Annotated in this window: 92 protein-coding genes, 3 tRNA genes and 1 other annotated feature (2 of these 96 running past the window's edge); of the genes, 83 read left to right on the top strand and 12 right to left on the bottom strand. The window is 33.9% G+C overall.

Going from position 1 to position 115,343, the window contains the following annotated elements; all coding sequences use genetic code 11:
• The 5 genes from BMY18_RS05670 to BMY18_RS05650 form a co-directional block, all read left to right on the top strand.
• Window positions 1–1,001, top strand: the 3' portion of a protein-coding gene (locus tag BMY18_RS05670) for an aldo/keto reductase (RefSeq protein WP_092451453.1). 1 nt of this gene lie to the left of the window's left edge; only the last 1,001 of its 1,002 coding nucleotides appear in the window; only part of the start codon is in view: it crosses the left edge, with 2 bases visible at window positions 1–2; it ends in the stop codon at window positions 999–1,001.
• Between the two features lie 26 nt (window positions 1,002–1,027).
• Window positions 1,028–2,365: an MATE family efflux transporter gene (locus BMY18_RS05665; protein ID WP_092451451.1), complete on the top strand. Its 1,338-nt coding sequence runs from the start codon at window positions 1,028–1,030 to the stop codon at window positions 2,363–2,365.
• A gap of 113 nt (window positions 2,366–2,478) precedes the next feature.
• On the top strand, window positions 2,479–4,170 hold the full coding sequence (locus BMY18_RS05660; protein ID WP_092451449.1) for a methyl-accepting chemotaxis protein: 1,692 nt from the start codon (window positions 2,479–2,481) through the stop codon (window positions 4,168–4,170).
• A gap of 306 nt (window positions 4,171–4,476) precedes the next feature.
• Window positions 4,477–7,254, top strand: coding sequence for a glycoside hydrolase family 2 TIM barrel-domain containing protein (locus tag BMY18_RS05655; RefSeq protein ID WP_092451447.1), 2,778 nt, complete (start codon window positions 4,477–4,479; stop codon window positions 7,252–7,254).
• Between the two features lie 13 nt (window positions 7,255–7,267).
• On the top strand, window positions 7,268–9,562 hold the full coding sequence (locus tag BMY18_RS05650) for a beta-galactosidase (RefSeq protein WP_170841309.1): 2,295 nt from the start codon (window positions 7,268–7,270) through the stop codon (window positions 9,560–9,562).
• A gap of 50 nt (window positions 9,563–9,612) precedes the next feature.
• Here BMY18_RS05650 and BMY18_RS05645 read toward each other — a convergent pair whose 3' ends face one another.
• Window positions 9,613–10,461 carry a helix-turn-helix transcriptional regulator gene (locus BMY18_RS05645; protein ID WP_092451443.1) on the bottom strand — a complete coding sequence of 283 codons (849 nt, stop codon included), beginning with the start codon at window positions 10,459–10,461 and terminating at the stop codon, window positions 9,613–9,615.
• Window positions 10,462–10,777: 316 nt separating this feature from the next.
• Between BMY18_RS05645 and BMY18_RS05640 the strand changes: the two genes are divergently transcribed.
• The 6 genes from BMY18_RS05640 (at window position 10,778) to fucO (ending at window position 20,042) form a co-directional block, all read left to right on the top strand.
• The gene (locus tag BMY18_RS05640; protein WP_092451441.1) at window positions 10,778–14,095 is read left to right on the top strand and encodes a DUF5107 domain-containing protein; all 3,318 of its coding nucleotides are present in this window, start codon (window positions 10,778–10,780) and stop codon (window positions 14,093–14,095) included.
• A 158-nt stretch (window positions 14,096–14,253) separates the two neighbouring features.
• Window positions 14,254–15,219, top strand: coding sequence for an AraC family transcriptional regulator (locus tag BMY18_RS05635; RefSeq protein ID WP_092451439.1), 966 nt, complete (start codon window positions 14,254–14,256; stop codon window positions 15,217–15,219).
• Between the two features lie 115 nt (window positions 15,220–15,334).
• Window positions 15,335–16,747 (top strand): rhamnulokinase, encoded by a 1,413-nt coding sequence (gene rhaB / locus BMY18_RS05630; RefSeq protein WP_330385948.1) that lies wholly within the window; start codon window positions 15,335–15,337, stop codon window positions 16,745–16,747.
• A 4-nt stretch (window positions 16,748–16,751) separates the two neighbouring features.
• Window positions 16,752–18,005 carry an L-rhamnose isomerase gene (locus BMY18_RS05625; RefSeq protein WP_092451437.1) on the top strand — a complete coding sequence of 418 codons (1,254 nt, stop codon included), beginning with the start codon at window positions 16,752–16,754 and terminating at the stop codon, window positions 18,003–18,005.
• A 13-nt stretch (window positions 18,006–18,018) separates the two neighbouring features.
• Window positions 18,019–18,843: a rhamnulose-1-phosphate aldolase gene (rhaD, locus tag BMY18_RS05620; protein ID WP_092451435.1), complete on the top strand. Its 825-nt coding sequence runs from the start codon at window positions 18,019–18,021 to the stop codon at window positions 18,841–18,843.
• Window positions 18,844–18,893: 50 nt separating this feature from the next.
• Window positions 18,894–20,042, top strand: coding sequence for a lactaldehyde reductase (gene fucO, locus BMY18_RS05615; RefSeq protein ID WP_092451433.1), 1,149 nt, complete (start codon window positions 18,894–18,896; stop codon window positions 20,040–20,042).
• Window positions 20,043–20,192: 150 nt separating this feature from the next.
• Here fucO and BMY18_RS05610 read toward each other — a convergent pair whose 3' ends face one another.
• Window positions 20,193–21,800, bottom strand: a complete 1,608-nt coding sequence (locus BMY18_RS05610) for a response regulator transcription factor (RefSeq protein ID WP_092451431.1) — start codon at window positions 21,798–21,800, stop codon at window positions 20,193–20,195.
• Window positions 21,797–23,617: a sensor histidine kinase gene (locus BMY18_RS05605; protein ID WP_092451429.1), complete on the bottom strand. Its 1,821-nt coding sequence runs from the start codon at window positions 23,615–23,617 to the stop codon at window positions 21,797–21,799. Before BMY18_RS05605 ends, BMY18_RS05610 begins: the two co-directional genes overlap by 4 nt.
• A 308-nt stretch (window positions 23,618–23,925) precedes the next feature.
• Between BMY18_RS05605 and BMY18_RS05600 the strand changes: the two genes are divergently transcribed.
• From BMY18_RS05600 to BMY18_RS05500, 21 genes are all read left to right on the top strand, one after another.
• A complete protein-coding gene (locus BMY18_RS05600; protein ID WP_092451427.1) occupies window positions 23,926–25,239 on the top strand; it encodes an ABC transporter substrate-binding protein in 1,314 nt (437 codons plus the stop codon).
• Between the two features lie 82 nt (window positions 25,240–25,321).
• Complete coding sequence (locus BMY18_RS05595; protein WP_092451425.1) at window positions 25,322–26,254, top strand: carbohydrate ABC transporter permease; 933 nt, start codon at window positions 25,322–25,324, stop codon at window positions 26,252–26,254.
• 18 nt (window positions 26,255–26,272) lie between these two features.
• The gene (locus BMY18_RS05590) at window positions 26,273–27,106 is read left to right on the top strand and encodes a carbohydrate ABC transporter permease (RefSeq protein ID WP_092451423.1); all 834 of its coding nucleotides are present in this window, start codon (window positions 26,273–26,275) and stop codon (window positions 27,104–27,106) included.
• A gap of 53 nt (window positions 27,107–27,159) precedes the next feature.
• On the top strand, window positions 27,160–27,774 hold the full coding sequence (locus tag BMY18_RS05585) for a YesL family protein (protein ID WP_170841308.1): 615 nt from the start codon (window positions 27,160–27,162) through the stop codon (window positions 27,772–27,774).
• 44 nt (window positions 27,775–27,818) lie between these two features.
• Window positions 27,819–29,480, top strand: coding sequence for a DUF2264 domain-containing protein (locus BMY18_RS05580; RefSeq protein WP_092451419.1), 1,662 nt, complete (start codon window positions 27,819–27,821; stop codon window positions 29,478–29,480).
• 91 nt (window positions 29,481–29,571) lie between these two features.
• Window positions 29,572–30,723 (top strand): glycoside hydrolase family 88 protein, encoded by a 1,152-nt coding sequence (locus BMY18_RS05575; RefSeq protein ID WP_092451676.1) that lies wholly within the window; start codon window positions 29,572–29,574, stop codon window positions 30,721–30,723.
• A 61-nt stretch (window positions 30,724–30,784) separates the two neighbouring features.
• A complete protein-coding gene (locus BMY18_RS05570; protein ID WP_092451417.1) occupies window positions 30,785–32,536 on the top strand; it encodes a heparinase II/III family protein in 1,752 nt (583 codons plus the stop codon).
• Window positions 32,537–32,596: 60 nt separating this feature from the next.
• The gene (locus tag BMY18_RS05565) at window positions 32,597–35,623 is read left to right on the top strand and encodes a glycoside hydrolase family 2 TIM barrel-domain containing protein (protein WP_092451415.1); all 3,027 of its coding nucleotides are present in this window, start codon (window positions 32,597–32,599) and stop codon (window positions 35,621–35,623) included.
• Window positions 35,624–36,235: 612 nt separating this feature from the next.
• Window positions 36,236–38,122 (top strand): transcription termination factor Rho, encoded by a 1,887-nt coding sequence (gene rho, locus BMY18_RS05560; protein WP_092451413.1) that lies wholly within the window; start codon window positions 36,236–36,238, stop codon window positions 38,120–38,122.
• Window positions 38,123–38,242: 120 nt separating this feature from the next.
• Window positions 38,243–38,449 (top strand): 50S ribosomal protein L31, encoded by a 207-nt coding sequence (gene rpmE / locus BMY18_RS05555; RefSeq protein ID WP_092451411.1) that lies wholly within the window; start codon window positions 38,243–38,245, stop codon window positions 38,447–38,449.
• A 111-nt stretch (window positions 38,450–38,560) separates the two neighbouring features.
• Window positions 38,561–39,856 (top strand): DUF1385 domain-containing protein, encoded by a 1,296-nt coding sequence (locus tag BMY18_RS05550; RefSeq protein ID WP_092451409.1) that lies wholly within the window; start codon window positions 38,561–38,563, stop codon window positions 39,854–39,856.
• Window positions 39,857–39,858: 2 nt separating this feature from the next.
• Window positions 39,859–40,719: a peptide chain release factor N(5)-glutamine methyltransferase gene (prmC, locus tag BMY18_RS05545; protein WP_092451407.1), complete on the top strand. Its 861-nt coding sequence runs from the start codon at window positions 39,859–39,861 to the stop codon at window positions 40,717–40,719.
• A gap of 48 nt (window positions 40,720–40,767) precedes the next feature.
• Window positions 40,768–41,838, top strand: a complete 1,071-nt coding sequence (gene prfA / locus BMY18_RS05540) for a peptide chain release factor 1 (protein WP_092451674.1) — start codon at window positions 40,768–40,770, stop codon at window positions 41,836–41,838.
• Between the two features lie 97 nt (window positions 41,839–41,935).
• The gene (locus BMY18_RS05535) at window positions 41,936–42,493 is read left to right on the top strand and encodes a phosphatase PAP2 family protein (protein WP_092451405.1); all 558 of its coding nucleotides are present in this window, start codon (window positions 41,936–41,938) and stop codon (window positions 42,491–42,493) included.
• 81 nt (window positions 42,494–42,574) lie between these two features.
• On the top strand, window positions 42,575–43,429 hold the full coding sequence (locus tag BMY18_RS05530; protein WP_330385947.1) for a putative manganese transporter: 855 nt from the start codon (window positions 42,575–42,577) through the stop codon (window positions 43,427–43,429).
• 157 nt (window positions 43,430–43,586) lie between these two features.
• Window positions 43,587–45,533: an ABC transporter ATP-binding protein gene (locus BMY18_RS05525; RefSeq protein ID WP_092451403.1), complete on the top strand. Its 1,947-nt coding sequence runs from the start codon at window positions 43,587–43,589 to the stop codon at window positions 45,531–45,533.
• A complete protein-coding gene (locus tag BMY18_RS05520) occupies window positions 45,530–47,161 on the top strand; it encodes an ABC transporter ATP-binding protein (RefSeq protein WP_092451401.1) in 1,632 nt (543 codons plus the stop codon). The genes BMY18_RS05525 and BMY18_RS05520 overlap by 4 nt, the downstream gene beginning before the upstream one ends.
• A gap of 218 nt (window positions 47,162–47,379) precedes the next feature.
• Entirely contained in the window at window positions 47,380–48,786 is a 1,407-nt protein-coding gene (locus tag BMY18_RS05515; protein WP_242940969.1) for a methyl-accepting chemotaxis protein, read from the top strand.
• A 26-nt stretch (window positions 48,787–48,812) separates the two neighbouring features.
• Window positions 48,813–50,459 (top strand): putative manganese-dependent inorganic diphosphatase, encoded by a 1,647-nt coding sequence (locus tag BMY18_RS05510; RefSeq protein ID WP_092451399.1) that lies wholly within the window; start codon window positions 48,813–48,815, stop codon window positions 50,457–50,459.
• 214 nt (window positions 50,460–50,673) lie between these two features.
• Window positions 50,674–51,195 (top strand): CarD family transcriptional regulator, encoded by a 522-nt coding sequence (locus tag BMY18_RS05505; protein WP_092451397.1) that lies wholly within the window; start codon window positions 50,674–50,676, stop codon window positions 51,193–51,195.
• Window positions 51,188–52,072 (top strand): methionyl aminopeptidase, encoded by an 885-nt coding sequence (locus tag BMY18_RS05500; protein WP_092451395.1) that lies wholly within the window; start codon window positions 51,188–51,190, stop codon window positions 52,070–52,072. Before BMY18_RS05505 ends, BMY18_RS05500 begins: the two co-directional genes overlap by 8 nt.
• 439 nt (window positions 52,073–52,511) lie before the next feature.
• Here the strand turns inward: BMY18_RS05500 and pdxR are convergent, their stop codons facing one another.
• Complete coding sequence (gene pdxR, locus BMY18_RS05495; protein ID WP_092451394.1) at window positions 52,512–53,918, bottom strand: MocR-like pyridoxine biosynthesis transcription factor PdxR; 1,407 nt, start codon at window positions 53,916–53,918, stop codon at window positions 52,512–52,514.
• Between the two features lie 265 nt (window positions 53,919–54,183).
• Here pdxR and BMY18_RS05490 point away from each other — a divergent pair, with 265 nt between their 5' ends.
• From BMY18_RS05490 to BMY18_RS05480, 3 genes are all read left to right on the top strand, one after another.
• A complete protein-coding gene (locus BMY18_RS05490; RefSeq protein WP_092451392.1) occupies window positions 54,184–55,086 on the top strand; it encodes an ABC transporter ATP-binding protein in 903 nt (300 codons plus the stop codon).
• 1 nt (window position 55,087) lies between these two features.
• Window positions 55,088–55,723: an ABC-2 transporter permease gene (locus tag BMY18_RS05485; RefSeq protein WP_092451390.1), complete on the top strand. Its 636-nt coding sequence runs from the start codon at window positions 55,088–55,090 to the stop codon at window positions 55,721–55,723.
• Window positions 55,724–55,858: 135 nt separating this feature from the next.
• Entirely contained in the window at window positions 55,859–56,569 is a 711-nt protein-coding gene (locus tag BMY18_RS05480) for a DUF6062 family protein (RefSeq protein ID WP_092451388.1), read from the top strand.
• Window positions 56,570–56,625: 56 nt separating this feature from the next.
• On the opposite strand, the gene BMY18_RS05475 is transcribed toward BMY18_RS05480, so the two are convergent.
• The 5 genes from BMY18_RS05475 to BMY18_RS05455 form a co-directional block, all read right to left on the bottom strand.
• On the bottom strand, window positions 56,626–57,246 hold the full coding sequence (locus tag BMY18_RS05475; protein ID WP_092451386.1) for a manganese catalase family protein: 621 nt from the start codon (window positions 57,244–57,246) through the stop codon (window positions 56,626–56,628).
• A gap of 3 nt (window positions 57,247–57,249) precedes the next feature.
• Window positions 57,250–57,534, bottom strand: a complete 285-nt coding sequence (locus BMY18_RS05470) for a spore coat protein CotJB (RefSeq protein WP_170841307.1) — start codon at window positions 57,532–57,534, stop codon at window positions 57,250–57,252.
• A gap of 2 nt (window positions 57,535–57,536) precedes the next feature.
• Window positions 57,537–57,695 (bottom strand): spore coat associated protein CotJA, encoded by a 159-nt coding sequence (locus tag BMY18_RS05465; protein ID WP_242940968.1) that lies wholly within the window; start codon window positions 57,693–57,695, stop codon window positions 57,537–57,539.
• A 77-nt stretch (window positions 57,696–57,772) separates the two neighbouring features.
• A complete protein-coding gene (locus BMY18_RS05460) occupies window positions 57,773–58,852 on the bottom strand; it encodes a transglutaminase domain-containing protein (protein WP_092451382.1) in 1,080 nt (359 codons plus the stop codon).
• 16 nt (window positions 58,853–58,868) lie between these two features.
• Window positions 58,869–59,123 (bottom strand): hypothetical protein, encoded by a 255-nt coding sequence (locus tag BMY18_RS05455; protein WP_092451380.1) that lies wholly within the window; start codon window positions 59,121–59,123, stop codon window positions 58,869–58,871.
• Window positions 59,124–59,302: 179 nt separating this feature from the next.
• Between BMY18_RS05455 and BMY18_RS05450 the strand changes: the two genes are divergently transcribed.
• The 19 genes from BMY18_RS05450 (at window position 59,303) to kduD (ending at window position 82,837) form a co-directional block, all read left to right on the top strand.
• Window positions 59,303–60,166, top strand: a complete 864-nt coding sequence (locus BMY18_RS05450) for a DNA-3-methyladenine glycosylase family protein (protein WP_092451378.1) — start codon at window positions 59,303–59,305, stop codon at window positions 60,164–60,166.
• A gap of 745 nt (window positions 60,167–60,911) precedes the next feature.
• Window positions 60,912–61,196, top strand: coding sequence for a co-chaperone GroES (locus BMY18_RS05445; protein ID WP_092451376.1), 285 nt, complete (start codon window positions 60,912–60,914; stop codon window positions 61,194–61,196).
• 59 nt (window positions 61,197–61,255) lie between these two features.
• Entirely contained in the window at window positions 61,256–62,875 is a 1,620-nt protein-coding gene (gene groL, locus BMY18_RS05440; protein WP_092451374.1) for a chaperonin GroEL, read from the top strand.
• A gap of 581 nt (window positions 62,876–63,456) precedes the next feature.
• The gene (locus tag BMY18_RS05435) at window positions 63,457–64,812 is read left to right on the top strand and encodes an MATE family efflux transporter (RefSeq protein ID WP_330385946.1); all 1,356 of its coding nucleotides are present in this window, start codon (window positions 63,457–63,459) and stop codon (window positions 64,810–64,812) included.
• A 93-nt stretch (window positions 64,813–64,905) separates the two neighbouring features.
• Window positions 64,906–65,853, top strand: a complete 948-nt coding sequence (locus BMY18_RS05430) for an AAA family ATPase (protein WP_330385945.1) — start codon at window positions 64,906–64,908, stop codon at window positions 65,851–65,853.
• A 17-nt stretch (window positions 65,854–65,870) separates the two neighbouring features.
• On the top strand, window positions 65,871–67,052 hold the full coding sequence (locus tag BMY18_RS05425; protein WP_092451370.1) for a DUF58 domain-containing protein: 1,182 nt from the start codon (window positions 65,871–65,873) through the stop codon (window positions 67,050–67,052).
• Window positions 67,053–67,061: 9 nt separating this feature from the next.
• Window positions 67,062–69,512 carry a transglutaminase domain-containing protein gene (locus BMY18_RS05420; RefSeq protein WP_092451368.1) on the top strand — a complete coding sequence of 817 codons (2,451 nt, stop codon included), beginning with the start codon at window positions 67,062–67,064 and terminating at the stop codon, window positions 69,510–69,512.
• A 120-nt stretch (window positions 69,513–69,632) separates the two neighbouring features.
• Window positions 69,633–70,124, top strand: coding sequence for a hypothetical protein (locus BMY18_RS05415; protein WP_139197218.1), 492 nt, complete (start codon window positions 69,633–69,635; stop codon window positions 70,122–70,124).
• A gap of 119 nt (window positions 70,125–70,243) precedes the next feature.
• Entirely contained in the window at window positions 70,244–71,704 is a 1,461-nt protein-coding gene (guaB, locus tag BMY18_RS05410) for an IMP dehydrogenase (protein ID WP_092451364.1), read from the top strand.
• A gap of 462 nt (window positions 71,705–72,166) precedes the next feature.
• Complete coding sequence (gene truA / locus BMY18_RS05405) at window positions 72,167–72,907, top strand: tRNA pseudouridine(38-40) synthase TruA (RefSeq protein WP_092451362.1); 741 nt, start codon at window positions 72,167–72,169, stop codon at window positions 72,905–72,907.
• A 61-nt stretch (window positions 72,908–72,968) separates the two neighbouring features.
• Window positions 72,969–74,735: an arginine--tRNA ligase gene (gene argS, locus BMY18_RS05400; RefSeq protein ID WP_092451360.1), complete on the top strand. Its 1,767-nt coding sequence runs from the start codon at window positions 72,969–72,971 to the stop codon at window positions 74,733–74,735.
• 318 nt (window positions 74,736–75,053) lie between these two features.
• Window positions 75,054–75,257, top strand: coding sequence for a hypothetical protein (locus BMY18_RS05395; protein ID WP_092451358.1), 204 nt, complete (start codon window positions 75,054–75,056; stop codon window positions 75,255–75,257).
• Window positions 75,258–75,612: 355 nt separating this feature from the next.
• Window positions 75,613–76,146: a DUF4342 domain-containing protein gene (locus tag BMY18_RS05390; protein WP_092451356.1), complete on the top strand. Its 534-nt coding sequence runs from the start codon at window positions 75,613–75,615 to the stop codon at window positions 76,144–76,146.
• 385 nt (window positions 76,147–76,531) lie between these two features.
• Window positions 76,532–77,248, top strand: a complete 717-nt coding sequence (locus tag BMY18_RS05385; RefSeq protein WP_092451664.1) for a response regulator transcription factor — start codon at window positions 76,532–76,534, stop codon at window positions 77,246–77,248.
• Window positions 77,249–77,267: 19 nt separating this feature from the next.
• Entirely contained in the window at window positions 77,268–78,590 is a 1,323-nt protein-coding gene (locus BMY18_RS05380; protein ID WP_092451354.1) for a sensor histidine kinase, read from the top strand.
• Between the two features lie 132 nt (window positions 78,591–78,722).
• A complete protein-coding gene (locus BMY18_RS05375) occupies window positions 78,723–79,589 on the top strand; it encodes a CPBP family intramembrane glutamic endopeptidase (RefSeq protein WP_092451352.1) in 867 nt (288 codons plus the stop codon).
• A 23-nt stretch (window positions 79,590–79,612) separates the two neighbouring features.
• The gene (glf, locus tag BMY18_RS05370) at window positions 79,613–80,791 is read left to right on the top strand and encodes a UDP-galactopyranose mutase (protein WP_092451350.1); all 1,179 of its coding nucleotides are present in this window, start codon (window positions 79,613–79,615) and stop codon (window positions 80,789–80,791) included.
• Window positions 80,788–81,807 carry a glycosyltransferase family 2 protein gene (locus BMY18_RS05365; protein WP_092451348.1) on the top strand — a complete coding sequence of 340 codons (1,020 nt, stop codon included), beginning with the start codon at window positions 80,788–80,790 and terminating at the stop codon, window positions 81,805–81,807. Before glf ends, BMY18_RS05365 begins: the two co-directional genes overlap by 4 nt.
• A gap of 268 nt (window positions 81,808–82,075) precedes the next feature.
• Window positions 82,076–82,837: a 2-dehydro-3-deoxy-D-gluconate 5-dehydrogenase KduD gene (gene kduD, locus BMY18_RS05360; protein WP_092451346.1), complete on the top strand. Its 762-nt coding sequence runs from the start codon at window positions 82,076–82,078 to the stop codon at window positions 82,835–82,837.
• A 632-nt stretch (window positions 82,838–83,469) separates the two neighbouring features.
• On the opposite strand, the gene BMY18_RS05355 is transcribed toward kduD, so the two are convergent.
• Window positions 83,470–83,955 carry a phosphatase PAP2 family protein gene (locus tag BMY18_RS05355; protein ID WP_242940967.1) on the bottom strand — a complete coding sequence of 162 codons (486 nt, stop codon included), beginning with the start codon at window positions 83,953–83,955 and terminating at the stop codon, window positions 83,470–83,472.
• 353 nt (window positions 83,956–84,308) lie between these two features.
• Between BMY18_RS05355 and BMY18_RS05350 the strand changes: the two genes are divergently transcribed.
• The 13 genes from BMY18_RS05350 (at window position 84,309) to BMY18_RS05290 (ending at window position 94,987) form a co-directional block, all read left to right on the top strand.
• Entirely contained in the window at window positions 84,309–84,998 is a 690-nt protein-coding gene (locus BMY18_RS05350; protein WP_170841306.1) for an ATP-binding cassette domain-containing protein, read from the top strand.
• Window positions 84,999–85,005: 7 nt separating this feature from the next.
• The gene (locus BMY18_RS05345; RefSeq protein WP_139197216.1) at window positions 85,006–85,989 is read left to right on the top strand and encodes a hypothetical protein; all 984 of its coding nucleotides are present in this window, start codon (window positions 85,006–85,008) and stop codon (window positions 85,987–85,989) included.
• A 32-nt stretch (window positions 85,990–86,021) separates the two neighbouring features.
• A complete protein-coding gene (locus BMY18_RS05340) occupies window positions 86,022–87,434 on the top strand; it encodes a WD40/YVTN/BNR-like repeat-containing protein (protein ID WP_092451337.1) in 1,413 nt (470 codons plus the stop codon).
• Window positions 87,435–88,038: 604 nt separating this feature from the next.
• Window positions 88,039–88,111: transfer RNA gene (locus BMY18_RS05335), tRNA-Val, on the top strand.
• Between the two features lie 16 nt (window positions 88,112–88,127).
• A tRNA-Met gene (locus BMY18_RS05330) sits at window positions 88,128–88,201 on the top strand.
• A gap of 110 nt (window positions 88,202–88,311) precedes the next feature.
• The gene (gene ispF, locus BMY18_RS05325; protein WP_092451335.1) at window positions 88,312–88,899 is read left to right on the top strand and encodes a 2-C-methyl-D-erythritol 2,4-cyclodiphosphate synthase; all 588 of its coding nucleotides are present in this window, start codon (window positions 88,312–88,314) and stop codon (window positions 88,897–88,899) included.
• Window positions 88,900–88,945: 46 nt separating this feature from the next.
• Window positions 88,946–89,182: a binding site (T-box leader), on the top strand.
• A 134-nt stretch (window positions 89,183–89,316) separates the two neighbouring features.
• Window positions 89,317–90,003 (top strand): serine O-acetyltransferase EpsC, encoded by a 687-nt coding sequence (gene epsC / locus BMY18_RS05320; RefSeq protein WP_092451333.1) that lies wholly within the window; start codon window positions 89,317–89,319, stop codon window positions 90,001–90,003.
• Between the two features lies 1 nt (window position 90,004).
• Window positions 90,005–91,411, top strand: a complete 1,407-nt coding sequence (gene cysS, locus BMY18_RS05315) for a cysteine--tRNA ligase (protein ID WP_092451331.1) — start codon at window positions 90,005–90,007, stop codon at window positions 91,409–91,411.
• A 152-nt stretch (window positions 91,412–91,563) separates the two neighbouring features.
• Complete coding sequence (locus BMY18_RS05310) at window positions 91,564–91,971, top strand: Mini-ribonuclease 3 (RefSeq protein ID WP_092451662.1); 408 nt, start codon at window positions 91,564–91,566, stop codon at window positions 91,969–91,971.
• A gap of 51 nt (window positions 91,972–92,022) precedes the next feature.
• Window positions 92,023–92,772 (top strand): 23S rRNA (guanosine(2251)-2'-O)-methyltransferase RlmB, encoded by a 750-nt coding sequence (rlmB, locus tag BMY18_RS05305; protein ID WP_092451660.1) that lies wholly within the window; start codon window positions 92,023–92,025, stop codon window positions 92,770–92,772.
• A 67-nt stretch (window positions 92,773–92,839) separates the two neighbouring features.
• Window positions 92,840–93,448 (top strand): RNA polymerase sporulation sigma factor SigH, encoded by a 609-nt coding sequence (gene sigH, locus BMY18_RS05300; protein WP_092451329.1) that lies wholly within the window; start codon window positions 92,840–92,842, stop codon window positions 93,446–93,448.
• A 61-nt stretch (window positions 93,449–93,509) separates the two neighbouring features.
• Window positions 93,510–93,582 (top strand) — tRNA-Thr (locus BMY18_RS05295).
• 94 nt (window positions 93,583–93,676) lie between these two features.
• Window positions 93,677–94,987, top strand: coding sequence for a hypothetical protein (locus BMY18_RS05290; RefSeq protein ID WP_092451327.1), 1,311 nt, complete (start codon window positions 93,677–93,679; stop codon window positions 94,985–94,987).
• Between the two features lie 8 nt (window positions 94,988–94,995).
• Here BMY18_RS05290 and BMY18_RS05285 read toward each other — a convergent pair whose 3' ends face one another.
• Window positions 94,996–95,742: a M15 family metallopeptidase gene (locus BMY18_RS05285; protein WP_092451325.1), complete on the bottom strand. Its 747-nt coding sequence runs from the start codon at window positions 95,740–95,742 to the stop codon at window positions 94,996–94,998.
• Between the two features lie 198 nt (window positions 95,743–95,940).
• Here BMY18_RS05285 and BMY18_RS05280 point away from each other — a divergent pair, with 198 nt between their 5' ends.
• The 10 genes from BMY18_RS05280 to BMY18_RS05235 all read left to right on the top strand — a co-directional run bounded on the left by BMY18_RS05280 (window position 95,941) and on the right by BMY18_RS05235 (window position 106,552).
• The gene (locus BMY18_RS05280; protein WP_139197215.1) at window positions 95,941–98,265 is read left to right on the top strand and encodes a cyclic nucleotide-binding domain-containing protein; all 2,325 of its coding nucleotides are present in this window, start codon (window positions 95,941–95,943) and stop codon (window positions 98,263–98,265) included.
• A 50-nt stretch (window positions 98,266–98,315) separates the two neighbouring features.
• A complete protein-coding gene (locus BMY18_RS05275) occupies window positions 98,316–99,089 on the top strand; it encodes a LytR/AlgR family response regulator transcription factor (RefSeq protein WP_092451322.1) in 774 nt (257 codons plus the stop codon).
• Complete coding sequence (locus BMY18_RS05270) at window positions 99,049–100,308, top strand: sensor histidine kinase (protein WP_092451320.1); 1,260 nt, start codon at window positions 99,049–99,051, stop codon at window positions 100,306–100,308. Before BMY18_RS05275 ends, BMY18_RS05270 begins: the two co-directional genes overlap by 41 nt.
• Before the next feature lie 462 nt (window positions 100,309–100,770).
• Window positions 100,771–101,577: a hypothetical protein gene (locus BMY18_RS05265; protein WP_092451318.1), complete on the top strand. Its 807-nt coding sequence runs from the start codon at window positions 100,771–100,773 to the stop codon at window positions 101,575–101,577.
• 454 nt (window positions 101,578–102,031) lie between these two features.
• Window positions 102,032–102,841 carry a nitroreductase family protein gene (locus tag BMY18_RS05260; RefSeq protein WP_092451316.1) on the top strand — a complete coding sequence of 270 codons (810 nt, stop codon included), beginning with the start codon at window positions 102,032–102,034 and terminating at the stop codon, window positions 102,839–102,841.
• 6 nt (window positions 102,842–102,847) lie between these two features.
• Entirely contained in the window at window positions 102,848–103,690 is an 843-nt protein-coding gene (locus tag BMY18_RS05255) for a hypothetical protein (protein WP_092451315.1), read from the top strand.
• 21 nt (window positions 103,691–103,711) lie between these two features.
• Window positions 103,712–104,278, top strand: a complete 567-nt coding sequence (locus BMY18_RS05250; protein WP_092451313.1) for a hypothetical protein — start codon at window positions 103,712–103,714, stop codon at window positions 104,276–104,278.
• A complete protein-coding gene (locus BMY18_RS05245; RefSeq protein ID WP_092451311.1) occupies window positions 104,279–105,040 on the top strand; it encodes a hypothetical protein in 762 nt (253 codons plus the stop codon). It begins immediately after the preceding gene.
• Complete coding sequence (locus BMY18_RS05240; RefSeq protein WP_092451309.1) at window positions 105,024–105,872, top strand: hypothetical protein; 849 nt, start codon at window positions 105,024–105,026, stop codon at window positions 105,870–105,872. Before BMY18_RS05245 ends, BMY18_RS05240 begins: the two co-directional genes overlap by 17 nt.
• A 20-nt stretch (window positions 105,873–105,892) precedes the next feature.
• On the top strand, window positions 105,893–106,552 hold the full coding sequence (locus tag BMY18_RS05235; RefSeq protein ID WP_092451307.1) for an ATP-binding cassette domain-containing protein: 660 nt from the start codon (window positions 105,893–105,895) through the stop codon (window positions 106,550–106,552).
• 134 nt (window positions 106,553–106,686) lie between these two features.
• On the opposite strand, the gene BMY18_RS20985 is transcribed toward BMY18_RS05235, so the two are convergent.
• Complete coding sequence (locus BMY18_RS20985; protein ID WP_170841305.1) at window positions 106,687–106,863, bottom strand: hypothetical protein; 177 nt, start codon at window positions 106,861–106,863, stop codon at window positions 106,687–106,689.
• A gap of 176 nt (window positions 106,864–107,039) precedes the next feature.
• Here BMY18_RS20985 and BMY18_RS05230 point away from each other — a divergent pair, with 176 nt between their 5' ends.
• From BMY18_RS05230 to carB, 6 genes are all read left to right on the top strand, one after another.
• The gene (locus tag BMY18_RS05230) at window positions 107,040–107,549 is read left to right on the top strand and encodes a shikimate kinase (RefSeq protein WP_092451305.1); all 510 of its coding nucleotides are present in this window, start codon (window positions 107,040–107,042) and stop codon (window positions 107,547–107,549) included.
• Window positions 107,550–107,641: 92 nt separating this feature from the next.
• Window positions 107,642–109,303, top strand: a complete 1,662-nt coding sequence (locus BMY18_RS05225) for a glutamine--tRNA ligase/YqeY domain fusion protein (protein ID WP_092451303.1) — start codon at window positions 107,642–107,644, stop codon at window positions 109,301–109,303.
• A gap of 24 nt (window positions 109,304–109,327) precedes the next feature.
• On the top strand, window positions 109,328–110,188 hold the full coding sequence (locus BMY18_RS05220) for a DUF2225 domain-containing protein (RefSeq protein WP_092451301.1): 861 nt from the start codon (window positions 109,328–109,330) through the stop codon (window positions 110,186–110,188).
• 37 nt (window positions 110,189–110,225) lie between these two features.
• A complete protein-coding gene (locus BMY18_RS05215; protein ID WP_092451299.1) occupies window positions 110,226–112,205 on the top strand; it encodes an LTA synthase family protein in 1,980 nt (659 codons plus the stop codon).
• A gap of 172 nt (window positions 112,206–112,377) precedes the next feature.
• A complete protein-coding gene (locus tag BMY18_RS05210) occupies window positions 112,378–113,448 on the top strand; it encodes a carbamoyl phosphate synthase small subunit (protein WP_092451297.1) in 1,071 nt (356 codons plus the stop codon).
• A 3-nt stretch (window positions 113,449–113,451) separates the two neighbouring features.
• A protein-coding gene (gene carB / locus BMY18_RS05205; protein WP_092451295.1) for a carbamoyl-phosphate synthase large subunit crosses the window boundary here: on the top strand, window positions 113,452–115,343 show its 5' portion. It continues 1,309 nt past the right edge of the window; 1,892 of the gene's 3,201 nt are visible here — the first part of the coding sequence; it begins with the start codon at window positions 113,452–113,454; the stop codon falls past the right edge of the window.

Genomic DNA, 115,343 nt, shown 5'->3' with positions numbered 1-115,343 from the left:
TGATGTATCAAGCAAATGAAAATAGATATGATAATATGAATTATAATCGCTGTGGTAACAGTGGATTAAAACTTCCTATGGTTTCACTTGGGTTATGGCATAACTTTGGTAGCAATGCTAGTTATGAAAATATGAAAGAGATGTGCTTTACAGCATTCGATAACGGTATTACCCATTTTGATTTAGCAAATAATTATGGACCAGTAAATGGTGCGGCAGAAGAAAATTTTGGGCGTATTCTCAATAATGAAATGCTTACCTACCGGGATGAAATGCTCATATCGACAAAGGCCGGTTATGATATGTGGCCTGGACCTTATGGTGACTTTGGATCAAAGAAATATCTGGTAGCAAGTCTGGATCAGAGTTTAAAGAGAATGAACCTGGATTATGTGGATATTTATTATCACCATAGACCAGATACTGAAACACCATTAGAAGAAACAATGCTTGCACTAGATGGAATTGTAAAAAGTGGTAAGGCATTGTATGTTGGCATTTCTAATTATAATAAAGAGCAGACAGAAGCAGCAATGAAGATCTTAAGAGATTTAAAGACTCCATTTATTATTAATCAAAGAAAATATTCCTTATTTGAACGTAATATCGAGGAGGATGGACTAAAACAGTTCGCTGCCGAAAATGGATGTGGAATTATTGCATTCTGCCCATTGGCTCAAGGGATTTTGACAGATAAGTATCTACACGGAATTCCCGAGGATAGCAGGATAGCAAAAGATGGAAGATTCTTAAAGGAAAACGATATTTCTAAAGAGCGTTTGGAGCAGATTGGTGCATTAAATAGCATTGCAGCAGAACGTGGACAGTCTCTGGCACAGATGTCATTATCCTGGATTTTAAAGGATGATGAAGTGACTAGTGTACTCATTGGTGCGTCAAAGGCAAGTCAGATTCGTGAAAATGTGAAGATTATCGGACATACAGCTTTTACAGAAGAAGAATTAAAAAGAATTGAAATTGCATGTGGTAGGATTTTATAAATTAGTGAATCAAAGGAGTATGAATTGTGGCAACAGATATGACAAAAGGAAAACCAATGAAATTACTCATTGGTTTTGCACTACCATTAATGATTGGCAATATTTTTCAGCAATTTTATAATTTAGTTGATACAGTCATTGTGGGAAGATTTATAGGGCCAGATGCCTTGGCGGCAGTTGGGACTACTGGAAATATCATTGCTGTCACGAATTCTTTGATGATGGGCCTTAGTGTTGGTGCTGGAATTGTTGTTGCACAATATTTTGGGATGCATAATCAGGAAAAGTTAAAACAATCTATTGTAGCATTAATTGAACTGGTGTCGGTACTGACAGCAATCATCCCGCTCCTTGGATTTTTATTGGCACCCACCATATTACATCTGATGCAGGTTCCGGATAATATTATCGGAACCTCTACCCTGTTCCTACGAATCTGCATGGCCGGGATGTTTGGCATGATTGTATATAATGGAGCGGCATCCATTCTTAGAAGCGTTGGGGATTCGAAGACTCCATTACTCGCGATGGTTGTTTCGTCGCTTGCAAATATTGCTTTGAACCTGCTGTTTGTTCTGCACTTTCATATGGGGGTCGCAGGTGCTGCATATGGAACTGTTATTGCACAGGTGGTTGCAGCGGCTATCTGCATCAGGCAGTTATATATCGGTCGTATAAAAATAGGACTCACCCAGCTAGATTTCACGCCCCAGTGGCATATGATTATGATCGTGGTAAAAGCAGGCGTTCCGTTTGCTGTTCAGAGTTCCCTTATTTCCCTTGGTGGGATGAGCGTCCAAGGACTGGTTAATACATTTGGAATGGAAACGATGTCCGCATATGCAGCAGTACAAAGAATCGATTCTGTAACGATACAGATTATTGTGGCGATTGGCAGTGCGTTATCTGTATTTACCGGACAGAATATTGGAAGTCAGAATTTTGAGCGCATCAGGGAAGCACTGCATAAGACATTGATGATTATGATGACCTGTTGTGTGAGCCTTGTTGTCGTCGTACTATGTTTCAAAAAGCAGATATTATCAATATTTCTGAATCCAGCCATTGCAGCAGATGCAATCAGGATTGGCAGTAACTATATGACGATTATTGTAATTGCTTATATAATTGCAGGTGTTATGAACAGCTACCTAAATCTGATTCGTGGTGCAGGTGATGTCAATGCTTCTTTATTAGCAGGTGTCGCTGAAATAACTGGTAGGATCGTATTTGCGTATCTTTTGGTAATACCTTTTGGTGTGACCGGAATCTGGATAGCTACGCCTTTGTCATGGGGATGTGGTTGTTTATATTCTATTTATCGGTACTATTCCGGGAAATGGAAAAAACAGTGGATCATATAGTCCGCTTGTCAGCTCTGATAAGCATAAGGATTTCTTTAGTAATATAAGTGAAGAATTGCAGTTATCAAATTAAAAAATAAAATCGAAATGCAAATACGAAGGAGAATGAAATTATGACTATTAGGAAAAAGTTGATATTATCATTTACATTTTTAATGTTACTTCTAGGAGTATTAGGGATTATATCTATTATTTCATTAAAAAATGTCAATAACACTTCTACGGTTATAGATAGTGAAATATTACCACAGATTAATTGTGCACAAACTTTGAGGTTTGATATGACGACTTTTCGGTCATATGAATTTAACCATATCATAATTACTGATAATACAGGTATGGATACAATCGAAATTAAAATGAATAAATTACAGTCTGAAATAGAAAGTCTTATTAAAGAATACAAAGGATATAATGATAATGAAAATATTAATATAGTAGAGACGAGCTGGAATGAATATGTGAGCGAACACAAGAAAATAATCACTGCAAGCAGAGCATTGGATACGCAAGCGGCTATGACCGTTGTTAAGGTAGATGGCAAAGTAGCATATGACAAAATCACAAATGCATTAACAGCACTTGTTGAAGACAACCAGAATAATTCTGCGGCAGTTAGTGCTCAAGGTTATACAACGTATTCGTTAGCGAGAAATATAATCGCGATATGTATATTAGTAGGAATGATATTGGGAATTACAATGGAAGTATTCATTATTCACAGCATAACTACCCCAATAAAAAAGATGAAATTACGTTTGACTGATCTCGTTCAAAATGGTGGAGATTTAACACAAAGCATTGATATTACATCTAAGGATGAAATCGGACAATTAGCAACTTCAGTGAATCAATTTATAGCAAATATAAGAAGTATTATTATTGATGTTAACCAGTGCTCGGATGGTGTAGAGAATGCAGTCTTAAGTGTTGTGGAATACATGAAAGAGCTTACTTCAAATGTGGAACAATCAGCAGCAACAATACAAGAACTCTCTGCTGGTATGGAAGAGACTGCAGCATCAGCGCAGGAGGTGAATTCATCTTCACTTGAAATTGAGAATGCTACAGAATCTATGTCAGATAGAGCACAAAAAGGTGCTATTTCTGCAAATGAGATTAGTACTAGGGCTGATGAATTAAAACAAAATGCAATTAATTCACAAAAAGTATCTAAAATGATTTACGAAAATACAAAGAGTAATCTCGAAATAGCTTTAAAAAAATCAAATGCGATTGAAAAGATAAGCGTACTTGCAGATACAATATTGTCGATTTCTTCACAAACAAATCTACTGGCATTAAACGCTGCAATAGAAGCAGCAAGAGCAGGAGAAGCAGGAAAAGGATTTGCAGTTGTTGCAGATGAAATTAGAAATCTTGCAGAGAGTTCAAAAAATACAGTAAGTGAAATTCAGAAGGTTACAGCAGAAGTATTTACTGCAGTAAATGACTTGGCTAGTAGTTCTAGAACAATTATGGAATTCTTTGACACTACAGTATTAAAAGATTACGATGAAATGGTAAACACAGGCGAAGCCTATGGAAATGATGGGAAATATGTTGATGATTTAGTAAATGATTTCAGTGCAACTGCAGAAGAATTAACAGCAACGATTGAAGGTATTATGAAGGCAATGAGTGAAGTCGCAATCACTGTAAATGAAGGCGCAACAGGAACACAGGAAATTGCAGAAAAAATATCTGAAATTGTAACTATGGTAGATCAAGTAAAAAATGAAATAAATATTAGTTTAGAACATTCAACACTATTAAAAAAGGCAGTGAATAAGTTTACTGTATAATAAATCAACAGATTCTGAACCTAATCGGATTTCTCGTTATTTTGTTCATGGTTTATTACCTTCGTTATCATATTGAGACAGTTAAGATCGATGTAAACCGCAAGGATGGAAGGGTTTAAAAGAGGCTGTATCAGAATACTTAATAAGATTCAAGAACAGAGTATATAGAAGTATATACCCTGTTTTTTTTAGCTAAATACATTTCGAAAAGCATTTTTAATTAATATAATAGCAATTTTTCAAAATGGTATAAAGTTGGATTTGTGATATATTATAAGTAATTATAAAGGAAGAAGGTTACACATAGTGAATTATTCGTTAAGTGGAAATTGGCAAGTGCAATTAAAAGATGGGACAAATCACCTTATGATGTTGCCAGGAACACTGGATGAAAATCATATTGGTTATGAAGATAAAGTTACAAAAAGCTGGCATCCAGATGAGACTTTAGGAAATGGTAATGAGTCCCTTGATAGTCAGACAATTATATCAAGTAGATTTACAAGAAAGTATACATATGAGGGGGAAGCACAGATAACACGTTGGATATCATATAATCCACCAGTAGAAAAACGTATATTTCTTGAAGTAGAACGTGCAAGGTGCCTTATGCTTTTCATTGATGATAAAAAAGTACTGGATTTTACTGAGCAAACAATAAGTACGCCTCATATTTTTGAAGTAACAAAATTATTAAATGGAAATAATAAGGTTACATTTATTTCAGACAATAGTTATCCTCAATTGCCACAAGATGAAATCGTAAATTCATCTGCAGCAACAGACGAAACGCAGACGAATTGGAATGGACTTTTGGGATATATAAGATTGCGTGAAGAAAATAGCACTTTTATTTCTGGTATTCGTGTCTATCCAATACATGGAATGTTAAAAGTCGAAATTGAAATATCAGCAGCGGCACCATATATTGGAGAGATAACAATCCAATCAGACGGGTTGCTTGAATCGAAGACGAAGAAGGTATCACTTTTGGCTGGTTTAAATAGCGTTGTATTTGACAATATGAGCTTGGTCGATGGTATTCGATTTTGGGATGAATATGAAGGAAATCTTTACGAATTAACCGCAATTATGAGTGAGGAAGAGTCAAAAAAAGTGATTTTTGGAGTACGTGATTTTGGCGATAATGGAAAAGGAAAATTAGCAATCAACAATCGAACGATTTTTTTAAGAAGTGAAACAAATTGCGCTGAATTTCCTGAAACGGGATATTCACCGATGAAAGTGGAAGATTGGATTACTATTTTGAAGGTCTATCAATCATATGGAGTAAATTGCGTTCGGTTTCATTCACATTGCCCACCGGATGCGGCGTTTATTGCAGCAGATCAGGTTGGAATGTTAATGCAACCAGAATTATCTCATTGGAATCCCAAAACTGCATTTGTTCTAGATGAAAGTTTTGAGTATTACAAGGCAGAATTAAAAGAAGTGATTCGTATGTTAGCGAATCATCCATCCTTTGTCATGTTAACGTTAGGAAATGAGTTAGCAACGAATGACTTAGGGCATAAACGTATGGATGAATTACTTCATCAAGCACATTTGCTTGATGATACAAGAATGTATGCAAATGGTTCAAATGTTCATTATGGCGAAATAGGGTGTGACAGAGAAAGTGACTTTTATAGTTCTGTAAAATATTTTGAAGATGATTTACGTGGGACATCTGCAGCAATGGATAAAGAAAATCCGGGTTTAGTAGGGTTTATAAATAATCAATATCCAAGTGGTAAGATGAATTACGATCATTCAATGAAAAATCTTAGAAAAGAGTTTGCGAAACCTGTTTTTAGTTTTGAAGTTGGTCAGTTTGAGATTCTTCCAGATTTTAGTGAGCTAAAAGAATTCAAGGGTATTTCGGATCCTGCAAATATTAGGTTGATAAAAGATAAGGTGAAAAGGCTCGGTTTGCCAAGCGATATTTGGGAAAAACAGGTAGAGGCAACTGGAGAATTAGCTTGCATCGCATATAGAGAAGAAGTTGAAGCGGTAATGAGAACCAAAGAGATGTCAGGGATATCATTACTCGGTTTACAAGACTTTCCAGGTCAGGGGACAGCATTGGTGGGAATGTTGAATTCTCATTTGCAACCCAAACCTTATCCATTTGCAAAGCCAGAAAGATTTCATCAATTTTATCGGGACCAACACATCATGGCATTATTGCCTAAATATACATTTGAAAATGGAGAATTATTGGCAGTTGATGTCATTGTTGCAAATTATGGAAAAAAAGATTTGCATGGACCAACAGAGTATGAATTACGTGGAAATAGTTATAGTGTATTAGGTAGCTTAGATGAAAAATGTTGTCCAATGGGAGAGTTGACTATAGTTGGGAAAATTAAGATAGCTATAGATACATTTAAAAAAGCATCAAGACTGGATTTGATCGTTTCAGTTGATGGAATTTCAAATAGTTATCCGATTTGGGTTTATCCTAAAATAAACCTCAAGTGCCCAAAGTCGGTTTATGAAACACAAATATTTGATGAAAAAACAAAAAAAGTTTTGGAAATGGGCGGAAGCGTATATTTATCGCCAGCTTCAACGAAAGAGAATTTACCAAATTCTATTCAAGCACAATTTACGACAGATTTCTGGTCTGTTGGGACATTTACAGCACAAGAAGGGGGAATGGGACAATTTATCGATGCATCTCATCCTATTTTTTCAAATTTTCCAACCGAAACGCACAGTAATTGGCAATGGTGGCCAATGGCGGTACAAAGAACAATTATTTTGCCTCAGAGATTTGAGTCAATTATCACTGAAATGGATAGTTACGCCTACATGAGACCGATGACAAAATTATTAGAATGCCGATGTGGTAATGGAAAACTGGTTTTATCATCAATGGGATTACAAGATCTGCAAAAATATCCAGAGGCGAGGGCATTGCTTTCATCAATCTATGTATATATGGATTCTGAAGAATTTAATCCTATGCAAAATATAGAATATGAGGTTATCGAATCACTGGTTCGGGGTAGTGAAAATATAGCAGATAATCGAATCACTGATGTGGTTAGTGAAAATATAGCAGATAATGAGGATTGAAAAGAGGATTGAGATGAATAGAATAAATTTAAAAACTCCAAAACACGAAAATATTTATCCATTAGGAAAAAATTTCACAGGAAAGAATCCAACGGGAGAAACGATAGATTTTACCAACTATTATTTTCGTAAAAATGAAAAACCAATGTTTGGAATAAGTGGAGAGTTTCATTTTTCTCGATGTGAGGATAGTGAGTGGAATGATGAATTAAGTAAAATGAAACAATGTGGCATTAATATTGTATCCACATATATTTTTTGGAATCACCATGAAGAAACAGAAGGTGTTTTTTGTTTTGAAGGTAGGAGAAATGTTAGAAGATTTATTCAATTATGTCAAGAAAATGAAATGTTAGTAATAATTCGGGTTGGACCATTTAATCATGGAGAAGCACGTAATGGAGGCCTACCTGACTGGTTATATGGAAAGCCATTTGAAGTCCGTGAGATGAATGATGGATTCTTGAATTGTACAAGAATGCTATATGCAAAAATAGCGCAACAGTTAAAAGGACTTTACTACAAAGACGGGGGACCAATCATTGGCGCTCAAATTGAAAACGAATATCAGCATTCATCAGCACCCTGGGAAATGACTACAGGAGTTGCAAACGAATGGATCAAAGCAGGCAATGACGGTGATGCATACATGTATAAGCTTCGTGACATAGCAAAGGAAGTTGGCATTGATGTACCATTTTATACGTGTACAGCATGGGGAGGCGCTGTAGCTCCATCGGAAATGATGCCTCTATGGGGAGGTTATTCCTATCGTCCATGGATTTATAATTCATACACAGGACCACATCCGGCTACGGATGAATATGTATACTCTGATTTTCATAATAACGAAATGAAAGAATGCAGAGAATTCAAACCCGATTATAATCCAGAAGACAAACCCTATGCATGTTGTGAAATGGGTGGTGGAATGCAATGTAGTTATAATTATAGATTTCAATTTGCATACAAAAGTGTAGATGCTATGGCGAATATTAAGATGGCATCAGGGTGTAATTTCTTAGGCTATTATGTATTTAAAGGTGGAACGAATCCAAAGGGAAATTCACCGGAATTTTTAAATGAGGGTCAAGTACCCAAACTTTCCTATGATTACCAGGCTGCAATTGGTGAGTTTGGACAGTTAAGAGAGTCTTATAAAAGATTAAAGCCGTTACATTTCTTTTCAACAGAATTTTCAGACCAATTGTGCGATACAATAACATATTTACCACAAGAAGCAACACAGATTGATCCGACAGATTTAGATACACTAAGATTTGCAGTTAGAATGAAAGAGAATAAGGGTTTTTTGTTTATCAATAATTTTCAAGACCATGTGATTACAAAAGATAAAAATAATGAAATGGTTACATTGGAATTAGAGAAAGAAACCATAGAAGTGGGACCGATATCTCTTGCAGCAGATGAAAATTGTATTCTTCCATTTAATATGGATCTTGGGGGAATCAATCTAAAATATGCGTTGGCACAACCGGTAACCAGATGGAAAGAGGATGGAATAGAACACTTTCTGTTTATGGTACCTGAAGGAATGAACGAAAAATTCGTTTTCGAAAAAGAAGTCCATGCGGAAGAAATGAACCATCAATTTGGAAAAGTCTATAAAGTATCGGAGGGAACACATAAGTGCGTGATAGTTACATTACCAAGAATACAGATGAACAATTGCTATCAGTTAGATCATGACGGTAAGAAAATATTTATGATTACAGAAGCATCTGTATTAGAAGGAAATGGAGAACTTCGTCTGGAAACGACGGGGGAAAAGACGACAATTTTTGTTTATCCAACGAATGTCATAAAAGAAAGTGATTGTGTCATTAAGAAAAATCAAGTAAATGATAAATGGGAAGAATTCGAAGTTATATCTGAAAAGAAGAGCGTTCCAGTATCTATTAATCAAATAGGCTCAACAAGATATACAATTCAAATCCCGCAAAATTTTATGGATGGGGTGAAAGAAGCGATTCTTCAGATTCATTATGATGGAGATATTGGACAGGCATTTATAGATGGAGACATGATTCATGATAACTTCTGTAATGGAGCCATATGGGAAATTGGACTAAAAAAGTATGTGGACAGATTGAAAGATACGCCATTAACAATATACATTGTTCCTTTGAAAAAAGGTGCTAAGGTAAATGTTGAGTCAGCAATGGCTGCACGTAAGGAAGAAGTGGATGAGATAACGGGACAGTTATATTTAGCAGAAATAATGCTAGTATATGAAGTGAAAATCCCATTTATAAGCGCCAAGTTGTTTCCAGAGGAAGGGATTTGAGGAAAAAAAATCTAAGGTCAGATACCATTAGAACCTTACAGGATAATGAATTATATAACAGGGGTAGTGCGGTATGAATTTGGCGTGCTACCCGTTTTTCCTTTAAATACGGTACAAAACGCACTACTACAGGAGAATCCAAGCTTATCGCTTATTTCTGAAATAGAAAGTTGAGTGGTGGTAAGTAAATATTTAGCAGAGCTGATACGAGCATTTGTAATATATTCGTGTGGGGTTAATCCAGTTTCTTTTTTGAAAATACGAATAAAGTAATAGGTACTTAAATGTGCATAGGAAGACAATGTTTCAATGGATAAATCATCGCTGAGGTGATCTGTGATATAGCTAATTACATCTTCAATCAAAGAGGTGTAATTCGGAAGTCTGGAATTGCTTGAATTTACTAATAATAATTCTGTTAAGATATCATTGATATATTTAGAAATAAGTGGCTCTTTTATAGAAATGTTATCTCGAAAGGAATGATAAATGGTGTTTAGTTTACGAGTGAATGAATAGGAATCAGGTAATGAAATAACAGGGCCATTATTACCTATAATCATTTCATAATAATTACGGGATGATATTCCATCAAAATGAAGCCACAGAGATTCCCAACCTGTAAAACTTTTGTATGAATGAGGTGCATAGCAATCAATGAGTACAATTTGACCTTCATGAACAGGGTAGGATATTCCATTCGTTTCTATAATTAGTTGACCCTTTTGTATAGCCATCAACAAAAAACTGTCATAAGAAGAGCGCTGCTGACAATAGCCTGCTTCATATATAAAATGTCCAGTAACAACTGGATAGAAAAAGCAGGTCCTTGCTTGTAAACTGGGTTCATAAGTAAAAAAGTCGGATGTATTCAAAACATTTTTCTCAGTAGATTTCATAAGGATACCCCTTTCATAATATAACCTCTTTCATAATGTGCTATTTCATAATATAACGCAGTTATTTGAAATTATTATACTAAACTATATAGGTAACGTCAATAAAAGATGTAATATAATAAAGCAATAATTTGAAATTATCAGACAATTATAATGAATGATTTTGTTAAGAACAGATGATAGACTATTCATGATAGACACAAGTATGAATAATGCGAATTTTCGATTCACATGCAAGAGTGCAAGCATTCTTGTTTACGATATGATTTGCGACTGAGGTACAAACTTGAAAAGTATGATTCGGGAGGAAAGCAAAATGCATGATACAAGAGTATGGGAAGAGGAAGTAGTAATTCCAACGTATGAAATAGGAAAGCCAGATAAGAACCCGATGTTCTTGGAAAAAAGAGTATACCAAGGTAGTAGCGGAAAAATATATCCTTATCCAACAATTGACACGATTTCTGATACGAAAGTTGATAAAACATATAAGGCTGTATACTTGGAAAATGAGTATTTGAAAGTGATGATTTTGCCAGAACTGGGCGGAAGAATTCAAAGGGCTTATGATAAAACGAATGGTTATGATTTTGTATATTATAATCATGTAATTAAACCCGCATTAGTCGGCTTAACGGGTCCTTGGATATCAGGAGGCATTGAATTTAATTGGCCACAACATCATAGACCTACGACATTTATGCCAGTAGATTATATGACAGTAGAAAATAAAGACGGTAGTAAATCCGTATTGATTAATGACGTGGATCAAATGAATGGAACAAAAGGGATGGCTAAAATTACGCTCTATTCAGATAAAGCGTACATAGAAATAACAGGGCAACTTTATAATAGAACTGCGTTACCACAAACTTTTTTGTGGTGGGCAAATCCAGCAGTATCAGTAAATGATTATACGCAGTCAATTTTCCCACCAGATGTTCATGCGGTGATGGATCATGGAAAACGAGATGTATCAAGATTCCCAATAGCGACCGGTATCTATTATAAAAAGGATTATAGTAGGGGAGTAGATATTTCTCGTTATAAAAATATTCCAGTTCCAACTTCCTATATGGCAGAAAAGTCGGATTATAATTTTGTCGGCGGTTATGATTATCAAAAAGCGGCAGGTATTTTACATGTCGCTGATCATCATATCTGCCCAGGGAAAAAACAATGGACATGGGGCTGTGGAGATTTTGGCAAGGCATGGGATCGCAATTTAACGGACGAGGATGGTCCCTACATTGAGCTGATGACAGGGGTATTTACCGACAATCAACCAGATTTTTCATGGCTAAAACCATTTGAGGAGAAAACATTTACACAGTATTTTATGCCATATAAAGCGGTTGGTCAGGTGAAAAATGCAACAATAGATGCGGCTGTAAATTTAACGGTTGATAATGAAAAAATATATGTATGTGTGTATGCAACTGCAGTTTATGAGCGTGCACAGATTATTGTAAAAAATCATGGAATAGTTATTTTTGATGAAATACAAAAATTATCTCCTTATGATATTTTCGAGAAAGAAATATTCGAGCCATCTTGTGATGAGTCAGAAATCCAGGTAGAAATCAAGGATGGAGAAAAAGTTCTGGTATCTTATAAACCGAAGAAAAAAACAAATATTGATAAAATGCCAAAACCAGCTGAAGCTGTAAAAGAACCAGAGGAAATTATGACAAATGAAGAGCTTTATTTAGCGGGCCTTCATATTGAACAATATCGTCATGCAACGTACTTACCAGATCCCTATTATCTTGAAGGATTAAAAAGAGATGCCAAAGATATTAGAATCAATAATGCATATGGTGTATTGCTTATGCGTAGGGGAAACTTAACAGATTCAGAAAAATATTTTAAAAAAGCATTAGAAAGGTTGATAAAACGAAATCCCAATCCATATGACGGTGAGACTTATTATAATTTGGGACTTTGCTTGTTTTATCAGAAGAAAAACGAAGAAGCATATGATGCTTTTTATAAAGCAACTTGGTCAAATGAGGAACAAGAAATGTCGTTTTATTATCTTGCTGCGATCGATGCGCAACGGTGTGAGTACGAGTTGGCATTGGAACACATTGAAAAAGGTCTGGTAAAGAATGCACATAATGTAAAAGCCAGGGGATTAAAAGCATATGTTTTAAGAAAATTAGGATATGAAAAGACGGCTAAAGCATATATTTTGGAAAGTCTAGATTTGGATCCTTTTGATTATGTTTCTCATTTCGAATTAAGTACTATATTAGTAAATGAATACAGAAATGCACAAAACAATACAATTATGATGATGGAAAAGCTTATGAGAAGATTCTATGAAAATTATTTGATGTGTGCGAGAGATTACGCTGAAATGGGTGGTTATGAAGAAGCGATTGAATTATTGAAAATATGTAATCAGGACAAACCAATGATAGCTTACTATAGAGCCTATTATTTAGGTTGTTTAGGAAAAAAAGAAGAAGCAACTTCTGCTTTAGAAAAAGCAGAAACAATGTGTTCTTTCTATTGTTTCCCAAATAAAATGGAAGATATAGCAGTATTAGAGTATGCGATTATGCAAAATCCGAAGGGTGCATATGCATATTATTATTTAGGTGACCTATTCTATGACAAACTTCAATTTGATAGAGCAATAAAGTTATGGGAACAATCTAGAGACTTAAATGATCTATTCCCGACAGTACATCGTAATTTGTCACTCGCCTATTTTAATAAACAACAGGATGGCAAGCTGGCAAAACTAGAAATGGAGAAAGCATTTTCCATTGATTCAACAGATGCCAGAGTGTTTTTGGAGCTTGATCAATTATATAAAAAACTTGAGATGAGTTATGAAGATAGATTAGATAAATTTGAAGCGCATATGGATCTGGTCCAAAGTAGAGATGACTTGTTTATAGAATATGTTACTTTGAAAAATATGGTGTTTGCACATGAAAATGCACTTGCGTTGATTGAATCACGTAAATTTCATCCGTGGGAGGGTGGCGAAGGGAAAATAACGACACAATATACGATCGCACTAACAGAAATTGCTAAGAAGAAAATGAAAAATAGAGATTGGAATAACGCAAAGACATTGTTGGAAAGCGCATTGATATATCCCCCAAATCTTGGGGAGGGGAAGTTGGAAGGAACAAAGGATAATCAAATATATTATTTATTGGGAATAGTCAATGAAAAACTTGAGAACACTACCACTGCAACTGAGTGCTATTCGCTTGCCACGCTAGGTGATGATAAACCAGCAGGAATGATGTATTATAACGATCAACCAGCAGATTCTATTTTATTTCAAGGATTAGCAAAACTCAAATTGAATGATGTGGAGGCCGCGAATGCTAGATTTTACAAGCTAATTGATTATGGAGAGAAACATTTTTGTGATCAAATGAAGGCTGAGTATTTTGCGGTATCACTTCCAGATTTCCTAATATTTGATCTTGATTATACGAGAAAAAATGAAGCACATTGCAATTATTTAATGGCACTTGGAAATTTAGGCCTTGGAAATACTGAAATCGCTCAAAAGTATTTTTGTGAAGCTTTATTATTAGAGTCAAGTCATATGCAAAGCAATTTATATGTTCATGCTATTGAGGAAGATACACGTCAAAATTAAATCACAACCGACATAAAAAACTTTTCATTTGCCCAAATGACTAACGATAATAACAGGTTTCTCTTTATAATATTTGCTATATGAGGTTTCCTTATAGTCAGAAAACTGTTATAATTTCCATAGTAGAGTTACTACATTTTGGGTAAGGTAGGTGTAATATGGTTGAAGCAATTTACAACGAATTAAAAAAAATTACTGAAGAAGAAACACACATCCTAAACGGTGGTACGGAAATAGAAAAGAATCTTTATATGACATATAAACAATCCGAAGTTGATGCAACGAAACTATTGGATGCAGGAAAACTGATTCAGGTACGTCCCCACACGCGCTTTATTCATTTTCCAGCCCATACCCATAATTATATAGAAGTGATTTATATGTATTGCGGAAGTACCCATCACAAAATAGATGGTGTATCGATAGAATTACTTCAGGGAGAATTAATGTTTTTGAACCAGAAAGCTGTGCAGGAGATTTCGCCTGCCGGAATAGATGATATCGCCGTGAATTTTATTGTTTTGCCAGAGTTTTTTGACTATGCTTTAAAAATGATGGGAGAAGAAGAAAATCTTGTGAGAAATTTTGTAATTGACTGTCTTAGAGGTGAGAAGGAATCTTCGTCATTTTTACATTTTAAGGTGGCGGATATTCTGCCTATCCAGAATCTAGTGGAAAACTTAATCTGGACAATTATGAATAAACAGCCCAACAACAGGAGTATCAACCAGGTAACAATGGGATTGCTATTTTTACAGCTTATGAACCATTTAGATCGAGTTGAGATTAATAAAACGGTTGAAGAACAGAAATTGGTGTTATCAGTACTACGTTATGTGGAAGAGCATTATAGGGATGGGGAGTTATCTGAACTTGCCCAGTCCCTTCATTACAATCTTTTTTGGCTATCGAAAGAAATTAAAAAAAGAACAGGAAAGACCTATATTGAGTTGATTCAGGAGAAACGATTGAGTCAGGCCGTTTATCTTTTGCAACATACCAAGATGTCGGTTATGGATATTGGTATGGCTGTTGGTTATGAAAATCTTAGTTATTTTCATAGGATTTTTCAAAAAAAATATGGTGAAACGCCTAGAAAGTATAGACTTAGAACACATCATTAAACCGAATGTTTTCAAATGGCAAAAAAGGACACTTTTTTAAACAAAAGTCGTCTTTTTTTGTTGTTTTTAAAATGGTATTATTTTATTACAAAGACAAATGCGAAAGGAATTTATAATGCAGTATTATCTTGCGATTGACATTGGAGCATCAGGGGGAAGGCATATTCTGGCTTCTAAGGAATCTGGAAAAATTATTCTTGAAGAAGTGTATCGTTTTGAAAATTCTATGGATAACTATAAAGGAAAACTTTCCTGGGATATTGAGAGACTTTTTAAAGAAATTAAAACTGGTATGAAAAAATGTGCAGAATTGGGGAAAATCCCTATTAGCGTTGGAATAGATACCTGGGGTGTAGATTTTGTTCTAATAGGCAAAGAAGGACAGAAATTAGAAAATCCAACTGCCTATAGAGATGATCGAACCAAAGGAATGGATGAGGAAGTTTACAAATATATCTCAGAAGTAGAGTTGTACAAAAGGACGGGTATTCAAAAACAAATCTTTAACACAATCTATCAGCTTATGGCATTAAAAGTCCAACAACCAGAGCTTCTTAGAAAAACGGAAAAATTGCTTATGATTCCTGACTATTTGCACTTTCTATTAACTGGTGTAATGGCGACAGAATATACCAATGCAACAACGACACAGTTAGTAAGCCCTACGACCAAGGATTGGGACTGGCATCTTATTGAAAAACTGGGATATCCCAACAAAGTTTTTGCTAAAATCTTGCAGGCAGGAACGGTACTTGGAAATCTCACTTCGGAAATGGAATCAGAAATTGGATATTCCTGTGAGGTGGTACTTCCTGCAACACATGATACAGGATCTGCAGTTATGGCAGTTCCCACCAATGAAGAGAATACCATTTATATAAGTTCAGGAACATGGTCCCTTATGGGGACTGAATTAATAGAAGCAAATTGCTCAGATAAAAGCCGACTTCATAATTTCACGAATGAAGGTGGATATAACTTTAGATTTAGATATCTTAAAAATATTATGGGCCTTTGGATGATACAGTCCGTAAAAAAAGAAATCGGTTTGAATTTGGACTTTGCAGAAATCTGCGCATTGGCATCAATAAGCGAAGTAGAATCAATCGTTGACTGTAATGACACCAGATTTTTAGCACCACAAAGTATGACCAAAGAAGTGCAACAGGCATGTCGGCAGACCAAACAGCAGATTCCACAGGGTATTGCGGAAGTTGCTGCAGTCATTTACAACAGCCTTGCTAGATGTTATAAAGAAGCCATCAAAGAAATTGAAGATGCTACAGGAAAAATCTTTCATAGCATTCACATAGTGGGAGGTGGCTCAAATGCAGAATACCTAAATAGGCTGACTGCAAAAGAGACAGGAAGAACCGTATATGCGGGGCCTACAGAGGCAACAGCAATCGGTAATATTTGCAGTCAGATGATTGCGAACAATGAATTGAAAGATCTCACTGAAGCAAGAAATTATGTTTACGAATCTTTCCCTATTAAAATATTTAAAAATGAACCAGAAAAGGAGTAATAAAATGAACGTAGAAAGATACCAATCAGCCAAGAAATTATATGCAACTCTTGGGGTAGATACCGATGCCGCAATAGAAACACTTAAAAATATTCCTATATCCATTCACTGTTGGCAAGGAGACGATGTAACAGGATTTGATCATGAAGGCCCATTAACTGGGGGTATACAAGCGACTGGCAACTACCCAGGAAAAGCGACCAATGTGCAGGAACTTATGAAAGATTTAGACAAGGCGATTAGCCTTATGCCAGGTAAAAAGAAACTGAATCTTCACGCCTCTTATGCAGTTTTTGAAGAAGGCGAGCATGTAGATAGAGATAAATTAGAGCCAAAGCATTTTCAAAAATGGGTTGATTTTGCCAAAGAAAGATCTATGGGAATTGATTTTAATCCAACATTTTTTTCACATGATAAAGTAAAAGATGGTCTTACCCTTTCAAGCCCTGACGATAAGACTCGCAAGTTCTGGATTGAGCACGGAAAAGCCTGTATTCGCATCTCGCAGTACATGGCAAAAGAAACAGGCGTGCCATGTATTATGAATATTTGGACTGGTGACGGGTACAAAGATATTCCAGCAGATAGAATGGGCCCAAGATTAAGATATAAGGATTCAATTGAACAGATTTTATCAGAACCATATGATAAAAATCTAGTGAAGCCATGTGTTGAGTCAAAGGTATTTGGAATTGGTGTTGAGGCATACACCGTGGGATCTTCTGAATTCACATTAAGCTTCGCTGCAACACATGATGGCTGTCTGCCCCTTATGGACAATGGTCATTATCATCCTACAGAATTTGTTAGTGATAAAATTCCATCACTTCTATGTTTCTTTCCAGAAATTGCATTACATATTACCAGACCAGTTCGTTGGGATAGCGATCATGTAGTATTATTTGATGATGAGACAAAAGAGATGGCAAAAGAGATTGTAAGATGTAATGGACTCGAGAGAGTATATATGGCATTGGATTTCTTTGATGCAAGTATTAATAGAATCGCTGCATGGACCATCGGATTCCGTAGTTGGCAGAAGGCACTTCTAAATGCTCTATGTACACCTAATGTTCTTTTTACTGAAATGCAGAACCAAGAAAGACTTACAGAACTTATGATGATGCAAGAAGAACTAAAGACATTTCCATTGGGAGATATTTGGGCGCAGTATTGTAATGAAAGTGGTGTTTGCCCAGATGCTGGATGGTTTGAAGAAATTAAAAAATACGAAGAAGAAGTTTTGAATAATAGATAAGTTGGAGGACTATATGAATTTTTTAGACGCAGAATATGTACAAGGTTTTATGAGAATGGCCAATGATGGTTGGGAACAGGGTTGGCATGAAAGAAATGGCGGAAACCTATCTTATCGTGTTAAAACAGAAGAAGTAGAATTGGTGAAAGAAAATTTTGTAGCAAAAGAATGGCAAGCAATAGGTGCTACAGTTCCAGATCTTGCAGGAGAATTTTTTCTGGTAACAGGTAGTGGAAAATATTTTAGAAATGTAATTATTAAACCAGAAGATTCCATCTGTATGCTTGAAGTAGATCAGACGGGTGAAAAATATCGTATTGTATGGGGCCTAGTTAATGGCGGAAGACCTACCTCAGAACTTCCTTCTCACCTAATGAACCATGAAGTGAAAAAGAAAGCCACAGATGGAAAATACCGCGTAATCTACCATGCTCATACAACCAATGTCATTGCTCTTACATTTGTGCTTCCTTTAAAAGATGAGGTATTTACAAGAGAACTTTGGGAGATGGCAACAGAGTGCCCAGTGGTTTTCCCAGCAGGAATTGGTATGGTACCTTGGATGGTTCCAGGAGGATGTGAAATAGCAATTGCTACGAGCAAACTTATGAAAGCCTATGATGTTGCTATTTGGGCACATCATGGAATGTTTGCGGCAGGTGAAGATTTTGATCTGACCTTTGGACTTATGCATACCGTTGAAAAATCCGCAGAAATTTTGGTTAAAATGCTTTCTATGCAACCTACTAAATTACAGACAATTACACCAGATGATTTCAGAGATTTAGCAAGGGACTTTAATGTTACCCTTCCAGAAAAATTTCTATACACAAAATAAATAGAAGCAAATAGAAACAAATATAATATAAATAGAATAGGAGAAAAAGAATGGCTAACAGATTTATTTTAAATGAAACATCATATCATGGAGCTGGTGCAATTATGCATATTGCTGATGAGGCTCAAGGCAGAGGGCTTAAAAAAGCTTTCGTATGTTCTGATCCCGATCTTATTAAATTTGGGGTTACAAAGAAAGTATTAGACGTATTGGACGGCAAAGCTCTTTCATATGTAATGTATTCTAAAATCAAAGCAAATCCCACTGTTGAAAATGTTCAGAACGGCGTAGAAGCGTTTAAAAACTCTGGCGCGGATTATATTATTGCAATAGGCGGAGGATCTTCTATAGATACGGCCAAAGCAATTGGTATTATTATTACAAACCCTGAATTTGAAGATGTAATCAGCTTAGAAGGCGTTGCACCTACAAAGAACAAAGCAGTTACGACTTTTGCTGTCCCAACAACAGCAGGTACAGCAGCTGAAGTTACGATTAACTATGTTATTACCGATGAAGTAAAACATCGTAAGATGGTTTGTGTAGATACACATGATATTCCAGTAGTCGCTTTTGTGGATCCAGACATGATGTCATCTATGCCCAAAGGACTTACCGCAGCAACAGGAATGGATGCTCTAACTCACGCAATTGAAGGATATATTACAGGTGGCGCGTGGGAATTATCTGATATGTTTCATATCAAAGCGATTGAAATTATTTCAAAGAGTTTAAGAAGTGCAGTGAACAATGAACCAGAAGGCAGAAAACAAATGGCTCTCGGACAGTATATTGCTGGTATGGGATTCTCCAATGTAGGACTTGGAATCGTTCATTCAATGGCACATCCATTAGGCGCTTTTTATGACACCCCACATGGTGTCGCAAATGCAATTATTCTTCCAACTGTTATGACCTACAATGCTGATGCAACAGGTACCAGATACCGTGATATCGCAATTGCAATGGGTGTTATAGGTGTTGAGGCAATGTCACAGGAAGAATATCGAAAAGCAGCAGTAGGTGCTGTACAGAAACTTTCTATAGATGTTGGAATTCCAGCAGATTTGAAAGGTATTGTGAAGGAAGAAGATATTCCATTCCTTGCAAAGTCAGCATTTGACGATGCCTGCAGACCTGGTAATCCAAAAGCTACCAGTGTAGAAGCTATTATAGATTTATATAAATCTTTAATATAACCCCCCCCTCTATATTTAATTTTCATAATGTGTCTTTTTTAAAGATGCAGAAAACCCCCTCTGTCATAGAGGGGGTTTTTCATGTTTGAATAGAAATTAATGTTTTTAAACAATGAATATTGAAACTTATTGTAATAGTATAACGTAAGATTAATCATGATCGGTAAGATTTGTCAGATATTCCTTTGGAGAAAGTCCCACTACTTTTTTGAATACTTTACTAAAATAGAAGGCATTTTCAAAACCAAGTTGTTCAGCAACCTCATATATTTTGATTTTGTTGTTGGATAACAGATGTTTGGCGTATTCTACTTTTTCTTTTGTAATGTATTCATTGAAACCAATTTTATAATATTGTTTGAACAGCTGGCTTAAATAGTTTTGACTGATATTAAATGTATCGGCAATCCCCTGAAGAGATAACTTTTCACAAATGTGTTCTTTTATATATTGCTTCACCTGAATCATGAGCTGATTTTTTAGATTGGCCTGTTTTTCTTCAAAGAATGAATGCAACCCTTCGGTCAATTTACTCAAATAAGTAAGAACCTGTTGTACGGATTTGAATTTGTATAAACTAAGATAATTATCAGATTCATCTTTGAATATACTTTCTACAACGTCTGTTCCATTTGGTAGAAGCGTTATTGCAAAATGAAGCATACTGCTCACAATATCAACTGCCTGTGCATAATGGAGTGTGTCTGATTCAAATAAGATAAAAATAGCATCGTTTATTTTATTCAGAGATTGTATATCATAGTTTTCAAATGTTTTAACGATATCATATTTAAAAATTGCTAGATTAAATATATTTTTCGCGTTACATTTATTGTCGCCTATATCATTAATATATAAGATAGGCTGTTCTTTGGTTGTGTATATTGAAATTTGTTTTGCATCATTATATGATTCTGAAATCTGATTAGGATTGGTTACAAAATGACCTAGGCTTGTATAAAGGGTTACATTGTAGTAATCGTGAAGAAGTGAGGCTGTTTGTTTAAGGGCATTCTTAATATATTCAATATCAGTTGCATGCAATTCATCCAAATGAAAAATAGCAACAAAGCATGTTAAATCAAGTGAAAGAACAAAACAAGAACTATATTTTTGTATTAATTGCTCAAACATCTGAACGGTACTGCTATAAAGAGTAAACGCATTATCACTGAGATTGTGAGTCGATAGTTGCGCTGCAATTTTTATGGAAGCAACAATATAAGATGTAGCATTAAAATCTATCTTAAAATCTTCTTGCTGTTGGTGGAAAATTTCTTCACTTTCAAACAGATTATTGATCAAGCGAAGATAAAAACGATTTTGAAAAACACTAAGCTGGGAGTTTTGATTTGTATTTTCAACTTCATAGCTACGAAGCTCATTTACACGATTTTTAGCTTTGATAATTGCATTTTTTAAATCATTTGTATTGAGCTCAAGTTTAATAAGATAGTCTGAGGCTTGATATTTTAAAGCTGTGCGTGCGTACTGAAAATCTTCATAACTTGTAAGCATTATAAATACAGGAAGACCTTTGAATTCTTCATGGCACTTTTGGAGTAATTCTAAACCTGACATAGAAGGCATTTTAATATCAGATATGATAATGTCAGGGTGAAATTTTTGGATTAATTCATATGCTTCGTTTCCATTTTTGGCAATACCACAAACTTCAATATCAAGACTATTCCAATCAAGCATGGAATTTATACCAACCTGAACAAGAGGCTCATCATCAGCTATAATTAGTTTCAAGTAATTCCACCACCTTCATATTGTTTTTTAGGTAATAATATATGCACAGTAGTATATAGGCCAAGTTCGCTTTCTATACTCATTCCATAGTTATCTCCAAATGTATATTTGATCATTTTATTAACACTACTAATTCCCATGTTTTTGAAAAATGAAGAATCATTTGCGGAATCATCATTCAGAACATTTTCAATTAATTCCGGAGTCATTCCAATTCCATCATCGGTGATTGATATTTTAGTGCTTTTATCATCCGTATCATAAATGTGAACGGTTATATGGCCTGTATTTCCTTTCGGTTCAATGCCATGAAATATGGCATTTTCTATAACAGGCTGTAAAGTAAATCGCAGTATCTGGTTATTGCGAAGCATTTCATCATCTATGATATATTCAACATTGAGCGCTCCACCATATCGATATTTTTGAATCGTCAAATAATCACTTAGCAAAGCTAATTCATAATCAATCGATACAATTCCACTTTTTCCCTTTGAAATATTTTTTAGTAATCTTGAAAGCGAGGTAGTCATTTCTGCGATTCCATCAGATTTTTGTATTGTCGCCATCCATTTTATAGAATTCAGAGTGTTATATAAAAAATGAGGATTGATCTGGCTTTGTAACATCTTATATTCATAATCTTTCTTTTCACATTCATTTTCAATTCGCTTCAACATTAAATCATTGATATCGATTCCAAGCTTATTGATATAGTGACCTATATCACCGAGTTCATTATTCCATTCAATGGAGTGGTCGGGTTCAAAATTGCCATTGGAGATTTCGTTGATTTGATGATGTATTTTTCTGACGGGTTTGTTGAAAAATCTAGCAAATGAGAAAAGAAGCAGTGCACCAACAATCAGTATGATAATAACGAGCATAATGATAATAATAATATATTGATTATGCCATTGTTTGAATACTGCCGGAGATAATTCTTCCGTTATATAGCATCCAGACATGGATAATTGCAGCGATACGAGTTGTATATTCTCTTTCCCATTATATACTGAACGGTATTTGGTATTAGAGTACAGAAGATCATCTGAAGAGATATCATGGTAATCTGAAAAGTTAGTAATCTGTTTCAATGTTGTTGAATTTGACAATTGATACGTATTGCTTCCAATTGTAATATATACATTTGAAAGCTCTTCCTGAGAATAGGCTTTTATGGCATCTTTAAATAACTGAATAGAAATTTCTGTATAAATAAAACCTATATTATCAATTCCGAATGTAGATTCAACTGTTTGTATTAATGGAACCATTTGTTGGTTTGCACATGGAAATGAAGAATTCTCAAGAATGAAATTATATTTGGATATAGGATTATAATTAATATAATTATTAAAATAAGGGAGCGCTTTAATTAAAGCAGGCATATTGCAGTCTTTTGAGTATGAATTTGGCACGATCTGTAAATAATCGTCCTTATCAAGTGATCCTATGACAATACGCTGTATATAATTCCTTGATGAGTTTTTTAAAAAATCGGCATTAAATACATTTGTTGCTTTTGACGTGATTTGTCCGTAGTTATCATTGGAACGAGGCGTTATAAGGAAATTGTTAATATCCGTATTACTTCGGCACCACTGTGAATATTTTATGATGTTATCTATATTGTAATTAATATTATCTGCCATAAAATGAATATTAGTCTCAGTGTTTTGCAACATGGTTTTATTTAAACTATACATATATAAATAATAAAATAAAGTTGAAATGCCAATTCCCAAAAATAATATAAGAGCAAGAATCATTATAATGAAACGACTTTTAATCGTGTGGCGGTATTTGTGGCTCATATGTAAACCCTCCGAAACATTAATTTATGAAGTTATTATAACATAAAACACTAAAATTATAAGTCCACAATTTTAAAGATACAAAAAGATAGAGAAAAAGTACATTGTTTTCGAGAAAAAGTATATGAAAAAACGAATTATGCGAATAATGTGTGTTAAAACTGTGAAAAATAGTGTGATTAGTATATGAAATTATAGGATAATGACATGGAGTTATTTTTAATCTAGACTATAATTAACTTATATTAAAGAAGTGCTTCAAGAAATAAAAAATATAATCGCATTTCAAATTATGGAGGAGAAATCGTATGAGGAAAAGAGTAACAAGAGTAGCAAGTCTACTTCTTACAGTAGCACTTACAGCAGGTTTGATGGTAGGTTGCGGTGCAAGTAATAATAATAGTTCAGGAAATAGTACTGGAAGTACTACAATAAAATGGTCGATTTGGGATGAAAAAACAACACCTTACTGGGGTCAACTTGCAGATGCATATATGGCGAAAAATCCTAATGTTAAAGTTGAGCTAACAGACCTTGGTTCAGCAGATTATTCAACAGTACTTTCAACAGAGCTTTCTGGTAATGGTTCAGAATTCGATGTTGTAACAATCAAAGATGTTCCGGGATATGCAACATTGATGGCAAAAGGTGTTTTGGAATCATTAGATGATCGTATTAAGACTGCAAATATTGATCTTTCAAAATATAATGGATCAACAGATCAGTTAAAAGCAGATGGTAAACTTTATGAACTTCCATTCAGAAGTGATTTCTGGTTACTATATTATAATAAAGATATCTTTGATAAAGCAAAGGTAGCTTATCCTACAAACGATATGACTTTAGAGCAGTATGATGCGCTCGCAAGAAAAGTTGCAAAGACAGGATTTGGTAACGACAAAATTTATGGTTCACATTACCACTCATGGAGAAGTGCAGTACAACTTTTTGGTGTTCTTGATGGTAAGCATTCGATACTTGAAGGAAATTATGATTGGACAAAACCATATTATGAAATGGTACTCAATGAGCAAAAAGATAGTATCTGCAGAACTTATGTAGATGTTACAGCATCAAATCTTCATTATTCAGGCGCTTTCTCAGAAGGCAATACTGCAACAATGAATATGGGTACATGGTTTATTGGCACATTGATTGCAAATGTTGCAAATGGTAAATATGACAAAGCTTTATGCGGTAACTGGGGCGTTGTAAAATATCCTCATCCTGCAGGAGTAGCAGCAGGAACGACACTAGGTCAAGTTACATCACTTGCAATTCCTACATCATCTAAGAATAAAGATGCAGCTTGGGATTTCGTGAAGTTTGTAAGTGGAGAAGAAGGTGCTGATGTAGTTGCTAAATCTGGTAACTTCCCAGCTATCATGAATGATAATACTGCTAGTCAAATTGCTTCAATACCAGGTTTCCCTACTGATGATGCAAGTAAAAAAGCTCTTTTGACAACTAAGGTTTATCTTGAAGCTCCATATGATAAGAATATTGCTCAAATTAATACAATTCTTGATACGTATCACAAAGATATTATGAATGGCGATATTTCAGTAGATGCAGGTATCTTGAAAATGAATAAAGAAGTTAGTGCAGTGTTAGGCAAATAACAAGATTGATAAATAACATGTTATATAGCCGGCAGGTCTACGAAAAGACTTGCCGGCATTTTTAAACAGAATGGAGGCTATTATGGGTGATAAAGATACTGCAGGCGTGAAAACGCAGGCGAAGAGAGGTTTGAGTCGTAATACAAAAAGAAATCTTGTGGCATATTCTTTTATTGCTCCAAACTTTATTGGATTTGCGATATTTACATTAATACCAATTATCTTTTCATTTGCTTTGGGATTTTTTAAATGGAATGGTAATGGAACACCAAAGTTTATAGGATTAGATAACTTTACAAAAATGTTTGGTGATACTTTTTTTAAAGCATCATTTGTGAATACATTAATGTATTGTATAGGAACCGTTCCGCTTACTTTGATGGCAGCATTAGGATTGGCTATGCTACTAAATAAAAAGATCAAAGGAAGAGGACTATTTCGTACAATTGCATTTTTCCCATATGTAGCATCACTTGTAGCTGTTACAGCAGTTTGGAGCATGATTTTTCATCCAAGCAAAGGTCCTGTTAATGCATTATTACATTATGTGTTTAATGTACAGAATCTACCAAACTGGTATGGAAAAGATTTGATAATGTTTACGCTTGTTTTGTTCAGTGTATGGAGATTTATGGGATACTATATGATTATATATCTTGCAGGACTTCAAGGAATTTCAGGTGAATTGTATGAGGCAGCAAAACTTGATGGTGCCGGAAAATGGAACCAGTTCCGTTATATCACATGGCCACAGCTTAGTGCTACAACCTTTTTCGTTACGGTAATGCTTACGATAAGTAGCTTTAAAGTATATGATGTAGCCATTATGCTTGCAGGTGGTAGTGATGGACGACTAGGCACTTCTTCAACAGTTCTTGTGTACTATATATATCAGAAAGCATTCCAGGAATGGGATCTCGGATATTCAAGTGCAATCGCTATGGTATTATTTGCATTAGTACTCACAATTACGTTAGTGCAGTTTAAAGGTCAGAAGAAAAAAGAAAAAGAATAGGAAGGAGGAACGAAGATTATGAAGTCATTAAAAAATAGTAAGACTAGGAAGATTATTGTATATGTATTTTTAGCTCTTGCATCATTTATAATGCTTATACCATTTATATGGATGCTATCAGCCTCAATTAAGGCGACCCAAGAAGTTTTTTCAGTTCCTTTTCGCTTAATTCCGACCACTCCAAGATGGATTAATTTTAAAGAAATATGGACGGAGATACCATTATTAACATTTATAGGAAACACAACATTTCTTACAATTGTAGTCACAATTCTTCAATTGCTTACAAGTAGCTTTGCTGCCTATGCATTTGCTAAACTTGATTTCAAGTATAGAAATAAATTGTTCCTAATGTATATAGCAACGATTGCAATGCCATGGCAGGTATATATGGTACCTCAGTTTATTATGATGAGGGCAATGGGATTGAATAATAAATTAACAGCTATCATATGCTTACAGGCGTTTTCAGCTTTTGGTGTATTTATGATGAAGCAGTTTTACACTGGTATTCCAAATGATTTGTGTGAGGCAGCAAGAATTGATGGTATGAGTGAATATAGAATATGGTGGAAGATTATGCTTCCATTATCAAAACCAGCACTTTCAACATTGACAATTTTCACTTTTGTTAATACCTGGAATGATTATCTTGGACCATTGATTTATTTAAAAAGTGAATCAAAGAAAACGGTTCAGTTAGGGCTTAAGATGTTTATTGGACAGTTTTCAGCAGAATATGGCTTGATAATGGCAGGTTCAGTAATTACACTTATTCCTGTAGTTGTAGTATTCCTTCTTCTTCAGAAGAATTTTGTAGAAGGTGTTGCAGCAACTGGTATTAAGGGATAACCCAAACTTTAGATTGTGTCTTACATGGGTAAGGCACAGAAATGGAGATAAAGATGGCACAAAAGCTTTTTGATATAGACAGTCCAATATTGCGGTTTATGAATAAATTGTTTGATATGGTTCTTCTTACAGTTATATGGGCAATTTGTTGTTTGCCAATATTTACAATTGGCGCGGCAACAACTGCATTATATTATGTGACAATGAAGATGGCATCAGATATAGAAGGCTACATATTTAAGGATTTTTTCAAGGCATTTCGAAGTAATTTTAAACAGGCAACGGGAATTTGGATGATTATGTTAGCATTTGGCTTAACATTAATAGGTAGCGCATGGTGGTATTACAAAATCAATAATTCACTGAGTGCAGTTGCATTACCAGTATTATTAATCGTTGCAGGATTGTATATTATAGTTTTAATCTATATATTTCCTTTGCTTGCAAGGTGTGAAGTTACTGTTAAACAGCTTATAAAAATGGCTTTTGTTATGTCTTTAAAAAACTTCAAATGGACACTATTTATGATAGTATGCTCAGCATGCATGCTTGCAATGGGAATATTTGTAGCGGCACCATTGTTGTTAATAGGTGTAGGCCTTATTGCATATATACATGCAAAAGTATTGCAAATAGTTTTCGAGCCATATCATCTTAATTTAAAATAGTGTTCCGTTATATATTAAAATTTGTACAGAAAGGTATGGATATAATGATGAATGACGTTTTGAATATCGGATCAAGAAGCGATTTTGTAACACTTATGTTTCAAATATTAAATCCACTTAAACCATATTATACAAAGGAAAAAGCAGGATTAAAGATAGGCTACACAAGTGCGCATTATGAAGAAAAAAGTGCTCAGATGGAAGGGTTTTCCCGTCCGTTGTGGGCACTTGCGCCATTTTTTGCGGGTGGTGGGAAAGATGATGCATTTGATGAAATATATAGAAATGGAATCATTGCAGGTACGAATCCAAAAAGTCCCGAATATTGGGGAAAATGTCATGATTATGACCAACGTTTTGTGGAAATGGCAGCTATTTCATTTAGTCTTTTGCTGATACCAGATAAGCTCTGGGCGCCACTCACCGATCAACAAAAAGGTGATTTCGCTGACTGGCTCAATGAAATAAACCGCCATGAATGCTGTAGTTGTAACTGGATGTTTTTTAAGGTAATGGTTAATGTTGCACTCCAGAGTGTAGGAATGCCTTATGATCAAAAACAGATGGATGAAAGCTTGGATTTTATTGATTCTTGTTATAGAGAAAATGGATGGTATGTGGATGGTGATAATGGACAGGTGGATTATTATGTACCATTTGGCATGCATTATTATGGAATCATGTATGCGATGTTTATGAAGGAAATAGATCCAGTTAGAAGTGAGCGATTTATAGAACGTGCAAAACTCTTTGGAAAAGAATTCGCATATTGGTTTGCGCAGGACGGTAGTGCACTTCCATACGGACGTTCATTAACCTATCGATTTGCGCAATGTTCGTTCTATTCAATATGTATTGCGGCCGGTATTGAACCATTACCCAAAGCGGTAATGAAAGGTATTATTATGCGCCATCTTAGATATTGGATGGAAAAACCTATATTTGACAATGCTGGCATATTGACTATCGGTTATTGCTATCCTAATTTATCGATGTCTGAAAGTTATAATGCACCAGGCTCACCATATTGGAGTATGAAAACCTTTGCAGTGCTATTACTAGATGAAAATAATGAATTTTGGAAGATCAAGGAAGAAAAATTGCCTGAACTGGATAATTTAAAGTGCATTAGATATGCAGATATGATTGTACAAAGAATAAATGGAGCTGTTACCGCGTATCCAGGTGGACGGCTAATAGAGCATCAGCATACGCATACAGAGGAAAAATATTCTAAATATGCATATTCAACGAAGTATGGTTTTAGTGTAATGCATTCTCAGGTTACAATGGCTGAGGCAGCACCAGATAGTACGCTGGCTTTTGAAGTGTTTGGACATGTTTTTGTAAGAGCGCAAGCACACGACTTTAAAGTTATGGAGGATAGAATTATATCCAATTGGTCTCCGATTGAGGGGATTGATGTATGCAGTACAATTATCCCAACTAAAAATGGACATAAAAGAATTCATGTGATAAAAAGCAAATATGATTGTATCGCTCATGATACAGGATTTGCTGTACCAATTGATTCGGATATAGATCAGGAATGCAAAATGATTTGTATTGATGGAAATGGAAAAAATGAGATTTTGAAAGCTGACCCCAATACAAATTTGATTGCATCAAAAACTGTAATTCCAATGATCACCTATGAGATACATAAGGGTGAAAATTATATTGAAACTATGATTGAAAACATGTAAAAGCAGGTATAAACTTAATTTAATAGGCGTATCAGCTTGCAGTTATAGACAAAAAACTTTGAAAGCAACGCAGGAACGAGGAAAAATTCATATGGAAAATGACAAAAAATGGATTGCTGATACCATTGATAAAATAGTAAGCAAAATATCGTGGGTGAGTGAAAAATCAAAAAATAAAATACCGTATACAACGGTTGAAGGCGTTCATGATAATAGACTAGATAGCACTGTTGCTTGGACACCAGATAATGGACGGAATTGGTGGACAAATGGATTCTTTGCCGGAATGATGTGGCAGATGTATGTGGCTACTGATGATAAAAAGTATATTGATATCGCTCGTTTTTCGGAAGAACAGCTTGATCAATGTTTTGATGATTTCTATGGAATTAATCATGATGCTGGATTTATGTGGCTTCCAACAGCCGTAGCAGATTACAGATTAACTGGTAATGAAGCTTCAAAAAGAAGAGGACTACATGCTGCTAATTTGCTTGCTGGAAGATTTAATCCTGCGGGTGATTTCATAAGAGCATGGAACGATTTTGGAGATGGAAGAGATACAAAAGGATGGGCAATTATTGATTGCCTTATGAATATTCCGCTGTTGTATTGGGCCGATAAAGAACTGAAAGATTGCAGATATTATAATGTTGCAACAAAACATGCCGATACTGCTAAGAAATATTTTGTGAGAAATGATGGGTCTGTGAATCACATTGTTGAATTTAACCCACAAACAGGTGAGTATATAGGTAGCCATGGTGGACAAGGGTATGGTCATGGTTCCTCTTGGACTAGAGGCCAGGCTTGGGCAATCTATGGTTTCGCATTGAGCTTTCGACATACTAGTAATAAGGAATATCTTGATGCAGCAAAGCGGGTTGCTCATTATTTCATAGCAAATATACCTGAAAGTGGATTGATTCCAGTTGATTTCAGACAGCCAGAAACTCCGGAAATTGAGGATTCTACGGCAGCAGCAATTGCTGCATGTGGCTTACTTGAAGTGGCTTCACATGTGGGCGAATATGAAGTGGCAGTTTATGAAGTGGCAGCTAAAAAACTTCTTCGTACATTATCTGAAAAACGTTGTAATTTTGGACCAGATAATGATTGCATCTTAGAAAATTGTACAGCTTCCTATGACGAAAAACAGCATGAATATAACATCATATATGGAGATTACTTCTATATGGAAGGAATGTTTAGACTGAATGGTAAATGGGCAGATATTTGGTAAACAGTATGAAAGCAATATACCTGTGGCACAAACTTGGGATGTATCTTGATAAAGGAGCGCTATGAAACTACAGATGGAATTATATTTAAAAAGTTATACTGAATATATTAACAAAACCGCAGATGAACTTAGAAACACAAATATGCCAAAGCTTACAGAAGCGTTGTTTTCATTATATGAAGATACGGGCAACAGAATTAAATATGAAAAAGTTTATTTTGCGAGAAGAAAGTTTCTCAATGTTTTCGCTATGAATAGCATTCTATATCATAGAAAAGAAGACATAGAAAAACTTGAAGAAATCATACGTGATATCTGTAATGAAGAATGCTGGGCATTACCGGCACATGTAGACAGAAAAAATAATAAAAATTGGAAAATTACAATCGAATTATTCGCATCAGAAACAGCGCAGGCATTAACAGAAATATCTGTATTGTTGAATACAAAGTTAAACGATGAAATAAAAAAATTGATTGATGAAAATGTCACGCGCAGATTGTTAAAACCATTTTATGACTCAAAGCCACCATATGATAACTGGGAATTTTGTGAAATGAACTGGTGCGCGGTGTGCGCCGGATGTATTGGCTCTATATCAATCATCAGGTTTAAAGATAATACTGAATTGCTTGAACGTTGTTTGAGCAGAATTAACGAAGCACTTACTTATTACATCAAAGGTTTTACAAAGGATGGCGTATGTGCGGAAGGTCTTGACTATTGGACATATGGAATGTCATATTACGTGATGTATGCAAGAGATTTAAAAGCGTATACAAATGGAAATGTGGATTTGCTTGATAGTAATAAAATGAAAAATATAATGACATTTCAACAGAAATGTTATTTTAATGATGGAACGAGTATCAGCTTTTCTGACGGATGTCTGCAGAGCAGATTTAGAATGGGATTAACTTCTTATCTGGCAGATAATTATGATGATGTACATTTTCCGGATATAAAAAAAGTAATGCAGTTCGATGAAGATGAATGTTATCGATGGGCACCAGCATATCGTGATTATGCATGGACAAAAGAGTATTTGGAGAAGCTTATTGATGAAAACGATATAAGTGAACCAATAGCTGAATCGTCTACTTACGTATTTGATAGTGCGCAGTGGTTTATTTGCAATGGGAAAAATTCGAGTATGGCAGCCAAAGGTGGAAACAATGATGAGCCACATAATCATAATGATATAGGAAACTTTGTATATGTCTATGGTGGTATAGAGTATCTGGTAGACTTAGGAGCCGGTGAGTATTGCAAGAATTATTTTAATGATAATCGTTATAAAATTTTTTGTAATACGACTGAGAGCCATAATGTGCCAATTATTAACAATAAGCAGCAATTGCATGGAGAAAAATATTGTTGTACTTATTTTGAAACAGATGGTGCCAAAAGTGTTATAATGAAGATTGGTGAAGCGTATGAAAAAGGTTGCATAGATGATATAGAAAGAAAGATTAATTTTGAAGGTGATCAAGGCGAATTATATGTGCGTGATACATTTATATTAAGTGATAAAACGGAGTGCATTGAGGAAAATCTTGTTACAAAGCAAACTGTTTCTATTAAAGATAATATAATTACTTTGACGGAAAATGATGCGAAATGTAAAATAATCATTGATGATCCAAAAGTCCAAGTCGAAGTGTTGGTTAAAGAACATTTTAATCATGCAGGAATAAAGGAAAAGATTACGATTTTAAGGTGGACTGTTTGTTTAGAAGAAAGCAGACAATTAAACAAAAGTAGCGTAACGTGCACATTTAAAATAATTCCGGATTCACTTTTTGTTCAGTGAATGCGTATTTAATGTGCATAAGAGAAATAAGTAGAAAGCAACATAAGAAGGTGTAAAATTGTGAATGTTGAAAAGTATTATGAAAATCCATCAGTATTGCATATAGGAACAGAAAAAAATAGGTGCTTTTATGTTCCCCAAAATCTTGATGGCAAACAAACTGTAAGATGTCTTACAAACAAGGATTGGAAATTCTCATACAATGAGTGTATTGAGTATGTGGATGATGATTTTTATAAAGTTGGTTATGAAGCAGATAAATTTGATGAAATATATGTGCCATCAGGTTGGCAGATGCTAGGATATGATAAGGTACAGTATTCAAATGTAAAGTATCCGTTTCCATTTGATCCACCATTCGTTCCTGATGACAATCCGTGTGGAGCATATATAACTGATTTTGAAATTGATGAAACTGAAATAGATAAAAGAAAGTATTTATATTTCGAAGGCGTGGATTCCTGCTTTTATGTATGGATAAATGGAGAATTGGCAGGTTATAGTCAGGTATCACATAGCCCAAGTGAATTTGATATAACACAATATGTGGTGAGTGGAAGTAACAGACTGGCAGTTCTAGTGTTAAAATGGTGTGATGGAAGTTATCTTGAAGATCAGGATAAATTTAGGGTGTCAGGAATTTTTCGTGATGTATGGCTTGTCGTGAGACCAGGTGAAGGCCATATATGGGATTATACAGTTACAACGCCGATTGAATATGATGCAGATGATAAAGTTAAAAGTGCAATGGTCAATATCAGATGCAATGATATAAAGGGCGAGGTTGATAAAATTGGAATTGAGTTAACAGATGCGTTGGGCAATGTATTGTCAAGCATCACGTCAGGTATTGTAGACGAAATATCCATAAAGATAGACAATCCAAATCTATGGAATGCAGAACAGCCATACCTTTATAATCTTAAAATAAAAACAGCGAATGAGATCATTTCAGAGCAAGTTGGAATACGAGATATTAGTGTTAAAAACGGTATTATATATATTAACAGGAAGCAGATAAAATTTAAGGGCGTTAACAGACATGATAGCAGTCCGTATACAGGCGCGACGGTTACAAAACAAGATGTGTTAATAGACCTTAAGCTTATGAAGGAAGGAAATGTTAATGCAATAAGAACAAGCCATTATCCAAATGCACCATGGTTTCCACAGTTATGTAATGAGTATGGTTTTTACGTAATAGCAGAAGCAGACTTGGAGGCACACGGAACATCTACAATTTACAAAGGGTCACAAGAGCAGACATTTGGACTTCTTGCTCAGAATCCTGATTTTAATGATGCCTTTATTGACAGATCAGTCCTTAATGTAATTAGAGATCATAATCATTGCTGTATCGTAATGTGGTCACTTGGAAATGAAGCCGGACACGGTAAAAATATTGAAGATGCTGGAATATGGGTTCAAGATTATGACAGTACACGGCTTGTACATTATGAAGGCGTAAGATGGCAAACGGGTGGTCATATTAATGATGCATCAATGCTTGATGTTGAGAGTCAGATGTATGCCTCAACGGAATGGATAGATGAATATTTTAATAGTAATGATATAAATGTGAATGACAGTAAAAAGCCATTAATACAATGTGAGTTTATTCATGCAATGGGAAATGGGCCAGGAGACATAGAAGACTATATGCAGCAGCTGTATAAGTATGACGGTTTTTGTGGTGCTTTCGTATGGGAATGGGTTGACCAGGCTGTATATGGCGGAAATACGCCTGATGGAAAGGAGAAATTCCTATATGGCGGTGACAGTAATGAATTTCCACACGATAGTAATTTCTGCGTGGATGGGCTTTTATTTCCTGACAGAAGACCACATATTGGATACTATGAATGGAAGAATGCAATCCGTCCTGTACGTGCAGAAGTGGTAGATATAAACAAAGGAATTATACGTTTGTCTAATAAAATGGATTTCTGTAATACAAATGAGTATTTATATATCCAATATGAAATAAAATGTTTTGGAAAGACAGTTAGAAGTGGAGTAATAAAGGATACATTTATTAAGGCACATGAAAGCATAGATATTACAATTGATGTAAATAATGCTACTGGTGACGGATGCTATCTGAAGCTTACCTATTTGAAAAAAGAATCTGACAGGCTTGTTGAAAAAGATTTTGAACTTGGATTTGATCAACTGAAATTATTTGATGATATTGCTAGTAGTAATGCTGGTAAGGTTTTTGGTCTAACAGGAAACGCGATTGACCAAAAAGCAGAAGTCGTGGAAATGCAGAAGTCTTTTATCATAAAGACAGGTCATATGACGGTTGAGTTTGGTAAGAAAACAGGTACTCCACTCAGTATCATGAAAACTGGTGAGAAATATATAGAGGCACCAGTTAAATTGAATATTTATAGAGCACCAATAGATAATGATGCAATTATTAATGTTGAATGGGAAAAGGCTGGATATAACAGAATAACATCAAAGGTCTATAGTTGTTGCGTAGAAACGGATGGAGATAGTGCGACTGTTGTATGTGATATGTCTGTTTCTGCAATATTTGTTCAACCATTTTTAAGAATCAAATCTGAATGGATTTTTGGAAGTGATGATTCAATTGTGGTGAAAATGCATGTCGTAAAAAATACGGACTTCCCATACCTTCCAAGATTTGGGCTTGAATTCAGACTTCCAAAATCAGAGGGAAAAACTGCCCAATATTATGGTTATGGACCGTATGAAAATTATATTGATAAGCATCTTGCGTCATATGTGGATTTATTTAGCATGTCTGCAGAGCAAATGGATGAAGAGTATATAAGGCCACAAGAAAATGGAAACCGATATTTATGCAGATATCTGAAAACTGGTAGTTTTGCAGCAGTAAGTAATAAACCATTTGAGATACATGTTTCAAATTATACTTGTGAGGAACTGATTCGTAAAAAGCATAATTATGAACTTGTAGAATCAGATGATATAATATGTTGCACAGATTATAAGATGAGCGGTGTTGGAAGTAATTCCTGTGGACCGGAACTATTGGAAAAGTACAGGCTCGATGACCGGGAATTTGATTGGGAAATGAAATATTTTATTTTATAAAAAAAGCCCTGTTAGTAAAGATTTAGATTTGATGTATCGTTTTGATAGATGTGATTATGTAATGATTCTTATACGCCTTTACAAACGGTTAAATTTTGATCTGAAAATTACGTTTGTAAAGGATGTTTTTGCTTATAAACATACAATATGAATGAAAGGTTTAGCGAAAGCGCTATAATGAAAAATAGTGCTTTATTTTCCTACGCAATTGTAGTACAATATTATAAGTGTTTTGTTTATTCTTTAAATGCTACTATAGTATTTCATATGTACCATTTTTATTCGATTGGTTGCTTACTTGTATAATTCATTATTAAAGTAATTCAGTTGATTAGAATAATTCTAATGGATGAATTTTTTCTGTAACAAATCCCAATAAGTATATACGTAAATAAAAAAGTAAATAAATAAGTAAATAAATAAATAAATAAATAAATAAATAAATTAGTAAATAAATTATCAACTAAATAAGTAAATAAATTTTGGAATAAATAAGCAAGTGAATCATGAATTAAGTAAAAAATATGTAAATCATGAAATTAATAAGTCACAATTTAATACTGTAATGCATTTTTACGGTTCAGATCTAATAGGAAGAGGAGTAATTTTTTTATGAGAGATAAGTTAAACACGTTGTCATTAAGCGCACTTCGCGAAATTGCCAAAGTCAATAAAATTAAGAATGTCACAGTAATGCGAAAAAATGATCTGATTGAGACAATACTTGCAATATTAGGGGAAACAGAAGTAGTACAAGTTGAAGAAAAAGTAAATGTAGAAGCACCAGTAAATACACCAGTAAATACACCAGTAAATACACCAGTAAATGCGGAAGCAGCAATAAATATAGAAGCTCCAGTAGATTCAGTGTCACCAGTGATTATAGAAGCACCAAGGAATACAGCGCCACCAGTAAAGACAGAAGCGCCAAGGAATATAGAAGCATCAAGGAATATAGAAGCATCAAGGAATATAGAAGCACCAAGGAATATAGAAGCACCAAGGAATATAGAAGCATCAAGGAATATAGAAGCACCAAGAAATATAGAAGCATCAAGAAATACAGCCTCACCAGTAAATATAGAAGCATCAAGAAATACAGCCTCACCAGTAAATACAGAAGCACCAAGAAATACAGCCTCATCAGTAAAAGCAGAGGCACCAAGAAATACAGCCTCATCAGTAAAAACAGAAGTACCAGTAGCTGCACAGGCACCAATAAAAGCAGAAGGCCAACAAACTCAACGAGCACAAGAAATACATACTATAGAAAAACCCAAAGTAGATAGTTATGAAAATTCGAATATAGATTCACAAATTAAACATTCTGTTAATATAGAAACAAATCAAAAGCAGGAAGTAAAATATGATAAAGATCTGTTAGCAGAAGGTATTCTTGAAGTGTTGACAGAGGGGTACGGTTTTATTAGATGTGAGAACTTCTTGCCGGGTGAGAATGATGTATATGTTTCACCAGCACAGATACGAAAATTTTATCTTAAGACAGGCGATGTAATTTGCGGTGCGAAAAAATCCAAATCAAGTACAGAAAAGTTTAGTGCGTTATACAACGTCCATACGATTAATGGTAAAAGACCTGATGAAATTGCAAAGAGGCCAGCATTTGAAAAACTTACACCAATATTTCCAAATGAAAGAATTCATCTTGAACCCAATTCTAATAATTCAGTAGCTATGAGAATTGTAGATCTGATATCCCCAATTGGTAAGGGACAGCGTGGAATGATTGTATCTCAACCCAAGGCTGGAAAAACAACACTACTGAAGCAAATTGCAAGAGCAGTAACGAAGAACAACCCAGAGATGCATTTGATAATTCTGCTTATTGATGAGCGACCTGAAGAGGTTACTGATATTAAGGAATCAATAGAAGGCAAGAATGTGGAAGTAATCTATTCAACATTTGATGAACTGCCAGATAGGCATAAAAGAGTCTCTGAGATGGTTATTGAGAGAGCGAAGAGACTTGTTGAGCAGAAGGAAGACGTAATGATTTTGCTCGACAGTATTACTAGACTTACAAGAGCCTATAATCTGACAGTTCAAGCAAGTGGACGAACTTTGTCAGGTGGCCTTGATCCAGCAGCTCTTTATATGCCGAAGAGATTCTTTGGCGCGGCAAGAAAAATGAGAGAGGGCGGAAGTCTTACGATTCTTGCAACTGCACTTGTAGATACAGGAAGTAAGATGGATGATATTGTTTTTGAAGAATTCAAGGGAACTGGTAACATGGAGCTTGTTCTTGACAGAAAACTTTCTGAGAAAAGAGTATTTCCTGCAATTGATATAGCAAAATCTGGTACTAGACGTGAAGATTTACTGTTGACACGTGAAGAACTAGAAGGTATTGATATTTTGAGAAAAGCTTTGAACGGAATGAAATCGGATGAGGCTGTTGATAAAATTTTAAATATGTTTTCAAAAACCCGTAATAATGCGGAATTTTTGCAGTGGGTGAGTAAAGCTAGAATTATTTAGAAATCCCTATTGCAATAGAAAAATAATTATGGTACAATTTAAAAGCTGTTTATCACAGATAAGATTGGCTTGCCAATTATTATACAATCAAAAAACAAATGAATTAAAGAGGTGAGAATCATGAAAGAAGGAATACATCCAGCATACTATCAAGCAAAGGTTGTTTGTAACTGCGGTAACGAATTTGTTACAGGTTCAACGAAAGCTGATATTCATACTGAAATTTGTTCAAAGTGTCATCCTTTCTATACAGGACAACAGAAAGCTTCTTCAGCTCGTGGTCGTATTGATCAATTCAATAAGAGATATGGCGTTGAAAGCAAATAATGTTAAAGATAAGGTTGAGGTTGTCAAATCTCAACCTATTTTTATAAAAAGAACTAATACACTACCTACACAAGCAGGTATATAGGGATTAGCGTGAATAGGAGGTTTTATATGAAACCATCAGGAATTGGCGGGCAAGCTGTAATTGAAGGAATAATGATGCGGAATAAGGATGTATATTCAGTAGCAGTTAGAAAGCCTGATAATGAAATTGAAGTAATTAAAAAAGATAACAAACTTTTAACTCAGAAATATAAAATCCTTAATCTTCCAATAATAAGAGGCGTAATTAATTTCGTTGAATCTCTTGTGGTTGGAACGTCAACATTGACTTATTCTGCTAGTTTTTTTGAAGATCCCCAAGAACAAAAACCAACTCATATTGATAAAATTGCAAAAGCTGTATTTAAAGATAGGTTAGAATCTATTATTATGGCTATTACAGTGTTGATTTCTATAGCATTTGCAGTTGGATTATTTATGATTTTACCATATTATATATCAAGAATGCTTTCAAATTACATTCCTTCAAAAAGTGTTTTAAACTTGGTTGAAGGCCTTATTAGAGTTTTTATTTTTATTGTATATATTTTATTGATTTCTTTAATGAAAGACATTAGACGAGTATACATGTATCATGGAGCTGAACATAAGTGTATTAATTGCATTGAGCATGGGTTAGAACTTAACGTGGAGAATGTTAGAAAAAGTTCTAAATTCCATAAGCGTTGTGGTACTAGCTTTTTATTCTTTGTAATGTTTATAAGCGTCATTTTCTTTATATTTATTAGAGTCAGCAATCCTTTATGGCAGGTGGCTATGAGACTTCTTCTTGTTCCTATTATTGCTGGTGTTTCATATGAAGTTATCAGATGGGCAGGAAAGAGCGATAATTTGTTCGTTAGAATCATTAGTAAGCCGGGTATGTGGCTTCAAGCACTTACAACTAGAGAGCCGGATGATGGTATGATTGAAGTTGCAATTAGGGCTGTTGAAGAAGTATTTGATTGGAAGCAATTTTTAGAAGAGTACCAGGGTGAAAATAAACAAAGTGAAAATGGCGTACAAGTTGAACGGACTGATTTAGAATATGCGGTTACAGAAGAATTAAAAAAACCTCAAAAGCCAAGGAAATCAAAAAAAGCAAAAAAAATTGAGGTATTAGAAGAGGTAGAAGAATCAGAAGAAGATGATGATATGTCTCGTTTTGAAATTATAGATGCTTCAGATTCAGATGACGATTCAGATGATGATTCAGATGATGATTCAAACAATCTAATGAATGAAGATCAAGCTAAGGATGAAACGGATGACGGTATTAGCTTCATCGATACAGATAATGATGAGGATGATGGGTCAGTTACCGTGGATATCCCGATTTTCAAACAAAGAAAGACAGATTTGTAGCTATGGAATTACCAAAAACATTAAAGGATGTCATTAAGTCGGGTGAAGATATTTTACGTAAGAATAATATCGAGAATTCGGCTTATGACAGTTTTACGCTTATAAGCGATATATTGAATATAGATAGATCTTATTATTTTTTACATGAAAATGATGAGGTTTTAGAAGCCGTTTACAATGAGTATATAAACCGTATTGTAAGACGTGCAAGTCATGAGCCGTTACAGCATATAATCGGATATACTGAGTTTTGGAAATATAGATTTTTCGTAAATGAATATGTTTTGGTTCCAAGACAGGATACAGAGACTCTTGTTGAAGAGGCACTTAAGAAGATTGATCGAAATAGTACAGTACTTGATATGTGTACGGGTTCTGGTTGCATTCTTATTAGTATTGCTTTGGAAACTAATTTTGTTAAGGGAATCGGAGTAGATATTTCTAAAGAGGCACTTGTAGTAGCCAATAAAAATGCAGAACTTTTAAAAACTAAGAATGTGGAATTCCTTGAAAGTGATTTATTTGAAAAGCTGCAAGGAATTTTCAATGATAAATTTGATATAATCGTGTCAAATCCGCCATATATAAAAACAAGTGTTATAGAGGAACTTACTGAAGAAGTAAGAGCTCATGATCCAATGATGGCGTTAGACGGTCATGATGACGGTCTGTATTTCTATGAGACAATAACAGCTCAGGCAGTAGATTATATTAAGGCCGGAGGATGGCTGATATATGAGATTGGATACGATCAGGCAGAGGATGTAAAAGAAATATTAATCCGATGTGGATTTAGTAATATTGAGATAGTGAAAGACCTTACGGGTCATGATAGAGTTGCACTTGGACAAAAGTTAAATTAGCATATGATATAAATTAGGTAATAGATATGGAGGAAATTTGTTGTGGATATATTCGACAGATTAGAAGATTTAGTAAATAGAAATGAAGATCTTACGGCAGAATTAAGTAATCCTGATGTTGTTAATAACCAGGAACGTTTTCGTAAACTCATGAAGGAACAAAATGATTTGGTTCCCATTGTAAATGCATTTATAGAGTACAAATCATGCAAACAAAATATTGCTGATAGCCTCGTTATGTTAGACGAGGAAAGCGATGACGAGATGAGAGAACTTGCTAAGGATGAACTCAATGATTCAAAAGCAAGAGTGGAAGAACTTGAACAAGAAATTAAAGTCCTACTTTTACCCAAAGATCCAAACGATGATAAGAATGTATTCGTTGAAATCCGTGCAGGTGCAGGTGGAGATGAAGCCGCATTATTTGCTTCGGAATTATATAGAATGTATTCAAGATATGCAGAGCGAGCTCGTTGGAAAGTTGAGATGGTTAGCTTTAATGAGAATGGTATCGGTGGTTTCAAAGAAGTAGTGTTTATGATTAACGGTCAGGGCGCATACTCAAAGCTTAAGTATGAAAGTGGTGTGCACAGAGTTCAGCGTGTACCAGAAACTGAATCAGGTGGGCGTATTCATACATCAACAGCTACGGTTGCAATCATGCCAGAAGTAGAAGATGTTGAAGTCGAGATTAATATGAATGACTGTAGATTTGATGTATTTCGATCATCTGGAAACGGTGGTCAGTGTGTAAATACAACGGATTCAGCTGTTCGTCTTACTCATATGCCATCTGGTATTGTTATTTCGTGCCAAGATGAAAAATCACAGCTCAAGAACAAGGACAAAGCAATGAAAGTCCTTCGCGCAAAGCTTTACGAATTAGAAGAAGAAAAGAAAAATAACGCTGAAGCAGAAGTTAGAAGAAGCCAGGTTGGTACTGGAGATCGTTCTGAGAAGATAAGAACTTATAACTTTCCACAAGGTCGCGTTACAGAGCACAGAATTAACCTTACGTTATACAAGATTGATTCTATTATGGATGGCTATATTGACGAAATTATAGATAGCCTTACTGCAGCAGACCAGGCTGCTAAGTTAAGTAATTTGGATAACTAATTGCAAGCACTAATCAGAGTTAATAAGAATTAATAAGAATTAATAAAAAAATACAAGTATATTAAGCTGAAGATAAAAGGAAATATGGTGATATGTAATGGAATTTAGTATTTTATTTTGGTTTCAATCAATTAGTAATCATGTTTTAGACTCGGTTATGATTGGCTTTACTAATTTAGTTAACGGTGGAATGTTATGGATTTTATTGGCAGCTGTGCTTATGTGCACAAAGAAATATAGAATATGTGGAATTACTATGGGTTTAGCGCTATTACTTTCCCTGATCATGTGTAATGGAATTATGAAGAACTTGGTGGCAAGACCTAGACCTTGTTGGGTTGATACATCAGTGCATCTACTAATTAAGAATCCCACCGACTATTCATTCCCATCAGGTCATACTTCAGCATCATTTGCAGCAGCAGTTGCATTGTTTATGTACCATAAAAGAATGGGAATAATTGCGCTTATTATAGCTGCAAATATTGCTATTTCAAGAATTTATTTGTTCGTACATTATCCATCTGATGTATTTGTCAGTTTAATTCTTGGAAGTTTATATGGTGTTATTGCTTACTTTATAATCAAATCGATTAGCAAGCGCTATTCAAAGTTTTCTGATTGGGTCACTCCAACGCTTGGAAAAGAATTATAAATGGGTCACTCCAACGCTTGGAAAAGACATATAATTGAGTGATTCCAATTTTAGTGAAAGAATAAAATAGAGGTGATTATTGTGTTACATGTTTTAACGGACACGCTTATCGATAGTATTAAGTTGTTTCCTTTTCTTCTAATAACTTATATTGTAATGGAATATCTAGAACATCGAACTAGTTCTAAAACTAGGGATTTAATAAAGAAGTCAGGCAAGTTTGGGCCAGCAATTGGAGGTGTTCTTGGAGCATTTCCACAGTGTGGATTCTCGGCGGCAGCATCTAACTTATATGCGGGACGAGTTATTACGTTAGGTACTTTGATTTCAATATATTTATCTACTTCAGATGAGATGATTCCAGTATTTATTTCGGAAAAAGTTAGCGTAAGTATTATATTAACAATCGTTGGTATCAAAATAGTTGTTGGTATGATAGCTGGTTTTTTAATTGATCTAATTATGAGGAGATCTGCGAATGCGATAGATATTAATGAAACGATTGGTGGCATCTGCGAACATGAACATTGCCATTGTGAAAACGGCATTCTAAAGTCAGCATTAAAACATACATTGATTATTATGATGTATATTGTTTTGATATCATTTGCCCTTAATGTTTTGATCTTTTTTATTGGGCAGGAAAATCTAGGCCATATAATTTTAAATCAGCCGTTTTTAGGTAATTTAATTGCAGGTATGGTAGGGCTAATTCCTAATTGTGCAGCCTCAGTAGTAATTACGCAGCTATATTTACAAGGTATTATGAGTACAGGCTCAATGCTTGCAGGATTGTTATCGGCAGCTGGAGTTGGTTTCCTTGTATTGTTTAAAGTTAATTATGATATAAAAGAGAATGTTAAAATCGTAGCAATTGTATATGTAATTAGTGTTACTATAGGTATTTTTGTTGACCTAATAGGATTTGTTATATAACAACATAAGAAAGTCCATCGCTTTTAAAAGTAGCGGTGGACTTTTTTTGTATTTAGAATTAATTAATCATTTATTGTATTTAGAGTTAATTAATCATTGTAAAGTTGATAATATGTAGTTATAATAAAGGATAAATTTGGAAACGGGAGATATAGTGATGATAAGGAAAAGAACATTTTTGAAAATTTCATTTAGGTATGTACATTGGTTTATTATTAATCTTATCATGGCATATGTATTAACGTCAGTGGTTGTACAGGGCAATGCATTGGTTGCGGGGGCTGTAGATAAGCTACTTGCAGGCGAACACATAATGATGAGCAAATTCATATGGCAACTTATAATAATGGCATTTATTGGACTGGTTAGTGCCTTTATTAAGAGTTATTCATCATCCACTTTTAGCGTAAATGTACAGACGGCATTTAAGAATGAATCAGCCCAGAAGTTGGCAAAATTAAAATACAAATATTTTGATGATTTAGGTTCTGGAAGTATTATTAATAAACTTATCTCTGATATTGCAGAAACCGGAAAATTTTTTTCTGAGACTTTGCCAGATATATGTACAGTGCTTATTACGATTGTTACAATTATGATATACATAGCAGGGCTAAATTTCAAATTGCTTATTGTAGTTTTACTTTGCTACCCGATATTAATAATAGCTGCTAATCTCATTGCCAAGAAAATGGTTGCTTTAGCAAAGAAAAGAAGAGGAAAACTTGATTTGATGGCTTCGATAGCGGGTGATAGTATCCAAGGAATTGTCGTAGGAAGAAGCTATAATTTATTTGAAGTAATCAAGAATAAACTAGATAAGGCAATTGATGATATTGTGAAAAATGAATATCAAAGGACAACGATATCAATGGGGTCTTGGGTTTTGCAACAGATGATTTCATGGGTGCCAACAATTGTGTGTTCTGTGTTTATATTGTATCAAACATTTTCTGGCACGGTAACAATTGGTGGAATGATGTCCTTCATGATATTAATTAACCGTTTGGCACATTCAATGAGTGAACTTCCATTTATTATAAATGATGCAAGAGAAATGAATGTATCAATAAACAGGCTTGAAGAGATTATGTCACAGAAAGATGAACCTAGTGGAGATTATTTTATTGAGGAATCAAATAGTAATCAACAGGAATGCACGGATGCAATTATTTTGAAAAATCTTATATTTGGATATGAGGAAGGTGGAAGAAAGATTTTTGATGGACTAGATGTGGAAATCGAACGAGGTAAAACGACCGCTTTTGCAGGTGGCTCTGGACAGGGAAAAACAACTGTTTTCAAAATCTTTTGTGGATTTTATACACAAGATTCAGGCGACTATTACTTGATGGGAAAGAAGTTTCTTGAATGGAATCTTTCTAAAGCAAGAGAACAATTTGCATTGGTATCACAAAGCGTTTTCTTATTTCCTGAAACAATAGCAGAGAATGTGGCCTATGGACGTGTAGACGCAACTAGAGATGAAGTAATAGAAGCGTGTAAACGAGCGAATATACATGATTTTATTGTAGATCTTCCCGAAAAATATGAGACGCTTGTTGGCGAAAGGGGTGTAAGGTTATCGGGTGGTGAACGCCAGCGAATATCTATTGCAAGAGCATTCCTTAAAAATGCACCTATTCTACTTTTGGATGAACCGACATCCGCAATTGATGTTTTGACGGAATCTTTGATTCAAGATGCAATCGATAAAATATCAGAAAATAAAACGGTAATCATAATTGCACATAGACTTTCTACAATTGAAAAGGCTGATAAGATTTGCGTGTTCGCTGATGGTAGAATTGTCGAATCTGGAACGCATGATGAATTATTACATAAAAATGGGACTTATTCAGAGCTGTATAGTTGTGAAAAAACCATGACTGAGGAAGATCAAAAAGCGTTGAGTGCAGATAAATTGAATGATATTGAAAAAGAATTAAATGAAAATGAAAATGAGAATGAATTAAATAAAAATGAAATAAAATTAAATAACAAGAGGAATGAATTAAATAGAAATAAAAAAGAATTAAATGAAAGTAAAAAAGAGTTAAATAAAAGTGATAAAATAAAAAAACAAGGGGTGTGTGAATTATGAATCTTAGAAAAACATTTGTTAGATTTATGAAGCTCCTTGATAAGAAGTTATATCTGTACAGCTTTGTAATTATTATTATGACAATTAGTGGGGCGCTGTTTTATGTTATTTCTGCATATTTATTAAAAGGTGTTTTGGAGATAGCGCAAAGTAAAGATACTTCAGGTTTAGCGAGACTAATTACCTTAAATGTAATTGCAGGGTTCATTTCATTGTTAATCTGCTGGGCGGGTACGATAATCTATAATATTGAAGGTAAAAGAGGAACTGCAGTTGTTCAAAAGCTAGTGTTTTCAAAGGCGATGAAATTACCAATGTCTTACTATGAAAATCATCATAGTGGTGATTTTATTTCCAAGTTGTTGTATGACACAAATACTGCAACAGATATTTATCGTTCAAGACTTAGGCGACTTGTAGCGCCTATTATAATTGTTATTGTATATTTGATTCCAATGTTTACACTTAGTTGGCAGGTAACTTTATGCCTGCTTGGGGTGAATATTATATCATTAATTTGTAATTCTATATTTGTGAAACCAATGAAGAACATAGGCTCTGATTTGTCAAAGAAAAATTCGGCAATGACAGAGAGATTGTCTAATTTATTGCAAGGAATCGAAATGACGAAAATATTTTCAGCTGGGAAACAAATTGTTGAAAAGTATGAAGAGGCAAATAATAATTTCGCTACGTCACAGAAGAAGAAAAATATATTTTCAGCTTGTCTTGAAGGGATCAATGCAGGTTTTGACTTGATATGCTCATTGGCGTTTTTGGGTGTTGGTATTTTTTATGTTGAAAAAGGTGTGACTACGATTGGCTCTCTGACGGCAATCTATGCGATGTATGGCGCATTCAGCTGGCAGTTTTTACAGATTGGACGTTATATCCCAGAATTAGTTAATTGTATTTCAATTGCAGGCCGAGTGTTTGAATTTCTAGATGAAGAAGAGGAAGCCGATGCATACAATATTACTGGTGCAAGCGGCAAGGAATATATTGAATTTGAGGATATTACATTTGGATATACCGAAGATAGAAAAATTCTGGATCATTTTTCGTTGAGTGTTAAGAAGGGGACTTCGGTAGCAATTACAGGAACCTCAGGACGTGGAAAAAGTACGCTTGCTAAGATTTTACTCGGATTTTATGAACCAGAAGAAGGTAGAATTTCCATTGGTGGAAAATCGATGCAAGAATTAGGGCTAAAAAATCTTAGAGATATGATTGCCTACGTTCCTCAAGAACCATACATTTATAATGTAAGTATCAAGGAAAATATAGCTTATGGCAATATGAAGGCAACAGATGACGAAATTATTCTAGCAGCAAAGGCGGCCAATGCGCATGAGTTTATAGAAAAACAGGAAAATGGATACGATACAATTCCTGGTGAACGTGGCGGAAAATTATCGGGAGGCGAGAGACAACGAATTGCAATTGCAAGGGCTGTACTCAAAAATGCACCAATTCTTTTATTGGATGAAGCTACATCAGCACTTGATAATGAATCGGAAAGATTAGTTCAGGAAGCACTTGATAATTTGATGAAAGATAGAACAACTATTATGATTGCACACCGCCCATCTACAATTGCTTCGGCTGATGTAAGTGTTGCTATGTAAGGTTTTCCTTATAATATTATTAATATTTCCAATATGATTTCAAAAGAAAATAAATAAGAGAAGTTATATTAAAAATATAAGAAAATAAGTGAAAATAAATATGAATTATGGTATAATAATATACAATAAGATAAATACATTTGGAGATACTAACTTGACTATTTTTATTATAGGTTAGGAGAGATATGTAATGGAAAACTTACGTTGGAGGTATGGAAATGTTTTCAAAAAAAGTACAAAACAGTGAGAAGAAAAGAACCGATTTAGAGTTATTGACGGAGGCAATGGATAAGGTGATAGCGGGTGAGTATGCGAGCGTTGACACTAGTGTATATTTAAACCCTGCAATTGCTGAAAAGTTTAATTCTGTAATATTAACGGTTAAAGAGAGCAATAATAAGTTTATAATGAGATTAAATAATGCTATGATGTCTATTGGTGATAATTCCTATGTCAAAAGTATGTTTGATCAAGTAAAACTGCAGACTGTATCAATTGACGATATGAAGGATTCTAGTAAAAATCTTGAAAGTTCAATTAAAGATATTTCTAATTCAGTAGCTCATATCAAAGATAATACATATGAGGTTATTAAAGCTTCTGAGCAAAGTGAAGTTAATATGAATGAAAGTATTAAAGTTGTTAATGCATCGTCAGAGGACATTACAAAAATAAATATTCAGGTTCAAACATTTCAGGAAAAAATCAACAAGATCAGTGAAATTATAGATATGGTTAAGAAGATTGCTAGCCAAAGTAATTTACTTGCATTAAATGCTTCGATTGAAGCAGCCAGAGCTGGTGAAGCAGGAAAAGGGTTCGCGGTTGTCGCAGATCAGGTAAGACAATTATCTAGTAATACATCAGCATCAGCAGAGGATATTGTTAGAACTGTAACAGAATTACAAGTTGGCATAGGAAGTTTAGCATCTGCAATGGATGAAACAACGAATAGATTAGCTAACGGCAATCAGAAAGTTGAGCAATCGGTTAAGGATATTCAGTTGATTAATAGTCAAATTAACACAATTAGAGAAGAAATTGATAGTATATATGGAGCTGTTGATACACAGTCAGCAGTCACAAGGGAATTTGGTATTCAGATTGAAAATATTTCAGAAAGTTATCAAGAACTTTCGAAAGATTGTATGGATGCAGGGAACCATATGTTTAAGTCAGGTCGTTATATTGATACGGTTAGAAGCGATATGGTCAGAGGATTTGCGGAGATTACAAAATTAGACTGGTTGAAAGTATTTGAGATTGATCATTTTATTTTAACATGGAGAATATACAATAATGCGGTAGGTTTTGAAGAACTTAAAATCACGCAGTTAAATAACCCAACTGCATGTAAACTTGGAAAATGGATTTCAGCGCAGACAGACACGAGACTTACATATTCACAGGCATTTAAGGAATTAATAAGTTGCCATAATGATATACATAAGCACGGAACAGATTCATGGACCGCAAAAGATAGAGGAGATATTGATGCTGCAATTAAGCATTTCAATCTAGCATTAGATGCTTATGGTAGATTCAAAAAAGCAATTAGCAAAGTTAAAGATGTTATGCGCGGTATGGGTGAAATTACTGAAACGAAATTTCAGTTAGAAAAATAGTAACATTGAAAAATAGGAGAAGCTAAATGACAGATTATAAGAGCCCAATAATTGTAATTGGACATAAGAATCCAGATACAGATTCAATATGTTCAGCCATTGCCTATGCTAATTTGAAATCAAAAATTTCAGAGGAACATTATGAGGCAAGAAGAGCGGGGCATCTTAACGAGGAAACACAATATGTTTTAGAAAAATCTGGAGTAAAACATCCAAGATATATTAAGGATGTAAGAACTCAAGTAAAGGATATTGAAATTCGAGAGACACCAGGTGTTTCAAGAAATATTTCATTAAAAGATGCTTGGACGCTAATGAAAAACGATAATGTTGTGACACTTCCGATTACAATTGGTCGTAACATAGAAGGCTTAATAACAATTGGTGATATTGCAAAATCATATATGGAGGAGTATGACAGTAGAATTTTATCTGCAGCGCATACGAAGTATAAAAATATTGTAGCAACATTAGAAGGAACTTTAATCGTTGGTAATGAAGAAACTTATTTCACTGAAGGTAAAGTGCTTATAGCTGCGACAACTCCAGATATGATGGAAAATTATATTGAACCAAATGATTTGGTTATTCTAGGTGACAGATATGAATCACAGTTTTGTGCAATAGAGATGAAGGCAGGATGTATTATAGTTTGTGAAGGCTCAACAGTATCAATCACAATTAAGAAGTTGGCAGAACAGAAAAAGTGTATGATTATAACTACTCCACATGATACTTTTTCAGTTGCAAGACTTATTAATCAAAGTATGCCTATCAACTATTTTATGAAGAGAGATAACTTGACTACATTTCATACAGAAGATTTTACAGATGAAATCCAACAAGTTATGGCGAAGAAACGTTATAGAGATTTCCCTATTCTTGATGCTAATGGTAATTATGTTGGTATGATATCTAGACGTAATTTGCTAGGAAGCAATAGGAAGAAGTTAATTCTCGTAGACCATAATGAGAAGAATCAGTCAGTGGACGGAATAGAAGAGGCTGAGATTCTAGAGATTATTGATCATCATAGATTGGGAACGATTGAAACAATTGCACCAGTATTTTTTAGAAATCAACCATTAGGATGTACTGCAACAATTATATATCAGATGTACAAGGAGAATGATGTTGAAATCGATAAGACAACAGCAATGTTGTTATGTTCTGCAATTATATCTGATACGCTTATGTATCGTTCACCTACATGTACAGCAGTTGATAAGCAAGCCGCGGATGATCTGGCTAAAATCGCTGAGATAGATGTGGAAACATATGCAAGCGAAATTTTCAAAGCCGGAAGTAATCTATCTTCAAAAACAGAAAAAGAAATTTTCTTCCAGGATTTTAAACAGTTCTCATTTAATGATATTATATTAGGGGTGGGACAGATCAATTCAATGAATTCTAATGAACTTTTAGAAATAAAAGAACGTTTGATTCCATATATTAATACAATGATAGAAAACAATAACCTAAATATGGTATTTTTCATGCTTACAGATATCATGACTGAATCCAGTGAAGTGATTTACGCTGGAAATCATGCGAAAGAGTTAATTGAAAGTGCATTTAGTGTAAAATGCGTTGGTATGAGTGCTCAGCTGAAAGGTGTGGTTTCAAGAAAGAAACAACTGATTCCAACAATAATGGAGTCTCTACAACAATAAATCGAGTAAAATAAACTATATGATACGCTATATTATAGGTTAAATTCAAGTTATTTTTAAAAAAAGTGAAAAAAAGTTCAAAAATGTGTTATAATAGGATATAGGTTTCAATAAATTGTGGCTGTAGTTGCGGAAACTTTGTTTTGGTGATTACAGCCATTAATATGTAATTAACAGTAAATCAGCGTTTTATGAAAGTATAGGAGGAAGATTAATGTTTGCAAAAGGTGATAGGATAGTATATTCTTTTTACGGTATTTGTATGGTAGCAGGTATTGTAGAAAAAGTAGTGAATGGTGAAAACAGGAAGTATTATGAATTGAGGCCACTTGCAGATAGCAAATCAATAATTTACACACCTATTGATAGTAAGAAAGTCTTACTCAGATCAATCGTTTCTAAAGAGGAAGCACAAGATATCCTTGATTCAATGGACGAGATGGAAATAGTATGGCCAGAAAATGTTTGGAAACGTAATCAGGAATTCAAACTTATTACGCAGAATGCAGATTTAAGATTAAATGTAAATTTATACAAAGTGCTTTTACTTCGTCAACTTCAATTAAAAGAAGCTGGTAAAAAGATGATTGTTCAGGATATTAAAATATTAGATACAGTCGGAACACTGGTTTGTGCAGAGATTGAAGAGGCACTAGGCTTGGAAACGAAAGAAATCGAATCTCAAGTTGAAGCGACTGCAAAAAAGTGTATGGAGCTTGTAAGTGAAAATGATTAAGGTTACTAAAAAATTAAGAAATGAAGATATTTGTTGGTGTGGCAGTGGAGAAGTTTATGAGAATTGTCATATGAATTCTGACAAGAAGATTGAACTCTATAGAAAAAAAAATCACGTTGTTCCACCAAGAAATATTATTAAAACGCCAGTGCAACTCGAAGGAATGAGAAAAAGCAGTATAATAAATGTTGCTGTTTTGGATTATGTGTCTGCAAATATCAAAATTGGAATGACTACAGAAGAAATCAACACAATGGTATATGAAAAAACAATTGCAATGGGTGGTGTTCCGGCACCGCTTAATTATGAAGGATATCCAAAGAGCGTATGTACTTCTATCAACGAGCAGATATGCCATGGAATTCCATCAGACAAAGTACAAATTATTGATGGCGATATAGTTAATGTTGATGTTTCGACAATTTTAGATGGCTATTTTTCTGATTCTTCAAGAATGTTTTGTTTTGGAAATGTTTCACCAGAGATGAAAAAGCTAGTAGATGTGGCGAAGGAATGTGTTGAACTTGGATTACAACAAGTAAAACCTTGGGGATTCTTAGGTGATGTGGGTCAGGCTATTAATGATCATGCAAAAGCGAATGGATTTTCCGTAGTTAGAGAAGTGGGCGGACATGGTATCGGCCTTAAATTTCATGAGACTCCATACGTAAGCTATGTTACAAGGAAAGGTACTGATATGTTATTGGTTCCTGGAATGGTATTTACAATTGAGCCTATGATCAATATGGGAACTGATGAAATCTACATAGATGAATATAATGGTTGGACAATATATACGGATGATGGGATGCCATCAGCACAATGGGAAATCATGGTTAGAGTAACAGAGGAAGGCCATGAGGTTATGGCTTGGTAAGGTTAAAGAAGTTAAATAATATATGATGTGAGTGAAATCTTACGTTAGGTGTGGAGTAAATAACAATTTAGAGTTAAGATTTTACGGGAGGTAGTGGGTGAATATTAATTTATAATTATACTTTTCCTTGCCTTTCCTTCAAGCAGCACATTTTTTTGCAAGCCTCAGGGATGATGAAAAATCTCACTTTGTTCGAATTTTCATCTGAGTCTTGGAAAAAACGTAAGCGCTGCTTTCAGACGGTCTGCGGAAAAGCATAATTATAAATTAATATTCACTATTTACTTCATTTAGAGATCTTGAAACCTAAATTGTTATTTACATTTACGTTATGGAATGCGATTTGACACTCAAAGAATATATGTAGTTTAAAGCCTGAAAATGAATGACCCCTCACTACTTAGGGGAACTTCATTTTCAGGCTTTTTTTGATGCGTTTTTATTGGAGCCAGGCTTGTTTTAGGATGCGTAGGCCCGAAACGATATCTTTGTTGCTAATATTGGCGTAGCCAATGATTACGGTGGCGGCGAAGGATTGAGCGGTATCGCCTGCGATGAAGTGGGTTGAGAGGGGGTATACCTTTATTCCTACTGATTTCGCGGAGGCGATCAATTCTTGTTCGCTGGTTTTGAATTTTGCGGTAAGTAGAATATGAATTCCGGCGTTATCACCTGCAATGGTAAAATTGTTTTCAAATGCTTTCAGTTCATTCATTAGAATGTCATGGCGGTTTTTGTAGAGAGAACGCATTTTATTAAGGTGGCGTTCATAATAACCTTCTTGGATAAATGAATTCACAACTGTCTGATCAATTCTTGAGACTGTACTTGCAAAGAATCTACATTTTCTATTGTATATTTCTAGTAAGGTATGTGGAAGCACCATATAACTCATTCGAATGGCAGGAGCAATCGCCTTAGAAAAAGTACCAAGGTAAATCACTTTTTGATATAAATCACTTCCCTGAAGGGCTGGAATAGGCTTCCCCTTGTATCTGAATTCACTATCGTAATCATCTTCTATAATATAGCGGTTAACGCTCTTGTTGGCCCAATTAAGAAGCTCTGCACGGCGATTGATTGGCATAATAATGCCAAGTGGAAATTGGTGAGATGGCATAACGTAAGCAACTGATGCATTTGAATGCTCTAGTTGTTCAATGCTTAGTCCATTTTTATCCATATTAATAGGAATAACTTTACGTTCTAGGCTTCTAAATGTGCGATAAGCCTGATTGTAAGTTGGATTTTCCATTGCAATGGTTGCGGATTGATTAATTAATTGGTTAATTAGCATAAGCAAATACTCATTTCCAGCTCCAATGATAATTTGTTCTGGTTGGCAGTTTGCACCACGAGATTGGTGGAGGTATTCGCAAATCGTATTCCTAAATTCATACTCTCCTTGTGGATTACCAATATTAAATAATTCTTTATTGTCATCAATAAGAACGTTTTTACTAATTTTGCGCCAAGCGTTGAAAGGAAAACTATCCAATGCAATTCCACGCGCAGAAAAATCATATAAATATTCTTCTGGTTTTGATTCTTCAAAATGCAACTTCTCTTTATGGCTGGCAACAAGATTGTACAGACCGTCCATTTGATTTACAAAATATCCCTTACAAGGAATCGAATCAATATATCCTTCAGACAAAAGCTGATCATATGCCATCTGAGCAGTGCTTCTGCTAATATCTAAATGCGTTGCAAGTGCACGCGTAGATGGCAATTTACTATCGCAAGAAAGAGTCCCATTCTTGATATCATTTTTAATATAATCATATATCTGAGCATACATCGGCTCGCTAGCACTAGGATTCAGATTAATTGTAAGTTCGTTCATAGTTTGACATTTGCTCCAATCAGAATGTTATTTACATATTCACATCTATTGCTATCTTACTATAAACGAGGAAGTCTATCAAATAAAATATTATATTTATAGTTATTTATAGTTATTTATAGTTCTGAAAGAAATAAGTGAAATAATTGTACAAATATGGTATGTAAAATGCAATATGTGTGCATATTTAATGATGTATTTATAAGTGTTTGTAGGTTAGATAATAATGCGAATTGCATTCGCATAGCAGAAGGGAGCAATTGCGATGTTACTTGAGGTACAAAATATCAATAAAAAGTTTAAAGAAGGGTATGAAGTGCTCAAAGATGTTAATCTTCACATCGAAGCTGGCGAGATTGTAGGCCTTATTGGAATGAATGGTGCGGGAAAGAGTACAATTATGAGAATAATTTCTGGCGTAAGCACGTATCAAGGGGGGGGAGTATTTTTTGAGGGTTCCCAAATCAAGAAACTTTCTAGTATACAAAGAAAGAAAATCGCATTTTTATGCGCATCTAATAATTTGTATGAGGAGATGACTGTTGCAGACAATCTAGAAGTATTTAAGAAATTTTATAATGCATCTGATATGGATAAGCAATCTATGATTGATGAGCTTGATCTTGGAAAAATTCTTAAGAGAAAAGTCAGTGAGTTATCATCTGGTATGCAACAAAGAGTTGCGATTGCGTGCGCAATGGTTGGAAAACCGAAGCTTGTTATGATGGACGAGCCAACAGTGTCTCTTGACATTGAAAATAAATGTAAGATAATTCGATTTATTCAGTCGCATCTTTCTCCGGAAACAGGCATCTTAATTACATCACATAATTCAAAGGATATTGAAGAACTATGTGAACGCATATATATATTAAGGCATGGTGAGATTGTAAAAGAATCAACGGTAAAAGGAGTCCTTAGGGAAGCCTCTAGACACAATAAAAGATGGATTGTATCAGTACAGTTAGATAAGGAAAAGCGATTAGATAATCTATTACAGGGGTATAATTTCAATTATACTGAGGACTCGGTAGACATCTATGTAGAAGAATCAAATAAAAAGTCATTATTGCAAATGTTAAATGACTTTGAAATCATTTCTGTTAAGAGTGAAGTTGACAACCTAGAGGATGCAATTTTAGAGGTTGCCCAGATTGGAGGAGAATAAAATGGCTTTAGTTATAAAAGAATTATATTTTATGAAATCACAGTGGAAAAAAAACTTACTTACATTGTTTGCGTTATGTATCATAGTATACTATTTTGTTGTCAATGATTATTCAAGCGATTCAGTTATGTTCATCGGTGCCTATGTGCCAGGAATGATAATTTGTATGCAACTGATACAAAATTCAATCGAATTTGAAAAGATAAACAAAACTTTTGAAAAAATGCTGACGGTATATTCGCTTAGGGCGGTTCTGCTAAGCAAATGTGCTACCTGTAGTCTGGCTGGATCTGCAATTGGATATATTTTCGGTTGGATTACTTATTTCAGTAAGAATAACCATTCTGAAGAGACAATTACATTAAAAGTATTAATTGGCTTATTTGTTCTGATGACACTAATCAATATTCTCATGTCCATGATTATGACGTTATTGTTTCTATTTATTAACCAGACACTTATTATTAATCTGATTTTAACGGTATTTATTTCTGCAATTATATTAATGGGAATGGGAATAGGGGTAAGCGATAACATATTTATGTATGTTGGCGCCTGTGGCACAGTGATTTTACTATTAAGCGTTGCCGTTGCCTATTTGTTCCGGTTTATTTCAAATGATAAAGTGGTCTATTAGCGTTATTCCAAAGAAGTGTTGATCTTGAATAATATTTTCATAGTGAATAATGCAGTGATAAGTTATAATAAAAATATATGAATGATACTTTTATTGTTTGTGAGATTAATACGAATGAATAAGGAGAATACCACAATGAAAGAAATGTTATATTCAATTCCCGTAAATGATGCATTTCAGGTTGAGTGCGAATGTCCAATATGCGCCATGCGAAAAGTACTTGAAGATAATGCGGTTCGTTATACAATGGGACCTAGTTATATGGAAGAAGATACGAGAGCAATGACAGATGCGATGGGATTTTGCCAAAAGCATATTAAAGATGTTTACAATATGGAGAATAGACTTGGGATGGCACTTGTACTAAAAACTAATTTTGATAAAGTGATTCGTGACGTCAAGTCAATGTCAGTTAAGCCAGTTAAACCAAAGTCATTATTTAAGAAAGAAACACAAAAAATTCCAATCTTAGAATATGTTGAAAATCTTAACAATACGTGTTTTGTATGTAATCGTATAGAGCTTGTGTTTAACAGATATATTGATACTGTTATTTTTCTATGGAAAACAGATGAAAACTTCAAGAAGAAGTTTGACGGTTGTAAGGGGTTTTGCACAACACATTATGCAATAATGATTAAAGAGGCGTCTGACAAGCTAAAAGGTGATGACCTAATGATATTCATTGATACACTAAATAACCTCTATATTGCGAGTATGGAGCGTGTCAGGGATGACTTAGAGTGGTTCATAAACAAAAATGATTACAAATATGCCAACGAGCCTTGGAAAAATGCAAAAGATGCAATTCCAAGGGCGTTGACAAAAGCAAACTCGATATTATAAATTGATTTGCATTAATACTATTGTTACTATTACTACAATTACTATTATTACTGTTATTATTTGTTATCGCATGAATTATCTTTTTTATCAAAACTAGGATTATACATATAATAATTTTTTGGATCCAACTGGTCTTGAACGATACGAAGTGCTTCGCCAAAACGTTGGAAGTGTACAATTTCTCTTGCACGAAGGAATCTTAAGGGCTCAAGAACATCTGGGTCCTTTATGATTCTAATTAGGTTGTCGTAAGTGCTTCTTGCTTTTTGCTCAGCTGCCATATCTTCAATTAAATCCGTAATTGGATCGCCCTTTGACTGGAATTCGCATGCATTGAATGGAATCCCTCCAGCGGCTTGAGGCCATATAGCGGCAGTGTGGTCAACGTAGTATGGTTCGAAACCAGAACCTTTTATCTGTTCAATTGTAAGGTTTTTAGTGAGCTGATGAACCATTGTGCTTACCATCTCCATATGGGCAAGCTCTTCTGTAGCAATATCTGTTAACAGACCTGAAACTTCTCTGTAAGGCATAGTGTATCTTTGTGACAAATAGCGCAATGTAGCACCACTTTCGCCATCGGGACCACCGTATTGACTAAGAATCAAAAGCGCCATTTTAGGATCAGTTTTATCGATGTTTATAGGAAATTGTAGTCTTTTTTCATAATTCCACATTTGCTAATCCTCCATTTCCCAAGGCATTGGAGTAGCAACCCACATCCAATAATTTTCAGAAGTGACATTTGAAGCTAAAAGAGGTCCAAAGTAATCTGCATAGATATTAACTGCTTCATTATATTTCTCTTTTATTTGATTGTAGTATTCAATTGCTTCTGGGTCAGAAGGGTGTGTATCTAAGAATAGAACTGCTTCATTTAGCGCAAATCCTAGCTGATAGATATTTACCATGATGCGCCTTTTATCTAATTTTTTGTTTTGATTGTTACGGGTATCGTTGTTCATATTCATCGACAGCCTCCTAGGAAAGGTTTGTCAAGAACTTCAAAAAGCGTTCCTTTTAGTATAGCTACATCAAGATTGTATAATCCAGCCCATCTCTGCCAAGGAACATAGCACATGCCAGGGACCATTACCATTGCATCCATTTGTTTATAGCATTCCATAATATACTCTCCATATATTTTTAAATTCACTATTATACTATGAAGTCATAAAAAAAAAGTGACCTTAAAGGCCACTTTTAGTATTTGAATTCTAGCTTGTAGAGAATAAAATTAGCATAATCAGAAATGTTATAGGAGTATGTAACGTTAATTCCACATTTTGAAATGATTGATTTTAAATCAATTGTATTACTTGTTACAAATTCCACAATGTCAAGGTTGTTTTTAAGAGAAGCTGTCAAAAACGATGTTATATCATTTTCATTCGAAAAAGAAGACAATCCTTTGATGTTCGGATAGGAATGTTTGGCCCCTATTGCAGCAGGATAGTTTGAGGCGACCCACGTATGGTCCTTTGCCATGTCTGAATCTGTTATGTTAAAATATGCATGCTCGATATGATCATTACCATTAATTGGGTCATCCCAAGTAACATCTACTTGGTACCATGCATCTTCTAGATTTACTAAATTCCAAATATGGAGTTCACCACTTGCAGAACCTGAAATTGCAACACATTCTATACCAAGCATATCCATGAATGTTTTAAAACATTCCGCATATCCATTACATACCGCAGTACCATTTATTAATGTATCATATGCATTATAGATGGCATCATCGCCTAATTCATATTTAACATTAGACACCAAATAGTCATGTATTGCTAATTCATTATCCCAAGCACTTGCACTTTTAGAAGTATACTGTGATAGAATCTCACAATATTTGTTGTACAGCTCCAATTGCTTTGGAGTTAGTAATTTCGTGCTACCAGTTTTATATGCATTCACAATAGAATAGTTATCCCAGTAGCTTAAGGTAACAACTACATTGTACCCATCTTTTATTCTCCTGTAATCACAGTGAATTTGTTCAATGCCATTCAATTTAGCAAGCCAAGAATCTGCATTTATCATGTCTTCATTAGTAACAAAAAAATAAGACTTTTTCTGGTTGCTTTGCATTGTATCTAAAAGAACTGCAAATATTTCATCTTGCGTGTTAACCTTATTATAAGCAATAGAAGATATACCAGAATTGTCAGTAGTATCAGTTCCGGATTCTTTAACTAAGGAAGAAAGAGTGCATCCAACCAAAGTAAAACTCATAGCAGTCATAGCAAGAAGAAATATAATTTTTTTTCCTATCGGCATCTGGTGTTCTCCCTAATTACTTTGTTTCGCCAGTTGTTGCTTCAGACGATGATTTTCGCTCGTTAATGTTAATGGAAACATAATCTCTTGAAGTTGTATCCTTATCAATTTTATCAAAATCAAAATTATCAAAATCCTCTTCATATTCATCTTGTGCATTTAATTCATTACTAATTTTTCTATATTTTGCATAAATGGCAAAGAAAGCTCCTGCGGATGCTCCAATGATTGCTATTTTTGCTATTATTTTACTTAATTTACTCTTTGACATATTATAAACCACCCTTCATAATTTATATTAATACTTATTGTAATACATTTACAAGAAAATTAAAAGGTTTCAACAATAAAAAATATGAAAATAGAAGCAGTATTTGTTAAATTGGAGTAATTAATGTGGTTGTGATAGAATATCTTTAAATGTTGCATAGCTAGTTGATAGGAGAAAATATGGAAAAAGGTAATTATGTGTTAAACAGTGTTGAGGATTTTGATGTGGGGCAAACGTTAGAATGTGGGCAGTGTTTTCATTTCAAGAAAATAGATGAAAATGAGTATGGTGTTGTGGCTTTTGGTAAGCTGTTACATATCAAACAAGAAAACAATTTTATTATATTCTATGATACGACTGAAGAGGAATATGAAAACATTTGGAAAAACTATTTTGACTTGGATAGAAACTATTCAGAGATCAAAAAGTATCTACTTAAAAAAGATAATAAGTTGAAGCTGGCAATGGATACTATGTGGGGTGTAAGAATTCTTAATCAGGAATTTTTTGAGATATTAATTTCATTTATTATATCTCAAAACAAGCAGATACCTCATATTAAGCAGATAGTAGCAACTATTTCTAGAAAATATGGGAATTATCTCGGGAAAATTGGAGAGGAAGAGTTTTTTGGGTTTCCGAGTTGTGAAAGAATGTCAGATATTTCTTTAGAAGATTTAAAAGAATGTAAAACAGGTTTTAGGGCACCGTATATTATGGATGCAGTCAGTAAGGTGTGCGACAAGACAATAGATGAGGCAATACTAAAGGCGGCCAACATGAATGTGTGTCTTGAAAATTTACAGCAGATTAAAGGTGTTGGAGAAAAAATCGGCAATTGTGTAATGTTATTTGGGTTAGAGAAAAGAGAAGCATTTCCAATTGATGTATGGATTAAGAGAATTATGGAATTTATGTATTTTGAAGGCGAAGTGTCAAAAGATGAGATCGCTGCATTTGCAAAAAAAAGATTTGGGAAATATGGTGGTTATGCGCAGCAGTATTTGTTCTATTATGGAAGAGAGATGAAGATGGGGAAGTGAGATGGGGAAGTAACGGGATATGAATTAAGGGGGGATTAGGGGGAGGTGGTGAGTGAATATAAATTTGTAATGATGTATTTTCCTTGCCTTTCCTTCAAGCAGTATGTTCTTTACAAGCCTCAGAGATGATAAAAAGACTCGCTTACGCTCATTTTTTATCTGAGTCTTGACATAACATAAGCACTGCTTTCAGACGGTCTGCGGGAAATGCATCATTACAAATTTATATTCACTGTTTACTTTGTCGAGATAATGGTTGGACTTAAATTGATATCCGGTTGCTTTATATAGAAGCGTAAAGAGCATAGAAGCAAAGAACATAGGAGCAAAGAAGCCAAGAAGCCAAGAAGCCAAGAAGCCAAGAAGCCAAGAAGCCAAGAAGCCAAGAAGCTTAGAAACCTAGAAGTTAGAAACTAGAAGCTTAGACGTATAGAAACCTGGAAATATAGAAGCATATGAGCTTGGAAGGAACATAGAATGAATAGAAGGACAGTAGTATATAGAAATTAAGATAATTGCGTAGGAATGTATTGAGGTTTTAGGGGATTTAAGTGGAAATATAGAAAAACAAAGAAAATGAGAGATAATATAAGTAAATGAGAGGATGTGGAAGAAAAAATAGTGATTTTACAATATTAAAACATTTGCATAAAAATTTTAAATTTAATAAGATAGAAACTATAAATTAGCACTCGATAAAAAGGAGTGCTAACAAATTAACTCGAAGTTGAAGGAGGAAATAATAATGAAATTAGTACCATTGGGAGACAGAGTAGTAATTAAACAGTTAATTGCTGAAGAAACAACAAAATCTGGTATTGTATTACCAGGTCAGGCAAAAGAAAAACCACAGCAGGCAGAAGTCGTAGCAGTAGGGCCTGGCGGCATGATAGATGGAAAAGAAGTACAGATGCAGGTGAAAGCAGGAGATAAGGTTATTTATTCAAAATATGCTGGAACTGAAGTCGATGTCGAGAATGAAGAATTTATCATTGTAAAACAAAGCGATATATTAGCAGTTATAGAGTAGTTTCTGTGAATTAAGATCACAGTAGCATTAAAAGTAATAAATTAGGAGGATTTTATATAATGGCGAAAGAAATTAAGTTTGGCGCAGAAGCAAGAGCGGCACTGGAATCTGGTGTGAACCAGTTAGCAAATACCGTTAGAGTAACATTAGGACCTAAAGGTAGAAATGTAGTATTAGATAAATCATTTGGTGCACCACTTATTACGAATGATGGTGTTACAATTGCAAAAGAAATCGAATTAGAAGATAAGTTTGAAAATATGGGAGCACAACTTGTTAAGGAAGTTGCAACTAAAACAAATGATGTTGCAGGTGATGGAACAACTACAGCAACCGTATTGGCACAAGCTATGGTAAATGCTGGTATGAAGAATTTAGCAGCTGGTGCAAATCCTATCATCCTTAGAAAAGGTATGAAGAAAGCAACAGAAGTTGCTGTTGAAGCAATTATGGAGATGAGTTCAAAGCTTACCGGAAAAGATCAAATCGCTAAAGTTGCTGCTATTTCAGCTGGCGATGAAGTAGTTGGACAATTGGTTGCTGATGCAATGGAAAAAGTTTCTAACGATGGAGTTATCACAATCGAAGAATCTAAGACAATGCTTACAGAACTTGATTTAGTTGAAGGTATGCAGTTTGATAGAGGATATATATCAGCTTACATGTCAACAGACATGGATAAGATGGTAGCAAACCTTGAAGACCCATACATCTTAATTACAGATAAGAAGATTGCAAATATTCAAGAAATCTTACCAATTCTTGAGCAAATCGTTCAAAACGGTTCAAAATTATTGATTATCGCTGAAGACATTGAAGGCGAAGCATTAACAACATTAATCGTTAATAAGTTAAGAGGAACATTTACAGTAGTAGGTGTTAAGGCTCCAGGTTATGGCGATAGAAGAAAAGAAATGTTAAAAGATATTGCTATCTTAACAGGCGGTCAGGTTATTTCAGAAGAATTAGGACTTGATTTAAAAGAAGCTACAATTGATATGTTAGGCCGTGCGAAATCAGTTAAAGTACAAAAAGAAAACACAATCATTGTTGATGGCGAAGGAAGTAAAGAAGAAATCGCTACAAGAATCGCTCAAATCAAGGGTCAGATTGCTGAAACAACATCTGATTTTGATAGAGAAAAATTACAGGAAAGACTTGCTAAATTGTCAGGTGGTGTAGCTGTTATACGTGTTGGAGCTGCTACAGAAACTGAAATGAAAGAAGCAAAACTTCGTCTTGAAGATGCACTAGCCGCTACAAAAGCAGCTGTTGAAGAAGGTATTATTGCAGGTGGTGGTTCAGCATACATCCACGCATCTAAGAAAGTTGTTACATTAGTAAAAACATTAACTGGTGATGAAAAGACAGGCGCTGAGATAATTCTTAAGTCCCTAGAATCTCCATTATTCCACATTGCTGCAAATGCAGGACTTGAAGGATCAGTTATTATTAATAAAGTATTTGAATCAGAAATAGGAATTGGATTCGATGTTTTAAAAGAAGAATATGTTGATATGGTAGCTGCTGGCATTCTTGACCCAGCTAAGGTTACTAGAAGCGCTCTTCAAAATGCTACTAGCGTAGCATCTACACTTCTAACAACTGAATCAGTTGTCGCAAATATTAAAGAAGATCTTCCTTCAATGCCACAAGGCGGCGGAATGGGAATGATGTAGTCAATTTAAAACCGTAAGACCCAATTTTAATCATACAAAAACCGATGAATTAGTTAATTTTTAATTAACTAATTCATCGGTTTTTGACATGTATCTCCCTCATAAGAACTTGATTAATCTAATACAATAATGTATAAATGTAAGTAAGATCGTGTTCAATCCAAGTTTATACTATAAATTAATGCCAATAAACGCCTACTCAATCCATTTTTATAAGTATAATGTCTGTAAACCGCCTGTTCAATTCAATTTTATGACATATATACATAGTCCTTAAACGCCGCCTTAATTTGATTCTTTAAAGAATATACCAATGCACTTAAGTCCCTTAACGATCTTAGTTTTTTATCTATACGTAACCCAAGAATATTAATTTATAAGTATGCATTTTGCCAAGACCGGCTGAAAGCAGTGCCTATGTTTTGTCAAGACTCAGATAAAAAATGAGCGTAAGCGAGTCTTTTTATCATCCCTGAGGCTTGTAAAAAACATACTGCTTGAAGGAAAGGCGGCAAAATGCATACTTATAAATTAATATTCTTTCAACCCCTATCCCATCATAAAAAAAAATGGAGTTAAACATGAATGAAATTGATTACAAAGAAATAAATGATTTCTCAAAGGGAAATATTTTAGCGCATATGCTTCGTCTTGCAGGTCCCATGACGTTAGCACAACTCGTTAATGTTTTATATAATATTGTAGATAGAATTTATATTGGTATGCTACCCGAGAATGCTACGTTGGCGATGACAGGACTTGGAATTTGTTTACCAATATGTACAATCGCAATTGCTTTTGCTAATTTAATTGGTATGGGCGGAGCCCCGTTATTTTCAATTCAGAGGGGTGCAGGTAATGATGATGAAGCAGAGTCTATACTTGGAAATTCCTTCGTATTGCTAATCATATTTGGTATATTACTTAGCATCGTCGGGTTTATCGTGAAAAAACCAATGCTTTATCTTTTAGGGGCAAGTGATGCTACATTTGGCTATGCGAATTCATATATTTCTATTTATTTAATAGGAACTATATTTGTTACATTGAGTCTTGGATTGAATAGCTTTATTAATGCGCAAGGATTTGCAAAAATGGGTATGATGACAGTCGCTATCGGTGCAGTTGTTAATATAATTTTAGATCCTATATTAATATTTGGTGCAAATATGGGAGTGGAAGGTGCGGCACTTGCAACGATAATATCTCAGATGATTGCGAGTATCTGGACTTTGAAATTTTTATTTGGAAAGAGAACAATTGTAAAAATTAAGCGGTCAAAATTAAAATTAAAAATGAAGCGAATAATGGGAATAATGGGTCTTGGATTGTCAGGATTTACGATGTCTATTACGAACAGTGCGGTGCAGATGGTTTGTAATGCAAATCTTCAAACCTATGGTGGTGATATATATATTGGAGCGATGACTGTAATAAACTCAATAAGAGAAATTGTTATGATGCCCATTCAAGGAATTACCGGAAGTGCTCAGCCTATCATAAGCTTCAATTATGGCGCAAAAAGAAACGACAGAGTGAAATTAGCTATAAAATATATGGCTATCGCTTTGCTTGTATTTACAGCGGTCGCCTGGGTTACCATGCTTGTGTTTACAAAACAATTTATAATGATATTCAACCGTGATCTAGAATTGATTAGAGTTGGGGTACCAGCAATGAATATATATTTCTTTGGGTTTTTTATGATGGCGTTTCAGTTTATAGGTCAATCGACATTTACAGCTTTAGGAAAATCAAAGCAGGCAGTGTTTTTCTCAATACTTAGAAAAGGGATTATTGTAATACCACTCATTTATATTCTTCCACAAGTTGGATTCGGAGTAAATGGCATATTTTTGGCGGAGCCAATATCAAACTTTATTGGAGGAATCGCTTGTTTTTCAACAATGTACTATATTGTATATAAAAGGTTATGAAACATTGTTAAATATTTATAAAAATATATCAAAGAAAGTTATTTTATGGTAATATTTACTAAAACGTTTTAATATAAAAAGGGGGAGACTTTTATGGAAAATATGGAGCTATTTAATAAAAAAATTGAAAATATATGTGCTGAGGTCAATAAAGTAATTTTTGGTAAAGATGAAGTTATTAGAAAGGTTTTAATGGCTATTATTGCAGGAGGTCATATATTAATTGATGATATACCAGGGGTTGGTAAAACAACAATGGCAGCTGCATTTGCAACAGCAATGGGATTGCAAGAAAAGAGAATTCAGTTTACGCCTGACGTACTTCCATCAGACATTACTGGGTTTTCACTTTACAACAAAAATACAGGTGATTTTGAATATAGACAGGGGGCTGTCATGTGCAATCTGTTTCTAGCAGATGAAATTAACAGAACTTCACCAAAGACACAATCAGCATTACTTGAAGTAATGGAAGAGGGAAGAGTTACAGTAGATAGCGTAACGAGAGAAGTTCCTAAACCATTTGTTGTAATTGCAACGCAGAATCCAGCCGGTTCAATTGGCACACAAAATCTTCCGGAATCTCAGCTTGATAGGTTTATGATTAAAGTGGGAATGGGATATCCGAGCCGTGAAGATGAAGTGAAAATAATACAAGGGAAAAAGAATAGTCATAGTATTTTAATTAAAGAAGTGATAACGAAAGAAGAACTTTTAACATTACGGGAAATGATTGAAAAAGTATATATGGAAAAGTCAGTTTGCATGTATATTGCAAAAATTTCAGAAATGTCGAGAACAGAATCAACTGTTCAGCTTGGAATTAGTCCTAGAGGCAGTATTGCGATTGCACGAATGGCAAAGGCATATGCATTTATGAGTGGAAGGGATTATGTAATTGCTTCAGATGTTAAAAAAGTCCTTCCAGAAACAACGGAACATAGAATTGTTTTAAATGCAAAGTCAAAAGTAAATAAGGTATCTGAGGCACAAGTAATTCAAAAAATCGCAGATACTGTAGTAGTTCCATATATTAAGTAGAGTTATGGGGGAAGAATATGCTTACACGAAAAATAGTCTACTTAATTTCAATGCTTGCCATAATATTAATTAACATAATGTATGTTGAGTATTCACCATATATCGTGCTGTTGATAATGATTTTGTTGCCACTCACTTTATATATATATATTTTTGTTACGAGTAAACTGATATCAGTACATACCAAAATGGAAGACCAGACAGTAGATCGTGGAGATAAAATCAAATTCGAAATTATCGTAAATAATATATCATTCTTTCCAGCACCGAATATTACGGTTATGGTTGAATATAAGTATAACAACTGCAATGAATCAATGTATAAGCAGTTTGTTATAAATGCAAAAGGGTTTGAAAAAACAAGAGTCAGTGGAAATATGAAGTTGAATTATTGTGGTGATTTGAGCATAGGAATCAAAAACGCCTATATTTATGATCCACTAAAAATATTTAAGTGTGCAATTCAATGTAATGATTACAATCATATTATCGTGATGCCAAAACTTGTCGAACCTGATTATTATACATTGCACACACCGGATAACAGTATCTTGGATTCTCAGTATTTTTCAAAGAAAACATCAGGTAGTGACTCATCAGAAATATTTGATATTAGGGAATACAAAGATGGTGACAATGTCAGCAGGATCCACTGGAAATTAAGTGCGAAACAGGATAACCTTATTGTTAAGGAATTTAGCATGCCTATTCATAAATTAAATGTAATATTAGTGGAATTGAGTGACGGCGAAAATGAACAGCAACGCAAGAATCTAGATGGCGTTTATGAGCTAGTATATGCGATTGGAAATTTTGCGTGTATCAAGGAGAGAACGTTTAAATTAGTGTTTTATAGTAAACAAATAAAAGCGCTGAAAATCATAGAAATTGAATCAAAAGATATGCTTATTGATGCAATTCATACGCTGATAGAGGAAGGAACATATCCAGATAAACCATATGCATTAAATGAGTTTCAGATAGCAGATATGCCTGATATACAAAGAGTCTATTATGTCACCTCGCATATAGGCGATGACCTAATGGAGTTTTTAGATGAAAGAAAGGATACTAATTTTTTTATATATAATATAGAAGATGGAACGCGGGAATGTGAGTCTTTAGAAATTAAAGGAGCGATGCTTCTTAATGTGGATAGAAATGATATTAAGCAGTGCTTAAATACGATATTAATTTAGGGGTGCAAAATGACAAATACTGAAAGTGCCGGTATACATGGCGTTACATTAGAAAATGTCAAAATTGAGGGGCATTTTGAAGACAGTAATTTAAAATATCTATGCAAATTTTTAATATTGTATTTAGGGGCTTACGGAACAATCAAAAGTTTCTTATCTTGTTATGATTTTAAGATGAATGCAATTATGATTTCAATACAAATATTTTTACTATGTATAGTTTCATTTATTGTATTTCAATTTGTGAAACGTTACAAGATAGTAGTAGGCGTAAGCACAGTTGTTTTGCTAGCTTTTTGTTTTGCATTTAAAAGTATGCTTACAATGAGTATGAATTCAATGCTTAGCAAGATGAATTTAAGCAGTAGTGAAGTAACCGCTGTAAGTCCGGAATTGTTTGTTTTAATACTATCAGCCATTGTTATAATAATAATGGCATATTTCATTATTGTAAAAAACAAAATGATATTTGTTGCAATATGTTCTTTGCCAATAGTATGTTTTGGCTTAGCGTTTGGATTAGTACCATCAATATTTCCACTGGTATGTATCGGGATGTGTATGGCAGCAATGGCGGCCATGTCTGAAGATAAGATAAGATTTAATAATTGCTCCATAGAAATGGCGAGTGCAGTAGCTGTTTTGGTATTTGTATTATTTGCTATCATATCTGTCGTATTACCAGAGGGCAATTATAGAAGAATCGAGTTATTTGAATCCCTTAAAATGAAAATAGAAAATACGTCTGATAATCTTTCGATTTTAAATTCAAACGATGTTGCTACCGGCGGAGTTAATGGTGGACAACTGGGAAAATATGACAAGGTTATTTATGCGAATAAAATTATGCTTACATTAAAAACGGGGGATATAGGAAAAGTATATTTGAGAAGTTTTGTTGGAGCACATTATTCTGATAATAAGTGGACAGATCCTTCACAAAAAAGTGAACAGAACTATTCATCTTTATTTAATGAACTGGGTACTATATCCTTTAATTTATATAATCAGACGTCAGAATTGATGAAAATAATTGATAATGACCAAGAATTGATTACAACCATAAAAGACGATACGGAAAGTTATCTTAATAGTGTCTACAGAAGAGCGTTTGAGGTTACATATGTGTCAGTAAGCGGTAAATTCTATTATCTTCCTTATGGAAGTATGTATTTTGCAAATAAAAAGTCTTCGTTAGATGGATATCCAATCAATAATAAAAACCAATACATTTCATCAACTGGCTATAATATAATGAATCCTGATTATGAAAAATATAAGAATTTAGTAGAGAATTATAGTGGTGCGAACAGAAATATGAGCACATATACGAAATTGGAAAAATCCTACAGAAAATTTGTATATTCAACTTATTTAGAAGTGGATACAAAATATAAGCAAGAGCTAGAAAAAGCTACAAAAAATTCTCTGTTTTATAATGAAAAAGAAAAATATGAGGTTATTGCGTCTATCAAAGATTATCTGGCTCAAAATTATACATACACATTAGAACCTGGTGCGGTACCATCAGGTAAAGACTTTTTGGATTATTTTTTATATGAAAAAAAACAAGGTTATTGTACCTATTTTGCAACGGCAGCAACAGTCCTTTTTAGGGCAGCTGGAATTCCCACAAGATATGTTGAGGGATATGCGATAGATGTTAGTCAAGATAATATCATTAGTACAGAGGATGTAACATCTAAAAGGAGCAGTTTGGCTTTTAATATGATTCAAAACTATACCGCACATAAGATAGCAGTAAAGGATAGCGATGCACACGCATGGGTAGAAATATATGAGGAGGGTTTTGGTTGGGTTCCGATTGAAGTTACACCTGGTAAAAGCGAAGTCCTTAATAATGGTCAAACCTTAAATGGCACATTTACGCAAGAAACGGATACGAATAACCTCGATTATATTGCTGGAGCTGCGCAGATGCAAGATGACTCAGATAGCACCTCGCAAGATTTAATGGTCATCGATAATTCTAATCACATTAATGTGATTAATATTTTTGTAGCCTTATTGAAAGATATACTTATTTGCACAATTTCGTTAGCTGTTGTCGGAATTATGTTCTTTATACCGGCAAAACTAAAAGAAAATAAGAGAGATAAAATGTTGACAGTTATGAATAATCAAGACTTTGATCTACAAATAATTATGATTTATAGTTATATTGAAAGAATAAGCGTATTTCTTAAAATATATAGAACGGACTCAATGTCATATGTTGATTATTATGCAAAGGTAAAATCTAAATATGAATATATGAGGAAGGATGGAATTGACATTATTATTTTAGCTGCTTTAAAAGTTAGATTTGCTCAGGATGATATAACCATAGAGGAGTTAAACAAAGTAATTGAATCAGCTGTAACTATTCGTAAAGATACATATGAAAACCTGGATAGATTTAAAAAAATAAAGTACAGATTTTTGTGTCATTTATATTAAAACTTAATTTTTTCTTTAATTGTTTTTAAACTACTAAAATGTTATAATAGTTTTTATATATTTTAATTAAATCAGCATTCTGATTTGAGAGTCCGCTAAAGCGGACAGATGGGAATTTTTATGGATAATATTAGTATTGAACAGATTATTAAGGTGAATCCACCTAAGTATGTAGCACCTTTGAAAGTTGGAATGATCGTATTGAGCGTTTTGTCACTTCTTTTCATCTTTATTCCATTTGGACTATTTTTGCCAGTAGGCTTTGTTATAGCTACAGTGCTTATATTTCGTTATTATAACGCAGAGTATGAATATTCTTTACTTGAAAAAGAGCTGACAGTTGATCGAATTACTTCGAAGTCAAGAAGAAAAAGATGTGGAGTGTTTAACTTATCTAGACTTGAAATTATGGCACAGTATGGATCCGATAAGTTGACTGATACGGAAAAAAGAAATTTTAAGACCTATAATTATTCTGCAAATGTGGATATAACTAAAACCTATGTTTTGGTTGCTCCGTGTAATAAAGAAATGGTACGTATTATTTTGGATCCAGATGAGAGATTGAAAGAAAATATTTGGAAATTAGCACCAAGTAAAGTGAATCTATAATACTAAATAGTTGGATTTATAATATGTTGACTTTTTATTTTCTATTTGTTAAACTTAAAAAACTATATTTAAATAGATAATAATAAGAAAAAACAAAAGAAAGTGAGAAAAAATATAAAATGGGTAAAATTATCGGAGAAGGTATTACATTTGATGATGTGCTTTTAGTTCCACAGTATTCTGATGTAACTCCTAATATGGTTGATATATCAACACACTTAACCAAAAAGATAAAACTTAATATTCCACTGATGAGTTCAGGTATGGATACTGTTACAGAGCATAGAATGGCCATTGCAATGGCAAGGCAAGGCGGTATCGGTATTATACACAAGAATATGTCGATTGAGCAACAAGCAGATGAGGTTGATAAGGTAAAACGTTCAGAGAATGGCGTTATTACAGATCCATTTTATTTACATCCTGATAATACATTAGAAGATGCGAATGATTTAATGAGCAAATTTAGAATATCGGGCGTTCCTATTACAAAAAATGGGAAATTGGTTGGAATTATTACGAATCGTGATCTTAAGTTTGAAGAAGATTTTTCTAAAAAAATCAGTGAACGTATGACGACTGAAGGCCTAATCACTGCCAAAGTTGGCATTACAATTCCTGAGGCGAAAAAGATCTTAGCAGCAGCGAGAAAAGAAAAATTACCAATTGTTGATGATGATTTTAATCTAAAAGGACTTATCACAATTAAAGATATTGAAAAACAGATTAAGTATCCATTGTCAGCAAAGGATTCACAGGGAAGACTTCTTTGTGGTGCAGCGGTTGGAATTACGAATAATATAATGGATCGAGTGGATGCTTTAGTAAAAGTTAAGGTTGACGTAATCGTTGTTGATTCAGCGCATGGACATTCAAGTAATATTATAAGAACGGTGAAAGAAATAAAGGCAAAACACCCTGAACTTCAGGTTATAGCTGGTAATGTTGCAACAGGTGAAGGCACAAAGGCTTTGATAGAAGCAGGCGTTGATGCTGTTAAAGTAGGTATTGGTCCAGGCTCTATATGTACAACGAGAGTAGTTGCCGGTAATGGTGTACCTCAGATTACAGCAGTTATGGATTCTTATGAAGCAGCAAAAAGTTACGGCATTCCAATTATTGCTGATGGAGGAATTAAGTACTCAGGTGATATTGTTAAAGCAATCGCAGCAGGTGCTAATGTATGTATGATGGGTAGTATATTTGCAGGCTGTGATGAAAGTCCAGGAACGTTCGAATTGTATCAAGGTAGAAAATATAAAGTATACAGAGGAATGGGTTCTATCTCAGCTATGGAAAATGGTAGCAAAGATAGATATTTCCAGACTAATGCAAAAAAGCTTGTTCCTGAAGGCGTTGAAGGACGAGTTGCTTACAAAGGCTCTGCGGAAGATACAATCTTTCAGTTAATGGGAGGCTTAAAATCCGGTATGGGTTATTGTGGAACACCTGATATTGAATCTTTGAAAGAAAATGGTAAATTTGTTAAAATCACGGCTGCATCTCTTAAAGAAAGTCATCCTCATGATATTCATATTACAAAAGAGGCACCAAATTATAGCATAGATGATAGCAATTAAGAGGATTTGAGTGGCAAAATATTTAAGGTGTCGAGTGAATCATAATTTCTAATGATGCATTTGCCTTGCCTTTCCTGAAAACAGCTTCGCTGTTTTCAGCCGGTCTGCGGTAAATGCATCATTAGAAATTATGATTCACGGGAACACGGCTTAAAATAAGTTTGAGACTCGAATCTGGGGTGAGAGAATAAAAGATAAAGATTAAATAATTAAAAGAATCATATTTAAGTGGCTTGATATGCTGTGTTTAGATATCAGGCCACTTGATTTTTGGGAAAAGTAATAGGGGTATTGTCAGTATTGGGGAAATTGGTGTATAATATGAAAATAAAGAAACATATTTTCGGAGTCTTGATTGAAAGTTTTATGGGAGTTTATACGAAAATATCAAATAACACTAATATAAAAATATGAATATGCAGAAATTAAACGGATACTCACTAAGAAAGGAATATTAAATAAATGAATAATTATAAAATGAAAATTGAATACGATGGTAGCAGATATGATGGATGGCAAAGAATTGGTAAAGAGGAATCTTCAAATACAATCTATTGCAAAATAGAAGAAGTATTAAAAAAAATGTCTGAACAAGAGGTTGAAATCATATGTGGAGCCAGAACAGAAAAAGGTGTTCACGCCTATGCCCAAATAGCTAACTTTAAGATTAATACTAAAATGCCTGTATATGAAATACAGAATTATTTGAATAGATATCTTCCTAGAGATATTGCTGTTCTAGAATTACAAGAAGTTGATCTTAGATTTCATAGTCAGTTGAATGCGAAGTCAAAAACATATGTATATAAAATAGATACGAAGAAAATCGCTAATGTTTTTGAAAGAAAGTATATGTTTCATTCTTTTAGTAAGTTGGACCTGGAAGCAATGAAAATTGGCGCAAGACATTTCGTTGGAAGTCATGATTATAAGACTTTTTCAACAGCTAAGAAGACAAAGTCCACAATAAGAAATGTAGAAAATGTAGAAATTTATGATAGTGGTGAAAAAATAGAAATCAGAATTAAAGCAGATGATTTCCTTCATAATATGGCAAGATTAATGGTTGGAATTTTACTTGATGTAGGAAATGGAAAGAGAAAACCAGAAGAGATTTTAGCTGTTTTAGAAGGTAAGAATGATGCCGTCTTAAGCTTACCAGTTGAGAGTTATGGTATGTTTTTAAAAAGCATAGAATATTAAAGCGAAAGTTTAGAAGTTTAAGAAGTTTAAGAAGTTTAGAAGTTTAAAAGGAGCAGAATCCATGAAAACGATTTTAGAATTAATTGGGGAGCAGCTAATATCTGCATTCAATGAATGTGGATATGATGAAAAATATGCAAGGGTAACCGTTTCTAACAGACCGGATTTGTGCGAGTATCAGTGCAGTGGAGCGATGGCAGCTTCAAAAGAATATAAGAAAGCACCATTTATAATTGCAAGTGAAGTTGTTGCAAAGTTAGAGGGTAATCAGATATTTAAGAATATTGAATGTGTAAATCCCGGATTTATTAATATTATTTTGGATGAAGCATATTTAGGCACATATTTAGAAGCGATGAGAAGCTCAGAAGCTTTTGGATATAAGTCAGTTAAAAAACCACAAACTGTTATGATTGACTTTGGAGGCGCTAATGCTGCGAAGCCTCTTCATGTTGGACATTTACGTTCAGCTGTAATTGGTGAAAGTGTAAAACGTATAGAGAAGTTTGTTGGTAATCATGTAATTAGTGATGTTCATCTTGGTGATTGGGGCCTTCAGATGGGCTTGATTATTGAAGAATTAAGAGACAGGAAGCCAGAACTAGTATACTTTGATGAAAGTTTTAGTGGAGAATATCCACTTGAGCCACCATTTACGATTTCAGAACTTGAACAGATATATCCAGCGGCTAGTACAAAGTCAAAAGAAAATCCGGAATTTAAGGAACGTGCGCATACAACAACTTTGAAACTTCAGAACTCAGATCCAGCATTTACAGCAGTATGGAAACATATTATGAATGTATCAAAAGTGGATCTGATTAAGAATTATAGTAATCTTAATGTTACGTTTGATTTGTGGAAAGGTGAAAGTGATGCTCAGCCTTATATTCCAGATATGGTTCAAGATTTCATTGACAGAGGATTTGCGTATGAAAGCCAAGGCGCTATGGTTATTGATATTTCACTTGACACCGATTCAAATGAGTTGCCACCTTGTATAGTAAGAAAAACGGATGGGGCATCTCTTTATGCAACTTCCGATTTGGCGACCATTATTGAAAGAGAAAAGTTATATAGCCCAGACAAATACATTTATATTGCTGATAAACGTCAAGAACTTCACTTTACGCAGGTTTTTAGAGTTGCTAAAAAGGTTGGATTAGTAAAGGAAACTACAGAACTCACATTTCTTGGCTTTGGTACTATGAATGGCAAAGATGGCAAACCATTTAAGACAAGATCTGGTGGTGTTATGCGTCTTGAGAATTTGATTGCTGATATTAATGAAGCTGTTTACAATAAGATTATTGAAAATAGAACGGTAGAAGATTCAGAAGCGAAAGATACTGCTAAGATAGTAGGGCTTGCAGCATTGAAATATGGAGATTTATCAAATCAAGCTGCGAAAGATTATGCATTTGACATTGATCGATTTACTTCGTTTGAAGGAAATACAGGTCCATATATTCTCTATACAATCGTAAGAATAAAGTCGATTTTAACAAAATATATTGAAAATGGTGGAAGTATTAAGGCTTTGAAAATTGCTACACCAGAAGGTTCTAAAGAGAAGGCTCTTATGCTTTCACTTACCAAAATGAGTGACGTAATAACAGTTGCAGAAGAAGAAAAAGCACCACATAAGCTTTGTCAATTTATTTATGATGTTTCAGATGCATTTAACGGATTCTATCACGATACGAAAATATTAGTGGAAGAGGATGCGGATAAGCAAAAAGGATATATATCATTAATCACATTGACTAAGAGCGTTTTGGAATGCTGCATTGATTTACTCGGTATTGAAGCACCGGATAGAATGTAAATCGGCTGGTAACAAATATTTACAATTTAAGGGAGCAGCTTTGGCTGTTCCCTTAAATTAGTACCATCGCAAAGATGTGCTTACAATTGTGAGTGTATAAATATAGGAGTTAATAAATTTATTTTAATAGGAAGAAAAGATGAAACTTAAAATCTTAATATTAACTCCTATAATAAATAGTGTTACAATTTTAAAAAATAAATATTCATTTAAATAAAATTCTAACCAATTTACCATATTAAATTACGAATAATAAAATCATTTTTGCTTAAAATATTAAAGTAAAAAAATATAAATAAATGTAGGAGGTAATTAATTATGGGAAACAGTGGAATGAATAGTAAAAATGCAGCTGATGAAGCTAATAGTAATGCAACTTCTGATGGGATTGAAAAAAGTGCATCAAATAAAAGTGCATCAAATAAAGGTGCATCAAATAAAAGTGCAGTAAATGGAGCCAATAATTCATTTAAAGGCAATGGTAATTCAACCATGAACGTATCAAAAGGATCTACTAAATAATATATTTATTGCAAGTTATTAAAAAGCATCCATTATTTGGGTGCTTTTTAATAGATAAACTTAAAACATAAAACTTAATACATAAATAGGTGTGACGAGTTATATATGGATAATGAAATTCGAAAAGGCAGAGTCCTAGAAGATGTATTGCCATAGAAGCAAATAGGATATATAATGAAAACAAAATCAGATAAAAATCAAATCATTTAATGTGGTTGGTGATATATAATTATTTGTTCTTAATCTGATTTTAATCTTTACTACATTTTAGTTTAATTTTGTAGTTGTATGATATACCCATAGTAAACAAACAGTTTTAGATGTAAGAAAATAAGTAAAAAGGATGGGTGTAGATATGGACCAATTTGAAAAGGTAGAGAAGTTAAGAGAGAAAGCGAATGTAAGCTACGAAGAGGCAAAAGAAGCATTGGAGGCCAATGACTGGAATATTCTTGATGCTATGGTGTATTTAGAAAAGGAAGGCAAGGTAAATGGACCAAAAGCTACATCATATACAACGAATGGTGAGGATGATACTAGTACACACAATTCCACATCATACAGTTCTAATGATACTAGTTTTGGGGAAATCATTGGTAAATTCTTCAGTTGGTGTGGAAAAGTAATAAAAAAAGGGAATGAAAACTCTTTTCAAATAGAAAGAAATAATGAAAAGCCAGTGTGTATTCCAGTTACAGTATTTGTGCTGTTTGTAATATTTATATTTTGGGTAACAATTCCGCTGTTAGTAATTGGCTTGTTCTTTGGATTTAAGTATTCGTTTAGAGGTCCTGATGTTGACAGGAAACCAGTAAATGATTTCATGGATAAGGCTTCAGAAACAGCAGAAAATATCAAAGGCGATTTCAAATCAGGTTTAAATAAGTAAAAAATAAATAAAATCATTTAAGTAAAAACTTTACGGTAGGGGTTGGATGAATATTGGTTTAGATTGATTTTTGCGGGAGGTGGTGAGTGAATATTGATTTATAATTATACTTTTCCTTGCCTTTCCTTCAAGCAGCATGTTTTTTATAAGCCTCAGATATGATGAAAAACCTCACTTCGTTCGATTTTCATTTGAGTCTTATAAAAAACATAAGCGCAGCTTTCAGCCGGTCTGCGGGAAAGCATAATTATAAATTAATATTCACGAGTTACTTTTGGAAAAATCAAAACATAAAATAATATTCATGATTTACACGTTTAGGAGAGTTTTGATACTTCAGTTATTTGATTAATTTTGGGCGCTTGGCGGCGGGATGGTGGTTGATATGGAAACTTTGGAGACTAGGATTTTGATAGTAGAGGATGAAGAGAAGATTGCTCGTTTTGTGGAGCTTGAGTTAGAGCATGAGGGCTATGTTGTGGAAAAAGCATCTAATGGTAGAGAAGGGCTTGAAATGGCTCAAAATAGAGAGTTTTCTTTGATGCTACTGGATGTTATGTTGCCTGAACTGAATGGATTGGAGGTTTTGCGCAGGTTGCGTAAGACCTCTAATTTGCCTGTCATTATGCTGACGGCAAGAGATGCAGTCATGGATAAGGTTTCAGGACTTGATTCTGGGGCGGATGATTATATAACAAAACCATTTGCGATAGAAGAACTTCTTGCTAGAATAAGGACAGCTTTGAAAAAACATCAATCCTCAGCAAATCAGTTATCAACTACAACTGCAGTTGATAGTAATTTATTGGAATGCAACAATGTAACTTTGAATGAAACTAGACATCAAGTTAAGGTAAATGATAAAGAAGTTGAATTAACGAACAGAGAATTCACTTTGTTACAGGTACTTTTGGAAAACAAAGATATTGTTCTTTCGAGAGATACACTTCTTGAAAAAGTATGTGGCTATGATTATATGGGCGAAACGAATGTAATAGATGTCTATGTAAGGTATTTGAGAAGTAAAATTGACGATACATTTGGAATTAAACTTATTCATACAATAAGAGGCGTTGGATATATGATTAAAAGTGACGTATAAGTTATAAGGCGGGGTTTTTATGAATAATGAAGGAAAAAGAGTAACATCCACAGCTAGAAAAATTAAATATATGTGGCTTGCAAAGCTATTTTCTGCATTTTTATCCGTTGATATTATGATAGCTTTTGTATTTGTTGGTGCAAGCGTATATTTCACTGAAAAGCAAGGACTTGGAAATTTTAAATTCGATAATTATAGAGCTGTATATAATGAAGGTAATAATACGATATATGAAGCATATAGCAGAGAAGATAGTAATAAAAAGGTGCGACTGTTTATTACTAATGATTTGAAAAGTGTAACATATCAAGTTATAGATAATGAAGGTTTACATGATGTCACTAGTCTAGATATGGTTATTAGCATTTTAAATACAGTTGTAATATGGCTACTGTGTATTCAATTATTTATTCTTATTGGAGATCTTTTTACAAGTGCGAGACAGATTAGAAGGACGCTACAACCTCTTAATGAACTAGCGCAGACGACCAGCAGATTAAGTAATATTTCATTTGATGAGAGTAAAGTACACAGTTTAGAAGATGCAATTGCTAAGATATCCCCAACTGGCCCCAATGGTACGCTAAATACAACCGATGAAGATTTAAAGGGATTAGAAGCGGCAATCAATTGTTTGTTAGAAAGAATGAGAGAATCATACAGGCAGCAGTCAAGATTTGTTTCAGATGCTTCACATGAACTTAGGACTCCTATTGCTGTAATTCAAGGATATGTAAATATGCTTGATAGATGGGGAAAAGAAGATGAAACAATATTAAACGAGTCAATTGAAGCCATTAAAAATGAGTCTGAACAAATGAAGAAACTGGTGGAGCAATTATTATTCCTTGCAAGAGGTGACAGTGGTAGAAACCAGCTTAATTTTGAGACTTTTTCATTAAATGATATGTTGCAGGAAGTATATGAAGAATCATTAATGATAGATGAAAATCATATGTATGAATTTAAGGGTGATAGTGAAGCCTTTGTTTATGCAGATATGTCAATGCTTAAGCAAACGGCCAGAATTCTTGTTGATAATGCAGCAAAATATACACTAGAAAAAGATGTGATTTCACTTCGATGTGGAATTAATAATGAGGGTATATCATATTTTTCTGTTCAAGATAATGGGATTGGAATGAAGGAACTCGATGTGGGTCATGTATTTGAAAGGTTTTATCGATCAGATGTAGCGCGAGATAAGAAAACTGGTGGTACTGGTTTGGGACTTTCTATTGCAAAGTGGATAATAGAAAAACATGAAGGCTATTTTGAAGTCCTTAGCCGTGAAGAAATTGGAACGCGAATTACAGTGGTACTGCCCTTGAAAAACATTTGATTGACGGTCAACAGCGATAGTCGTATAATTACTAAGATATACTTTTGTTATAATCATGGAAATTAATGGGTATAATATAATGGATTATATGGTTAGAATATTTGTATAGAATATAGGGGAAGTAGTGAATATATGCAAAGAGATAGCGTGCTAAAAACGATATGGAGAGTTTTATATCCATATATATTATACTTTATGATTACAGTTGCCATTGAGATTGTTTTAATTATTCCTGATTGTATTAGGATAATTGGAAGTGCTAATTCAACTGACTTTTCACAGATATATGAGGAACTTAATCAACTTATATATGATAAAGCAATGTTTCTAACATTTGTAAGTGGATTGATCACAATCCCAGTATTATATTTATTTTTTTTCCTAGATAAGAAAAAATATGGAGATAGACATATGGTCGTAAGCTATGTATCATTACCATTTCGGTCGTATCTCTATTCTGCATTGCTTGGAATATTTGCATGTCTAGCACTTAATAATCTTATTGATCTAACGGGAGTCGTTAATTATTCACCAATGTATCAAGAAATGGCTAGCAAAATTTTTGGTGGTGATTATTTCATTACATTTTTGACGACAGTATGCATGGCACCTCTTTTAGAAGAACTGTTGTTTCGAGGCTTGATTTATAAAAGGTTAAGGACTTTATGTAAACCTTTTGTAGCAGCTATTATTTCAAGCTTGGCATTTGGAATCACCCATGGAAACTTAGTTCAGTTTGTATACGCATTTTTGGCGGGAATGTTTTTGGCATATGTGTATGAGAAGTATAAGAATATATGGGCTCCAATTATATTCCATGTTTGTGCGAATGCAGTATCTATGCTTGGCACAGACGTAATCGATGGTATTCATTATATCTGGATAAAATTAGCACTGTTAGTTTTAGAGACTGCAGTACTATTTGTTATATATAAGATGATTGATTACAAGGTTGATCGAAAGATCAAACCTATAATCAGCGAATTACAAGTCCTTTGAAGAGGACAGACAGGAGTTATAAAGTGTACGATAGTATAATCATAGGGGCTGGATGTGCAGGAGCGACTGTTGCTCGAAAATTAGCAGAAGACGGCGGACAAAAGGTACTGGTTTTAGAAAAGAGAAATCATATTGCTGGTAATTGTTATGATGCATTAGATGAATATGGGATTTTAGTACATGTATATGGACCACATATTTTCCATACAAATGACAAAATAGTGAATGATTACTTATCAAGATTTACAAAGTGGTATGATTATCAGCATGAAGTGGTTGCCGATGTATACGGGAAATTAATTCCTGTGCCATTTAATCTGAATACTTTAAAGTTGGTATACAGCGAAGAAAAGGCCGCTGAGCTCACCACCAAGCTGATTAATAAGTACGGTATGGAAACGAAGGTTCCAATATTAGAATTAATGAATAGTGATGATGAGGATATCAATGGAATTGCATATTACGTATATAATAGTATCTTTCTTCGATATACAATGAAGCAATGGGGACAAAAGCCAGAGGATATTGATCCAACAGTAACTGGAAGGGTTCCAGTATTTATTTCATATGATAATAGATATTTCCAAGATAAATATCAAGGAATGCCTCTTGACGGTTATACCTCAATGTTTGAAAATATGCTAAATCATAAGAATATCACTGTACAACTTGGCACTGATGCTAAGAAGTGCATGGAATTTAAGGATGGTAAAATATATTACCAAGGAGAAGAATTCCAAGGGAATGTAATTTTTACTGGTCAAGTAGATAATTTATTTGATAATGAATATGGCATGCTTCCATATAGGACGCTTGATTTTGAGTTTGAAAATTTCAAGGAGAAAAGTTATCAGGGCAGAGCGCTTGTTAACTATACAGTCGACCAGGATTACACTAGAATCACTGAATTTAAGTATTTAACGAACCAGAAGAATGATGAAAGTACTACTATTGTAAAGGAATTTCCAAAAGCTTACACAGGGGATACAAGTGAAACACCATATTATGCAATTATAAATAATGATAATATAGCGAAGTATAATAAGTATAAAAAGAAAGCCGAAGAATTTGGCAATCTAGTTCTTTTAGGACGTTTGGCCGAGTACAAATATTATAACATTGATGCAATCGTCGGTAAATCTTTAGAGGTTGCAACGGGCCTTATGTCAAATCAGATTTTTGGGAGGATATATAATAAATGAAAATTTTATCAGTAGCGATACCTTGCTATAATTCAGCTGCATATATGAAAAAATGCATCGAATCAGCACTCTTAGGTGGAGAAGATGTAGAGATTATTATTGTGAATGATGGTTCAACAAAAGATAACACAGCCCAGATCGCTGATGAGTATGCTGCAAAATTTCCATCCATAATTAAAGCAGTTCATCAAGAAAATGGTGGACATGGACAAGCTGTTAATACGGGTATTGCAAATGCAACGGGATTGTTTTTTAAAGTGGTGGATAGTGATGATTGGTTGGATGAAGACAGTTACAAGAAGATTCTTGAAACACTTAAAATGCTTAGTAAAGAAGACAAGAATCTCGATATGCTGATTGCCAATTATGTATATGAAAAAGTTGGCGTTAGACGTAAGAGAGTGATGAGTTACAGAAATGCAATGCCTGTTGAGAAGATGTTTTCTTGGCAAGATATTAGACACTTTAAGGTTGATCAGTATATATTAATGCATTCTGTTGTGTATAGAACTGAATTGCTTAGAGAATGTAAGCTGAATTTGCCGAAACATACGTTTTATGTTGATAATATATTTGTATTTGAGCCACTTCCATTTGTTAAGGATATGTACTATGTTGATGTTAATTTCTACAGATATTTTATTGGAAGAGATGACCAGTCGGTTAATGAAAAGGTAATGATTCAAAGAATTGACCAACAGATTAGAGTCAATAAGATTATGGTTGATTTATTTGATTTTGATGCAGTTAAGGACAAGAAATGCAGACATTACATGATTAACTATTTGAAAATAATGATGGAAGTATCTTCGATTATGCTTATATTATCTGATACAGAAGAGGCATTCGAAAAGAAGAAAGAATTATGGAGATTTGTTAAGGCTGCTAATGTGAAGCTTTATAGGAAACTAAGATATTCATTCCTTGGAAATTCTGTAAATCTTCCAGGAAGAAGCGGACGTAAGGTTTCAAAAATGGGATACAAAATTGTTAATAAGTTTATTGGATTTAACTAGGTAATACTAGATTTTTAAATACAAAGTTTATTAAAATTGGGATTGTGGAAAATGTATCTTATTTTTCACAATCCTAATTTCAGGACATAGCCAAGTGGCAAGCAGAAGTTAAGCATTCTTATTTATTACAATATTTGCGCCTAATGCACATACTTGATATATACATTGTCTCGCAGAGCGGGCCATTAAAAGATGCGCAAAAGTGAAGATAAGGATGAAAGATTTTTGCATGTAGAACAACCTTGACATGAACAGAAATGGAGAAAATATGATATTAGATATGTTTAAGTTAGATGGTAAAGTTGCAGTTGTTACAGGTGCTAATACAGGACTTGGACAAGGCATGGCAGTAGCATTAGCACAGGCTGGTGCGAAAGTTGTTGGCGTTGCTAGAAGAAGTTGTGATGATACGAAAAAAATAATTAATGGATTTGGTGGAGAATTTGCTGAGGTTATAGCTGATTTATCATCAACTGAAGTAATCCCGAGCATATTGGAAGGGTCTGTTAAAGCATTTGGAAGAGTTGATATTCTTGTAAATAATGCAGGCCTTATTAGAAGATGCGATGCCATAGATTATTCAGAAAGTGACTGGGACGATGTAGTAACAGTTAATCAAAAGGTTGTCTTCTTCCTCAGCCAAGCATTTGCAAAACAATATATGAAACAAAATAGTGGTGGTAAGATAATCGGCGTTGCTTCAATGCTCTCCTATCAGGGTGGAGTCAGAGTTCCTGCTTATACAGCAAGCAAGAGTGCGCTTATGGGCCTTACAAGAGCACTTGCTAACGAATGGGCAAAGCATAATATCAATGTTAACGCAATTGCACCAGGATATATGGTAACGAACAATACTGCTCAAATTCGCGATGATGAAGAAAGAAATTCTGCAATTCTAGAAAGAATACCTGCCGCAAGATGGGGAACTCCAGAAGATATGCAAGGTACGATTGTATGGCTTGCATCAGATGCCTCAAATTATGTTAACGGTTTTACCGTTGCAGTAGACGGCGGCTGGCTCGCCCGGTAAGGGAGATTTTTTGGAAATTGCGGGTGATAAAGGTGGTGAGTGAAGATTCATTTATGATTATTCATTTTGACTTGCCTTTCCTTCAAACAGCAGAAAGCGCTGTTTTCAGCCGGTCTGCGTAAAAATAAATAATCATAAATGAATCTTCACTGGCTACGTTTAGCACCAAATTCCGAAAAAATACTCCAGCGCTGTAAAAAAACTTTAAGTTATTCATAACGTAAAAGTGGCGGTAGCACAACTAACATAAATCGTTAGTTGTGCTACCGCCACTTTTTACGCCAATAACGCTCGACATATTTTCATACATACACAGACCAAAATATTGGCAGTGGCATCTTTTCGCCACCCCAATATTTGAATAGGCAACCACGCAAACGTAAATCAACCTAAAATTATTCATTTGCGTTTGCTGTATATCTTGAAGAATGTGATAAGTTACTTTTGGATTCATTTTATGCGTTAAGAGCCAAAGTTCTACTGTCTGACGAACGAAGTGAGGAGTTTAGAACTTTGGATCTTGCTTTTAGCATAAAATGAATCCATTAGTAACTTACATATTCTTCAACTAGGAAGTAAACGCAAATGAATAATTTTAGGTTGTCTACACCTTCCCGTATTGCACCTGCGCCCTATTCCAATATTTCCTTATTCCTTTTTGCTTTCGCAAATAGCTTGTTATAATCTAAAACATAAATTCCTACGTATAACACTATCATTAAAACAATTGCACCTGCTACATCTATTAATGAGTGTTGTTTTATAAAAACTGTTGATAAGCATATTAAAATGCATATTACGAGTGAACAGTTCTTTACCCATTTATAGTTCTCTAAGACTTTTAATTTTGATATTGAAACATGAATTGCTAATGAATTATATACATGTACACTTGGAAATACATTAGTAGGTGTATCAGATAAATATATGAAGGAAACTAGTGTTGAAAATATATTGTGTCTTGGAAATTCAACTGGTCTTAAGTTGAGACCGCTAGGATATATCATACAGATAGTCATACATAATGACATACCAATTACTAATGAGAGCGCTAACTTTTTAAATTCTGAATCAGAACCTTTATATAAAACAAACAAGCAAGCAAATACTATATACAAAAACCACGACATATAAGGTATAATAAAATACTCATTAAACGGGATTAAATCATCTAATGAACAATGTATGATATGAATTATAGGTAAACCAGGAATAATAGTGTTTTCTATATAACAAAACCAAGGCAAATATATGAGTACATACATTAGAAAGCAGAGGCGCCAATTCTTCTTAAGAAAATTCTTCAAAGTAATCAACCTTTCTTTTGGGACAATAATAAAATAACTATTGCATTATAGCATTGAATAGAAGCCAATGCAACCATATTTATATTTACAAAAAGTAATCAAATGTACTATAATATTAATATATACATAATCACTTTCAATTTAATATAATGAGGAGAAAAAGTGTGTTAAACATAAGAAAATTAAATAAGATAATTAATAAGAGGAAAATATTATCAGATATATCTTTGGAGTTTAATGAAGGTCAGATATACCCTATTATTGGAAAAAACGGATCTGGTAAGACGACATTGTTTCAATGTATTTCTGGTGATTTAAAGTACGAAAGCGGAGATATTACAATCAAAGAAGGTTGCAAAACGATGCTAGCACATAAGCATGGATTATTGCCGGTTAATTTAACAGGGTACCAGTTTATGCAATTTATATGTGAAAATGCAGAACAAAAAGTTGAATCGATAGATGCGTTGATTGATGAAACTTTTAAAACTGTAAAGATCGACGAAGAGACTAGACAAACATTAATAAAAGAATATGATTTTATCAGTAAGAAAAAACTCCAATTAGCTCAGTTTCTAGTACAGAAACCATACGTTATAATGTTTGATGAGCCATTTGATTATCGTGATGAAACATACATGAAAGAATTCTTGAAAGTACTTATTTCGTGTAAAGAGGATCATATTATATTGGTATCAACGGGCTTACTTGATATTGCTAAAATGATGTCAAAAGATCTGATTATACTTGATGCAGGAAAGAGTAATGTTTTTAGCAAAGAAAATTTAAGGAAAAAAGCAAATAAAAAGGCTGTACTTGAATTAATGGAGGATGATGATGGAGAATTGCATTAAGAGGCGTATGAATAGCATTCAAAATAGCACTCAAAATAGCATTCAAACTAAAACTCAAAATAGCACTCAAATTAGAATTGAGAATTGTCTGAATGCAATAAAAAATAGCCTGAAAAACAGCATTAATTTCATTAAAAGTGGCATATGTATTTGCGCTAAGAATTGTATTAAGGGTTGCAAGAATTTATTTCAAGAGAAGATATTAAAATTTTGCGAAGGTGCTAATTTTGTAATCTACATACTAAAAAGAATCCCAAAAGTCCGTAATAAAGTGAATGATGATTTGTTTGATAAAAAGAAAATAAAACAAAGAACTAAATTTGGTGTTTTTGCACTTATATGCACATTAATACTGGAATTTTTGAAGAAGTTAGTTTATGCAGTTATTTTTGTGTATATTCCTTATAAATTAATAGGCAAAGTGGTTATCAATGTATTAAATAATCAAGAGTTATCAATAATTTATTTTTTCATAATAATGACTACATTTTGCGGAAGTATTACAAATAATACTATGTTTACAATGTCAGATAGAGATTACATCATGTTAAGAGTGATTTTGGTGAAATCTAATATTCATTATTTTGGTAGAATATTTTATAAGATGATTACGGAGCTAGTGTATTTTACAATTATTTTATTGATTCTAGGTGTTAGTTTTAAATATAGTATTGCAGTTAGCTTTTTCACAATGGCGATGAGGCCCTTAGGTGAATTTATTAGTCTATTGATTTATAACAATTCGGGAAAGATACATGATATGAGAGCCTCTATCAACGGTCTGATTATGGCAGGAGCTTTTATAACTGCATATGTGTTACCTTATGAGTATAGAACGATATCTAATACTTGGTACAAAGTCTCTAATCCATACTTCTTAATTGGTATATTAGTGATTAGTATAGCAACCATGTGGCTTTTATGGACCTATAAAAAATATGAGAAAGTTGCTCAAGATGCTGTATATGTTAGAAGAGAAGATAAATTATAATATATCTTTTCAAGCAAGAGGAAGGAGCCAATATGAAAGATTACATTAAAATCAAGAGAATCATATTCGGAGTTTTGATATTGGCAGCCTTTTTATTAGTTGTGTTCTTACTTTTTTACACCCAATATTACAAGGAGAAACAAGACTCCATTGTATTAAACACACAGTATACATTTAGTGTACGCATTGATAGCGATGGTAATGTGATTAAGGATGATCAAAGTATTGACAACAGCAATGAGTCTGCGAAAAATATAGAATTTGGCAATGTTGGTATTGAACAAATCGCTCAAATATGGATTGAACAATTTACAAATCAATTTGAACAGAAATATCTTTCAATGTCAAAATCAATAACCGGTGTTGATATATCAAAAGTTCAAGTGCTTAGTTCAGATGAAAATAATGTACTAATAGCATTTAGTTGTGAACCTAGGAGTAATGTTACTGATTATTTTTCTTCATGGGATGGATATATGAATGAAGGAAAATTGGTATGTGAATGGGTTATACAGTTTCAAGTCGAAGATTTATTTGATAATACTGCAAGGATTTTTGCAAAATCAATTCAATTGCCACAGGCTTATGGATTGACAACATCAACATTTCAATCAACAGTTGCAGAAAAACAAACAAAATCCAGTGCATCTGATAGTCAGAATGCTTCCGGAAGTAATTTGTATAAGTATGAAATCAAGGACCAAAAGCTAGAAGTTACATTTAATGGTGGTGAAAAATGGAGTGCGGTACCGGTTGATATAAGTAATTTGACTACTAATAGTAGTGATAAAACAACTTTGCCTGATGGAAGCTATCAAGTAGGCTTAGAAAAATCAGCTTTTTTATATGGTGGGAATACTGTTTCAGGGAAGGCGGTTCCACTTACTATAATTTACACTAATGATAAGGGTGCGAACTGGACTAGTGCTATGATTTCAGATATTACAGGCGTCAACTTTTATTATGTTGATTTTATTAATGAAAAAGAAGGATTTGTTGTAGTCGCATATAATAAAAAAGATAATGAAGAAACTACTATGATAATGAAAACTACTGATAGCGGGGAATCTTGGACTAAAGTAGGAAGTGGACAGATAAATAATATTGTTAGTGGTGTAAGTTTTATAGATAGTAAGATTGGATATATTGGATATGAATATTTGACCGGTATGGAAAGTAATCTTTATAGAACGACGGATGGTGGTGTTACCTTTACACCAGTGATTTTAGGCAGTCAGCCGTTTGAGGATGCGAATACAAAATTAATATGGAATTCAATTTACAAAGATATTCAGGTTCCAACAATTAATGATGAAGGTATTCTTACACTTATAGTGACGCAAGGAAGCGGTGGAGATTATAATGGTGGTGACACAGTCGCAAAGTATCAATCTTCTGATAGTGGGAGCACTTGGAAGTTTATTGGGGAGGGCGTTGGGGAGTGAGTACGGGCGTGAATATGAATTCATAACGATTCATTTTGCTTGCCTTTCCTTCAAGCAGCATGTTTTTTTGCAAGCCTCAGGGATGATGAAAAGACTCACTTACGGGCGTGAATATGAATTTATAACGATTCATTTTGCTTGCCTTTCCTTCAAGCAGCATGTTTTTTTGCAAGCCTCAGGGATGATAAAAAGACTCACTTCGTTCGTTTTTTTATCTGAGTCTTGAAAAAAACATGGGCGCTGCTTTCAGCCGGTCTGCGCAAACTGAATCATTATGAATTCATATTCACTTGATACTCATGGGGGCGCCAAAAGCCAAAAGCCAAAAGCCAAAAGCCAAAAGCCAAAAGCCAAAAGCCAAAAGCTAAAAGTTAAAAGCTAAAAGCTAAAAGCTAAAAGCTAAAAGCTAAAAGCTAAAAGCTAAAAGATAAAAGATGTGAATTATGTGGTATGAGTATATAAATACAAGGGGTTTATAGGGATTTACAAGATAAAACAAGATAAAAAGAGATAAATATTAAAATAAAAGCTAAAAGGTATTGACAAAAAAGAGGACTTTATAATATAATAGCAAAGCGAGTTCGTCGCTGACGAGCTTATATATGGGATCATAGCTCAGCTGGGAGAGCATCTGCCTTACAAGCAGAGGGTCATAGGTTCGAACCCTATTGGTCCCATATCTTTAAGAAAAATGGCGAGATAGCTCAGTTGGCTAGAGCACATGGTTCATACCCATGGTGTCGGGGGTTCGAATCCCTTTCTCGCTACTAACCAATGCGTTATAAGGACTTAAGAGTTTGCTCTTAGGTCCTTATTGTTTTACAAGTGATATGTAATGATATTTTAAGTGCTACAGCAGTGGCAGATTGGAGAATTTATGCGAGTTGGTATGGGATATGATGTTCATAGGTTAGTTGAAGGTAGAAAACTTGTTATGGGTGGTGTGGAGATACCTTATGAAAAAGGGCTTCTAGGACATTCAGATGCAGATGTAATCTTACATGCTATTATAGATGCTTTATTAGGCGCAGCAGCGTTAGGGGATATTGGGAAACACTTCCCGGATAATGATGACAGATACAAAGGTATCTCTAGTATCGAGTTATTAAAGCAAGTTGGAAAACTAATAGATAGTAATAATTATATTATTGAGAATATTGATGGAACTATTGTTGCTCAGGAGCCTAAGATGAGTCCTTATATTGATGATATGAGAAAAAATATTGCAGATGCATTAGGATTGGATATTAATCAAGTAAATGTTAAGGCAACTACTGAAGAAGGTCTAGGTTTTACAGGCACTTGTGAAGGGATTTCTTCACAAGCAATTGCAAGTATATCTCCAATATTTAATTATGTATATGACAATTCTACAGATGTGTTAAACCCTACTAGTAAATTAGAGTCTACTGATGTGAAAGACTGTGACAAATGCACAGGGTGTTCAGGATGTCAGAAAAAATAGACTATTGACAAATAAATTCAAGTTGCATAAACTAAACTATATATATTAAAATGCGTTGAACGAATAAAGTAATATTTGGAAAGATAACAGAGATAAACTGACCTAGGCTGAAATCAGTTTTTATCTGGACATTTATGAAGTGCATTCGGGAGCATATTTGGTGAAATAACATCTGAATTAGAAGTGTGTAAGTATCCAAGTACGTGTGATTACGTTAAGAATCATTGAGTAGAGGCACATTGTCTCTTATTAGAGTGGAACAACGGATTACTTCGTCTCTTATATTGGGATGGGTAATTTTTTTTACGCGAAGTAATGAGGAAGGTAATAGCAAAACAAGGCTTCGCGTATATTGGATCAAGTCTATACAGACAGTGAACGGAGCGAGTCTTCGTCTAATATAGAAAGGAGACTATTATGGGATTTGTTAATTATGTAAAGAAAGAAATTGCAATAATCAAAGATCGTGACCCAGCAATTAAGTCTAGTATGGAAGTATTTTTGTATCCAAGTTTTAAAGCAATTATGAGATATAGATTTGCACATAAGTTATATATAAATGGGCATTATTTCTGGGCCAGATTCATGTCACAAAGAACAGTAAGAAAAACAGGAATAGAAATTCACCCGGGTGCTCAGATTGGCGAAGGACTATTTATTGACCATGGTTATGGTGTAGTAATTGGAGAGACGGCAATTATAGGAGATAATGTTACACTGTATCAGGGGGTCACACTTGGTGGTACCGGTAAAGAACATGGGAAGAGACATCCTACAGTGGGTAACAATGTTATGATTGGCGCAGGCGCTAAAATATTAGGATCGTTTACAATTGGAGATAATTCAAAAATCGGAGCAGGTTCGGTTGTACTCGAGAATGTGCCACCGAATTCAACTGTAGTTGGGGTACCTGGTAGAATTGTTAAGCAGAATATACAAGGTAAAAATGGAGTGAAGATCGATTGTAATAATAAGAATGATCTTGATCAAATTCATTTTCCAGATCCAATTGTAGATGAGATAGCATCCATAAAAAGACAGAATATTGTACTAAAGAGTCAAATAGAAGAGATATTTAAAATGATTGAGGAAGGAAAAAAGTAAAATGAAAATATATAATACACTTACAAGAAAAAAAGAAGAATTTGTGCCATTGGAACCTGGAAAGGTTAAGATGTATGTATGTGGACCAACAGTATATAATCTTATTCATATTGGAAATGCACGAGCAATGATTTGTTTTGACACTGTTCGAAGATATATGGAGTACAAAGGATATGATGTTAATTTCGTATCGAATTTTACAGATATAGATGATAAAATAATCAAGAAAGCAATTGAAGAAGGCGTAGATGCTTCTGTTATTTCGCAAAGATATATTGCAGAATGCAAAAAAGATATGGAAAGCTTAAATGTTTTGCCAGCAACAAAACATCCCCTTGCCACAGAAGAAATATGTGGTATGCTTGATATGATAGGCAAGTTGATTGAAAAAGGATATGCGTATAATGTAAATGGTACTGTATACTTTAGAACTAACAAATTTGAAGATTATGGTAAGTTGTCAAAGAAAAATTTGGATGATTTACAGGCAGGACATAGGGATATCAAAGTAGCAGGGGAGTCAGAGAAGGAAGATCCAATGGATTTTGTTCTTTGGAAACCAAAGAAGGATAATGAACCATTCTGGATATCACCATGGAGTGATGGACGTCCAGGATGGCATATTGAATGTTCTGTGATGGCAAAGAAGTATCTTGGTGATAAAATTGATATTCATGCAGGCGGAGAAGATCTTGTTTTTCCTCATCATGAAAATGAAATTGCACAAAGTGAAGCAGCCAACGGAGTTCATTTTGCAAAATATTGGATGCATAATGCATTTCTTAATATTGATAACAGGAAGATGTCAAAGTCTCTTGGTAATTTTTTTACTGTTAGAGACATTTCAGAAGAATATGACCTTCAGGTGTTAAGATTTTTCATGTTAAGTGCACATTATAGAACTCCAATTAATTTTAGTAGAGATTTAATGGAAGCATCTAAGAATGGTCTGGATAGAATAATCACTTCTGTTGTAAATTTAAAACATTTAGTGGAAACATCAAGTGTTGATAATATTTTAGATAATGAAAAAGCAAAAATTGATGCTGCGAAAGAATATTTTGATAAGTTTGAAGCAGCGATGGATGATGACTTTAATACAGCAGATGCTATATCAGCGATATTTGAATTAGTGAAATATGCAAATTCGAATAGTACAGGTGATAATAGCAAACAATATTTAAATGTTCTGATTAGTGATATTATTAAGTTGAGTAGTGTATTAGGACTTATCATAGTAAAAGAAGTGGAAATATTAGATACAGATATAGATAATTTGATTGCTGAAAGACAACAAGCAAGAAAAGATAAGAATTTTGCAAGAGGCGATGAAATCAGAGATTTGTTAATTAGCAAAGGTATTACTTTAGAGGATACTAGAGAAGGCGTAAGATGGAAGAGAAGCTAGACGATATACTTGAAAAGAAGATAGAAAATATGGTTGAAAAAATGCTGGATAACATACTTGAAGAAGATCTAGATAATATTTCGGAAGATGAGTTATATAATATTCCAGAAGACGAGTTAGATAATAAAAATGGACAAGATTTTATTTCAGCTATGAAAAATGGTCTTGGACTTAAGGAAGTGAATATATTAACATATTCACCTCTTACTTTGGCGTATATCGGTGATGATGCCTATGACTTAGTAATAAGGACATTTCTTGTTAATCAGGGTAATATGCAAGTGAATAAGATTAATAAGAGGGCAAATTCAATTGTTAAGGCTGAAACGCAATCGAAGATGGTGCGAGTGATTGAACCAATATTATCAGATGAAGAACGGGCAGTATATAAGCGTGGACGTAATGCAAAGTCAGCTTCAACTGCAAAGAACGCTTCAGTGAATGACTATAGACGAGCAACTGGTTTTGAAGCACTGATAGGATATCTATATTTGCTTGGTAGATATGAGCGAATGATAGAATTAATTAAAATAAGTTTAGAAGACATTGGAGAACTATAGAGATACTATAGTGAATGGGACCTGCAAAGCAGGCAGAATAGGATGGAAAATATGAGATACCAAGAATTTACAATTGAGGGAAGAAACCCAGTACTAGAGGCTTTTCGTGCAGGAAAAACAATCGACAAATTATTTATACTTGACGGATGTGACGATGGACCTGTTAAATCAATTACTAGAGAAGCAAAAAAATATGATACTATCATTAATTATGTAGATAAAGAACGTCTTGATAATATGTCAGAGACAGGAAAACATCAGGGTGTTATCGCTTATGCAGCAGCTTATGAATATGCTGAAGTAGAAGATATTTTAAATATTGCTAAAGAAAAGGGTGAAGATCCATTTATATTTATACTTGATGGCATTGAGGATCCACATAATCTTGGCGCAATTATTAGATCTGCTAATCTTGCAGGTGCTCATGGAGTTATTATTCCTAAGAGACGTGCAGCAGGGCTTACATCTACAGTTGTTAAGGCTTCAGCAGGCGCTATTAATTATACACCAGTAGCAAAAGTTACGAATATTACAAGAACAATAGAAGAATTAAAAGAAAAAGGTATCTGGTTTATGTGTGCGGATATGGCTGGAGAAGTTATGTACAAGCAAAATCTTACTGGACCAATTGGCCTTGTAATTGGTAGTGAAGGAGAAGGCGTAAGCCGTCTTGTCAAAGAAAAGTGTGATTTTATATCTTCAATTCCTATGAAGGGTGATATCGATTCACTAAATGCTTCCGTTGCAGCAGGTGTTATGGCTTTTGAAATCGTTAGACAAAGATTGAATAAGCAAATATAGCATAAATAGAACAAACCATAAGTAAAATAGAATATATATGTAAATCAATTATCCAGAGGGCTGACAAGTGAGAACCTATGAAGATTACAGTGATGAAGAATTAATTGAATTGTACAAAGAAGGAAATGAGATAGCAATAGATTACCTTTTTAACAAATACAAGAATTTGGTCCGTAAAAAGGCCAAAGCTATGTTTATTGTGGGTGGTGATAACGACGACTTGATTCAAGAGGGTATGATTGGACTTTACAAAGCAATTAGAGATTATAATGAATTAAAAGATGCATCATTTAGAACGTTTGCAAGTATGTGTATAAACCGTCAGATGTGTACAGCCGTTACCACCTCGAACAGAAAGAAACATTCACCACTGAATGGATATATATCACTTGATATGCCAGTCCAATCAGAGAAGGCAGAAGAAAGTACAAAACTTTCGGATATGCTTTATTCTGCCGTGGAACAGAACCCAGAAGAAATATTTATTGATAAAGAAAGTACCGATTTTATAGAAAGTAAAATCGGGAATTCTTTGAGTTCATACGAGAAAAAAGTCCTTTTATTACAAATGGAAGGGTTAGATTATATCAAAATTGCTAACAAATTGGGTAAAACCCCAAAATCGGTAGATAATGCACTTCAAAGAATTAGGAATAAATTGAGCGAAATTGTATAATATCTCACTTGACAAAAAGGGGTTAATATAATACCATACATAAGATATGTTTATGCGGTATGCTGCCATGGCTCAGCAGGTAGAGCGCCACCTTGGTAAGGTGGAGGTCACGGGTTCGATTCCCGTTGGGAGCTTTAAAGATGCAGATAAGTTAGATGTTCTAATAGTTCAAAAATGAGAAGGCACCTTATTAAGGGTGCCTTTTACAAATCTGATAAGGAGATAATATTGAAAAAGTATAAAAAAAGAATATTTTTAAAATTTGGATTTGTTATTTTTCTATGTATGATTGAGTATTTTGTAGGGTTTTCTTTTAGTAGTAGGGCAAATACTCGTATATTCCCTAATGCTACACAGATATCACAAGAAGAGAGACAAGCACTAGAGAGACAAGCACTAGAGAGACAAGCGCTAGAGAGACAAGCACTAGAGAGACAAGCACTAGAGAGACAAGCATTAGAGACACAAGCGTTAGAGGAAGAAATTTTAGATACAACTGAAGTTCGTACAGAGGCAGAAATAGAGTCAACAAGAGTCGAAGAAGCGAAAACTGCTGCAGAAGATACATCATCAACCACAGCACCAACTAGGGTTAGAACGCTATCTTCAGAAGTGATTGCATATGATGGCTTATTGCGTTCGATAACATGTTGGGGTGACAGTTTGACAGAAGGAATAGGCACAGGGCCCAATTATCCGATTCTGACAAATATTAAAGTAAATGGAATAAGTATAAACATAAACGGTAAAACAATGCCATCAACGCTTGGGGAACTTACCAATTTAACAGTATATAATATGGGCGTATCTGGAGAAGATAGCAGGACGATTGCATGCAGACAAGGCGGACTGAAAATGTATGTCAATGATATTACGATTCCAGACAGCGGAAGTGTTTCAATCAGTCAGATAGTATGCGAAGATGGTTATTTAGTTGATCCAAATATAAATGGAAGTTATGGAGAAAAAGAATGTTTTGATGCCTGTTCAATTGGCGGTATAGTTGGAAAACTAAGTTATGATTGGAATTCAGAAACATTTTTGTTCACAAGAATACAAGACGGATCAGAATTAGTTATTTCCATTTATACGCCTATAATTACACCACCATCAATCGAAAGAAAGGGCGATATTTTAATTCTGCAAATGGGCAACAATGGTGGATATCTGGGCGACTATGATGTGCTGATAGCACAGTATGATGCAATGATTGAATATAATCAGTGTAAATATTATATAATTGTTGGAGATACGGATTACACTGCGGCTTATAGAGCAGATTGGGAAAATGCATTAAAGTTGGCTTATGGGGATCATTTCTTAAATATGAGACAATATCTAGTGGATTTTGCAAATGATGGATGGTTAAAGGCATTCGAAATCCCTGAAAGCCTTGATGATTTCATTCAGCTTGAGAACGGGGAAGTGCCTTATTCATTAAAAGTTTGGGATGAATCGCATTTGAACTCTTATGGATATTGGATTGAGGGTAATGCAATATATGATAAGGGCTGTGAACTTGGATATTGGGGATATTAAGAAGAATATTAATTTCTAACAGGCGGCAAGAAAGTTTCGTCTGGTTCATACAAATCAACATCTTCATAGTGCCACCACTCATTTGAATATCCTTTAAAACCGCAATTTGTCATAATGGTTTCTAGTAATATTGCATGATCAGCTTGCTCTAAAGAAACATCTGAATAGTCACGATTTGCTTTTGCTGTAAAATCGTCAAAAGCAGTTGGCATAGTTACTTCAGTGCCATCTAATTTAACGATTGTAATATCGACAGTGTTTCCAATATTATGACTTGTATATCCATTCTTGGGATTTGCTACATAGTTCCCATTTGGATATGCGTTCCATAAGGCAACTTGTGCTTCAAATGGACGAAATGCATCCCATATTTTAATGGTATATCCCTGATTTAATAATTGTTGTTGGGCATTTTGCAACTTTAATGTGGTGCCATAGCGTAAATATGCATCCGTAAAATTATAAATGATACAACCAGTAAAGTTATCTAAAGTAGAATATTTCAAATCGATTACAGCATTTGGAATATAATCTATGATTTTCACAAAATCCGAATTCTTATGAGTGATTATTTCTTTAGCACTATCTGTAGTAAATTCTTGAATGTTTACCGTTGCACCACTAGTTATATTTGGGGTATTTGGTATCGTTTCACAAAGACTAGTTTCTTTATTTTTTGAATCCAATTTTGTACAAGCAGTTATTGAAAATGATAATAATAAGATACACATATATAGTATAATTTTTTTTGACATTTCCCCTCCTAGCTAATTTCTATAAATTAAGTGTATTATACAATAAGAAAAAATGAAATGCAAAGAGGAAACATTGAAATGCATAGAGAAAATAATGAATGCAAGGAAGAACCATTGTTGAAATAGGGTGTTTGGTGTATAATTATAAATAGCAATATACTAAAAGTAGAGGTAGGTAAAATAAGCATGGGAGCCAGTTTGAATGTAGGCAATTTGAATCAACTTAAAGCAGGTTCTGTGATATATAAACAAGGCGAGATTGTAGATACTATTTGTGTGATTTTAGAGGGTAGAGTGATCGCATACAATCAAGGAATTAAAACAATCATGAGCGTAGGAAGCTTTATTGGTATAAGCGATATTTGTGAAAAGGTATATATAACTAACTATATTGCTTATGAAAATATAACGCTTTATGCATTTCAAATAAATGATAAAAAAGATATTAAGAAAATCATGAATTTTAATAAGGACTACAGTGGCTTGATGGTTTGCAATCTTAATAAGTATATTACAGATTTGAGTCGTATTACTACAGCACTAACAACTATAGTTGATGAAACATATCGGTTTATACATGAATTACATCAGGAATTCATTGACATATGCAGCATGAATGGACATGTTTCCACTATTTTTAGTCAAAACAATGAAATTGTGAAATATGAGAGTGCATATATTTTTGATAGTCATGATTTAAAATATTATGAGGAGTGTTTACAATTACCTGAAGATATTCAAAAGACATATTTTTCATGCAATTCAAATCTTTCGTATTTACATGTTGTGAAACAGTCTGAATTAATTAATAAATTAATTAAAGAAAGTATTCATATGGCAACATATATAAAAGAAATTTTTGAAATCATATTTAGTGATAAAGAGGAGTGCATTTTCAAGGAACTTTCAAAGATTGCATTAGATATCAAAAATGCTGGTGGTAGTAATGATGATCTAATTGTTTTGCTTAGTAGAATGATTACAAAGATAAATATAACCGACAGGTTATTATCTGAAAAGTCAGGTTGTAAACTTAAATATGATAAAAAAATAATGGAAGGTATATATTCATCAGTCATTTCAGGAACGAATGAAGATGGAGAAAGCAAAGAAGCTGAGATAAATTTATCAAACAGTTCAGCAGAAACTGCCATTAATGAGCTAAGAAATTCCTTAGAACAGATATTAACTTATGCCGAAATTGAAGAAGAAGAAAAAGATGAAATAAAGCAACTTATCGTAGCATTTAGTGAGCTAAAAGATAAGACATCTATCAGTGAAAATGTACGTATTATAAGAAAGAAAATAAATGAGACATTTTATGAATTGTATTTAAAAGTATATTTAAAAACTTGTCAGCAAGAAGTGTTAAGTAGAGTCATCGAGTTATTTCTAAACTATGGCTTTGTGGAAGAGACTCTTTTGACAACTGCTCAGTGCGTGGAGCTGTACTATCTTAAGGATGAAAATGAAAAACAGGGTAATTGTTGCGTATATACTTTTAAAGAGTGGCTTGATGAGATATATGCAGGCAGAAAAGAACCTTCAAAAAATGAATTTGACCTTGAGTATAATGAAAACTTAAGAGAAATAAAAAAATACAATCAAATGTCAGCTGCTGAAGAAAACGATTATTTAACAAATCCAATAAAAAAAGTTGGATATGAAATCAAAAATATCTTTCGATACAATAACAGGCTGGTGAATGGACAAGTTAGTATATTTGTACCAATTCTACATGAAGGAATCATTATCAAAACAATGAGTAAAATGCTCAATACAAGAAATAAAATCAATCTAGAAATAGATCATTTGGTATCAATCGATTATTCCGCGTTTTATAGAGAAGTTCTATTCTATGATGCGTCAAGAGGAATACCGAAAGAGTATATCGTAAAACAGGCATTTCCAGACGTCATATTACTGCCAACTGTTGGATGCAATAGTGTTATGTGGCAGGAAATAGAAGGCAGAAAAAGAGATACTAGTGGCAGATTTTTATTTCCTATATTTGGGGAAACAGATTTGTTTGATATGCTTGTGAAAGCAATCGGCAGATTTCGATTTGAGTTGTGTAGGACAATTGAAGGTATCTCATGGAACGATGTAAGAGAAAAGTCTCTAACTTCAGACTATTCAGATTACATTCAATCATACAGTAAAAATAGAGATTTATCTGAGGAACAGAAAATAAAAATCAAGCATCAGGTACAAAGAGGAAGAAGTAACGTTAGAGAAATATTTGTATCAGATTATATTACTTGGATACAAAATGAGTCACAAGGGTATTTAAGGCTGAACAAAATCGCAAGGACAATCTTAGCTACCTATTGTCCATTGGCAAAGGAATTAAGAGAGCGCAATTCGAAGCAACCTCTATTTGAAGAAGCGATGGCTAGATATATAAGAGATAAGCAAAAGAAGTTTCGGGAATGTAGTATGAGTATTAAGAAACTAGAGAAAGAACATATTGAGATTCCGGTGGAACTGGAAGAGACGTTGAAGTTTTATGGGGAATTATAGTAGGTTGATTGATTCTGACCTAAAAGTAGTAATCTGCAGGGGGAGTTTCAATGCTGAGATTTGCAATATGTGATGACGAAAAAACATTTAGAGAAGTTGAAACAGAGACTATAAGCAGAATAATGAAACAGAAATATGAGCATGTATCATATGGAATTATTCAATATCATTGCGGGAATGATTTGATCAAGGATTATGTTAATAATAAGTTTGATGTAATTTTTCTCGATATAGAATTGGGAGAGGAAAATGGCTTTGATGTTGCATCCAGTCTGACAAAAATCCGAAATGATACGAACATCGTTTTTGTAACCACCTATGAAAATCTGGTATTCGATTCATTTGTATTTAGACCATTAGGCTTCGTTAGAAAACGAGCTTTCGAAAATGAATTTGAACAGGTAATGTTTCGAATGGTCCAATATTTCGTAGATAGTAACCAGATGATTATATTTGGAATGGGAAAAGAGAAGTATGAATTTTTGTTAGATGAGATAAGAACGGTATGTTCTTACAAGCATGATATCATTGTGAGCAGTGAAAACGATGATGTTACGATACGTGATCAGTTATTAAAATATGAAAATGAATTATTAAAAAAGTCATTTGTGATTGCAAGCAGAGGTTATATGATCAATCTGAAATATGTAAGGGAAATTGATGGAAAAACACTATATTTATTTAATGATAAATTTGTTGAAATAAGCAGAAGCCGACTGAAAGAAGTGAAAGATGGTTTCAGAGACTATCAGCTTAAATATGCAAAAGGGAGAATAAAAATAAATGGGCTCAATGATACCTTACCTGTTTCTGATACTGAGTAATGTTTGTATTGGAATGCTTATTATATATTGTATGAATGAAATATTTGTAGGACAATTAACAAAAAAACTATATACAGTATTTCTGGAAATAATTGCGATCATTGGGATATCAGCGATATACATAATAACCTTTAAAAGTGGATTTGTAGAAATGATTATTCTACAGTCGCTCACCGTGATCATATACATTAGTATATTTTATGAAGAATTAATGCTGAAAAAGATAACAGAAGCATTGGTGCTGATCAGTCTATTACTTACTGCATTGAGTGCACTTGATAATCATGGAGATGTAATTTCGAATTTGGCTGGAAAGGAAGCAGAGATGTGGAGCCTTTCTGCAGTGTTTTTGCTTGTTCTATTATCAGTTGCCATACGTAGAAGATATGAAATCAACCTAAATGATAGTGAATTGACAGTAGTGTTAGTCAGCATAATAGTTGTTATATTTATTTCTATAAGTAAAAGCGTCACGGTGGTAATTAATGAAATAGATAGAAGTTTTGGTTTTATCCTGTGTTTGCTATTTATTATGATTGCATTTCAAGCAGTCGTTGGAAGCATCTGCACTACATATCAGAAAAAAGTTGATAAATGGTTTTTGAATTTATCTTATGAGCAAAATATATCTGAAGTAGATAGAATACAGCATATGTACGATGAGGCAAGAAAACTTCGCCACGACATAAAACACTGTATTGTATCTGCCAATTATCACATAGACCACGAAGAATATAGCGAAGCGAAACAATTCCTAAACAACCTTATAGAAGAAAAAGTGGATGCAATGGGGTATGTTAAGTATTGCAACAACAGAGTGCTTAATTATATGATTAATGACAAATTTGAAAAATGCAAAAGGAACGATATTGAGACGAAATGCATTGTAAATGGAGAAATTAACACTATTTCTGACCTAGATATGAGTATCCTTTTGGGAAATCTTTTAGATAATGCAATCGAAGCTGCAATACAGGCAAATCCTGCTAGTGTGAATTTGGAGCTATATGTAGATGATAATATTAATATCATAATTGAGAATTCGATTAAAGGTACAATGATAAATAGTAAAGATGCATTTGTAACGACCAAACAAGATAAGAAAAAACACGGATTTGGAATGCAGAGTATAAGAGATATAGTAAAGAAATATAATGGAACAATTCATTATGTGGAGGAGAATAACAGAATGGTTTGTAGGGTGGTAATTCATAAATAATAATAGCATAAGATTTTTTTGCTTTTCAACTTCGCATTTTATATTCAACCGTTAACTTGTTTTGCTTTTTACTTGTTAAATTGACAGTTCGTGCCAAAAAACTACAGTTCGTGCCAAAGGTATTGAAATATAATAAAATAGGATTATTATTAATTTATAGTTTTGCAACTTAATAAATAATAATTAGAGGTATAGTATGCGAAGGAAAATTAATGTAAAAAGATTCATTTTACTACCTATCTAAATAAAATAGGTCATAGATATAGTCTATGGCCTATTTATTTTAGGGAAATCAACTATTAAAATAGAAAGATTAATATTAGTAATCACAGTATGCAGAAAATGAGTATATCAAAGTTAGAATTAAATTTAGAATTTAATTGAATATGAAAATTTAAATAGAAACATTTATGAGTCTTTAATATTTGTGGCATTTGTAGAATAAAAAGATGGAGCCGAGTGATGAAAATAGTAAAACGGTCAATTGCGTCTATAAGTATTATTGCACTAATTATAAGTGCTGCATTAGGAATTCAAAAAGGCCTGTTTGATGAATTCTTTAATCAGCTTAAAAACAACGACGTAGCATCAGAAGCTGGTGAGCTTACAACATATAATTCTGCAGAAGCTCAAACGAAAACTGCTTCAGATACAGGACAAAATGCGGCCGCAAATGCACCGAAATTGGCAACATTTGATGAATCTCTTTTTTATGATTTAGGTGAAGATATATATTGTAACTATGGCCCGTCAGTTGAAAAAGGTGAAATTATGGTTAATGTAAAGAGTGCTTTTATAAGTGACGAACTAGATCCTGAGTCGTTAAAATTTTTGGACGATCCTGAATATTTTTCGCGTAGGTTAGAAATGGCTCCAGATACCTATCCTAATGGTTATTATATTGTGTCAGTGGAAATCCAATTTACAAATATTGGTACAACGAAGACATCATGGAGCACTGGAAATTGTTATTTATATACTTTTGATAGAAATGGAAAAGTTGATATAAATAAAAGATGGATGGCAACATTTCAAGATGGAAAAATAAGTGGAGGTGGAGTATTTAAAAAGGGTGAAATTTTTCTTCAGCCAGGCGAAACAGCGTTATGTAAATGGACTGATTTGATACGTAAGGAGGCAATTGATAACCTTAAAGATAGAAAGGAACAGTTATATTTTACTCCTTCAAATATGTATTACCGTTCATGGCATGCTTCAAATGGAACTGGCAGATTAGCTTTCGTAGAATTACCTTTGGAAGTTAACTGATTTTAGAAATACTAAATTAAACAAGCAATTATGAATACATCCTTATGCATACTGCATATTTATGATGACGGAGGTTAAAATGGACTGAAATGATAGGCAAAGAAGTCATTTAGAATGTAAAAGATAGAAATGAACAGATATATTTTAGTATTTCAGATATGTATTTCCTGACATGGAGGCCTTCTTATGGGGCAGGAAGATTGGCATTTGTTGAGTTGAAATTGGAGGATAACTGAATTTTAAAATACTAATGTTATATGAAAAATATATATTATTGACCGCACTAAAGATAAAAATGAACAGATTTATTTTGAACCGTTCAATTTTTATTTCCTTATTGGGAATGTTCATATGGCCCGACTAGATTAGCTATTGTAGAAATAAATTTTGGAGGTTACTAATTTTGATAGCCCTAATAGTTGTGTGGTATTTGTTAAATATAAAGGTGGAATGAATGATGAAAATAGTAAAGCGAATAATTGCAGCCACAAGCATCATTGCATTAATTGTATGTACTGTGTTGGGTATTCAAGAAGGTCTCTTTGATGAAATGTTTAATCAATTGAAAAACATGAGAAATACAACTTCGGAAGTGAACGAGTTTACAACATATAATGCATCTGAATCGCAAACGGTGACTACTTCAGATACAGGACAAAATGCAATTGCGAATGCGCCAAGATTAGCAACCTTTGATAAATCCCTTTTTTATAATTTTGGGGAAGATATTTATTTTAACTATCTACCATCAATGGAAACAGGTGAAGTATTGGTTAATGTTAAGCGTGTTTCAATAAATACTGAATTGGAGGCAACTAATTTAGATTATTTATATGATCCGGATGTTTTCTCAAGGTATTTAAATAAACCGTCAAGTATATATTCGAGTGGATATTATATGGTGTCAGTAGAAATTCAATTTACAAACATTGGCATAACAAAGACATCATGGGGAGTGGGGAATTGCAGTATACATATATTTGATAAAAATGGACAAGCAGATACAAGCAAAGGAAGTGGAATAATATATAATGATGGAAAGATAAGTGGGGATGGATTATTTAAAAATGGTGAAATTCACCTTCAGGCAGGTGAAACAGCTTTGTGCAAATGGACTGGTATGCTACCTAAATATATCATTGACGGTGCTAAAGATAAAAATGAACAGATATATTTTGTGCCTTCAAATATGTATTTTCGCTATTGGACGTCTTCCTATGGAGCAGGCAGATTAGCTTTTGTAGAATTAAACTTTGGAGGTTAACTAATTTTGAAAACACTAATAAAAATTGAATTGGAACGAGCATTTAAAAATAAGATATTTTTAATATCAGTTTTAATCGGTATCGCAATTGTTGCATATCATGTGTTTGCATATGTTGTGCCGCAGAGAGTTACAGCAATACCATTTTATTTGAATGTTTATAAGACGAGCCCGCTTAAAGTTGATAGGCTTCCGGGCGTATATTCAGAATGGATTGCAATGAATCAGAATGCTGCAAGGGAAATATTATTTGTAATACTTCCACTGATAGCAGCAGTGCCTTATGGAATATCATTGTTTTTAGATGAAAAGAATAATTATATAAATAATATAGCAGTCCGAACCAAAAAAAGAAATTATTACATTGCGAAAGCCATAGCGTTGTTTTTGTCAGGAGGAGCAATAGCAGCATTGCCATTAGTTGTGTCGTTTTTAGCAAATGCAGTAATTCTGCCATTTGACACGCCAGCATCCTATACTAGCGCATACATGATTTTTGCAACAACTGTTTTTGGGGATGTCTTTTTTAGCAATCCGTTATTATACATAACTATATATATTCTATGGGTATTTGTCGGGTTTGGTCTGTTAAATGTATTCTGCTTCGTGGCAGTGTATATAATGGAAAATAGATTTGCGGTATTAATGGCACCGTTTATTATATATTTCACATCATATGTAATTCTAAATATTGCTGGAATTAAAATTGCTGTGCCATGGTCATATCTTCAGATGAACAGACTTAATTCAGATAACGTATGGCAAGCATGCATTGAGGTAAGCGTATTTATTGCGGTCATCTGTCTTGCAATTGGCATTAGGTGCTCGAAAAACAAGGATATACTATAAGCTGAGGAAAGGGATAAATATATGAAAACAGGAATAAAAACAAGTAAAAAAATGATATGCATTCTTTTGATTAGCATTATAGTAATCGCATGCGGTATCTATATTACAAGTGTTGTCTATGTAAATCATAAGTTCCAAAAAGTCGGCAGAGAAGTTCATCAGGTAAATGAACAGTTTGAATGGCATAACTTTAATGTAACAGTAAATAAATATGAATTAATGACTGCGGATGAGATCAATAAGCGTTGGAGTAGTGCTACAATTGCAGGAGGCTCACTTGGAGACAATGATACAATTATGGTTGCAGAAATACAGGTAGAATATACAGGAGAGGATAGCACAGCTTCTTTTCCAATTACAAAAGTATGCGGTCAGTCAGGGGCATGGAGCAATGCCTCAGAGTATACACTTTTAAATAGTATTAATGACGGATTTAAATGTAAAAAAGGTGAAACACCCACTTTTTACACTGCCATAGATGTAAAACAGATTATGTTTTCCAAGACTGCCTGGAAAACTTACGCCAATAGAGATTATGAACTTGTATTCTCAACATACCCGAATATTGTAAGTGTGGAGTTAAATTAAATGGATAAACATTATAATAGTATATCAAAATATAATATTAAAATCACATGGATAGTGGTAGCAATTCTAGGCGCAGTTGCATTTGTTTTGAATATTCGTTTCTTGTCAAGAGCGACTGCAGTATCCTGCATTCTTGATGGTGTTAGGATTAATATGTATATGGCAAACAGTATCATATTATTCATAATCATATCATTTTGGCATATGCATATTGCAAAAGACGATTTTGCATCTCTCATAGTTGTAAGATATCATAATAGGGCAGAAATATGGTTGAAACAATGCAAAAGAATTGCGGCTTCATGTGCAATGTTTTCACTATACATAGAAATGATTGGAGTCATTAGCGGGATTCAATATAGTGACGATTTACTGAATTGGGACAAGACAAACAGCTATTTCTCAATTGTTACACAAATGACGTCGGAGGTGAAAAGTTGGCAGGTGCTGATAGGGTCATTTGTAAATGTGTGGCTCGCTATGACAGTTGTAATTATGATCGTTATAGGAAGCTATTGGTTATTTAATACGTATATTTGGGGGATGTGCTTGCTAGTAGCAACATCATTTACGGATAGTTGGACAAGTTTACCACCATTTTTCTTGAAGAGGTTTATAGTAAGCAGCAAAGATTGGTGTAGCCCCGAAATTGTAGTGATAAAGATAATTTGCTTGATAGTAATTGCAATACTTATTGTAATGATAGGCTGCTTCATTTCACGCAGAAAGGAATTCATTGGGAATAATGCAGAAAGAAAGTAAAGGATTTGGAACTGTTTTCATCCAAGATATGAAAAGAGGTATGAGGCAAAATAGGATAAAATATTTAGTTATATTATTTTTTACAATTGCTTGCTGCTGCATCATGTATAGAATTTGCCATGGAAAAATAGGCAGAGGGCTTATTGCAGGTATGCCGAATTTTATGGATTATTTACTCTATATTATGCAAGGTTGTTCTGAATTTAAAGCAAGTGGAAACACTGTATTTAATATCCCACCTACATGGATATTCGTGCAGATGATGGCATCATTTCTGGTATTTAGCTATGTAGTCAAAGATCTGGACAAGCAAGGAATGATTATGCTGATTAAGTCAGCGGACAGAACGAAATGGTGGCTGAGCAAATGTATCTGGAACATAGCTACAATCGTTGTAATGTATCTCGTGATTTGGTGTGGCGTTCTAATTGTTGCAGTAAGCACTAATAAAATGGGATTTTTAATTACCAAGGATATTTGCAGGGAAGTATTAGACATGACATTTACACAGGAAGGAATTCAGTATTCACTAATTGTAATGTTTATGCCATTGATTATGAGCCTTGGAATATCTTTGATGCAAATGGCATTATCACTTGTCATAGGGCCTATATTTTCATTTACATTTGTATTAGCAGTGGATATTCTTTCTGTGTATTTTTTAAGTCCCTTCTTAATTGGAAATTATTCAATCATGATGAGAAGTGATTATATCATTAGCAATGGGGTGAATTCTCTTGTAGGGGCATTAATTTCTATCGTTTTGGGGTTAGCTGGGGTAATGTTAGGCAATTTCTATTTTAAGAAATACGATATTTTAAATAAAATGTAAGCGCAGAAATGAGGAATATTATGAAAGTAAAAATTGATAATTTAAGTAAAAATATCAAAAGAGCACCTATACTTGTTGATATGAATCTGGAATTGGAAGGCGGTAAGATATACGGATTTAAGGGAAAAAACGGATCTGGTAAGACAATGCTTATGCGTGCAATTTGTGGATTGATTATACCTACAAGTGGAACAATCGAAATTAATGGTGAAAAATTGGGGAAAGATATATCATTTCCCAGAAGTATTGGTGTATTGATCGAAAATCCATCCTTTATTTCCAACTATACTGGTTTGAAAAATCTTCAGGTATTGGCTTCCATACAGAAAAAGATTGGAGATGAGGATATTAAGAAATCATTGGAAGATGTAGGACTTGACCCTAATGATAAACGTACTTATAAAAAATACTCTCTAGGCATGAAACAAAGACTTGGGATTGCAGCTGCCATCATGGAAAAGCCGGAAATCGTTATTTTAGATGAGCCTATTAACGCCTTAGATGAATCAGGTGCAGAACTAGTGAGAGGGATTTTGTGGAAACTTAGAGATGGTGGTTCAGCCATTATCTTGGCTTGCCATGATGCAGAAGAATTAAAATTCCTTTCAGATGAGATATATACAATTAGTGAAGGCAAAATCGTAGGACATGATATTGTCGCAAAAGAGACGGCAAGTTAAAATAGCTAGAACATTTATAATTGTCAAATGAAAATAATATTAAAGAAATAAAAAGCAGATAATAGAACAAAGTGGTCCCAAGCAAATGAATATACGCTTGAGACCACTTCTTGTTTTTACATTTGCAAAATAAATTATTGAAGGTTGTTATTTTCTTGATCATGGTCCAAATTGTAATAATAACGTTCCTTTTCTTCCTTGCAAGAAAAGGTGTCGTTTTGTAATTTATTTAAACCATACATGAAGTCGGGTGGAACAAAACCAAAAGTTTCATCACTTTGAGGAACACCTGTTGCATTTCGACTGTCCATATTAACACCTCCCAAATTTATTATGCACACTAAATTAAAAAATATTATAAACATTGAAATTGATGCATGCACGGTGTATTCTATATTGAGTAGAAATAGAAATCGTTATAGATTAAAAGGTTATAGGTTACCTTTAGCAACCTAAATTTTATTGTATAAGGAATACGTAGGAAAAAATGAATAATATAATTTTAATCGGTATGCCAGGAGCAGGGAAAAGTACAGTTGGAGTTGTTTTAGCCAAAGTTTTAGGATATAAGTTTTTGGATTCTGATTTGGTTATTCAGGAAAAAGAAGAGAAACTGCTATCACAGCTCATTGAAGAATATGGTGATGCTGGATTTATAAAAATCGAAAATGATGTTAATAAAAGTATAGAGGTTGACCATACTGTAATAGCAACAGGTGGAAGCGCAGTTTATGGAACTGAGGCGATGGAACATTTTAGAAGGATAGGCACAGTTATATACCTTGAGGTCCCTTACAAGGAGATTGAGAATCGTGTAGGCAGTCTTAAGGACAGAGGTGTTGTGTCCAATGGTAAAACGAAGATTGAAGACATATATTCAGACAGAATTGCACTATACGAAACATATGCGCATGTAATTATTAAAGAATGGGATATACCAATTAGGGAAACAATCGAGAAAATTCTGGGTTGTAAAGAGCTTGAGAATAGGCTATAATGAGAAAAATTGTCAATTTAAAGTCGTTATATGTGTTTATTTTGAATTTGAAAGTGAATAATTAGAAAAACGTATTGCAGGAGGATTTATAGATGGAATTGGAAACTACTTCAAAGAATTTTATAGAGCAGATTATTGATAAGGATATCGAGGAAGGACATTGCGAGGTTGTAAAGACTCGTTTTCCACCAGAACCGAATGGATATCTTCATATAGGACATGCGAAGTCAATTTTACTTAACTATGGACTAGCTGTCAAATATAATGGACAGTTCAACATGAGATTTGATGACACGAATCCTACAAAGGAAAAAGAAGAATTTGTTGATTCTATCTTAACTGATATTTCCTGGCTTGGAGCAAAGTGGGAAGGACCAGTATTGTTTGCTTCTGACTATTTTCCTAAGATGTATGAAGCTGCAGTTACACTTATTAAAAAAGGAAAAGCTTATGTATGTGATTTAACAGCAAGTCAGATGAGAGAATATAGAGGAACACTTACAGAACCAGGAATGGACAGCCCCTATAGAAATCGTTCAATAGAAGAAAATCTTGAACTTTTTGAAAATATGAAAGATGGCAAATTCCCTGATGGAGAAAAAGTGCTTAGAGCAAAGATTGATATGTCTTCACCTAATATTAATATGCGTGATCCAATTATCTATAGAGTTGCCCATATAACACATCACAGAACAGGGGATGCTTGGTGCATCTATCCAATGTATGATTTCGCACATCCAATTGAAGATGCGATTGAAGGAATTACACATTCTATTTGTACTTTGGAATTTGAAGATCACAGACCATTATATGACTGGGTAGTAAGAGAATTAGAATATGAGAATCCACCGAAACAAATTGAATTTGCGAAGCTATATTTAACAAATGTTGTTACCGGTAAAAGATATATTAAAAAACTCGTTGAAGAGGGTATTGTTGACGGATGGGATGATCCAAGACTTGTATCACTTAGTGCACTTAGAAGAAGAGGATTTACACCAGAGTCAATTAAGATGTTTGTTGAATTAGTTGGTGTTACGAAAAGCCAAGGTTCTGTTGAATACCCAATGCTTGAATATTGCATTCGTGAAGATTTGAAATTAAAATCAAATAGAATGATGGCAGTTCTTGATCCAATCAAGTTAATCATTGATAATTATCCAGAAGGTCAAGTAGAATATTTTGATGTTTTGAATAATCAGGAAAATGAAGAACTTGGTTCAAGAAAAGTACCATTTAGTAAAGAGTTATATATTGAAAGAGATGATTTCATGGAAGAGCCACCTAAGAAATATTTCAGATTATTTCCAGGTAATGAAGTGAGGCTTATGAATGCATATTTTGTAAAGTGTGAAAGTTTTATAAAAGATGAGAATGGTAATGTCACAGAGGTTCATTGCACTTATGATCCAGCAACGAAGAATGGTCTTAACTTTACGGAAAGAAAAGTAAAAGGTACCATTCATTGGTTATCAGCGGGGCAAGCACTAAAAGCTGAAGTAAGATTATATGAAAATATTATTGATGAAGAAAAAGGTGTATATAACGATGATGGGTCAATCAACATTAATCCGAACTCGGTAACAATATTAAAAGATTGTTTTGTTGAACCTGATTTTGCGAAAGCCAAGAGCGAAGAAAAATTCCAGTTTGTAAGAAATGGTTATTTTTGTGTTGATTCTAAAGATTCAAAACCAGAAAGCCTTGTTTTTAACAGAATTGTTTCACTAAAGAGCTCCTTTAAAATAAATTAGTAATTCAGGAAGGAATATCAGCAAATGGATAATTTATTATTTGGATTAGAAGAACTAGGAATAACGAAAACGAATGGCGTTGATATTTTTGGGGAAGAAAAAGGGGATAGTCGTCTAAAAACGAAGATAGAAGAATCGACTGTATCTGAACAAAAAGAATCTGATTTCTTGTTTGAAAAAACGATGACATGCCCAGTATGCGATAAGTCCTTCAAGACCAAACAAGTTAAGATAGGAAAACCTCGGTTTATTGGTACAGATAGTGATTTACGCCCTCGTTATGAAGGCGTGGATACTGTTAAATACGATGCGGTTGTATGTCTTCACTGTGGTTATGCTGAACTCATGAGAAATTTTAATAGTATATCTTCAAGACAAATCAAAGATGTTAAAGAAAACATCTGCAACACCTTTAAAGGAATCACCAATGAACTTGGAGAATATTCTTACCCTGCTGCTTTACAAAGATATAAATTGGCACTTTACAATGGTGTAGTTAAACATTCAAAGTTAAGCGAAAGAGCTTTTATATGTTTGAAAATCGCATGGCTATATCGTGCCCAAATTGAATCACTATCAAAAGATACGGAAGATTATGCGAAAGTAGCAAGAGAATATGCAATCAATGAATTAATGTTTACGAAGAATGCATATGAAGGATTTTTCAAAGCAATTGAGAAAGAGATGCCTCCTATCTGTGGTATGGATGAGACAACCGTGAATTATATGTTGTCTGATTTAGCAAGAAGGTGCCAGGATTATGAAAATGCAGAAAAATTTGCTTTTGCAGTATTAAGTTCGAGATCAGCATCTGCTAAAATAAAAGAAAAAACAAGAGCTGAACTAGAAATCATTAAAAAAGAAAAAGCAAGTAGTAATAAATAATATTTAAATCTACTTGAATTTATGAATTGGAGTAAGTGTGAAAGAAAAATTGAAACCATTTGTCAAAAGAAAGTTGCAATCTGAATTACTGCAAATTGCATTAATTGGAATTATATTGAATTTGATAATTGAATGTTTAAGCAGAAGAAGTTTGATGGGAGTATTAACACCATTTACGAATCCTATTATATTTATTTATAATGCATTTATAATTATGACTACACTTTCTTTGGCACTGTTAATTAAAAAAAAGATATTTACATATACACTAGTTAGCGTATTGTGGTTAGCTTGTGGAATTACTGATTTTGTTGTTTTAGCAGCAAGAAAGACTCCGTTTACTGCAATGGATTTGTATCTGATTAAGGATGCGATTAAGATTATTCCAATATATATGAACACTTTTCAAATTGGAGCGACTATTTTGGGGATTGTTTTGGTGATTGTGGCTCTTGTTATTTGGTGGTTCAAGTCACCGATATATAAAGGTAAGATGAATTATTTTAGAAGTGCTGCAAAGTTTGGAATTATGGCTGCGGGCTTAACCTTGGCAACGAATGCTTTACTTTTAAATAGTATGTTGGAAGATAATTTTGGAAATTTAGGAAATGCATATAAACAATATGGATTTGCTTATTGTTTTTCATGTAGTGTACTTAGTAGAGGCATTAGTAAACCAGATAATTATAGTGTTGAAAGTATACAGCAGTTAAAAGCGCAGATTGAGAGTAATAGTACTGAAAAAGAAAATGAGCAACCTAACATTATATTTTTACAGTTAGAGTCATTTATGGATCCTAACCTAATTAAGGGAGTTACTTTTTCCGAAAATCCAGTACCTAACTTTGAAGAATTAATTAAAAATTACTCTTGTGGATATTTATGGGTTCCTTGCGTTGGCGCAGGGACAGCGAATACTGAATTCGAAGTTCAGACAGGAATGAATATTGATGATTTTGGACCTGGCGAATATCCTTATAGAACGGTAATGCAAAGTACTGCTTGTGAATCAACAGCATACAATCTCAAAAAACTTGGATACACGGCTGAAGCAATTCATAATAATGATGCAACTTTTTATGATAGATATAAAGTGTTCGCTAATCTGGGATATGATACATTTACTTCTATTGAATTTATGAATGTTACTGAAAAGACACCAACTGGATGGGCTAAGGATAAGATTCTTACTAGTCAGATTACGCAGGCATTGGATTCGACCCAAACGAAAGATTATGTATATTCAATTTCTGTGCAAGGACATGGGGATTACCCAAGTACCTTTCCAGCCGGCTTCACCCCTAAAATTACTGCACAAGGATTCTTTGATCTTGATGCAACACAAGCTTTTGATTATTACATCAATCAATTAAATGAAATGGATACATTTATTAAAGAACTCACTGACGAATTAAGCAAAAGAGATGAAAAAACAATACTAGTGCTGTATGGTGATCATTTGCCAGGATTCTCATTTGAAAATGAAAATCTAAAAAATGCAGATATCTATCAAACACAGTATGTTATATGGGATAATTATGGTTTGCCAGGAAGAGATTTGAGCTTACAAGCTTACCAATTGTCAGCTCATGTACTTGATAAGATTGGTATTACAGAAGGTATTGTAACAAAGTTTCATCAAAAACAAATGGGGACAGCAAATTATTTGAAAGATCTAAAATTGTTGGAATATGATTTGTTATATGGAGATTGTGATGCTTATAATGGTATTAATCCATTTAAACCAACAATATTGCAGATGGGTACTAACAAGATTTCAGTTGAGAAAGCTTATAATTATAAAGATTATTTTTGTATAGAAGGCTCTAATTTTAACGATTTTAGTGTTGTAATGGTAAATGGAAAAGAGTATAGCACAGAAGTAATTAATGGTGATTTATTAAAAGTAAAAGATTATAATTTAAAAGATTCAGATATAATATATATCATACAAAGAGGCGAAGATAAAATAGAACTTAGTAGGACAAAAGGGTTTTTATATAAAAAATCACCATAGCAGTATATGGCCTATTAATATTTTTGCAAAGGTTTAAATAAAGTCCTTGAAAAAAACCTTGGAATATGATAGAATTTATCAAATCGAGAAAGAGGACATAACTGCGCGTTTGTCTTTTTTTTTGAGTAATTTTAGGAAGTACAACAATCGAAAGGGAATAAAGGTGGAATTCATGAATGCTTATTTGATACTTGAAGATGGAACTGTATTTGAAGGGTCTAGTATAGGCTCAACCAGAGAAACTATCAGTGAAATCGTATTTAACACATCAATGACTGGGTATTTGGAGGTATTAACAGATCCATCTTATGCAGGTCAAGCTGTAACAATGACATATCCATTAATCGGAAATTACGGTATTTGCCATAAAGACATGGAGTCATTAAAAGCGTGGCCAGATGGATATATTGTAAGAGAACTTTCTAGAGTTCCTAGCAATTTCAGAAGTGATGACACAATTCAAAATTTCCTGAAAGATAATGATATTCCAGGTATCTGTGGAATAGATACAAGAGCCCTTACTAAGATACTTAGGGAAAAGGGAACGATGAACGGTATGATTACGACTGATGAGAATTATAGTTTGAATGAAGTTATTCCTAGAATAAAAGCGTTTAAGGCAACGAAGGTTGTTGAAAAAGTTACTTGTAAAGAAAAATCAGTTCTTTGCGGCGAAGGCAAGAAAGTTGCACTGATGGATTTCGGTGCTAAAAATAACATTGCACGTTCCCTTAACAAAAGAGGATGTGAGGTTACAACCTATCCGGCACGTACTAGTGCAGAGGAAATTCTGAAATCTAATCCAGATGGAATTATGCTTACAAATGGACCTGGAGATCCCAAAGAATGTGTTGAAATAATTGAAGAAATTAAGAAACTATATAATAGTAATGTCCCAATTTTTGCAATTTGCCTTGGACATCAACTTATGGCGCTTGCAACTGGAGCAGATACACATAAATTAAAATATGGACATAGAGGTGCAAATCACCCAGTCAAAGATTTACAAACTGGTAGAGTATACATCTCATCACAAAACCATGGTTACGTAGTAGATGAAGGTACATTGGATGCAAATGTTGTAATACCTGCATTCGTGAATGTTAACGATAAGACAAACGAAGGTCTTGAATATATTGGAAAGAACATTTTCACAGTTCAGTTCCATCCAGAAGCTTGTGCAGGTCCACAAGATACAGCATATTTATTTGACCGTTTCATAAATATGATGGAGGTGAAATAGCACATGCCAAAGAATAATAGTATTAAAAAAGTTTTAGTGATTGGATCTGGCCCAATTGTAATTGGTCAGGCAGCGGAGTTTGATTATGCAGGAACACAAGCTTGTCGTTCTCTGAAAGAAGAAGGAATTGAAGTCGTTTTGGTTAACTCTAATCCAGCTACAATTATGACGGATAGAGATATTGCTGATCAGGTATATATTGAACCACTTACAGCTCAGATGGTTGAGCAAATCATATTAAAAGAAAAGCCAGATAGCGTGTTACCTACACTTGGTGGACAGGCTGGACTTAATCTTGCAATGGAGATTGAGGAATCAGGCTTCTTTAAAAAACATGGCGTTAACTTAATAGGTACTACAGCACTTACAATTAAGAAGGCAGAAGATCGCCTGATGTTCAAGGAAACGATGGAAAAAATCGGTGAGCCTTGTGCACCATCACTTGTTGTTGAAAATGTTCAAGATGGTGTAGCATTTGCTGAAACAATTGGTTATCCAGTTGTTCTTCGACCTGCTTATACACTTGGTGGCAGTGGCGGTGGTATCGCTGAAACCGTTGAGGAATTAGAGGATATCCTTGCAAATGGACTTCGTCTAAGCCGTGTTGGTCAGGTTTTAGTTGAAAGATGTATTGCAGGCTGGAAAGAAATCGAATACGAAGTAATGAGAGATAGTAACGGAAACTGTATTACTGTATGTAATATGGAAAATCTTGATCCTGTTGGCGTTCATACAGGGGACAGTATTGTTGTCGCACCATCACAGACACTTTCCGATAAAGAATATCAGATGCTTAGAACTTCAGCGATTAATATCATAAATGAAATTGAAATCACTGGTGGATGTAATGTCCAATACGCACTTCACCCAACAAGTTTTGAGTATTGCGTAATTGAAGTGAATCCTAGAGTTAGCCGTTCTTCAGCACTAGCTTCCAAGGCAACTGGTTATCCAATCGCCAAGGTTGCAGCTAAGATTGCACTTGGATATACACTTGATGAAATTACAAATACAATTACAGGAAAGACTTATGCAAGTTTTGAGCCTGCACTAGATTATTGTGTAGTAAAGATTCCAAGACTTCCATTTGATAAGTTTATTACAGCAAAGAGAACGCTTACAACTCAAATGAAAGCAACCGGTGAAGTTATGAGTATCTGTACGAACTTTGAGGGCGCTCTCATGAAGGCAATCCGTTCACTTGAACAACATGTTGATAGCTTGATGTCGTATGATTTCACAGCTCTTTCAGAAGAAGCATTGAAAGAACAACTTGCAGTCATTGATGATAGAAGAATCTGGGTTGTTGCTGAGGCTTTAAGACGAGGTATGGATCCTGAAATCATGCATGAAATCACGAAAATTGATTTATGGTTTATAGACAAGCTTGCAATTATCGTTGAGATGGAAAAAACACTTAAAACACAGCCACTTACAAAAGAATTATTATATGAAGCGAAAAGAATTGAATTCCCAGACACTGTAATTGGTAATCTTACAGGTAAGACTGAGAAAGAGATTAAGACGCTTCGAAATGAATATAACATCAGAGCAGCATACAAGATGGTTGATACTTGCGCAGCCGAATTTGAAGCTTCCACACCTTATTACTATTCATGCTATGACGGAGAAAATGAAGCAGTTGAAACAAAGCCAGAAAAGAAAGTTTTAGTGCTTGGTTCAGGACCTATTCGTATTGGACAAGGAATTGAATTTGATTATTGTTCTGTACATTGTACTTGGGCATTTAAAAAAGAAGGCTACGAAACAATTATTATCAATAACAATCCTGAAACAGTAAGTACTGACTTTGATATTGCAGATAAGTTATATTTTGAGCCACTTACTCCAGAAGATGTTGAAAGCATTGTTGAAAGAGAGAAGCCAGATGGTGC

The sequence above is a fragment of the [Clostridium] fimetarium genome (genome assembly GCF_900111235.1).
GTDB lineage: Bacteria > Bacillota > Clostridia > Lachnospirales > Lachnospiraceae > Clostridium_N > Clostridium_N fimetarium.
This window is presented reverse-complemented; position numbering and strand designations above follow the sequence as displayed.

Bases quoted from the DNA above. Each gene is read 5' to 3' on its own strand.
- BMY18_RS05660 (WP_092451449.1), top strand. From the start codon at position 2,479: ATGACTATTAGGAAAAAGTTGATATTATCATTTACATTTTTAATGTTA.
- BMY18_RS05650 (WP_170841309.1), top strand. From the start codon at position 7,268: ATGAATAGAATAAATTTAAAAACTCCAAAACACGAAAATATTTATCCA.
- BMY18_RS05645 (WP_092451443.1), bottom strand. From the start codon at position 10,461: ATGAAATCTACTGAGAAAAATGTTTTGAATACATCCGACTTTTTTACT.
- BMY18_RS05640 (WP_092451441.1), top strand. From the start codon at position 10,778: ATGCATGATACAAGAGTATGGGAAGAGGAAGTAGTAATTCCAACGTAT.
- BMY18_RS05635 (WP_092451439.1), top strand. From the start codon at position 14,254: ATGGTTGAAGCAATTTACAACGAATTAAAAAAAATTACTGAAGAAGAA.
- rhaB (WP_330385948.1), top strand. From the start codon at position 15,335: ATGCAGTATTATCTTGCGATTGACATTGGAGCATCAGGGGGAAGGCAT.
- BMY18_RS05625 (WP_092451437.1), top strand. From the start codon at position 16,752: ATGAACGTAGAAAGATACCAATCAGCCAAGAAATTATATGCAACTCTT.
- rhaD (WP_092451435.1), top strand. From the start codon at position 18,019: ATGAATTTTTTAGACGCAGAATATGTACAAGGTTTTATGAGAATGGCC.
- fucO (WP_092451433.1), top strand. From the start codon at position 18,894: ATGGCTAACAGATTTATTTTAAATGAAACATCATATCATGGAGCTGGT.
- BMY18_RS05605 (WP_092451429.1), bottom strand. From the start codon at position 23,617: ATGAGCCACAAATACCGCCACACGATTAAAAGTCGTTTCATTATAATG.
- BMY18_RS05600 (WP_092451427.1), top strand. From the start codon at position 23,926: ATGAGGAAAAGAGTAACAAGAGTAGCAAGTCTACTTCTTACAGTAGCA.
- BMY18_RS05595 (WP_092451425.1), top strand. From the start codon at position 25,322: ATGGGTGATAAAGATACTGCAGGCGTGAAAACGCAGGCGAAGAGAGGT.
- BMY18_RS05590 (WP_092451423.1), top strand. From the start codon at position 26,273: ATGAAGTCATTAAAAAATAGTAAGACTAGGAAGATTATTGTATATGTA.
- BMY18_RS05585 (WP_170841308.1), top strand. From the start codon at position 27,160: ATGGCACAAAAGCTTTTTGATATAGACAGTCCAATATTGCGGTTTATG.
- BMY18_RS05580 (WP_092451419.1), top strand. From the start codon at position 27,819: ATGATGAATGACGTTTTGAATATCGGATCAAGAAGCGATTTTGTAACA.
- BMY18_RS05575 (WP_092451676.1), top strand. From the start codon at position 29,572: ATGGAAAATGACAAAAAATGGATTGCTGATACCATTGATAAAATAGTA.
- BMY18_RS05570 (WP_092451417.1), top strand. From the start codon at position 30,785: ATGAAACTACAGATGGAATTATATTTAAAAAGTTATACTGAATATATT.
- rho (WP_092451413.1), top strand. From the start codon at position 36,236: ATGAGAGATAAGTTAAACACGTTGTCATTAAGCGCACTTCGCGAAATT.
- rpmE (WP_092451411.1), top strand. From the start codon at position 38,243: ATGAAAGAAGGAATACATCCAGCATACTATCAAGCAAAGGTTGTTTGT.
- BMY18_RS05550 (WP_092451409.1), top strand. From the start codon at position 38,561: ATGAAACCATCAGGAATTGGCGGGCAAGCTGTAATTGAAGGAATAATG.
- prmC (WP_092451407.1), top strand. From the start codon at position 39,859: ATGGAATTACCAAAAACATTAAAGGATGTCATTAAGTCGGGTGAAGAT.
- BMY18_RS05535 (WP_092451405.1), top strand. From the start codon at position 41,936: ATGGAATTTAGTATTTTATTTTGGTTTCAATCAATTAGTAATCATGTT.
- BMY18_RS05525 (WP_092451403.1), top strand. From the start codon at position 43,587: ATGATAAGGAAAAGAACATTTTTGAAAATTTCATTTAGGTATGTACAT.
- BMY18_RS05520 (WP_092451401.1), top strand. From the start codon at position 45,530: ATGAATCTTAGAAAAACATTTGTTAGATTTATGAAGCTCCTTGATAAG.
- BMY18_RS05515 (WP_242940969.1), top strand. From the start codon at position 47,380: ATGTTTTCAAAAAAAGTACAAAACAGTGAGAAGAAAAGAACCGATTTA.
- BMY18_RS05510 (WP_092451399.1), top strand. From the start codon at position 48,813: ATGACAGATTATAAGAGCCCAATAATTGTAATTGGACATAAGAATCCA.
- BMY18_RS05505 (WP_092451397.1), top strand. From the start codon at position 50,674: ATGTTTGCAAAAGGTGATAGGATAGTATATTCTTTTTACGGTATTTGT.
- BMY18_RS05500 (WP_092451395.1), top strand. From the start codon at position 51,188: ATGATTAAGGTTACTAAAAAATTAAGAAATGAAGATATTTGTTGGTGT.
- pdxR (WP_092451394.1), bottom strand. From the start codon at position 53,918: ATGAACGAACTTACAATTAATCTGAATCCTAGTGCTAGCGAGCCGATG.
- BMY18_RS05490 (WP_092451392.1), top strand. From the start codon at position 54,184: ATGTTACTTGAGGTACAAAATATCAATAAAAAGTTTAAAGAAGGGTAT.
- BMY18_RS05485 (WP_092451390.1), top strand. From the start codon at position 55,088: ATGGCTTTAGTTATAAAAGAATTATATTTTATGAAATCACAGTGGAAA.
- BMY18_RS05480 (WP_092451388.1), top strand. From the start codon at position 55,859: ATGAAAGAAATGTTATATTCAATTCCCGTAAATGATGCATTTCAGGTT.
- BMY18_RS05475 (WP_092451386.1), bottom strand. From the start codon at position 57,246: ATGTGGAATTATGAAAAAAGACTACAATTTCCTATAAACATCGATAAA.
- BMY18_RS05470 (WP_170841307.1), bottom strand. From the start codon at position 57,534: ATGAACAACGATACCCGTAACAATCAAAACAAAAAATTAGATAAAAGG.
- BMY18_RS05465 (WP_242940968.1), bottom strand. From the start codon at position 57,695: ATGGAATGCTATAAACAAATGGATGCAATGGTAATGGTCCCTGGCATG.
- BMY18_RS05460 (WP_092451382.1), bottom strand. From the start codon at position 58,852: ATGCCGATAGGAAAAAAAATTATATTTCTTCTTGCTATGACTGCTATG.
- BMY18_RS05455 (WP_092451380.1), bottom strand. From the start codon at position 59,123: ATGTCAAAGAGTAAATTAAGTAAAATAATAGCAAAAATAGCAATCATT.
- BMY18_RS05450 (WP_092451378.1), top strand. From the start codon at position 59,303: ATGGAAAAAGGTAATTATGTGTTAAACAGTGTTGAGGATTTTGATGTG.
- BMY18_RS05445 (WP_092451376.1), top strand. From the start codon at position 60,912: ATGAAATTAGTACCATTGGGAGACAGAGTAGTAATTAAACAGTTAATT.
- groL (WP_092451374.1), top strand. From the start codon at position 61,256: ATGGCGAAAGAAATTAAGTTTGGCGCAGAAGCAAGAGCGGCACTGGAA.
- BMY18_RS05435 (WP_330385946.1), top strand. From the start codon at position 63,457: ATGAATGAAATTGATTACAAAGAAATAAATGATTTCTCAAAGGGAAAT.
- BMY18_RS05430 (WP_330385945.1), top strand. From the start codon at position 64,906: ATGGAAAATATGGAGCTATTTAATAAAAAAATTGAAAATATATGTGCT.
- BMY18_RS05425 (WP_092451370.1), top strand. From the start codon at position 65,871: ATGCTTACACGAAAAATAGTCTACTTAATTTCAATGCTTGCCATAATA.
- BMY18_RS05420 (WP_092451368.1), top strand. From the start codon at position 67,062: ATGACAAATACTGAAAGTGCCGGTATACATGGCGTTACATTAGAAAAT.
- BMY18_RS05415 (WP_139197218.1), top strand. From the start codon at position 69,633: ATGGATAATATTAGTATTGAACAGATTATTAAGGTGAATCCACCTAAG.
- guaB (WP_092451364.1), top strand. From the start codon at position 70,244: ATGGGTAAAATTATCGGAGAAGGTATTACATTTGATGATGTGCTTTTA.
- truA (WP_092451362.1), top strand. From the start codon at position 72,167: ATGAATAATTATAAAATGAAAATTGAATACGATGGTAGCAGATATGAT.
- argS (WP_092451360.1), top strand. From the start codon at position 72,969: ATGAAAACGATTTTAGAATTAATTGGGGAGCAGCTAATATCTGCATTC.
- BMY18_RS05395 (WP_092451358.1), top strand. From the start codon at position 75,054: ATGGGAAACAGTGGAATGAATAGTAAAAATGCAGCTGATGAAGCTAAT.
- BMY18_RS05390 (WP_092451356.1), top strand. From the start codon at position 75,613: ATGGACCAATTTGAAAAGGTAGAGAAGTTAAGAGAGAAAGCGAATGTA.
- BMY18_RS05385 (WP_092451664.1), top strand. From the start codon at position 76,532: ATGGAAACTTTGGAGACTAGGATTTTGATAGTAGAGGATGAAGAGAAG.
- BMY18_RS05380 (WP_092451354.1), top strand. From the start codon at position 77,268: ATGAATAATGAAGGAAAAAGAGTAACATCCACAGCTAGAAAAATTAAA.
- BMY18_RS05375 (WP_092451352.1), top strand. From the start codon at position 78,723: ATGCAAAGAGATAGCGTGCTAAAAACGATATGGAGAGTTTTATATCCA.
- BMY18_RS05365 (WP_092451348.1), top strand. From the start codon at position 80,788: ATGAAAATTTTATCAGTAGCGATACCTTGCTATAATTCAGCTGCATAT.
- kduD (WP_092451346.1), top strand. From the start codon at position 82,076: ATGATATTAGATATGTTTAAGTTAGATGGTAAAGTTGCAGTTGTTACA.
- BMY18_RS05345 (WP_139197216.1), top strand. From the start codon at position 85,006: ATGAATAGCATTCAAAATAGCACTCAAAATAGCATTCAAACTAAAACT.
- BMY18_RS05340 (WP_092451337.1), top strand. From the start codon at position 86,022: ATGAAAGATTACATTAAAATCAAGAGAATCATATTCGGAGTTTTGATA.
- ispF (WP_092451335.1), top strand. From the start codon at position 88,312: ATGCGAGTTGGTATGGGATATGATGTTCATAGGTTAGTTGAAGGTAGA.
- epsC (WP_092451333.1), top strand. From the start codon at position 89,317: ATGGGATTTGTTAATTATGTAAAGAAAGAAATTGCAATAATCAAAGAT.
- cysS (WP_092451331.1), top strand. From the start codon at position 90,005: ATGAAAATATATAATACACTTACAAGAAAAAAAGAAGAATTTGTGCCA.
- BMY18_RS05310 (WP_092451662.1), top strand. From the start codon at position 91,564: ATGAAAAATGGTCTTGGACTTAAGGAAGTGAATATATTAACATATTCA.
- rlmB (WP_092451660.1), top strand. From the start codon at position 92,023: ATGAGATACCAAGAATTTACAATTGAGGGAAGAAACCCAGTACTAGAG.
- BMY18_RS05285 (WP_092451325.1), bottom strand. From the start codon at position 95,742: ATGTCAAAAAAAATTATACTATATATGTGTATCTTATTATTATCATTT.
- BMY18_RS05275 (WP_092451322.1), top strand. From the start codon at position 98,316: ATGCTGAGATTTGCAATATGTGATGACGAAAAAACATTTAGAGAAGTT.
- BMY18_RS05270 (WP_092451320.1), top strand. From the start codon at position 99,049: ATGGGCTCAATGATACCTTACCTGTTTCTGATACTGAGTAATGTTTGT.
- BMY18_RS05265 (WP_092451318.1), top strand. From the start codon at position 100,771: ATGAAAATAGTAAAACGGTCAATTGCGTCTATAAGTATTATTGCACTA.
- BMY18_RS05260 (WP_092451316.1), top strand. From the start codon at position 102,032: ATGATGAAAATAGTAAAGCGAATAATTGCAGCCACAAGCATCATTGCA.
- BMY18_RS05250 (WP_092451313.1), top strand. From the start codon at position 103,712: ATGAAAACAGGAATAAAAACAAGTAAAAAAATGATATGCATTCTTTTG.
- BMY18_RS05245 (WP_092451311.1), top strand. From the start codon at position 104,279: ATGGATAAACATTATAATAGTATATCAAAATATAATATTAAAATCACA.
- BMY18_RS05240 (WP_092451309.1), top strand. From the start codon at position 105,024: ATGCAGAAAGAAAGTAAAGGATTTGGAACTGTTTTCATCCAAGATATG.
- BMY18_RS05235 (WP_092451307.1), top strand. From the start codon at position 105,893: ATGAAAGTAAAAATTGATAATTTAAGTAAAAATATCAAAAGAGCACCT.
- BMY18_RS20985 (WP_170841305.1), bottom strand. From the start codon at position 106,863: ATGGACAGTCGAAATGCAACAGGTGTTCCTCAAAGTGATGAAACTTTT.
- BMY18_RS05230 (WP_092451305.1), top strand. From the start codon at position 107,040: ATGAATAATATAATTTTAATCGGTATGCCAGGAGCAGGGAAAAGTACA.
- BMY18_RS05225 (WP_092451303.1), top strand. From the start codon at position 107,642: ATGGAATTGGAAACTACTTCAAAGAATTTTATAGAGCAGATTATTGAT.
- BMY18_RS05220 (WP_092451301.1), top strand. From the start codon at position 109,328: ATGGATAATTTATTATTTGGATTAGAAGAACTAGGAATAACGAAAACG.
- BMY18_RS05210 (WP_092451297.1), top strand. From the start codon at position 112,378: ATGAATGCTTATTTGATACTTGAAGATGGAACTGTATTTGAAGGGTCT.